The following is a 111,443-nucleotide window of genomic DNA, read 5'->3' on the forward strand; positions in this document are numbered from 1 at the left end:
GGCACCCGGCGCCGCCCCGGGGCCCGGTGGCGCCCCGGCACCCGGCGCCGCCCCGGGGCCCGGTGGCGCCCCGGCACCCGGCGCCGCCCCGGGGCCCGGTGGCGCCCCGGCACCCGGCCGACCGTCCGGCCCGGGGCCGGCCGTCAGCCCCCGGTCGACGCGGCGAGCAGCGCCGTGTCGTCGGCCACGTGCCCCGGCGCGCCGAGCAGCCCCAGGGAGCGGTCGATGATCCGCTGCGGGTCGCTCCGCGCCGCCGCCGACAGCCCCGCGCAGTCCGCCCGCAGGGACGCCAGCCCCTCGTCGAGGGAGACGCCGCTGTGCTCCACCAGGCCGTCGGTGAACAGCAGCAGCCCGCCGCCGCCCGGCAGCCGCGCCTCGTGGTCCTCGGCCGGGCCCAGCGCGAGCCCCAGCGGAACGCCCGGCCGGGTCTCCAGGAAGCGGGTGGCCTCACCCGCCACCAGCAGCGGCGGAAGATGGCCGGCCGAGGCGTACCGCAGCCGGTGGGTGCGCGGCTCGTACACCGCGTACAGGCAGGTCGCGAAGTGCTCGACGTCCAGCGACCGCAGATACGCGTCCAGCTTGGCCAGGAGACGGCCCGGGGAGGCACGGTCGAGCGCGAAACCGCGCAGGGCGGGCCGCAGCCGGCCCATCACGGCCGCCGCGTTGACGTCATGGCCCATGACGTCGCCGATCGCCAGCCCCATGGCGCCGTCGGGCAGCGCGATCACGTCGTACCAGTCGCCGCCGACCTCCGCCCCGAGGGTGCTGGCCCGGTAGTACGACGCGGTGCGCAGCCCGGCCACCTGCGGCAGGTGCTGGGGGAGCAGCGCCCGCTGCAGGGTCAGGGCCAGCCGGCGCTCGTTGCGGAAGCGCGCGGCGTTGTCATAGGCGAGGGCCAGCCTCCCCGCGATCGCGTCGAGGTACTGACGCTCGTCCTCGCGGTACCCCGGCCCGCGCCTGGCGACGGCCAGCGCCCCCAGCGTCCGCCCGTGGGAGACCAGCGGCACCGCCAGGACGGTGGGGGGCGGGGCCGTCCCGTCGCCGCCCGTGCCGAGGCTCCGGCTCAGCGCGCGCTCGAGGTCCTCCGGGGCGGCCGTCCGCTCGCCCGCCGCGAACACCGGCCGCTCCGCCCGCGGATCGGTGACCCGGACCCGGATCTCGTCGGCGAACTCCGGGATCAGCACCCCCTTCGTGGCCCCCAGCACCTGCGGCGGGTCCAGGCTGTCGGAGAGCACCATGCTCGCCTGGGCCAGCGAGGTCAGCATGGCGGCGTGGCGGCGGCTCTCGGTGAGCACCTCCTCGCGCAGCCGGGACAGCTCCAGGTTGGCGCGCACCCGGGCGAGCAGCTGGCGGGCGGAGAACGGCTTGGCGAGGTAGTCGTCCGCCCCCGCCCGCAGCCCCTGCACCGTCGCCTCCTCCCCGGCCCTGGCGGTCAGCATGATGATCGGCAGCCGGACGGTCCGCGGATCCGAGCGCAGGGCCCGTACGAGGGCGAATCCGTCCAGCCGGGGCATCATCACATCGGTCAGCACCAGGTCGACCGGGTGCGACACGGCGGTCTCCAGCGCCGTCCGGCCGTCCCCGACCAGCAGCACGTCGTGCTCCGGGACGAGCAGCTCCTTCAGATAGCCGCGCACATCGGGGTTGTCGTCCGCGACCAGCAGCAGCGGCCGGCGGGCCGTCTCGCCGTCCCGCGCGGCCGTCGAGGGCCGGCCTCCGGCCACGGAGGCGGGGGCCGGGGCGGCGCCGGTGTCCGTGGCCGGATCCCCCTCGGCCACCGGCCCGCTCCGCAGGCCGCGCAGCGCCTCCCCGGCATAGGAGGCGGTGCGCTCGCGATGGACGGCCTCGGGCAGGCGGCGCCCGGTGGCCACCTCGTCCGCCGCCAGGTGGGCGGCGCCGAACGGCACCTCCACGGTGAACGTGCTGCCCTCGCCCGGCCTGCTGCGCACCGACACCGTGCCCCCGTGCAGCTCGACCAGGTCCTTCACCAGCGCGAGGCCGATGCCGCTGCCCTCGTGGGACCGCGAGAGCGCCCCGCGCACCCGGTGGAAGCGGTCGAACAGATACGGCAGCTCCTCGGGGGGCACTCCGGTGCCGGTGTCCGCCACGGTCAGCCGGGCCCGGTCGCCGACGGGGCCCACACGCACCGTGACCCCGCCGGCGAAGGTGAACTTCAGGGCGTTGCCGAGCAGATTGAAGACGATCTTCTCCCACATCTCCCGGTCCACGTGCACCGGCTCCGGCAGCGGCGGGCAGTCCACCCGCAGGCTCAGCCCCGCCAGGTCGAAGGCGGAGCGGAAGACCCCCGCCAGCTCCGTCGTGAGCCGTGCCAGGTCCACCGGCTCGAAGCTGCCCTTCAGCCGCCCGGCCTCCGCCCTGGAGACATCGAGGAGCGTGTTGACCAGCTTCAACAGGCGCAGCGCGCTGCGCTCCGCGAGCTCGAGCTGCCGGCGCCGCCCGGGTCTGTCCTCCTCCGCGAGGGCCTGCTGCACCGGGCCGAGCAGCAGGGTCAGGGGGGTGCGGAACTCATGGCTGACGTTGGAGAAGAACGTCGTCTTGGCGCGGTCCAGCTCGGCCAGCGCCTCCGCCCGCAGGCGGTGCTCCTGCTGGGTGCATGCCGCGGCCAGGGCCGCGCTGACGCCGGAGGAGAGCACATCGAAGAAGTCCCGGTAGGGCCCGTTGACGGGCAGCCGGGGATTGACGCCCATGACGAGCACGCCCGCCACCTCGCCCGAGCGGATCAGCGGATGGGCCAGCGCGTCCTGTCCCGGCCGCCCGAGCGCCGAGCCCGGGAGCCGGGCCGGAGCCGCGTCCCCGACCACCGTGGCCAGGCGCGCGGCGAGCCCCTCCTCCTCGGCGGCCCGGTCGAGCCGCAGCTCCGCGGGCGGCCCGGCGGCGTCCCCCGGCAGGGACGTGGCGGCCGCCAGCCGGAGCGTCCCGGGCTCCGAGGTCAGGTAGACGGCGGTGAACGGCACGTCCTCGCGGTGGGCGTCCAGCATCTCCGCGACCGTCCGGGCGACGTCCTCGGGGCTGAGCAGCCCGGTCGTCCGGGAGCCGAGGGCGGCCAGCAGCCGCAGCCGCCGCTCGCCGAGCACCCGGGCCGTGGTCTCGGTGACGACGCCCAGCAGGCCGCCCACCGTGCCGTCGGGCAGCGGCACCGGCTGGAAGGACAGGTCGTAGTAGGACTGCTCGGGAAAGCCGCGCCGGGTGTACACGAAGCCGATGTCGTTGACCAGGATCGGTTTCCGGCTGTCCACCACGGAGCGCATGAGCGGGCCGGCGCTGTCCTCCCAGGTCTCCGGGAAGACCTGGCTGCACGGGGCGCCCAGGGCGCCCGGGTGCTTGCTGCCCAGGAGGGAGGCGTAGCCCTCGTTGTACAGCATCCTGAATTCGGGGCCCCAGAACAGCACCATGGGCTGCTCGGAGAAGAGGACGATACGGAGCGCCTCGGTCAGCCGCACAGGCCAGGTATCCGTCCGCCCCAGAGGGGTCGCCGCCCAGTCGATGTCACGCATCAGCCGACCGGGCGAGCCGCTCTCGGCGAACAGCTCCGCCACCTCTGAGTGCTGCCTCACGGGCCCGTTCATGGAGTCGGCTCTCCTCAGTCACAGTGTGGCACAGAAAGCGACTTAAGCGGCAAATGATATGATGTCCCGCGCGGAACCCGGCAGCGGCCGAGCGGAGGTTCGAGATGGGGAACAGGGACTGAGTGTCCGGGCCCACGCCGCAGGGCGGCGAATCGCCGCCGGAGCGCCACGCGTCACTCCCCGAGCGGTGCCGCGAGGCGTTCCACGGGTCCCCGATCGGGCGGGGGTGGCGGCGCGGCAGCGAGTTCGAACTGTCGCACCGGGCCATGGGATTCGCCGCGCTCGGGTTCCTCACCCTCGTACCGCTGCTGATCGTCGTCGCCGCGGCCGACCCGGTCAACCGGCACGGCTTCGCCCAGTGGCTGACCGAGGGCCTCGGGGTGTCCAGGGGCTCGCGCGACGAGGTGCTGCGGCTGTTCGCCCCGCCGCGGCAGGCGTTGGAGACCACGACCGCGTTCGGTCTGGCCACGCTGTGCGTCTTCGGCCTCCGGTTCGGCGCGGCGGTGCAGATCGGCTACGAGAAGGTGTGGGAACTCTCGCCGGGCCGCTGGCACACCGTCTGGCGGCATCTGGTGTGGCTCGCGGTGCTCATCGGCTACCTGATGCTGTCCTCGCACCTGTGGCCGGGGTGGCGGCTGTGGGTCGGGATCGTGGGCACGGTGCTGTTCTTCTGGTGGTCCCAGCGGGTGCTGCTCGGCGGGCGGATCGGCTGGGGCGCCCTGCTGCCCGGGGCGCTGGCCACCGGGGTGGGCCTGGTGGGCCTGCGGTGGTTCTCCCAGCTGGTGTTCTCCCCGCTGATCGCCTCCAGCGCCGTCTCGTACGGCCCGGTGGGGACGGTCCTGGTCGTCCAGTCCTGGCTGGTCGGCGTCGGGTTCGTGGTCTTCGGCGGGGCGCTCCTCGGCAGGCTGCTGCACGAGGAGTGGGTGGTGCTGGCGCAGCGGCGCCGGCGCGGGAAGAGCTGACGCCGACCCGCCCGGCGGCCCTCGCCGGACGGGTCGGATCGGTGGCACCGCCCGGGGGCGCCAGCCGGCGGCACCGGGCGGTGCCACCCGGCGGCGGGGGCTCAGAAGCGATACGGGGTCAGATAGTCCGGCATCAGGATCCGCGTCCCGGGCGCGGTCGCCCGCACCCGGTCCAGGAAGCCGTTCAGGTCGATCGTGGGGTCCTGCCGGGGGCCGTCCGCCAGCGGCTCCTCGAAGACGTCCCAGTGCACCGGGACGACCGTGCCGGGGTGGCCGAGGGCCGTCAGCAGCCGGGGCACATAGCGGTGGGTCGAGGTGCTGCTCGGCACCGCGACCATCGCCACATCGGGCCGCAGGCCCGCCGCGTCCCGCTCGCTGAAGTCGCTCGCCCCCATCAGGAACGCCGACGGGCCGTCGCCGACCGTCACCTGGAACGCCAGCGTGTCCCCCTCCGGCAGGTCGGCGACGGTCTCGGGCTTCGCGGCGGGCGGGGCGTTCAGCGTGCCCGGGGCGAAGTAGCCGTGGGCCTTGTTGCGGCTGTGGCGGCTGGCGACCACCTCCACCACGAAGCCGTGGAAGTCCAGCACCTCCCCGCCCTTGACCACGATGATCCGGCTCGCGTCCACCCCGAAGGCGCGCAGCAGGTGGTACGTGGTCTCGGTGCCCACGATCCGCGCGTCGGTGGAGCGGGCGATGAACGGCACGTCGTTGATGTGGTCCCAGTGGCTGTGGCTGACCAGGACCAGCTCCGGGCGGCCGATGTGCTCGGCGACCAGGCCCTCGTTGATCTCGAGTTCGGTGTCCTCGTTGAAGGAGCCGGTGAACAGGCCGGTCTCGAAACGGGTCAGAAAGGGGTCGGACAGCACGGTCCGCCCGTCGAAGTCGATCCGCCACCCGGCGGTCCCCAGCCAGCGGAACTCCGCCTCCGAGACCTTCCTGGTCCGGCGCGGTGCCCCGGCGGCCCGCGTGGCCGTGGACAGCACCGGGACGGCCGCCCCCGCGGCGGCCCCCCGGAACAGCAGACGGCGGTTGAAGCGTGGTGTCCTCTCGTCGCTCATGGCCACAGCACAGCAGGCGCCGATCGCCCACGTCCAAGATCGAATCTTCCGCCATCGATATGCGAGCGGATATCACCCCAGGTCAGCGCCGCTGAGATGATCCACCGCGAGCCGGGCCGCCCGGCCGATCGCCGCGTCCACGGCCGGGTTCGCGGTGCCCGGGTCGCGGGTCTCGGCGAAGACCGCGACCGCGTAGCACCCGCCGTCCGGGCGGTGCACCACGCCCGCCTCGATGTGCAGCCCCGGCAGCGTGCCCGTCTTCGCGGCCACCCCCACGTCGCCGGGGAACCCGGAGGCCAGCCGGTGGCGGAAGACCTGTCGGGCCATCAGCTCGCGCACCAGCGCGCACGCCCGGGGCGGCCCCGCCTCGTCCCGCCAGATCAGCGCCAGCAACCGGGTGATGTTACGGGCCGTGCTGCGGGTGGTCCGCCGCGGGTCGAGCACCCGCAGCCGCCGCAGCCGCTCCGCGTCCAGGGTGGGAAAGACGGCCGCGAACTCGGCCTCGTCGCGGGCGCCCACGTCCTCCAGCATCGACTCCAGCAGCTCGCGCGGGCCACCCACGACCACCGTGCGGTCCAGGCCGAGTTCGGCGGCCAGCAGCCGCACGGTGTCCAGGCCCACCCGGCGCATCAGCACGTCGGCCGCCGTGTTGTCGCTCACCGACAGGGCGAAGAACGCCAGGTCGCGCAGGGACATCTCGACGTCGTCGACGCATCCGGCGGTGCCCCACCCGCCGAGGCGGTCGGCCGCCGTCAGCAGCACCCGCTCCCGCGGGTCGAGTTGTCCGGCCGCCGACTGCCGCGCGAACTCCAGCACCAGCAGGATCTTGAACAGGGACGCGATCACCACCGGCTCGTCGGCGCCCACGCCGACCTCCCGCCCACCGCCCACGGGAATCGCGTGCAGCCATCCCCGGGCCCCCGCTCCCTCGAAGACCCCCGCCACCTTCTCCTCGATCGACGCCAATGCCACGGTCCCTCCCGCACGTCGCGTATGGTCGGCCGGTGGATCTCATACGCCACCTGCGGCTGTTCATTGTCGTCGCCGAGGAGCTGCACTTCAGCCGCGCCGCCGAGGCGCTCGGCATGGCGCAGCCCCCGCTGAGCCAGGCCGTCCGCAGGCTCGAGGGCGAGATGGGGGTGGAGCTGTTCGACCGGTCCCGCCGCCAGGTGGAGCTGACCGCCGCCGGAGCGCTGCTGCTCCAGGAGGCGCGTGAGCTGCTGGCCCGCGAGGAGCGGCTGCGTACGGTGATGCACCGGGCCCGCACCGGGGCGCTGGCCACCCTGCGGGCCGGAGTGCCGCCCCAGACCCCCGCCCGCACCCTGCACGCGCTGCTGTCGGCGTGCGCCGAGCGGTGCCCGGGCCTGCGGATCGATCTCCAGGAGGTGGACACCGCCGAGCAGTTGCGGCTGCTGTCCTGCGGCCGGCTCGACGTGGGCTGGGTGGACCACCCCGTGGACGCCACCGATCTGGCGCTCGGCCCCGTGGTCGGGGTCGAGCTGGGGGTGGTGCTGGCCCGCACGTCCCCGCTCGCCCGCCTGTCCGAGGTCTCGCTCGCCGATCTGGCCGGCCACGACCTGGTGCTCTTCCCCCGGGCCGGCGCACCCGGCTGGTACGACCGGACCCTCGAGCTCTGCCGGGCCGGCGGCTTCGCCCCGCCCGCCGTCCGCCACGCGCGCAACCCCGAGTTCCTGGTCGGCCTGGTGTCCGCGGGGTGCGGGGTGGCCTTCGACGACGGCCGGGTGGCCGGCCGGGAGCCACGGGTGGTCTGGCGGCCCCTCGCGGGGCGCCCCCTCGTCCAGCGGATGTCCGCCGTCTGGCCGGTCGAGCGCGCGCACCCTCAGGCCCGGCGGTTCGCGACGATCGCCGCGGAGGTCGTGGCCCGGGACGCGACGACGGCCCGGCGGTGGCCCGCGCCCTCCCCGGAGGGGGACGAGGAACGGCCGAGGCCGTGGTCGGTGGTCTACGCACCACCCGTCGGACCCGCGCCCGATCACACGGATGGCTGAGCCTGTCGCGGAGTCACGGCGTTGATCATCGCGGGTCAGATCTCCCGGGCGCGGGCCATCAGGGAGCGCCCGATGAGAACACAGGTGACGACCGCGACGCCGAGCAGCACCAGCATCCAGGGCCAGGCGGCGCCGAACCCGAAGAGGGCCCCGTCGCGGATGCAGCGGATCCCGTACGTCACGGGATTGCCCCAGGACAGCCATCGCAGCACGGGGGCCATCTGCGGCGCCGGATAGAACGACGGGCTGGCGAACAGCAGCGTCGGCGCGAGCACGTTGATGGTCACCGAGAAGCGCTGGAAGTCCTGGAAGAACGTGGCGAGCAGCAGATACAGGCCGTTGAAGGCCATGGAGGCGACCGCGATCCCGCACAGGACCGCCACCCAATGGCTCGGTGGCCAGCGGAAGGTGAACACCAGCAGCGAGACACCGAGCGCGGCCAGGCTCTGCAGGAGGACCAGCAGCGTGCTGACGAGGAGTTTGCCCGCCACATAGCTGCCGCGCCGCAGCGGGTAGGACCAGAGTTCGACATCCATCCGGCCCAGGCGCTCCTGGAAGAGGGACGTCCCCGCGGTGGTGGCCGCCGCGAGCATCGACGAGAGCAGCAGGGCGGGGACGGCGAACTCCGGGTAGCCGATGGGCCGGCCCTCGTACCGCACCTCCCCGACCAGGCGGGACAGAGAGGTGGCGAACAGCAGCAGATAGACGGCGCTCGGAGTGATGGCCAGCAGCAGATTGGTGCGGTTGCGGGTGAGGAGGAGGTACTCGCGGTACATCGTCGCCGCGACATCGCCGCGCAGCGGGGACGGCCGGGCCGGTGCGGGCGCCGTGGCCCCGGGCTGGGGCGGAGCGAGGTCAGCCGTCATGTCCGGCCCCCACGAGCGTCAGGAAGGCGTCCTCGAGCGACGGTGTGCGGTACTCGACCGCGCCGATGCCGATCCCCAGGGCCTCCGCGCGGGTGAGCAGCGCCGGCAGGCGGGCCCGGGTGCCCTGGCCCTTCACCTCGACATGGCCCTCGCCGACGCTCACCCGCAGCTGCGGCCCGCCCCGTCCGAGCACGGCCAGCAGTTCGCCGGTGTCCCGCGGGCGGTCCGGGCGGACCAGCGCCACCTGGCCGCCGAACCGCTCGGCGAGTTCGCGCGGGGCGGCGAACTCCACCAGCCTGCCGTGGTTGATCACCAGCACCCGCCGGCAGTTGCGCTCCAGCTCCTCCACGTAGTGACTGGTCCACAGGATGGTCGTGCCCTGTCGGCGGCGCAGGTCGTGCAGCAGGCTCCACACCTGGTGGCGGCCGCTCACATCCAGCCCGGCGGAGGGCTCGTCGAGCAGGAGCAGCGGCGGATCGCCGAGCAACGCGCGGATGACCTGGAGCCGCCTTCGCTCGCCACCGGAGAGGGTGAAGGCCAGCTGGCCGGTCTTGCCGGCCAGGCCGAAGGCGGCGAGCAGATCGTCCACCTGCCGCCGGATGTCCCGCCAGCGCAGCCCCTTGAACGCGGCGGTGATCCGCAGATTGTCCAGCGCGGGCAGCATCATGTCGAACGGCCCGTTCTGGTGGACCGCGCCGATGCGGCGCTTCGCGGCCCCTGTGGGCTCCGCGGGATCGACCCCGAACACCTCCAGGGTGCCCCGGGTGGGCACGGTGGCACCGCAGATCATCTTGGTGAGCGTCGTCTTCCCCGCCCCGTTCGGGCCCAGCAGCCCGATGACCGCACCCGGCTCGATGTCGAAGGACAGGTCGCTCACCGCGTCCTGTGTCATCCCGCTGTACCGCTTGACCAGGCCGTTCGCGTGGACCGCGGCCGTCATGCCGAGGGGCCCGGGGCCGGGGCGTCCGCGGCCAGCAGGAGCCCCTGCCCGGCCAGCGAGTCCAGGAAGTCGCGCACGTCCCGCGCGACCACGGCCGCCTGCACGGTGTCCTCGAGGGCGTAGCGCCGCACCGTCTCCGCCACGACGGCATCGACGGTCCGCCCCTCGGACACCAGGAGCCACAGCTCGGCCGCCGTGCTGTTGAGCGTCTGGAACTCACCCGACCCGGCGTCGTAGAGCCGCACTTCGCCGTCGTCGGCCATCCAGACGACATCGGTGGCGATCCGGTAGCGCATGGGCGTCTCCCTTCAGTCGACGAGGGGCAGCAGGCGGCGGCCGGCGGTCTTCCAGTCCTCGTACACCGGATGGACCGTGTCGTCCCGGACCAGATGGGGGCGGAGCATCTCCTCCTGGTGCTCGACCAGTTGCCGCCCGTCCACCCCGGTGGCCCGCCACCAGTTGGAGATCATGGAGTGGCGCAGCATCCGGCACAGATGCCGGCCGTTGCGGTGCACATCGCCGGTCTCCGCCATGTGATAAGCCCGGCAGCCACCGCCGCAGGCCGCCCGGATGTAGCAGCGCCGGCAGTCCTTGAGATTCTCGCCGCTGAATACGCTGTTGGTGCGCATATCGGCCAGCACCGGGGCCGCGAAGAGTTCGGCCAGCGGGCGCTGCCGTACGTTACCGGCCTTGTGCACGGGCTCGGTGACGAGCTTGCACGGATAGACATCGCCCAGTGAATTCACATATATTTCGTTTCCGCCCATGCCGCAATTACCCCTGATGGAACAGGGCTTGGCGGCCCGGGGGCCGTCGGGCAGCAGTTTGTCGGCCATCGGATTGACCCAGAAGAATTCCTGGATCTTCTGGAAGTCCAGCCATCCGAAGTCGTATCCGTCGGTCGCGGCGCGGCCGAGGTCCGAGTGGTACATGAGGCGCACCCGGCGCACCTTGAGATCGTCCACGAATGCGCAGACCTTCTCCAGCGCGTCCACGTTCTCCGGGGTCACCACATGATTGATGACGGGCACGACACCCGCCTCGTTGAGCAGGCCGAGGCCCTTGCCGGTCCGCGCGAAGGTGCCCTTGCCGCGGGTGCGCTCGTGGATCTCGGCCGTGCCGCCGTCGATGCTCACGGTCACCGTGCCGAAGATCTCCGCGATTCGCCGCGCGGTCTCGGGCGTGCGGATCATCGTGCCGTTGGTGATCATGTTGGTGGTCAGGCCCCGCGCGCGGGCGTGCGCGGCGACCTCGAAGAGGTCCTTGCGCAGCATCGGCTCCCCGCCGGTGAAGATGAACTGCCGCACGCCCATGTCGGCCGCCTGGTCGACGAGGTCGAGCGACTCCTCGGTGGTCAGCTCGCCGGGCAGGCACTTCTCCGAAGAGGCGTAACAGTACGGACAGCGCAGATTGCAACCGTCGGTGATCGCGTAGTAGACGGTCGTGAGGTCCGGCTCGGGGTGGCGCACCGCCGGGCGGTGCCCGGGCAGATAGACGATCCACTTGAGGACCAGGGTGGCCAGCACGCGCTCCACGTCGACGGACCCGTCGCCGGGGGACGGGGGCGCCTGGCCGCGGACCAGTGCCTCCAGGACGGCGGATTCCGGCTCGGTCAGCACACACCAGGCGGCCAGCTCGGGATTGGTGACCAGCCGCCTTCCCGAGTGCCGGAAATAGACGAGATCTTCCGGAACGATCAGGTCGTACCACTGCTCCAGCAGCTTCATCCTGTACCTCCAAAGAGCAGGCGGGGCGCCGGCCGTGCGCCGGGCCCCGCCTGCCGGCCGACGGGGAATGCCGAGGGCCGTGGGTCAGATCTCGAGTCTCTGCTCGGACTCGGCGTTACCGGAGCCGGCGCCGGCGCCGCCGCTGCAGTCACAGGAGCACGGGAGTTCCACGCCGAACTCGACGGGGAGCATTTCCGGCTTCACCCAGGCAGGCTTTTCCATGGTTCATCCTTTCTCGGGACGGGGTGCTTGGGACGGGTGCTCGAGATCACCGCTTTTCGCGCGGGCCGGCCCCTTGTACTCAGGCGCGATCGACGATGGGCGCATGACGTATTCCCATCGCAAGGGCGGGGTGTGGTTCCGCGGCGGATCTGCCGAGCCCTCACAGCATTGGGGCAGCCGGTTGTGGTGTCAACGGGAACAGGGAAATCCGGATGTCCGGTGATCCGGGACCGGCGGTCGGTGCCCCGGCCCGCACACTGTTCACGCCATTTTCTCGCGCCGATTCCATGGCACCCCGAAAGACCCTTGCGCTGTGCGTCCCGATCATTTCCGCATTCGGTGGCGAGTGGCGGGGAATCATCAGAGTGACGGGAGTGGCCGGATTTTCGTCGGGCCCGCGCTTTCCGGGATGCGCGGGCCCGTCCCGGGGAGGCCCCCGCACCCCTCGCCCCCGTGCCCCGCCCGTGGCCTGGCATGCTGGCCCTGTGAACGGACCGGAGATCGACGTCAGCCTGGCCCCCGAACTGCGGATGTTCGCCGTCCCCGAGCGGCGCCGGGAACGGACGGCCGTCGTCACCGACGGGGCGTCCACGCTCGGACACGTCATCGAGTCGCTCGGCGTCCCGCTCACCGAGGTCGGCGGGGTGCTCGTGGACGGCCGGGACACTCCGGTGTCCCATGTGCCGCGCGCGGGGGAGTGGGTGGAGGTGCGCGCGGTCGCACGGCCGCAGCGGGTGCCCGGGGCGCCGCTGCGCTTCCTGCTCGATGTGCACCTGGGGACGCTCGCGCGGCGGCTGCGGCTGCTGGGCGTGGACGCGGCCTACGAGAGCGAGGACATCGGCGACCCCGCCCTCGCCGCGCTCTCCGCCGCCCAGCGGCGGGTGCTGCTCTCCCGGGACCGGGGGCTGCTGCGGCGGCGCGAGCTGTGGGCCGGGGCGTACGTCTACAGCGACCGGCCCGACGACCAACTGCGCGACGTACTCGGCCGGTTCGCCCCGGTGCTCGCCCCCTGGACCCGGTGCACCGCGTGCAACGGGCCACTGGAGGACGCCGACAAGGACGCGGTCCGGGAGCGCCTCGAACACGGCACCCGCCGCACCTACGACGTCTTCGCGCAGTGCACGGCCTGCGAGCGCGTGTACTGGCGCGGCGCGCACCACGCGCGTCTCGAGGCGATCGTCCAGCGGGCGCTGGGCGAGTTCGGCGCCGCCGCGCGCTAGCTAGCGCCCGAGCCGCCCCCGAGCCGGTTCCGGGCCGGGCGCGGCCCAGGCCCGGCCGGCGGCCCCGCCCGTGCGGCCGGGCCCCGACCGCCGGATGAATCGTGTCAACCTCTTCCCTGACGCAACCCTTGACGCACGCCCTCGCGCGCCCATAACGTCCTCGCAACCTGATCGAAACGTTTCAATTTCGGCTCCCGGGAACCGCCCTCCCCCGAAGGAGACGCATCGCCATGACCGGATCCGGACCAGCCGCGGGACCCCGTATGAGCCGCAGACGGGCGCTGGCCGCGGGTGGCGCGACCGCCGCCGTGTGGGCCGCGGGGCTGACCGCGAGTGGCGCGGCCCCGGCCGCCGCCGCGACGCCCGCCGAGGCCGCCCCGGCGCGGCTGACCCCCTTCCCCCTGGCCGCCGTACGGCTGCTGGAGAGCCCGTTCCTCGCCAACATGCGACGCACCCTGGCCTATCTGCGCTTCCTCGACCCCGAACGGCTGCTGCACACCTTCCGCGCCAATGTCGGACTGCCCTCCGCCGCCGAGCCGTGCGGCGGCTGGGAGGCGCCGAACGTCCTGCTGCGCGGCCACAGCACCGGGCACCTGCTCTCCGCGCTGGCCTTCGCCCACGCCAACACCGGCGAGGACCCCTACGCGGACAAGGCGCGCCGGATCGTCGCGGCACTCGCCGAGTGCCAGGCCGCCTCGCCCGGCGCCGGCTACCGGGCCGGGTACCTGTCCGCGTTTCCCGAGCGGATCTTCGACGAGCTGGAGGCGGGCGGCAAGCCCTGGGCCCCGTACTACACCCTCCACAAGATCATGGCCGGGCTGCTGGACCAGTACCGGCTCAGCGGCAACGACCAGGCCCTCACGGTGCTGCGGGGGATGGCCGCCTGGGTGGACTCCCGCACCGCCCCGCTCGACGAGGCCACCATGCAGCGGCTCCTCGGCGTGGAGTTCGGCGGCATGAACGAGGTGCTGGCGCGCCTGTACCTGGTCACCGGCGACCCCGCCCACCTGCGGACCGCGCGCCGCTTCGACCACGAGTCGCTCTACGGCCCGCTGGCCGAGGGGCGCGACGAGCTCGACGGGCGCCACGCCAACACCGAGATCGCCAAGATCGTGGGCGCGGCCGAGGAGTACCGGGCCACCGGGGACCCGCGCTATCTGCGGATCGCGCGGAACTTCTGGGACTTCGTCGTGCGCGACCATTCCTACGTCATCGGCGGCAACTCCAACCAGGAGTTCTTCGGCCCGCCCGGACAGATCGTCAGCAGGCTGTCGGAGGACACCTGCGAGAACTGCAACAGCTACAACATGCTCAAGATCGGGCGCCGGCTGTTCCTCCACGATCCCGGCCGGGCCGCGTACATGGACCACTACGAGTGGACGCTGTACAACCAGATGCTCGGCGAGCAGGACCCCGACTCCGACCACGGCTTCGTCACCTACTACACCGGGCTGTGGGCCGGTTCCCGCCGGCAGCCCAAGGGCGGCCTCGGCTCCGCGCCCGGCAGCTACAGCGGAGACTACGACAACTTCTCCTGCGACCACGGCACCGGGATGGAGACCCACACCAAGTTCGCGGACAGCGTCTACTTCCGCGACGAGGCCGCCGGCGCCCTGTACGTCAACCTCTTCATCCCCTCCGAGGTGACCTGGGCCGAGCGCGGCTTCCGGCTGCGCCAGCACACCGGCTACCCCGACACCGACACCGTCCGCCTGACCGTCGCCGAGGGCGGCGGGCGGCTCGCCCTGAAGGTGCGCGTCCCCGGCTGGCTGGCGGGCTCCCGGTCCCGGCCCCGGGTGCGGGTGGGCGGCCGTCCCGTGGGCGCCGAGCCGGTGCCGGGGCGCTATCTGACCCTCGACCGGCACTGGCGCCCCGGCGACACCGTCGAGCTGACCTTTCCGCGCGACCTGGTGTGGCGCCCCGCGCCGGACAACCCGCACATCAAGGCGGTCTCCTACGGACCGCTGGTGCTGGCGGGCGCGTACGGCGACCTGGGCCCGCGCACCATCCCGGCCATCGACCCCTCCTCGGTGCGGCCGGTGGCGGGGCGCGGCGGGTCCGAGTTCACCGCCGTGGCCGAGGGGGAGAAGGTGCCGCTGCTGCCCTTCCACCGGGTGCACCACCAGAGCTACAACGTCTACTTCGCCGTCCCGCCGCGCGGCCCCCGGCGGCGCGAGATCGCCCGCTTTCCGCTGGCCGAGGGGAGCGGGGAGACCGGCGCCGACGCGCTGCGCCGCTTCCCGGACGCCCGGCTGGCCGGCGGCGCCACCTGGACCACCGCCGGGCCGCGGGGCGCGGCCGTCGCGCTGGACGGGAAGGACGGCCATGTCGCGCTGCCTTCCGGGCTGCTGACGGGCCTGACCGAACTCACCCTTTCGGTACGGGTGTTCCTGGCGAGCGTGGCCAACTCCGCCCGCGTCTTCGACCTCGGCTTCCACAAGAACACCTATCTGTTCCTGACCCCGCGCACGGGCGCCGGGAAGGCCCGCGCGGCGTGGAGGATCGCGGGTATGGAGGCCGAGGACTACATCGACGCCCCGGCCGCCCTGGAGCCGGGGCGATGGATCCATCTGGCGCTCACCCTCGGCGGTGGCACCGGCGTCCTGTATGTGGACGGCGCGGAGGCAGGGCGCAATGACGCGGTGGTCTCCGGGCCGCTGCTGCTCGGCGCCACCACCCGCAACTACCTCGGCCGCTCCCAGAACCCCACCCACCCGTGTCTGCACGGCGCCGTCGCCGACTTCCGCGTCCTGGGGCGTGCTCTGAGCGCCACCGAGGTCGCCGACCTGCACCGCCACTGAGCCCCCCCACCCCACTCCACACCCCGCCCTCACCCCCGCCCTCCGGGAGCACCTCCATGCCTGAAACCAGCAGTCCTGACTCCGGAAGGCCGATCCGACCGACCAGGCGCCACTTCGTGCTGGCCTCCGGGGCGGTCGCCGCCGCCCTCGGCGCCGGCCTGCCCGCCGCGGCCGCGGCGCTCGCCGCGCCCGCGGCCGGCTTTCCGCCCGCCCGGTTCACCGAGCCCCGCCGCGACAGCCGCCCCACCGTGTACTGGTACTGGAACGGGCCGGTCACCCACGAGCTGATCGACCGGCAACTGGCCGACCTGCGCGAGAAGGGGATGTACGAGGTCGTCCTCTTCCCCTTCGACAACGCCGAGATGAGCCCGGCCTTCTTCAGCGAGGACTGGTTCGACGTGGTCGGGCACGTCCTGGCCGTCGCCGAGCGCACCGGGATGCGGGTCTGGATATTCAACGACGACCACTTCCCGAGCGGGCGCGCCGCCGGGCTGATCGTGAACGGCGGCACGGTCGGGGGCCGCCACTACCCCGCCCGCCCCGAGCTGCGGCTCAAGGCGCTGTGGCGGTCCACCACCGTGGTGGAGGGGCCGGCCACCGTCGACCTGTACGAGACCACGGGCGTCGGTGTCGAGAGCGGCCGGCTGGTGGCCGACGCCGCGGTCCTGGCCGGCGCGGCCGTGCTCCGCCGCGGGGCCCGTTGGGGCGACTGCACGGTGACCGGCAGCGTCAAGGCCGAGACGGCCGGCGCCGGCCTCCTCCTGCGCGCCTCGGCATCCTCCTCTCCCAATGCCTCGGCCTCCACCTCCGCCTCTCCCGATGATGGCGACGGCGGCAGCGGTGGTGGCGGCCACGACGGCTGTCTGGTCGAGTTCGACCAGACCGGGGTGGTCACCATCTCCCGGCTCAGCGGCGGCCGGCGGACCGAACTCGCCCGCAGCGCCCGCACGGACGGCTTCAACCGGACCAAGTTCCACACCCTGCGGGTGACCGTCAGCGGCGCCACGATCGCCGTCACCCTCGACGACAGGGACAAGGGCACCGTCACCGACGACATCCACCCCGCCGGCAGCGTCGGCGTACACGCCACCGGCGTCCAGCGCGCCCTGTGGGAGGAGCTGACCGTCACCGCGGCCGACGGCACGGTCCTCTACCGCGGGGACTTCGCCGACCCGGCCGCCCCCGGTGAGTTCGCCACCCGCCGCGCGCCCGCCACCGCGGCCCCGGTGGCGGCCGCCGCCCGCCCGGCCGGCGCCGACGACGCCGCGCGGCTGGTCGAGCTCACCGAGCGGCTGCGGACCACCCGCCGCTGGGAAGTGCCCGCCGGACGGTGGCAGATCGACGTGTTCGGCGGGACCGCCCTGGCCGACGACAGCCAGGGCTACAGCCGCGCCTATGTCGATCTGCTCGACGAGGAGCCCGTCGAGCTGCTGCTCGACATGGTGCCCGGCGAGTACCACCGCAGATTCGGCCGCCACTTCGGCACCGTGGTGCCCGGCTTCTGGGACGACGAGCCGTTCTTCGCCTCGGCCGAGCCGCACTTCAAGCGCCTGCCCTGGTCGCCCACGCTGGAGGCGGCCCTGCGGGCGGTCGGCGCCGAGCCCGGCCGGGCGTACGCCGCGCTCTTCGACGACGGCCTCGGCCGCGCGGGCCGGGTGCTGCGCGGGCGCTTCTGGCAGGCGGTCTCCGACCGGTTCGCGCGCTCCTTCCGCAAGCAGGCCCGCTGGTACGAGGAGCGGGGCGTCGCCCTGATCACCAACCCGCTCTACGACGAGACCGCCCCCGCCAAGCGCATCGCCTCCACCGGCGATCTGCACAAGATCAACCAGTGGGCGCAGATCCCCGGCGGGGACATGATCACCGGCGAGTACCAGGCGGGCAGGCCCAGCATGATCCCGCGCAACCCGGCGAGCGCCGCCCACCAGTCCGGCCGCGAGCGGGTGCTGCTGGAGGCCTTCGGGAACATGGGCTGGCAGGTCGCCCCCGCCTTCGCCCACGCGCTGCTGGGCGCCGCCGCGGCCCGGGGCGTCAACCTGGCCGTGCTGCACGCGCTGTGGACCGACGAGACCCGGGTCTACTTCCCGCCGCCCTTCGGCCCGCGCGCCCCCTGGTGGTGGGCGATGCGCCCGCTGGCCGACTGGAGCGGGCGGGTGATGGAGTGCGCCCGCGGCACCTCCGGCGCCCGCACCGCCCTGATCCAGCCGCAGCGCGCCGCCGAGCAGTGGCGGGGCACCGACCGGGGCACCGCGCTGGACACCGCCTTCGGCGAGGCCGCCCGGGCGCTGGAGAGCGCCCAGACCGACTTCGACCTCGTCCACGAGGGCGCCCTGTCCGGCGACCGGGCCCTGCGGGACCACGCCCGGACCGACGGCGGCACCCTGGCCGTCGGCCACGCCCGCTACCGGCTGGCCGTCCTGCCGAACACCCCGGTCCTGGACGCCGCCACCGTACGGACCCTCACCGACTTCGCCCGCGCCGGCGGCACCGTCCTCGCCGTCGGCGACCTGCCCGACCAGGAGGCGGGCGGCGACGACGCTGCGCTGCGCCGCGCCCTGCGGGCCCTGTTCCCCGACCGGGCCCCCGGCAGCCGCCGGGTCGGCCGTGGGCGGGCCGAGCGGGTCGCCGATCCCGCCGGCCTCGGCGCGGCAGCCCGGGCCGCCGGCGTCGCCGCCGCCGTGCTCGACCCGCCCGCCCCGGCGGTGCTCGCCCTGCGCACCACCTCCGGCCGGGACACCGCCTTCCTGCTCAACAACGAGAGCGCCGAGACCGTGGTCACCGAGGCGGTCTTCCCGGTCGGCGGCGCGCCCGAGCTGCGCGACCCGGCCACCGGCACGGTCATCGCGGCCCCCGTCCACAGCCCGGCCGGCCGGCCCGGCGCCGAGGCCACCCGGCTGCCGCTGCGCCTGCGCCCGTACGAGACGCTGGCCGTGGTGTTCCGCGCGGGAGCCCGGGTGCGCCCCCATCTGACCCGCGCGGACCTCCCGGTCACCGCCGTGACCGCCGAGGGCGGCCGGCTGCGCGTCGAGGCACTGGCCGACGCCCCCGGCCGGTACGCCTTCACCGGCACCGACGGGCACCACACCTACCACGGCGAGGTCCGGGTGACCGACCCGCTGGAGGCCATCGCCCTGGACGGCGACTGGACCCTGACCCTGGACAAGGACGGCGCCGAGCCCGTCGTACGGCCCCTCGGCGGCTGGACCGACCTGGACCCCCGCTTCTCCGGCAGCGCCACCTACACCAAGGACCTCACCCTCACCCGCGAGGACCTCGACGGCCGCCGCCTCCACCTCGACCTCGGCGAGGTGCGCGAGGTGGCCCGGGTCACGGTGGGCGGCACGGCGCTTCCGCCGATGCTGTGGGCCCCGTACACCGTGGACATCACCGACCTGCTGCGCCCCGGCGTCACCACCGTCACCGTGCGCGTCGCCAACACCCTCGCCAACGAGCGCGGCAAGCCGCTGCCGTCCGGGCTGTTCGGACCCGTGACGCTGCGCCCGCTGCGCCCGGTGACGGTCCGTCTGGACCGCGCCTGACCCCGGCCGCCCACTCCCTCCCCGACCCGCGTGCCGACCCCGCCGCCCCACTCCTTCCGGACCCGCGCGACGCCCCCGCCCGCCCCGTGCCCGTTCGGCGCTGTTCCGTGCCCGTTTCCTGCCCGATTCCCGCCCGTACCCCTCCCCGGGCCCCCGACCACACACGGAGAACCCCCATGGACCGACCCCCGCGGCCACCACTGCGCCGCCGCCGACTCGCCCGGCTCGCCACCACCGCCCTCGCGGCCCTCGCCACCCTGGCCGGCACCGTGCCCGCGGCCGCCGCCGCCGAGGCGGGCGGTGCGCACCGCCCCACCGCGCTGCGCACCCAGGCCCTGCGGCAGGCGCTCGGCATCGACGACACCACGCCCGAGCTCGACTGGCGGCCCTCCGGGACCGGCCCGGACACCGTGCAACGCGCCTACCGCGTCCAGGCCGCCTCCAGCCGGGCCCGGCTCGAGGCGGGCCGCCCCGACCTGTGGGACTCGGGCGAGGTCCGCTCAGCCGAGCCCCGCGCCACCTACGCGGGCGACCGGCTCGGCTCCCGCGCCCGGGTGTACTGGCGGGTCCGGGTGTGGTCCGGCGGCGGCGCGGGCCGGGCGTCCGACTGGAGCGCGCCCGCCGTCTTCGAGACCGGCCTGACCTCGCCCGAGGACTGGTCCGCCCGGTGGATCAGCCACCCCGACTGGCGGCTGAGCGGCCGCGAGGTCACCCCCGCGACCGTCGAACTGCCGCCGACCACCGCCCGCTTCGTACGGCTCGACGTCACCCGGCTCGGACTGCCACTCGCCGAGGGCGACTTCCCCGCCCTCACCCGGCGGCTCCAGCTGGCCGAGATCGAGGTGCGCGACTCCACCGACCCGGACGGCCCCGACCTCGCCAAGGGCGCGGCGGTCACCGCCTCGGAGAGCAACACCGTCCGCAAGACCTGGGAGCCCGCCCTCGCCGTCGACGGGCTCACCAACAGCGGCGCCCAGACCGCCGCCGGGTACGCGAGCAAGCCCCACCCCGACGCCGACGTCTCGGACTCCCCGATCACCCTCACCCTCGACCTGAAGCGGACCGCGCGCTTCGACCGGGTGCTGCTCCACCCGCGCGCCGACGTCCTCACCGCCGACGGCCGGGTGCCGGGCTTCCCCGTCGACTACACCGTCTCCACCTCGGACGCGGCCACCGGCCCGTTCACCGAGGCCGCCCGCGTGGCCGGACAGACGCCGCCGAAGCCGTACCTCCCGGCCGGACTCCCGCTGCTCGCCAAGGACTTCACCGTTCCGAAGGGCATCCGCTCCGCCCGCCTCTACCTGACCGGCCTCGGGGTCTACGACGCCCGGCTCAACGGCCGCCCGGTGGGCGACGCCGTACTGGAGCCCGCCAACACCGACTTCGCCGACCGGGTGCAGTACGCCACCTACGACGTGACGAAGCGGCTGCGGCGCGGCGCCAACACCCTCGGCGTCGAACTGGGCAACGGCATCGCCAACGTGGTGAGCACCGCCGACCGCTACCGCAAGCTGTACGGCAACCTCAGCGACCCCAAGCTGCTCGCCCAACTGGAGATCACGCTCGCCGACGGCAGCGTCGAGCGCGTCGTCAGCGGCCCCGGCTGGCGCACCGCGCTCGGCCCCACCACCTCCTCGAACTGGTACGGGGGAGAGGACTACGACGCCCGCCGGGAGCTGCCCGGCTGGGACCGGCCCGGCGGGGACCGCACCGGCTGGCGGGCCGCCACCGTCGTCGCCGCGCCCGGCACCCCCGCCGCCCCCGCCCGGATCAGCGCCCGCGAGACCGAGCCCATCCGGGTGACCGAGACCCTCGACGCCACCGAGGTCGCCAACCCCCCGCAGGGCAGCAGGGTCTTCGACCTCGGGCGCAACATCGCCGGATGGCCCGAGATCACCGTGCGCGCGCCCGAGGGCACCGCCGTACGTGCCTATCCGGCCGAGAGCCTCAAGGACGGCCACGCCCACCAGTCGATCAGCAACGTCGGCGCCCCGCTGTGGGACGGCTACACCACGGCCGGCGGCGGGGCCGAGACCTGGCATCCGCGCTTCAGCTACCACGGCTTCCGCTATCTGGAGCTCAAGGGGCTGCCCACCGGCGCCGAGGTGTCCGTACGCGGCCTGGCGCTGCGCACCGACAACGCTCCGGCGGGCGGGTTCACCAGCTCCGACGAGCTGCTGAACGGCATCCACTCGCTCATCCGGGGCGCCATCGGGAGCAACATGATGAGCGTTCTCACCGACTGCCCCAGCCGGGAGAAGCTCGGCTGGCTGGAGCAGGACCAGCTGGTCTTCCCCGCCCTGGCCGCCAACTACGACATGCGGTCCCAGCTGCGCAAGATCGTGCGGGACATGGCCGACGCCCAGACCCCGGACGGCCTGATCCCCAGCACCGTCCCGGACTACACCGCGCTGCCCGGCGCCTACCGCAACGACGCCAACTGGGGCGGGGCGTTCGTCCTCGTCCCCTGGCAGCTGTACACCACCTACGGCGACCGGGAGACGCTGCGCGCCTACTACCCGAGGATGAAGGAGTACGCGGCCTTCCTCGCGGCGCAGGTCACCGACGGCATCCTCGACTACGGCCTGGGCGACTGGTTCACCCCGGACCGCACCTTCCCGCGCGCCGTCGCCGGCACCTACGGCTACTGGCGGGTCACCGACACGCTCAGCCGGATCGCCGGCGTCCTCGGTGAGCGCGAGGACGCCGCCGCCTACCGGGAGCGCGCCGACGCCTCCGTCGCCGCCCTGACCACCCGGTACTACGATGCCGCGACCGGCACCTTCGGCGGCGGCGGACACGGGGCGGAGGCGCTGGCCCTGGACATGGGAGCCGTCCCGGACGGCCGGCGGCAGCGGCTGCTCGACCACTTCACGCACAGCGTCGAACAGGCCGGCCACCACCTCCTCCTCGGCGAGATCTCGCTGCCCGCCGCGTTCCGGGTGCTGTCCGCCGCCGGGCGCGACGACGTGATCCACGAGATCGCCACCCGCACCGACAGCCCCAGCTACGGCTACCAGGTCGTGCACGGCAACACCACCCTGGGCGAGAGCTGGGACGGCGGCCCCGGACAGTCCCAGAACCACTTCATGCTCGGCGCCGTCGACTCGTGGTTCACCGGCTCCCTCGCCGGCATCCGGCAGACCGACGACTCGATCGGCTACCGCAGGCTGCTGTTCGCGCCCGCCGTCGTCGGCGAGCTGACCTCGGTGGCCGGCTCGTACACCACGCCGTACGGCCCCGCCCGCAGCGCCTGGCGGCGGGACGGCTCCGCGCTGCGGCTGACCGTGACCGTGCCCGCCGGGACCACCGCCGAGGTGCGGGTGCCCGGCACCTCGGGCCCGGTCGGGGCGCCGGACGGGGCGCGGCCGCTGGGCTCCGAGGACGGCGCGCGGAGGTACGCGGTGGGGTCCGGGACCTGGACCTTCACCTCCGTCTACCGGCCGGGCGGCGGGGGCGGCGCCTGAGCGACGAGAAGCGCCCGGGGCGCAGCGTCCCACGGGTCCTACGGGCGGGCGGTGGTGTCCGCCGGGCGTGGTGTCACCGCCCGTTCGATCAGGATCATCGCCGCGTCGTCGGCCAGGCGCCCCTCCGCGTGCCGGATCAGCTCCCGGCGCAGCCGGTCCAGGTACTCCGCCGGGGTGGCGCCGTCCAGGGTCTCCAGGGTCTCCGGCAGCGGGAAGAACTCGTGGGACCGGTTGCGGGCCTCCAGCACCCCGTCGGTGTGCAGCAGCAGCCGCTCGCCCGTGGCGAACGGGAAGACCTCGGTGACGACCGGCGGGCCGGTGAGGAACTCCTCCAGGCCGAGCGGCGGCAGCGGGCGGGCCGGGGCGAGGGTCCTGACCTTTCCGTCCTGGACGGCCAGCGGCGGCGGATGGCCGCGGTTGATCAGCTGGATCGTCTCGTGGTCCGGCACCTGGGCCAGCAGCACGGTGACGAACTGCTCGGCCTGCTCCTCCCAGTTCCGCGGGTCGGTGCGGTCCAGCAGGGCGTACTCCCGCTGCAGCGCGGCCGCGCAGCGGTGCATGACCTCGGCCAGGTCGCTCTCGTAGTGCACCGCCTCGCGGAAGGCGCCCAGCACCGCGGCGGCCGACCGCACCGCGGCCAGCCCCTTGCCCCGTACGTCCCCGACGATCAGGCGCACCCCGAACCGGGTGATCATCGCCTCGTACAGATCGCCGCCGATCTGCGCGCCCCGCTCGGCCGCCAGGTACACGCTGGCGGCCGTCACCGGGCCCATCCGGGTGGGCAGCGGCCGCAGCACCACATTCTGCGAGACCTCGGCGATCCGCCGCACCTGGGTGAGCTCACGCGTCCTGCGCACCCGTACGGCGCTGCCCACCACGCTCGCCACCGCCACCACCAGCAGCGCGGCCAGGTTGGCGTACACCTGCTGGGTGCCCCAGGCGCGGTTGGCGGTCGCGGTGCCCGCGCTGACCAGGAAGGCGAGTCCGGCCACCGCGCTCGTGCCGCGCGGCCCCATGGTCACCGCGGCCAGCGCCGGGGCCGGGGACAGCAGGGGGCCGGTGTACACCACGTGCGCCGGAGAGAACTCGATCGCGATCACGGCCGCCAGCGTCACGAAGGGCAGGCTGCCCGCGACCGCGAAGAGCCCACGGCCGGGGCCGTCGGCTCCCCGGTCCGCCGAAGAGCGGAGGACTCGCATAACCGGCTACTTTAATCGGATAGTGCACAATAAGGGTGTTAGCGGACTGTAAAGCCCGCGCCTCGCGGGGCGCGGGGCATGGAGCGACCGGACGAGGGTGGCGGTGTGCCTGAGCTGCCGGATGTGGAGGGATTTCGGCGGGCGCTGGCCTCCTGCGCGCAGGGCCGCCGGGTGGAGCGCGTCGAGGTGGGCGACGCCGGAGTGCTGCGCGGGGTGACCCCTCAGCGGCTGCGGCGGGAGGTGACCGGCCGCCGCTTCGGCCCGCCCGAGCGCCACGGCAAGTGGCTCATCGCCCGCACCGACGGTCCCACCGTACTCCTGCACTTCGGCATGACCGGAGACCTGCTGTGCGCCGCGCACGACGACCCGCCCCACCCGCACGACCGTGTCACCTTCGTCCTCGACGACGGCCACGCCCTCCGCTACCGGGACCAGCGCAAACTCCGCGGCCTGTGGCTGGCCGCCACCGACGCCGACCTCGACCGGATCATGGGCGACCAGGGCCCGGACGCCCTGTCCGTGAGCCGCGCCGAACTCGACGAGCGGCTCGCGGGCCGGCGCGGCCGGGTCAAGGCCACGCTGACCGACCAGTCCGTCGTGGCCGGGCTCGGCAATCTGCTCGGCGACGAGATCCTGTGGCGCGCGGGCATCCACCCGGCCCGGCGCACCGCCGACCTGACCCCCGAGGACCGCGCCCGGCTGGAGCGCGCGATGCGCGGCGTGCTGCGCACCTCGGTACGGGCCGGGCACGTGCCCACCAGCCCCTCCTGGCTCACCGGCCGGCGCGACGACCCCGATCCGCACTGCCCGCGGTGCGGCGGCCCGCTGCGCCGCCGCCGCATGGCCGGGCGCACCACCACCTGGTGCCCCGGCTGCCAGCCGGACTCCGGGACGTAGCGCCCAGGGGAGCGCGCGGGCGAGCCGGGGGTCAGGAGAGCCAGGCCGTGTACGAGAGCACATCGCCCGCCTTGATCCGGTACTCGGGGTCGTCCCGGACGCCGGTCTCCTCCATGTCGAGCACCCTCCCGTCGTCCGGATCCAGCACGACCATGACCCGCGCCCCGTCGCCGGTGCGCACGAACGCCTGTCCCTCGCGGCCCATCCGGTCCCTGACCCGGCCCGCCGGGCGCAGCCCGGCGTCGCGGGAGAGCAGGGTGGTGAGGTTCGCGATCCCGCGCGGGCCGGGAGTCCACACCCGCAGAAACTCCCGCACCGCCGCCAGCAACTCGTCCGGGTCGCGCTCGGCTCCCGGGTGCCAGACGGCGAGGTAGTCGCGCAGCTCGGCGGCGCGGGCCGGCGGAGGCTCGAAGAAGGACTCGTTCGCCCCGTCGATCCCCGGCGGGTAGCTCTCCCGGCGCACCACCTTGCCGTCGTGGACGGTACGGGGCGGCACCCCGTCGTCGATCACCGGGCGGCCCGGGTGGCGGGGGTCGGTGGCGACCACGAGCAGCGAGCCGCTGCCGTCCGCGTTCCAGCGGGTCAGCGTCTCCTGCGGGACCGTCACCGCGTCCTTCCCCGACTCCAGACCCAGCGACCAGTCCTGGACGTGGCTGCCGCGCACCGTCCGCCCCGGCTCGTCGGCCGCCGCGGCCCGGGCCCGGCGGGCGATCTCCGCGAGCGACACATCGGCGCTGGAGGCGTGCGGCCGCAGCGCCACCGGGGCGGCCACGGCCGGGGAGGAGGCCGGGCCCGAGACGGTCAGGGCCAGGGCGACGACCGCGCCCGCCGTCGCCATGGCCACGCCCACCGCGACCCGCCGGACGGTACGGCGCCGCCGGGCCCCGGCCACCAGCTGCCGCAGCCGGCGCTCGCCCTCGGCGTCCAGCGGCCGGTCCCGCCAGCGGCCGCTGTCGGCGGGGACGGGATTGGCGCCGCGGAGCAGGTCGAGTTCGTCGGTCATTTCCGTTCATCCTTCGTGCTCGTCCGCGCCGGTACCGGGACGGTCCCGCGCACCGTGTCGATCTGCGCCCGCAGCCGCTGCCGGGCCCGGTGCAGCCGCATGGCCGCGGCCGACCGGCCGCACCCCAGGACGGTGGCCAGCTCGTCGACCGTCAGCTCCTCCCACGCCGTCAGCCGCAGCACCTCCTGGTCGGCCTCGGTGAGCCGGTCCATCGCCTCCAGCACCCAGGAGCCTGGCCGCTCCGCGTCCGGTCCGGCCACGACCCGCTGACCGCGCGTCACCTCGTGATGGCCGAGCCTGGCGAGCAGCCTGCGGTAACGCCCGCGCCCGCGGACCGTGTTGGCCAGGCAGTTCCGCGCCACCCCGTACAGCCAGGGCAAGGGCGCCTCGGGCAGCTCGCGGCGGCGCCGCCAGGCGACGGCGAACACCTCCGCGACCACTTCCTCGACCTCACTCGGCCGGTCGTCCAGCCGTCGCGCCACGAAGCGGCTCACCGCCCAGTAATGCTCACGGTAGGCGGTGTCGAAGGCTTCGTCGGGGCTCATGCCCGGTAGGTGTCCGGCATGCCCCCGATCATCACACGCCCGGGAAACTTTTCTCTTTCGCCGTCTTTTCGCCCTTCCCTGTGAACGACCGGGGCGGTGCCGGACACCTACCGGGCATGAGTAACAACAGTGTTGTCGCGGCACCGGCGGCACCGGCGGCCCCGCTGGCGCGCCGCGCCCGTCCCGGTTCCGCGGCCGTGCGGTGGCTGACGACCACCGACCACAAGACGATCGGGACGCTCTACCTCGTCACGTCGTTCGCGTTCTTCTGCGTCGGCGGGCTCCTGGCGCTGTTCATGCGCGCCGAGCTGGCCCGCCCGGGCCTCCAGATGATGACGAACGAGCAGTTCAACCAGGCGTTCACGATGCATGGCACGATCATGCTGCTGATGTTCGCCACGCCGCTGTTCGCCGGCTTCGCGAACTGGATCATGCCGCTGCAGATCGGTGCGCCCGATGTGGCGTTCCCGCGGCTGAACATGTTCGCCTACTGGCTCTACCTGTTCGGTTCGCTCATCGCGGTGGCCGGGTTCCTCACCCCGCAGGGCGCGGCCGACTTCGGCTGGTTCGCGTACTCCCCGCTGTCGGACGCGGTCCGCTCGCCGGGCGTGGGCGCCGACATGTGGATCATGGGTCTGGCCTTCTCCGGCTTCGGCACGATCCTCGGCTCGGTCAACTTCATCACCACGATCATCTGCATGCGCGCTCCGGGCATGACGATGTTCCGCATGCCGATCTTCACCTGGAACGTGCTGCTCACCGGTGTGCTGGTGCTGCTGGCCTTCCCGGTGCTGGCCGCCGCGCTGTTCGCGCTGGAGGCGGACCGTCAGTTCGGGGCGCACGTCTTCGACGCGGCCAACGGCGGGGCTCTGCTGTGGCAGCACCTGTTCTGGTTCTTCGGCCATCCCGAGGTGTACATCATCGCGCTGCCGTTCTTCGGGATCATCTCGGAAGTGATTCCGGTGTTCTCGCGCAAGCCGATGTTCGGTTACGTCTCGCTGATCGGCGCGACGATCTCGATCGCGGGTCTGTCGGTGACGGTGTGGGCGCACCACATGTACGTCACGGGCGGGGTGCTGTTGCCGTTCTTCTCCTTCATGACGTTCCTGATCGCGGTGCCGACCGGTATCAAGTTCTTCAACTGGATCGGCACGATGTGGAAGGGGTCGCTGAGCTTCGAGACCCCGATGCTGTGGACGGTCGGCTTCCTGATCACCTTTGTCTTCGGCGGTCTGACCGGTGTCATCCTGGCCTCCCCGCCGATGGACTTCCACGTCTCCGACACCTACTTCGTGGTGGCCCACTTCCACTATGTGATCTTCGGTACGGTGGTGTTCGCGATGTTCGCCGGATTCCACTTCTGGTGGCCGAAGTTCACCGGCAAGATGCTGGACGAGCGTCTCGGCAAGATCACCTTCTGGACGCTGTTCATCGGCTTCCACGGCACCTTCCTCGTCCAGCACTGGCTGGGGACGGAAGGGATGGTCCGCAGGATCCCGGACTATCTCGCCGCGGACGGCTTCACCACGCTGAACACCGTCTCGACGATCTTCTCCTTCGTGCTCGGTCTGTCGATCCTGCCGTTCTTCTACAACGTCTGGAAGACCGCCAAGTACGGCAAGAGGGTCGAGGTCGACGACCCGTGGGGCTACGGCCGCTCGCTGGAGTGGGCGACCTCCTGCCCGCCGCCGCGGCACAACTTCACCTCGCTGCCGCGGATCCGCTCCGAGTCCCCGGCCTTCGACCTGCACCACCCGGAGGTTGTCGGGCGGGAGCACCAGATATGAGCCAGAGGGGCGTGAACCGGACCGACGCCCCGCGCCCCGGCGACATCGCCACGGGCATCAACCGGCTCGAGGGCTATCTGCTGCTCCAGGCGGAACGCGACCGCGCGACCGACCGCGCGCGCCGGTTCGCGGGCCGGCTGGACTGGCTGACCGTCGCCCAGCGCGAGGAGGTGGAACGCCTCTACGCCCAGGACCAGTTGGCCCTCACCGAGCAGGCCCTGCGCACGGTGGCGCGGCGCTGCGAGGAACTGCGCGCCGAGTACCGGCAGGTCTACCGCAGGCTGCGGTGGCGGCTGCTGGTGGCCGCGCTGCTCGGCGCGGTCGCCGTGGCCGTCATGGCGGCCGCCGTGCTCGTCGCCGGGTAGCGCGGAAACACCGCGGAGGGCGGGAGGGCCGCCGCCCTCCCGCCCTCCCTGCGCGTGAGCCCCGCTACTTGACGAAGTCCGGGAGCACCCGGGCGGGCCAGGTGCCCACGGTGAGCATGCCTGCCGCGTAGGCCCGGGACACCAGCGCGGCGCGGTTGGGCGCCTCCAGCTTCCGCAGCATCGAGCCCACGTGGTACTCGACGCCCTGCCTGCTCAGATAGAGCTTGGAGGCCAGCTGCACGGTCGAGGCGCCGGTGGCCACCCCTTCGAGGATCCGGGCCTCCAGAGGGGACAGCAAAATCCGCCGCAGCCTGGTCACTTCGTCGGTGGCCGGCTCGTCGTCCGGCCTGAGCAGCACGACGATCGCGGACAGCTGGTCGATGGGGCCCTCGATGGCCGTACCGGTCAACTCGCCGGAGAACACCCGGCCGTCGAAGCGGCAGCCCGCCACGCGCTCGGTGAACCGGGTGCGCCGCCCGTCGTGCAGGCGCGAGAAGTGTTCCCGCAGCACGGCCGGCGCGCTCGGCCGCAGCAGGTCGAACAGGTCGCGGCCGCACAGCTCCGCAGACGAACCGCCGATGTGGTGGAAGAAGTCGTCGTCACCCGCGAGGACCCGCAGATCGGAGGTGAGGGTGGCCATGCCGGTGGCGTACCGGGTCCGCCCGTCGGGCACATGGGGTGGCACATGGGCGACCTGAGCGGTGTGGGGGCGGGCAGCCAAGAGGAGTCACCACTTTCTGTCGTTTCGGGGGCGACTGGGGGAATCCAGTGACGGGTGTTAGGTCCGCTTCCAGGTGTATACCAATGCCACGCCCTCTTCGGGGTGCCCGTATGCGAAAGACTTGTGCCTGTTTCTGCCCGAATAGAATTCAGATATGTAGGGACTTTTCCGCGCCACCCACGGCGTCCTGAGCCCGTATGGCAAGCGACCTCCGGTCGTCCGCACCCGGCAGAGTCGGCAGCGGCTCGTGGATCACCACCCGCACCCCGAGCCCCCCGGCGCCCAGCACCCGCCGCAGGGAGCTGCCGAAGTCGTCGTCGCCGACGAACGCCGCCACCGTGGTCGGCACACCGTGCTGGACGTACTCCAGGGTCACCGGCCGCACCGGCGCCCCCGCGTCGATCGCCGCCTGGAAGACGGCCCGCCGGAACCGGCCTCCCGTACCGGCACACCAGGTGACGCCCTGCGGAAAGGCCATGACGGAGCGTCCGGCGCGCAACCGCCCCGACGCCGTCGAGACGGTGTCCGGCAACCCGCGCAGACTGCCGCGGTCGATGAACAGCGTCCCCGCCCGCCGCGCCAGCGCGCCGACCACCGGCCAGTCCCCCACCTCCCGCTTGGCCAGCATGGTCACCGGCTCCACCGCGAGCAGGGCGAGGATGTCCAGCCAGGAGACGTGGTTCGCGACCACCAGGGTGCCCGTGCGGCCGGGCACGCTCAGCGGCCCGCCGCGCACCTCGAGCCGGACCTCCAGGGCGTCCAGCACGGCCGCGGCCCGCGCCCGCAGCTCCCCGGGCTCGGACATCCGCCCGGCCCGCAGCAACGCGCCCAGCAGGGACCGGGTGAAGGCCGCGGTACGGCCGGCCACGCGCCCGGCGGACACCCGCGCGGCGGAGTGCGCCACACAGCGGGGGGAGCAGGGCGACCACGGCGCCCACGCGGACGGCGTGCCCCCCGCGGCCGGTTCCCCCCTCCCGGCCGGCGCGTCCCGCGCGGGGGCCCGCACCGGTACGGCCACCGGGACGGTCATCGCGACTCGCCCAGGAAATAGCGCCGGTAGCGGTCGTTCATCCGCTCCGTGTCCAGCAGCACGAAGAAGTCGGCGTCGTCGAAGTCCCGTTCGTGCTGCGGCGCCCCGCACAGCCAGGCACCGAGTCGCAGATAGCCGCGCAGCAGGGGCGGCAGCGCGGCGTAGCCCGGCTCGGCGGCCAGTGCCCGAGCGGGCATCCACGGGTCGTGCGGGCGCACCCGCAGTTCGGGCGGCGCGGCGTGCCGGGTGGTGGCCAGCAGCCAGGCGTTCGCCGCGGCCTGCCCGCCGTCGGCCAGCGGCACGGAGGCGCAGCCCGCCAGATAGCGGTGTCCGGACAACAGCACATACCGGGCGAGCCCGGCCCACATCAGATTGATCACCGCGCCCGAGCGGTGGTCGGGGTGCACACACGCCCGGCCCGCCTCGACCATCGACGCGCGGACGTGGCCCGGTATCCCGCGCAGATCGAACTCGGTCTCCGAGTACAGCCGCTCGCCGCGCCCGGGCGGCAGCAGCCGGTAGGTGCCGACCACGGTGTCCGTCGCCGTGTCCGTGACGATCAGATGGTCCATCACCTCGTCGAACTCGTCCATGTCCCGGCCGGGCACGGGCGTGTGCAGCCGGGCCCCGCGCTCCTGCCCGAAGACCTGGTAGCGCAGCCGCTGCGCGGCGTGAATCCGCTCCTCGGTGTCCGCGATCGAGGTGACGTAGGAACCGGCGGCCGCCGGAACCGGGGGTGTCGAGAGCACGGTCATTCCTGTTCTCCGTTCAGGGGGATCGAGCACCGGCGAAGTTCGTGGAATGGCTTCGCCAGTGTCGCCCCGGCACGAGAACGCGGCAGTGTCCGGACGGTGATTCGGCGGCTGCGGGTCGATGACGAACGTGTGCCGAGGCCGGTGGCTACCGCTCCCCGGTGTCCGGCAGCGGGAAGCCGAGGGCGCGGGCCGCGTCGGCGGGGGTGGGCTGGGACCACAGGTCCACGACGGACCGCGCCGAGGCGAGCGAGCGGGTCTCGGCCCGGTCCAGGTAGAGCGTGCCCTCGAGGTGGTCGGTCTCGTGCTGGACGATGCGCGCGGGCCACCCCGTGAACTCCTCGTCCAGCTCGCGCCCCCGCTCGTCCTGCCCCCGCAGCCGGACCCGCTCCGGGCGGGCCACCACGGCCTGCCAGCCGGGCACGCTCAGACAGCCCTCGAAGAACGCCACCTCGCGCCCGGGGTCGCCCACCGGCTCGTACGAGGGGTTGACCAGCACCCGGTACGGCTGCGGCACCCGCCCGCGCGCCTCGCGCACCTCCTCGGCCACCTCGGCCGGGTCCTCGATGACCGCGATCCGCAGCGGAACGCCGATCTGCGGGGCGGCCAGCCCCACCCCCGGGGCGGCGTGCATGGTCTCCCGCATCGCCCGCAGCAGCCGGTCCAGCAGCTCGGCGGGCAGCTGCCCGTCGTACGGGAGGGCGGGGCGGCGCAGGACCGGGACGCCCGCGGAGAGGATCGGCAGCGGGCGGGGCCCGGCGAGGAGTTCGTCGACGAGGTCGGGCAGCGGGGTGGTCGGCATGGGGACAGACTGACAAGGGCCGGGCCGCCACGGCAAACGCCGGGCCGCCACGGCGAACGGGACGGCGCCCCCGCGGCCCGGCGGGACCGACGGGTGAAGACGGTGAACAACGCGGGGCCGCGGTCCGTACTCCCCGTCGAGCCACCGGGAGCCCACGCCCCCGGGGGCTCTCCGGGTCACCCCGTGATCCGGATCGGCTGCCGCTCCGCGGTGACTCTCCCCGTTGTGCGCCGGGGAGCGGCAGTCTCCGGCCCCCGGCGGGGCTCATGGATCGAGGCCACCGACGGGGGCGGACTACGGTCGCGCGTCACAGAACTCGGCGTCGACGACCCGCTGCTCATGCACGTTCCAGTCCCCGTTGAAGTTGAGCGCCAGGGCGTGCCTGCCGTCCGCGGTGGTCAGGGCCTCCGATATCGAGCCCTGGATACCGCCGTTGTGACCCCACACCTCGACACCGCAGGACAGCTCCAGCCTCATGAGGCCGAGGCCGTAGGAGAAGCCCGGCGCCTCGGGGATCGGTACCGTGGTGGTCATTTCCGTCAACTGGCGCGGTTCGAGGAGCCTTCCGGAGAGCAGCGCCCGGTAGAACCGGTTGAGATCGGGCGCGGTGGTGACGATCTCACCGGCGGCGCCCGCCAGCGACGGGTTGAGTTCGGTGACGTCGTACGTCCTGCCGCCCGGCTCGCCGGGGCCTGCGAGTTCCCCGGTCAGTTTCGAATAGGCCCTGCCCGCGGGCCCGGGCAGAGACGACCGGGTTCCCGGCAGGACGGTGGAGTCGAGGTGCAGGGGACGCAGGATGCGCCGTTCGATCTCGTCAGCGTACGAGCGGCCCGTGACCTTCCGGATCACCATGCCCGCGAGGATGTAGTTGGTGTCCGAGTAACCCCACCCGTCGCCGGGGGCGAAGCTGCGCTGATGGGTCATGGCGAGCCGGACGAGCTGCTCCGGCGTCCAGGTGTCGTAGCGGTGGCGGAGGAAGGCGGTGCCGAACTCACGCCGCTTGAAATCCTCGTCCTCGGTGTAGCTGTAGACGCCGCTGGTGTGGTTGAGGAGTTGGCGCAGGGTGATCTGCCTGCCGTCGTGTCCGTGTCCCTCGACCAGCCCCGGGAGCCAGTGGTCCACGGTGTCGTCCAGGCTCAGTCTCCCTTCGGCCTCCAGCTGGAGCATCACCGTGGCCACGAAGGTCTTGGTGATGGAACCCGCCCGGAACCGGTCCTCGACCCGCGGTGACCTCCCCGTCCGCAGGTCGGCGGTGCCGGCGCGGCCCGTCCAGGTCCCGTGCCGGTCCTCGACGACCGCCACGCCACCGGGCGGCCCGTCCCGCACCACCCCGTCGAGTGCCTCCTGAGTGGCGCGGTGACCATCCGGCGCCTCCGCGGCGCGGGCCGCCGGGGCGGGCACCGCCAGACCGGTCGCCATGACTGCCGCCACCAGCATCCCGGCGGCCCCGAACCGCAGTCTCCGCGCCCTGCGCACCGCGCACCCCGGGCGCCCGCCCGGCGCCCCGGCGGCCCGGGCGGCAGGCATCGCTCCCCGCCCCCGGGGCTCCTCCCGTCCGGGAGGATGCGGCTCGTCCACTGCATGCGCACGCTGGGACACGGAAGTACTCCTCTGAGATCAGTGGGTGACGGCTGCTGCGTGCGACCGAGTATCGACGAGCCGGACCGTGCCGGGCAGCCCGCTGCCCCCCGGTTGCAGGGTGGGGAAAACCCCAGGGTGTCCAGGCAGTCGCCCGCATGGACAACCTCGCCCCCGCCGCCTGATCACATACGCCCGAACACCACGCCGACCTGCGTGATCACGGTCTTCTGCGCCACCCTTCAGGCACCGTCCTGGGACGAGCCGCCGGTGCGGGCCCGTACGTGCATCCGCTCGCCCTGGGCCCCGAAGATGCTCAGGACCTCGACGGGCTGATCGCCCGCGCTGGCGAAGCCATGGGGGACCCGGGTGTCGAACTCGGCGGCCTCACCGGCGGTCAGGATCAGGTCGTGCTCGCCCAGCGCGAGACGCAGCCGGCCGGAGAGCACGTACACCCAGTCGTATCCCTCGTGCACCTTCTGCTCCAGCCGGCCCCCCTCGGGCGCGGTCCGGCCGGGAAGGATCATCTTGTAGGCGTGCAGCCCGCCGAGGTGGCGGGTCAGCGGCACGAAGACCCTCCCGCTCCGGGTGAAGGGCCGCGGGTGGATCCGGGGGTCCCCGGTGGGGGGCGCGCCGACCAGCTCGTCCAGCGGCACCTGATGGGCCCGGGCCAGGGGCAGCAGCAGCTCCAGGGTCGGCTTGCGCAGCCCCGACTCCAGCCGCGAGAGGGTGCTCACCGAGATCCCGGTGTTCTCGCTCAGCTGGGACAGCGTGGCGCCGCGCGCCTGGCGCAGCGCGCGCAGCCGCGGCCCGACACCGGTCAGTACGTGGGTGAAGTCGTCGTCCGACATCCTGCTATTTGCCGGTGCGGCAAGCGGTTTTGTCAAGGGATCGTTCCGTACGGGCCCGGTGTGCCTGTTTCCTCCGCCCCGGCCTGGGCACCCCGGTACCCGGCAAGGTCATCCTGTCGCCCAGGAAGAGAGCAACCATGAAAGCTGTCGTATGGCACTCCGTAGGCGACATCCGTCTCGAGGACGTGCACGAACCCAAGATCCAGGACGCGAACGACGCGATCGTCCGGATCACCACCTCGGCGATCTGCGGCACCGATCTGCACTTCGTCCGGGGCACCATGACGGGCATGCGGGAGGGCCGGATCCTCGGCCACGAGGCGGTGGGCATCGTCGAAGAGGTGGGCGGCGGCGTGCGCAACTTCCGCCCCGGGGACCGGGTGGTGGTGCCCTCCACCGTCGCTTGCGGGGTCTGCAGCTACTGCCGGGCGGGCTACCACGCCCAGTGCGACCAGGCCAACCCGCAGGGGCGGCTCGCGGGCACCACCTTCTTCGGCGGCCCCGAGGCGGCCGGCGGACTCGACGGGCTCCAGGCGGAGTACGCCCGGGTCCCGTACGCGAACACCGGGCTCGTGCCGCTGCCCGACTCGGTGGACGACGCCCAGGCCATCCTGCTCTCGGACATCTATCCCACCTCGTGGTTCGGCGCCAAGCTGGCCGAGGTGGGTACGGGCGACACGGTCGTGGTGCTGGGCGCGGGCCCCGTCGGCCAGGCCGCCATCGCCTGCGCCCGGCTGTGCGGGGCGGGCCGGGTCATCGTCGTGGACGGGGTCGCGGACCGGCTGGAGCTGGCCCAGCGGCAGCACGCCGAGACCGTCGACTTCAACGCCGAGGAGCCGGTGTCCGCCATCCGCGAGCTGACCGCCGGCATCGGCGCCGACCGGGTCATCGACGCCGTCGGCATCGACGCCGCGTGTCCGGACCACGGCCCCGCGGCCGACAGCCTGGCCGGGCAGCGGGACGAGTTCGCCCACGAGGTCCGGGAGACCGCCCCCGAGCAGAACCCCGACGACCAGGGCACCTGGCGACCCGGCGACGCCCCGTCGCTGGCCACCCGCTGGGGCATCCAGATGGCCGCCAAGGCCGGCACGCTGGGCATCGTGGGCGTCTACCCGCCGCAGGCCCAGCACTTCCCGATCGGCGAGGCGTTCCAGAAGAACCTCACCGTGAAGATGGGCAACTGCCACCACCGCCACTACCTGCCCCAGCTGGTCTCGATGGTCGCCTCCGGCGAACTCGACCCCTCCCCGCTGATCACCCACTGGTCGGGCACCCAGGACGCCATCGAGGCGTATCGCGCGTTCGACCGCCGCGAGCAGGGCTGGACCAAGGTGGCCCTGGGCATCGGCGGACCCGGCAGCGTGGCCCCGGGCCGGGGCGCGGCGGCCGGGACCGGCGCGGCCACCACCGCGGGGGCCCACGGCTGACCGCCGCTGACCGTCGCACCGCCGGTTTCCCGCCCTGCCGTTTCCCCGCCCCGCCGGTTTCCTGCCCCGCCGGTTTCCCGGCCGCGGTTTTCCCCCGCCGCGGCCGGGTACCCGCGCGGTGTTCAGCAGTGGAGGTGATCGACCATGCCTGGACGTGAGGAGCTTCCCTCGACGCTGGAGCGCTCCGCCGAGGAGGCCCAGCGCACCTGGATCAAGGCCCATGACTCGGCCGTCGAGCAGTACGGCGAGGGCGAGCGGGCCCACCGGGTGGCGTACGGAGCCCTCAAGCACCGTTTCGAGAAGGTCGGGGACCACTGGGAGCGCAAGGAGAAGGGGCGCAAGGGGCCGTCCGATCCGCGGTCCGCGCGGCCGCGCGGAGCCGGCGGCCGCAGCGGCGAAGGCGTCGACGAGCAGTCCCCCAAGCAGCATCTGTACGACGTGGCCAAGCGGTTGGACATCGGCGGCCGGTCGCAGATGAGCAAGTCGGACCTGCTCGAGGCCATCCGTAAGGAGAACCGCACGCGCACCCGCCAGGCGCGCGAGGACGGCTGACCGGCCGTCGCCGCGCCACGCGGCGCCTCGCCGCGCGCGAGCCCGGGTGGCACGGCCGCAGGGCGGCGCCGGCGACTCCTCAGCGCGCGGCTCCCGGCGCGCGCCCGTCCCCGCCATCGCCCGCCGCCCCTGACCCTTGCCACCGGGTCAGGGGCGGTTCCGGGTCAGGGGCGGTTCCGGTCAGCGTGCGCTCCGGTCAGGGCGGGCTCCGGTCAGGGCGGATCCCGGCCCGGCTCAGACGCCGCGCCAGGCGTCGCTCTCCAGATGGGAGCCGGCCATCGGGCCCATCCGCAGCATCCCGCCGTCCACGGCCCAGGAGGCGCCGGTGACATAGCCCGCGTCCTCGCTCGCCAGGAAGGCGATCACCGCCGCCACCTCCCGCGCGTCACCGGGCCGCCCCAGGGGCACCCCCGGCCGGGGCTCGGTCCGTACGTCCGTGTCCTCCTGGCCGGTCATCGGGGTGGCGATCTCCCCGGGGGCGACGGCGTTGACCCGGATCCCGTGTTCGGCCAGCTCCAGGGCCATCACCTGGGTGAGCAGACCCAGTCCGCCCTTGGCGGCGCAGTACGGGGCCGCGCCGACCCGGGGCTGGTGCTCATGGACGCTGGTGACATTGACGATCCGACCGCCGCCGCCCTGCGCGACCATCCGCCGGGCGGCGCGCTGTCCGCACAGGAACGGACCGACCAGGTCCACGTCCAGGACTTGCCGCACGGTGTCGTGGTCCAGCTCCAGGAACGGGGTGGCGGTGCCCGTTCCCGCGTTGTTGACCAGGACGTCCAGCCGCCCGAGCCGCTCGGCGAGCCGGTCCACCGCCTCCGCCGCCTCCGGAAGGGCGGTCAGGTCCATCCGTTCGACCTCCGCGCGCCGCCCGAGGCCCCGGACCTCGGCCGCGGTCTCCTCGGCGCCCTCGCGGTCGGTGTGCCAGGTGATGCCGATGTCCAGGCCCTGGCGGGCGAGGCGTACGGCGGTGGCGCGGCCGATGCCGGAGTCCGCTCCGGTGATCACCGCCACGCCGGTGGCGGACTGGTGCTCGGTCGATGTCATTCCTCACTCCCTCGATCCCCCCGCGGGCCGGGTGGCCCGGTCAGGTCACCCCGTCACGTCACCCGGCCGGGTCTCACCGGGTCGTGTCACCTGATCGGGCCGCCTGAATCAGGCATGTGCGGCGGCGGGTCATTCGGGCCGGGCCAGGCCGGCCGTCTCGCGGTCGCGCCCGGGGCCGGGCTCCGGCAGGCGGGCGACGGCGTCCAGCACCTCGGCCACCGTGATGCGCAGCAGCCGCTCGTCCGGGCGGTCGCCGTGCGCGTCGCCCGGACGCGCCCCGCCGTCGGCGGGGTGGTGCCACAGCGCGCGGTGCAGCGGGGACCTCGGTGGCCCCCACAGGCGCGGGGCCACCGGGCCGAACAGCACGACGGACGGCGTGCCGTGGGCGGTGGCCAGGTGCGCCAGGCCGGTGTCCCCGACGACCACCGCCCGGGCCCCGGCCACCAGCGCGGACAACTCGGCGAACGGCACGTCCGCCGCGCCGCCCAGCACCCGGGAGGGCGGCAGCCCGGCCCGCCGCGCCACCGCGCGGGCCAGCGGCCCCTCCCCGGCGCCCGCGGTGACCACCACCCGGTGCCCGGCGTCGCCCAGCGCCCGGGCCACGGCCGCGAACCGCGCGGCGGGCCAGCGCCGGGCCGCCGCGTCCGCGCCCGGGTGCACCACCACCGCGCCCGGGGCGGGGGAGGGGCGGCCGGGGCGGGGGAGCCGCAGGTCGGCCGGGACGGCCGGGACGCCGTACCAGCCCAGCAGCCGGCACCAGCGGTCCCGCTCGTGCTCGTCCTCCCGCCACACCGGGCCGGGCAGGTCCGGCGTGCCGGGGTGGCGGTAGGCGAACAGCCGGGCGGGCCGCAGCGCCCGCAGCGGCAGCCGGCTGGCCGGGCCGTTGCCGTGCAGGTCCACCGCGAGGTCGGGCGGCGGCCCGTCCCACTCGATCCGGCGGGGCACGGCCCGGCCCGGGGCCTCGGCCGGCAGCAGGCGGTCGACCGCCCCGGTCGCCGCGGCCGCCTCCGCCAGCCGGGCGGGCGCGGCCAGCAGCAGCTCGTGGTCCGGGTACGCCCGGCACAGCGCGCGCAGCGCCGGGACGGCCGTGAGCAGGTCGCCCAGGCCCAGCGCGCGCAGCACCACCAGCCGGGGCGGGGCCGGGCCCGTGCCGCCCCCGCGATACGCGTCCCGGCGGTACGGCTCGCTCATGGGCGGGTCCGGGCGGGGGCGCCCGCCGCGCGGCGGGCGAGTTCGGTCGTCGAGCGGCCGTCCAGGTACGGCAGGACGAGCGCCTGCCCGCCCCACTCGCGCAGCGCGGCGGTCTCCGGCAGCGCGTCCACGCTGTAGTCGCCGCCCTTGACCCACACCTCGGGGCGCAGGAAGCGCAGCAGCGCCTCCGGGGTGTCCTCGTCGAAGACGGCCACCGCGTCCACGCAGCCGAGCCCGGCCAGCACCCGCACCCGGTCGGCCAGCGGGGTGATCGGCCGGCCGGGGCCCTTGAGACGGCGGACCGAGGCGTCGGAGTTGACGCAGACGATGAGGCAGTCGCCGGTGCGCCGGGCGTTCTCCAGCAGACCGACGTGGCCGGCGTGCAGCAGGTCGAAACAGCCTCCGGTGGCCACGACTGTGCCGCCGCGGGCGCGTACGGACTCGGCGAGGGCCAGGGCGCCCCCCAGGTGGGGGAGGGCGTCGGCGGGCGGCGGCGGGGACGCGCCGGCCGGGTCGGCGAGGTGCGCGGCCCCCGCCCACAGCGCGGGGTTGCCCACTCCGCCCGCGGCCACGAAGTCCGCGGCCTCCGCGACGGCCTGCTGCACCGCCTCCTCCGGCAGCGCCCCGTCCGCGAGCGCGATCGCCGCCGTGGCCGCGAAGCAGTCGCCCGCCCCGCACGGGTCGCCGTCGGCCGCGTAGGGCGCGGGCAGGTACATCGGGTCGCCGCTGCCCGCCCGGGTGAGGATCGCGCCGCGCCCGCCCAGGGTGACCGTCACGGCCGCGGCTCGCCACCGCTGCGCGAGCCGGGCGCCGCGCGCGCCGTGGGCGCGCAGCGAGTCGTCCTCTCCCGCCGCTGTTCCCGCCGAACGGTCCGGGGCCGACCAGGCGCGCGCCTCCGCGGCGTTGGGCGTGGCCAGCCGCACCCCCGGCACGGGGTGCGCGCCGCGCGGATGCGGGTCCCAGACGCAGGGGCGGCCGCGGGCGGCCTCGGCCAGCTGCGGCCGCAGCGCGGCCGCCAGGCCCCGGCCGTAGTCGGAGACCAGAACGGCCCCGGCCGCGCGGAGCACCGCCCGGACGGCCTCGCCCGGCGGCCCGGGGGTGCCGCCGCCGCGGTCGATGCGCACCAGCGGGCGGCCCCGGGCGCGGACCCGGGTCTTGACCGGCAGGCTGCCCTCCAGCGGCAGCTCGACCAGCCGGACCCGCGGCTCCAGCGCCTCGCGCACCGCCGCGCTCGCCGAGTCGCCGCCCAGCGCGGTGACGAGCACCACCTCCCGGCCCTGGCGGGCGGCGAGGGCCGCGGCGAGACCCGCGCCGCCGGGCCGGGTGCGGTCCGCCACCACGTCGAGGACCGGTGCGGGGGCGTCGGGCGCCAGCCGGGTGGCCTCACCGTCGATGTCCTGGTCCAGGAGAGCGTCGCCGACGACGACGAGGGGGCGCTTGGCGGTCATGCGTACCTCCGGGACGGGGTGGGGGTGCGGGGCTCCGGCGGGGGGCGGGAGGTCATGCCAGGCCCCGGCCCCACGACACCGGGGGCGCCTCGGCCGCGGCCGGAGCGGGGCGGTGGTGGCCCGCCGCCGCGTCGAACGCCTCGCACATCAGGTGGAGCGCCACCAGGTGGGCCTCCTGGACGGTGGCGGGGGAGTCCGAGCCGATGCACAGCGCCTCGTCCGCGCTCGCGGCCAGCGGGTTGGGGCGGGGGCCGGTCAGCGCCCACACCCGCAGCCCGGCCGCCCGGCCGGTGTCCGCGGCGCCGAGCAGGTTGGCGCTGTGCCCGGAGGTGGAGATGAGGACCAGCACGTCCCCGGGGCGCCCGTGGGCGGCGACCTGCCGGGCGTACAGCTCCTCGAAGCCGTAGTCGTTGCCGATGGCGGTCACGCTGGAGGTGTCGGCGTGCAGCGCGATGGCCGAGTACGCGGGGCGGTCGTCCCGGTAGCGGCCGACGAGTTCGGCGGTCAGGTGCTGGGCCTGGGCGGCGCTGCCGCCGTTGCCCGCGGCCAGCAGCCGCCCCCCGACCGGCAGTACGGCGGCCAGCTGGCGGCCCCACGCGGCCACCTGGCCGAGGCCGTGGTCTCTCAGCCGGCCCAGCGCGTCCTGCAGCGACTGGCAGTGCTCGTGCGCGGCGCGTAGCGAATCGGTCATGGCGTACGGGGCCCGCAGTCACGCGGACGGCGGCGTGTCCCCTGCCTCCCTTCCCGGGTGTCGGGGTCGGTGCCCGCGAGACGTTCACGCCGCTCCACTGATCCGGGCCGGGCGCCGGGCCAGGACCTCGCGGTAGACGTCCTCGGTGGCGGCCGCGACGCGGTCCCAGCCGTAGCGGGTCAGCACCCGGCGGCGGCCCGCGCTTCCGCAGGCGGCCCGCCGGGCGGGGTGGTCCAGCAGTTCGCCGACGGCCTCGGCCAGCGCGATCGGGTCGCGCGGCGGGACCAGCCGGCCGGTGCCCGGGTCGGCGACGGTGTCCCGCTGCCCGCCGACGGCGCTGGCGACCACGGGCGTGCCGCACCCCATGGCCTCCAGCGGCACGATGCCGAAGGGCTCGTAGTCCGCGGGACACAGGGCCACGTCGGCGGCGCGCAGCAGGGCCGGCACCTGGCCGCGCGGCAGCCCGCCGGTGAACCGCACCCGGCCGGCGACCCGCAGCCGGCGGGCCAGGTCGCGCAGCCGGGCCACCTCCGGGTCCTCGTCGAGCCCGGCGGGCGGCGGGCCGCCCGCGATGACCAGCTCGGTGTCCGGCAGCAGGGCGAGGGCGGCCAGGGAGACCTCGGCGCCCTTGCGCGGCACCAGCCGGCCCACCTGAACCAGCAGATGGCGCCGGGAGCGGCGGGGGGCGGCCGGCCCGTCGGGGGTGAAGCGCTCGGTGTCCACGCCACAGGGCACGACGGCCGCGCGCCCGGCCGGCAGGCCCATCGCGGCGAGCTCGGCCACCTCGTCCCGGCAGGTGGCGATGATGCGGTCGCAGGCCTCGCCGACCTCGGTCTCCCAGCCGATACGGCTCGGCGGGCTGGTGTCGGCGGCCCCCTGGTGGCGCCGCTTGACCGTGCCGAGGGCGTGATACGTGTGGGTGAACGGCAGGTCCAGCTCGCGCGCGGCCCGGAGGGTGGCGAGGCCGGACATCCAGAAGTGGGAGTGGGCCACGTCGGGCGGCTCGTCGCGCCACCAGCGGGCCAGGTACCGGCCGAACTCGGCGATGTAGGGGAGCAGTTCGTCCTTGGGCACGGCGCCGGGCGGCCCGGCGGGCACGTGCCGCACCTCGACACCCGGCCGCAGCGACACGGCCGGCGCCAGGTCGGGCCGGTCCCGGCGGGTGTAGACGGTGACGCGGTGGCCCCGCTCGGCGAGCGCCGAGGCGAGCTGGGCGACGTGGACGTTCTGGCCCCCGGAGTCCACCCCGCCCAGCGCCGCGAGCGGGCTGGCGTGTTCCGAGACGAGTGCGATGGCCAGGCCGTCGCGGGGGATCGGCTCCGACATCAGCGGGTCACCTCCTCCAACAGCCGCTCCCAGTCGCCCAGGAAGCGCTTGAGTCCGTATCGGTCGAGCGCCGCGCGGCGGGCCCGCGCCCCGTCCTCGGCCGCCGCCCGCGGCTCGTGGAGATAGGTCCGGGCGGCGCGGGCCAGGGCCTCGGGGCGGGTGGAGAGCACACCGGCGCCCTCGGGCACCGCCTCGACCGCCTCGGTGGTGGCCAGCCCGACGACGGGCATGCCCAGGTGCATGGCCTCCAGCAGGGACAGCCCCAGCGAGGTCCAGCGCACCGGGTGGAGATACAGGCGGCGGCGGGCCATCTCGGTGTGCAGCCGGGCCTGCGGCAGGTCCGCGCAGCGCAGGCGGTCCCCGGTCAGCCCCAGGTGCGCGGCGAGCCCCTCGGTGCGCATGCCGAACACGTCCAGGGGCGCCGCCCGGCTCAGCTCGGGCAGCAGGTCGGTGCCGGTGGTGCGGCCGCGCCGGATCGGGTCGTTGACGACGACGGCGGCGCGCTCCAGCTCCCCGGTGTACAGGTGGCCCGGGTCGACGACGCCGTGCTCGACGACGGTGGTGGGGGCGGTGCCGGCGTCCCACAGGAGCCGGTTGAAGTGGGTGACGTGCACCAGGGGCACGCCGCGCAGGTCGTCCCGGTCGGCGCAGGGGTGGCGGGTGCGCGGCACGTCGCCGTCCGGGGCGTTGTGCTCCACGTAGACGGCGGGCACATCGCGCCCGGGACGGCGTCCGCCCAGCCAGCACTCGGCGAGCGCGGCCTCGTGCGGCCGCTGGAGGACCACCAGGTCGACCGGGGCGTCGCGCAGCCGGGCGGGGCTCAGCTCGGCGACCGAGGCGGGCCAGGAATACGTCCGCGCGCGGCCGAGGCCGTCCGGCCCGCGGTCGGGGAGCACCGGCACCAGGTAGCGGTGCGGACCCTGGACGAACGCGGTGGTCCAGGAGCCGTGCACATGCCAGATCAGAATGTTCATGGGCTCACCTCGTCCATGGGGTCAACGGGTCCTCAGCAGCGAGCCGACGCCGGCCAGCACCTCCGCGTCGGTCACCGAGTCCAGGCACGGGTGCCCGGGCACCGGGCACTCGCGGGCCCGGCTCCCGGCGCACGGCGCGTCCGGCCGGCCCAGCAGCACGTGCGGCACCCGGTAGGGCGCCCACCGCTCGGCGGGCACCACGGGGGCGAACAGGCAGACGACGGGCGTACCGACGGCGGCGGCCAGGTGCGAGGGTCCGGTGTTGCCGGTCACCACGGCCGCGGCCCCCGCCAGCACCCCGGCCAGCTCCAGGAAGCTGGTGCGGCCCCCGAGGTCGAGCGCGCAGTCCCCGGCCACGGCGGCGGTCAGCTCCTTCTCGGCCGGGCCGCCGGTCACCACCACCCGGTGCCCCGCGCCCTCCAGCGCGGCGACCGCCCGGACGACCCTCTCCGGGGTCCAGGCGCGGGCGCCGACGGCCGCGCCCGGGTGGACCACGACGTAGGGGTCGGCCCCCGTCAGGGGGGTGGTGTCGGGGGGCGCGGTGATGCCCAGGGCCCCGTCGTCGCCGGGCGGGAGCGCGAAGCCGGACGCCTCGGCGAGGTCCAGGGCGGCGCGCGCCTCGTGGCGGTGCGGGGCCCGGCGGTGCCGCAGGTCCAGCAGCGCGCCCGGGTAGTGCTCGCTGTCGGCGGCGACCCAGGGGACCCCGGCGAGTTTCAGCAGCAGCGCGGCGGGCAGCGGGCTCTGGTGGTACGAGGCCAGCACCAGCGCCCGGTCGAAGCGCCGGGCGGACACCGCGTCCAGCAGCGCGTCGGTGGTCTCCCGGCGGGCCGTGGGTGGGTCGAGGCCCACCCACGGGGCGTCGTGGACCAGCACCTCGTCCACGCCCGGCAGCAGCCGCGCCGCGGGCTCGCCGGGCGGCCCGCACAGCACGGCCGTGTACGCGGACCCGGCCGCGGCGGCGCGCACCGCGGGCCCGGCGAGCAGCACGTCGCCCGCGCTGTCGAGGCGCACGACGAGCGTGCGCGGCCTCATGGCGGCCCTCCCGCCGGACCCTGTGCGGGCGGTTCCTGTGCGGGCGGTCCTTCCGTGCCCTCGGGGCCCAGCGGCGCGTCCTCGGGGTCCAGCAGCCGCCGGACGGCGGTCAGCAGGTCGGGCGCGCTGTCCTCGGCCGCGGCGACCTCCTCGGGGCGGGTCACGGGCGTGGGCACCAGCACCCCTCGCGCGCCCGCCGCGCGGGCGGCCGCCAGATCCGCGCCGATGTCCCCGACCACGGCGGTGCGGGCCGGGTCGACGCCCAGCTCCGCGCACGCGGCGTACACCAGCCCGGGGGCGGGCTTGCGGCAGCCGCACCCCTCGTCGGGGCCGTGCGGGCACACCGCCCACACGCCGAACGGCCCGAGCAGCTCCTCGACGCGCCGTCGCACCGCCGCCACCCGCTCCCGCGTCAGCAGCCCGCGGGCCACCCCCGACTGGTTGCTCACCACCCCGAGGGACAGCCCGCGCCCTCTCACGACCTCCACGGCCGCCCGGGCCCCGGGCATGGGCCGCACCCGGCCGGGGTCCCCGTTGTACGGGACGTCCTTGATCAGCGTCCCGTCCCGGTCGAACAGCACGGCCGCGAGCGGCGGCGCCGCTCCGGGGGGAGCGGGGCGCGGGGGGCGGACACGCCGCCGCGCCTGGCGGGCCGGGGCGAAGAGCCAGGGCCCGTCGGCGCGCGACGTGTGTGCAGCCGGCGTGATCAACACGCCCAGCGAGTAACCCCGTAAACCGCGACGAAACGTGACGTTTGGCGACATTCTGGAGGTGAGTGCCGAGGGGACCCGCACACCGGGGGCCGGGCCTCAGCCGCACAGCCCCCGGTGGCGGGCCAGCCCCGCCAGCCAGTGGGCCGTGGCCACCGGGGGGATCGCGGCGCTGCTCGCCATCATCGTGGTGACCTCCTCGCGGGTGCGCGGGCCGGGCCGGATCCGGGCCGCCGCGAACTCCCCGGTGCCCGCCAGCCACAGACCGGCGCAGACCGCGGCGGCCCGCGGCCGGCCCGCCGCCGCGCACACCAGCGCGGCCGTGGCCGCCGCCGTGACGGCCACGTGCCGGGGCAGCCGCCCCCGGGGCGCCCCGGCCCGCCCCCACCAGTCGCGGCCGTGGACGCGGCGCATCAGCACGTCGTCGGCGTTGCCCGCCTGGACGCGCACCGAGACCCAGCGGTCCGCCGGCCGCACCGGGTGCGTCGTACGGCGCTCGCCGACCGCCAGCGCCCAGCCGGCCGCCTGCACGCGCAGCGCCAGATCGGCGTCCTCCCGGTAGGCCCGGGGAAAGCGCTCGTCGAAGCCTCCGACGGCCTCCAGCGCGGCCCGCCGGTACGCCATGTCGGCGGTGATCCAGCGGGACGTGGCGAGCCCCGCCGTGTTGCGCTCCCAGTCGGTGGGCCTGCGGTCGGTGGGCAGCGGCACGGTGATCCGCCCCTGCACCCCGGCCGTGCCGGGGCCGGCCGCGGCGAGGTCCCCGGCGAGCCAGGCCGTCCAGGCCGGGCCGGGGACGACGTCGTCGTCGAGGAAGACGATCCACGGCTCGGGCGCGGCGGCCCACCCGGCGTTCCGGGCGGCCGCGGGGCCGGCGGCGCGCCCGGGGACGATCTCCACGAGGTGGCGCAGCCCCTCGGGGATCTCCACGGGCAGGGGGGTGTGGTCCTCGGGCCGCCGGTCGTCGGCGAGCACGATCCGGCGGGGCCGGGGCTCCCCGGCCTGGTCCAGGGCGCTCAGGACCGCGCTCAGGCTGGGCCGGCCGAGCGTGGGGATGACGATCGCGTACTCGGGCGCCGCGGCAGGGGCGGGCCCGGTGGCGGGGGCGGGGGCGGGCCCGGTGGCGGGAGCGGGCGCGGCCAGTGGGTCGTGGCCGTTCGCCTTCAGCGCGCGCTCCGGCCTCATCGCCCGTCCGCTTCCCGCTCGTCGTCCTCCGGCCCGCCGTCCGCGTCCGCGTCCGCCTCCGGCCCGGGGCGGGGCGCCGCGGCTGCCGCGTCCGGCTGGCCGGCCGCGAAGAAGGCGCCGCGCCGGATCACGAAGGACCCGATCGCCAGCAGGTCCACGGGAGCCGAACCGAAGCACTCCAGCGCGTCGCGCGGATCGTCGACCATGGGCCGTCCGGCCGTGTTCAGGCTGGTGTTCACCACCACCGGCAGCCCGGTGAGCCGTTCGAAGCAGCCGAGCACGCGGGCCATCAGGGGCTCGGCCGCCGGGTCCACGGTCTGGATCCGGGCGGTGCCGTCGACGTGGACGACAGCGGGGATACGGTCCCGCCAGCGCGGCGCCACCTCGTGCACGAACAGCATGTACGGGCTGGGCAGCGGGCCGTCGAAGATCTCCGCGGCCCGGTCGGCGAGCACCATCGGCGCCACCGGCCGGAACTGCTCGCGCCCCTTGACGTCGTTCAGCCGCTCCACGTTGCCCGAGCGGCCGGGGTGGGCCAGCAGCGAGCGGTGTCCCAGCGCCCGCGGCCCGTACTCGGAGCGGCCCTGGAACCAGGCCACGATCGCGTCGTCCGCCAGCGCGCGGGCGACGGTCTCCGCGACGTCGGCGGGCCGCTCGTACGGCACCGCGGCGGTCTTGAGCCAGGCCTCCAGCTCCGCGTCCGACCAGCGGCGCCCGAGGTCCGCGCCGGGGATCGACTCGGTCCGCTCCCCGCCGTGGGCGGCGAGGTGCAGCGCCCCGCCCAGGGCGGTGCCCGCGTCCCCCGCGGCGGGCTGCACCCACACCCGGTCGAAGGGGCCCTCCCGGGCCACGCGGGAGTTGGCGACGCAGTTGAGCGCCACCCCGCCGGCCATGGTGAGCACGCTGTCGTGGGTGCGGCCGTGCAGCCAGCGCACCAGGTCGAGCAGCGTCTCCTCCAGACACGCCTGGGCGCTCGCGGCCAGGTCGGCGTGGGCCTGCGACCAGGCCTCCCCGGGACGGCGCGGCGGGCACAGCTCGGCCCACGGCACACCGGTGGCCCGGAAGCCCCCGTCGCCGGTCGGGTGGACATACCGGCGCAGCTCGTTCAGCAGCCGTGGGGCCCCGTACGCGGCCAGGGCCATCACCTTGTACTCGTCCGAGGAGCGCAGGAAGCCCAGGTGCTCGGTGAGTTCCTCGTAGACCAGGCCGAGGGAGTGCGGCAGCTCCTGGCCGCGCAGCGGCTCCAGGCGGTCGCCGAGGCGGCGGGCGGCGAGGTGGGAGGTGGCCTCGCCGCGGCCGTCCAGGACGAGCACCGAGGAGGTCTCCGCGCCGGGCGCGGCGTAGGCGCTGGAGGCGGCGTGGGCCAGGTGGTGCGGCACGAACCGCACGATGTCCGGGTCGAGCCCGGGCAGGGCGGTGGCGAGGAAGCCCGGCGCCTGGCGGGCGTAGGTGAGCCGCAGGTGGTCCCACGGGTCGTCGAGCCCCATCACGTCGGCCGGGCGGGCCAGGGCGGGGTCGAAGGAGTACGCGACCGCGTCCAGGTCCTGCGGGCGCAGCCCGGCCTCGGCCAGGCACCAGGCGGCGGCCTTCTCCGGGAGCTCCCAGGCCGAGAAGGGCACCGGCCGCTTTCCGTGCTTGCGCCGGGAGAAGCGTTCCTCCTCCGCGGCGGCGACCGTGTGTCCCTCGATGACCAGGGCGGCGGTGGGGTCGTGGAAGAGTGCGTTGATGCCGAGGATGCGCATGGAGGTTCGCCTTTCGGCGGCCCTGCGGCCGCGGGTGGTGCGGTTGCGGGGAGGCCTTCCGCCGAGGCTTGCGGCCGGCCGCCGGGGAACCGGCCGCCGGGGACCGGGCGGGTCAGGCCGTGGCGTGCTCGCGGAACCAGCGGACCGTGCGGGCCAGCCCCTCGTCGGCCGGGACGCGCGGCTCCCACTGGAGCTTGCCGCGGGCCAGCGTGATGTCGGGGCAGCGCACCGCGGGGTCGTCCGTCGGCCGCTCGATGAAGTGGACGCCGGCGTCGGAGCCGGCGATGTCGATGATCTTCCGGGCGAGGTCCAGCATGGTGATCTCGTCCGGGTTGCCGATGTTGACCGGGCCGAGCAGATCGGAGGCGGCCATGGCGAGGATGCCGCGCACCGTGTCGTCGATGTAGGCGAGGGAGCGGGTCTGCCGCCCGTCGCCGGTGACGGTCAGCGGCTCGCCCGCCAGCGCCTGCCGGATGAAGGTGGGCACGGCGCGCCCGTCGTAGCCGCGCATGCGCGGGCCGTACGTGTTGAACAGCCGCACGATCCCGGTGTCCGTGCCCCGCGCCCCCGCCTCGGCCGTGGTCAGGGCCTCGGCGAAGCGCTTGGCCTCGTCGTAGACGCTGCGGGGCCCGACCGGGTTGACATTGCCCCAGTAGCGCTCGCTCTGCGGATGCTGCTGGGGGTCCCCGTACGCCTCGGAGGTGGAGGCGAGGACGAACCGAGCCCCGTGGCGGCGGGCGAGGGCCAGCGCGTTGCGGGTGCCCAGGCTGCCGGTGTCCAGGGTGTGCAGCGGCAGCCGGAGGTAGTCGGCCGGGGAGGCCGGCGACGCGAAGTGCAGGACGAGGTCGCAGGGGCGGCCCACCTCGAACGGCTCGCTGACGTCGGCGCGCAGCAACGAGAAGCCCGGGTGCTCGGCGAGGTGTGCCACATTCCCGGCGGTGCCCGTACAGAAGTCGTCGACGCAGATGACCTCGGTGCCCCGGTCGAGCAGCGCGGTGCACAGGTGTGAGCCGACGAAACCGGCGCCGCCGGTGACGACGGCGCGCTGGAAGTGGTGGGCGGGTGCTGCCTCTCGCATGGGATCTCCCTCCGCGCGCCGTCGGTGCCTAGGACCCGTAGAGCTCCTTCTGCACCTCGTTGGGGCCCTCGTACCGGTCGCGTTTCAGATGGGAGATCTCCTCCACGACTTTCTTGTCGGCCTTGTTCTTCTTCGCCAGGTCGGTCAGGGACTCCCGGTCGGCGGGGTAGCTGGCGCCCTTGAGGGCCTTCTGCACGTCGGTGGGCCTGATCTCGGCCATGATGATCCTCCCAGGGTGGGGGTGTGCTTCCGATCCGCCCCCCACGGGATCGGTCCCTCCCCAGTACCCCTCTCCTGATCGGTCAATCAGGACAAAACGGTCGGGGCGTGCGGGTCAGGCGGCGGGGGTCAGCTCCTCGACCGGAGCCTGCCCGGCGGCCGGCAGCGGCCCGGTCGCCACCACCCGCGACACGCGCCGCCCCTGGTGCAGCGCCCCCGCTCCGATCGAGCCCGCGATGACCAGTCCGCCGATCACCAGGGCGCCCCGCGCCCCCGCCCACTCCATCAGCAGGCCGAGCAGCGGCGGGCCCGCCAGGCCCCAGGCCGTGCTCACGCTGCGCCAGACCCCGAGCACCCGGCCGCGCATGTGCGGCGGCGGGTCGGTCTGCAGCACCGTGGTGCCCGCCGTGTCCGACATCGACTCCACCACGGCCATGGGGGCCACGAGCACGACCAGCAGCAGCAGGTCGGGGGAGAACCCCGCCGCGATCTGCAGCACCGCCCCGGCGGCCGCGAGCGCGGCGACCAGCCGGACCGAGGGCCGGCGCATCCGGCCGGCCAGCACGGCGCCCGCGATGCCGCCCGCGGCGAGCATGGTGGACACGGTCCCGAACTCCTCGGCGCCCCCGGCCAGCGGGCCGGTCACCAGCACCGCCAGGGTCAGGCTGTAGTTGCGCCCGAAGACCGCGCTGACCGCGGTGATCGCCGTCAGGGCCACCAGCCGGGGCCGGCTCATGAAGAACGACAGACCGTCGCGGGCTCTGCCCGGGTCCACCGCGACCGGCTCGGGACCGGCGGCCTCCGCCCGTGGCTGCAGGCGCAGAAACGGGATGACGGCCGTCACGAAGAGGAACGAGAGGCCGTTGGCGGCGTACGCGGCCGCGTCGCCCAAGCCGGCCACGGCCACCCCCGCGAGCGCGACCCCCGCGAGCCGACCGGTGCTGTGCACGACCGAGCCCAGCGCGATCGACGACGGGACGTCCTCCGCCGGCACCAGGTCGTTGCCGAGCAGCGCGCAGGCCGGCCCGTCGACGGTGGCGACCAGGCCCGTCACCGCGGCCAGGACCATCAGCAGCGGCATGGTGAGCAGATCGAAGGCCACCAGCGCCGCCGTGACGAAGGCCACCGCCCCCAGGGCGGCCTGGCTCACCGCGGCGGTGAGCTTGCGCGGCCAGGCGTCGACCGCCGCGCCGCCCGCGAGGCCCAGCAGCAGTCCGGGCGCGGCCTGCACGGTCAGCGACAGGCCGGTGGCGGCGGCCGAGCCGGTGAGCTGCAGGACCAGCAGGTTCTGCACGGTCAGCTGCATCCACGTCCCGGCGTTGGAGACGAGATTCGCGGCGGACCACCACCGCATGCTCCGGTGGCGCAGGCATCGCCACACCGCCCGGTCGGCGCGCCGTCCGGCGCCTCGGCCGACGGGCGGGCGGCGTCCGGGCGTGGCGGGTGCCTCGGGGGCCGTACGGGGGCGGGGGACGCGGGGCGCGGGGGCAGGCTTCATCGCAGGGGCTTCATCGGAGGGGCTTCATCACAGGGGGCCCGGGGGCTCGGGCGGCGGACAGACACGGATTCGGGGCGACGGGCGGGCGCAAAAAAGAACCCCCGGTCCCCGGGGTGGCCGTCGCGCCGGCGCGACGACGATCCATGGTCACAGACGCTTCGGCGCTCCCGCGCCTCCGGACCGTGGCCGCCGTGCCATGAATCCCCCAAATGTGCTGGTCGTGGCGGTAGGAGGCGCTTCGCGTGGCTTTTCTCACACCCCTCCGCGGCCCGCTCGCTCTTCCCCGGCGGTTCCGGCAGGCGCCGCCGTGCGCGGACCTACGCTGGAACCAGGAGCGTGGAGGAGGTGCCATGCGTCACGAGCGCCACCGCCCCGACGGGCGCACCGGGAGCGAGCCGACCACCGCCCGCAGCGCGCTCGGCCTCCGGGTGGCCCTGTCGGCGGTGTACGTGCCGCTCTTCGTGGTCGGAGCCGTGATCTTCGGCTTCTGGGCCTCCCGCGCCCGGCCCGGCGACTCGCCCAGCCCCACGGTGCTCAGCGTGCTGGCGATCGTCTGCGCGGTCCTCGCCCTGCTGGCCCTCGCGGACTACGCGGTCGTCCAGCGGCGCCGCAAGGCCGGACGAGGGCGCACGCGACCACGGTGAGGGCCGCCACTGTGCGGCGGGCCGGCCACCGCTCGTCGCGCGCCGCGCTCCGCCTACCGCTCTTCCCGGGTCCGCCGCTCCTCGAAGGCCCGCGCCTCCGGCAGCAGCTCCCGGATGTCGCCCGGCAGCGCGTGGTAGAGCTTCTCCATCAGCTCCGGGCTCACCGCCGAGTCCAGCACCTCGAAGATCGCGCTCGCTTCCCGGATCGCCTCCTCCTCCGAGGTCCGGGCGCGCCAGGCGATCCGCCCCGCGAAACCGGTGAGGTCGAACCGCTCGCCGTGGTCGCGCCGGTGGGCCCGCTGCTCGGGCGAGGCCTCGTGGGACGCGACCACCCGCCGCATGGGGTCGGCCGCCTCGCTCGGCAACTGCGCCGCCATGTGGTCGGACAGCCCGTCCGGGATCCGCTCGGCGAGGGTTTCGAGCGTGGCGCGCACCGCCCGCTCCGCCGACTGCCGGTCGGGGAGCCGCGCCAAGGTCTGCACCCGCCCCGTCAGCTCTTCGTAGCGCATGATCAGCACCCCCAGCGTCGCGTTGTCCGCATCGTCCGCCGAGTGCCCACGGCCGCCTCGCCGAACCGCCGGTGTCGGCGGGCCGGGCGGACCCCGCGCACACTGGGCTCCATGACGGAGAAGCGAAGCGCCGGAATCCTGCTGTTCCGTGGCGCGGGCCCGGCGGGGACGGACCCGGCGTCCGGCGCCCAGGTCCTGCTCGGCCACATGGGCGGGCCCTTCTGGGCGCGCAAGGACGACCGCGCCTGGTCGGTGCCCAAGGGCGAGTACGAGCCGGACGAGGACCCGGTGGCCGCGGCGCGCCGGGAGTTCGAGGAGGAGCTGGGCCTCCCGCCGCCGCCCGGCGATCTCCTTCCGCTGGACTCGGTCCGCCAGACCGGCGGCAAGGTGGTGACCGTCTGGGCGCTGGCGGGCGACCTGGATCCGTCGCGGGTCACCCCGGGCACGTTCGAGATGGAGTGGCCGAAGGGGTCCGGGCGCCTTCGGCTCTTCCCCGAGATCGACCGGGTGGCGTGGCTGGACCTCCCCGAGGCCAGGCGGAAGATCGTGGCCAAGCAGGCGGTCTTCCTCGACCGGCTCGAGGAGCGGCTGCGCGGCTGAGCCCCGTACGGGATTCGCGACCCGCCGCCCCCGGCTACCGTGAGGAGAGGAGGCACCGGTGGGCATGGGTAGCGCGAGGAGTTCCGGAAACCTGCCTCGGCTGCGGCTCGACGAGCTGCTGGACGAGTTGCAGGGGCGGATCGACACGGTGCGGGGGACCCAGGGCAGGGTGCACAGCCTGCTGGAGGCCGTGCTCTCGGTCGGCCGGGAGCTGGACCTGTCGCATGTGCTGCGGCGGATCGTCGAGGCCGCCGTGGTCCTGGTGGACGCCGAGTACGGGGCCCTGGGCGTGATCGGGGAGGACCAGCGGCTGGCGGAGTTCCTGACCGTGGGCGTGGACGCCGGAGAGGCCGAGGACATCGGGGCGCTGCCGTCCGGCCACGGCATTCTGGGCCAACTCATCCGCTACCCCGAGCCGTTGCGGCTGGCCGAGCTGTCCGAGCACCCGGCCTCGTACGGCTTCCCGGAGGGGCATCCCCCGATGCACTCGTTCCTGGGGGTGCCCATCCGGGTGCGGGACGAGGTGTTCGGCAATCTCTATCTGACGGAGAAGCGGAGCGGCAAGGAGTTCGACGACGAGGACGAGACGGTGCTGGCCACCCTCGCCGTGGCGGCCGGGGTGGCCATCGAGAACGCCCGGCTCTACGAGGAGGCCCGGCACCGCCAGCGCTGGCTCGAGGCGAACGCGGAGGTGACCCAGGGCCTGCTGTCCGGGGCCGACGAGACCCGGGTGCTGGGCCTGATCGTCGGGCACGCCCGGCGGCTGCTCGCCGCGGACCTGGGCGTGCTCACGCTGCCGGTCGAGGGGACCGCCGATCTGCGGGTCGCGCTCGCGGACGGCATCGACGCCGAGGCGCACCGCGGGCTGGTGCTGTCCCGTCAGGGCTCCTTCGCCGGCGCCGCCTTCCTCGGGTCGCGGGCCGTCACCAGCGGTGACGTCGAGCACGATCCGCGGATCACCCGGGGCCCCAAGCGGTGGACCGGCCTGGGCCCGGCGGTGGCGGTGCCGATGCGGACGGGCGAGGGGGTCCAGGGGGTGCTGTCGCTGGCCCGCGCGGCGGGCAGTCCGCCGTTCACCCCGACGGAGACGGACCTGCTGCTGGGCTTCGCCGGTCAGGCGGCGCTCGCCATGAAGCTGGCCGAGCGGCGGCGCGCCGCCGAGCAGGTCGCGCTGCTCGAGGACCGCGACCGGATCGCCCGCGACCTGCACGACCTGGCCATCCAGCGGCTGTTCGCGGCCGGGATGACGCTGCAGAGCACGATGCGCTTCGTCCAGCACCCGGAGGGCGCCGAGCGTCTGTCGCGGGTGGTGGACGACCTGGACGACACCATCAAGATCATTCGTTCGACGATCTTCGGGCTCCGGTCGCACGAGGCGGGCCCGACCGCGCGGGGGCTGCGGGTGCGGGCCGCCAAGACCGTGGAGGAGGCCGTGACGGCGCTGGGGTTCACGCCGTCCCTGCGTACGGAGGGGCTGGTGGACACCGAAGTACCGGGTGCCGTCGCGGACGACGTGGTCGCGGTCCTGGCCGAGGCGCTGTCCAACGTCGCCCGGCACGCCCGGGCCGGAGGTGCGGAGATCTCCCTGGTCGTCGGGTCGGGCCGGCTGACCGTCACGGTCACCGACGACGGGGTGGGCGTCCCGGAGGGCGGTCGGCGCAGCGGGCTGCGGAACCTCGCCGAGCGCGCCGTACAGCGCGGGGGCGAGCTGGCGGTCGAGGCGCCCGAGGGCGGCGGGACGCGCCTGGTGTGGAGCGTTCCGCTGCGCCGGGACTGACGGGGGCGGGACTGACGGGGGCGGGACTGACCGACGGCGGGACGACCGACGGGGGACCGGCGGCGGGACTGACGGGGGCCGTTCGGCCGGGACGGGGCGGGAGGTGGCCAGGTCAGCGGGCGGAGTCCGGTCGCGCGGAGGGCGGATCGGGGGGTCGCGGGTCCGCGTGGGTGGCGATCACGGCCGCCTGGACGCGGCGTTCGACGCCGAGCTTGGCCAGGAGGCGGGAGATGTGGTTCTTCACCGTCTTCTCGGACAGATAGAGCCGCTTGCCGATCTGCCGGTTCGTCATTCCCTCGCCGATCAGGGCCAGGATCTCCCGCTCCCGGGTGGACAGCCCGGCCAGCGTCTCGTCCCGGGGCCCTGGCCCGCCGCCGTCCCCGCGCAGGGTGCTCATCAGCCGGGCGGTGGTGGCCGGGTCCAGCATCGACTGTCCGGACGCCACCGTGCGAACGGCGGAGACCAGGTCGGACCCCTTGATCTGCTTGAGGACGTACCCCGCCGCCCCCGCCATGATCGCGTCCAGCAGCGCGTCGTCGTCGTCGAACGAGGTGAGCATCAGACAGGCCAGCCCGGGCATGGCGGAGCGCAGTTCGCGGCAGACGGTGACGCCGTCCCCGTCCGGCAGCCGCACGTCCAGGATCGCCACGTCGGGCCGCAGCGCGGGGCCCCGGGCCATCGCCTGGGCGGCGGTCCCCGCGTCGCCGACCACCTCGATGTCCGGCTCGGCGTCCAACAGGTCGTGCAGTCCGCGCCGTACGACCTCGTGGTCGTCCAGCAGGAACACCCGGATCGGCGACGGGGGAGCGGTGTGTGCCGAGTCGGTCATGGCGCCCTCCCGCACGGTGGTCGTGGTCGTGGCCCGGCCCCCGCATCGATCCTGGCTCGCCCCGGGCGGCCGTGCCAGGGCCGAACGGCCCACGACAGGCCCTCAAGGGCGCGGCGGGGCCGATGGTCCCGCCCCCGGGCCTGCCCGGCCCTCGCCCTTGGCGGTCCGTCTGTGCGACGGTCGATACAGGGAGCCCGCGCTGCCGCGCGGGGTCCCGCTCGGGCAGCACGCGACAGGGGGTGCGGCGATGAGCGCGAAGGTGCGCACGCGGCTCTTGTGGCGGTGGCGGCGCAATCCGCTGAGGCGCCGCTCGGACGTCGTCGAGGCATGGGTCGCGCTGGTGGCCGGCCTGGTGATGGCGGTCGGCGGCACGGCCGCGGGCGTGGCCACGGCGGACGCCGTGGAGCAGCCCCTGCTGGTGGAGCGCGCGGAGCGGCACCAGGTCCCGGCGCGGCTGCTCGAGGACGCCCCCGCGACGCAGCCCTCCGCCGACGGCTCCCGGGCCGGCCGTGTGCCCGCCGAGGTGCGGTGGAAGGCGCCCGACGGCTCGGTCCGCACCGGCACCGCGCAGGTGCCCGAGGGGCACGCGGCCGGCACGGCGACCGTGGTGTGGACCGACGGGCACGGTCGGCTGGTCCCCGAGCCGCTCACCCCCCGGGAGGCCGAGACCAGGGCAGCCCTGACCGGAGCCACGGCGGCGGCCGGGGTGGGCCTGGTGACCCTGGCCGGCCGGCGGGTCGTACGGTGGCGGCTGGACCGCCACCGCGCCGAGGAGTGGGAGCGGGCCTGGGCCGAGGTCGAGCCGCGCTGGAGCAGCCGCGGCGGCTGAGCCGGCCGCGGGCCGGGGCGTTCGGGAAAACCCCGGGGAGCAGGCCGGGTCTCCACCAGGACAAGCCCCGGCCTCCAGGACGGTCCCGGGCCTTCAGGACGGTCCCGGGCCTTCAGGACGGTCCCGGGCGTCCAGGACGGTCCCGGGCGTCCAGGACGGTCCCGGGCGTCCAGGACGGTCCCGGGCCGTCAGGACGGGCCCGGGACGTGGTGGACGGCGGTCAGCCGGTTGTCGAAGTCCACGACGCCCTCGACCGAGCGGATCAGCCGCGCCGCCGCCGGGATCAGGGCGGTGTCCCTGACCTCGCCGGTGAGAGTGACCACGCCCTCCCGCACGGTCACGTGCACCGGCTGCCCGGCCGAGGACGGGAAGAGGTACGACACGACGTCGCGCCGCACCTCCTCCTCGATGTCCTGGTCCGGGCGCAGAAACACCTTCAGCAGATCGGCGCGGCTGACGAGGCCCTCGAGACGGCCCTCGTCGTCGACCACGGGCAGCCGCTTGACGCGCTTGTGGGTCATGATCCGGGCGGTCTCGGCCAGCGTGGCGTTCGCGTGCACGGTGATGGCCGGGGAGGTCATCAGCTCCTCCGCGGTCACCGCGCCCGCCTTCACGATGTCGGGGAGGTCGCCCAGCTGTCCGAGCCGGGTCGGGTCGCTGTCCCGGAACTCCTCCTTGGGCAGCAGATCGGCCTCGGAGACCACCCCGATCACCCGGCCCTCGCCCTCCAGCACCGGCAGGGCGCTCACCTTCCACTGCTGGAGCGTCTTCACGATCTCCTTGAAGGGCGCCTCGCGGCCGACGGCGACGACGGTATGGGTCATCACATCACTGACGATGTGCGAGGTCCGGTGCACGGGGACCTCCCTCCTTGCCCGGTCTCTCCGTTCGTCTCCTCCCTGGCCACCAGCGGCCTGGTGGGCACCCCGAGCACGATCTTGAGCGCGCCGGTGTCCGCCGCGCGGGAGAAGACGTCGTACGCCTCCTCCATCTGGTCGAGCTCGAAGGTGTGGGTGATGAGCGACGCGGCCGGCAGCCGCCCCGCCGCCAGCATCGACAGCAGCGTGGGCGTGGTGCGGGTGTCCACGAGACCGGTGGTGATCGTCAGATTCCGCATCCACAGGTCCTCCAGATGCAGCGTCACGGGCCGGCCGTGCACCCCGATGTTGGCGATCCGCCCGCCGGGCCGCGCCATGCGGGTGCACGCCTCGAAGCTCTCCGGGGTGCCCACCGCCTCGATCACCACATCCGCGCCCAGACCTCCGGTCAGATCGTCGACCAGGGGCTCGGGCCCCTCCGTGGTCTGCGCCACCGCGTCGGCGCCGAGCCGCTTGGCCGCCTCCAGCCGGGTGGGCAGGAGGTCGACGGCGATGATCCGGCCGGGGGAGAACAGCTCCGCGGTGGCGATCGCGGCGAGCCCGACGGGCCCGGTGCCGACGACCGCGACCGTGTCCCCGGGGCGCACCGCCGCGTTCAGTACCCCCACCTCGTAGGCGGTGGGGAAGACATCGGCCAGCAGCACGGCTTCGAGGGTGTCGGCCGCGCCGGCCAGCGGGTGGAGGGACAGATCGGCGAAGGGCACCCGGACGTACTCGGCCTGGGCGCCGTCGATCAGCCGCCCCAGCACCCAGCCCCCGCCGCCGTGGCACTGCCCGTACGCCCGCTCCCGGCAGAACCGGCAGCGGCCGCACGGCGAGACGCAGGAGACCAGCACCCGGTCCCCGGGGCGCACGGTGCGCACGTCGTCGCCGGTCTCGACGACCTCGCCGACGGCCTCGTGCCCGAGGACCGTACCGGGCCTCACGTCCGGCACGTCGCCCTTCAGGATGTGCAGATCGGTGCCGCAGATGCTGGCGGTGTCGACGCGGACGATCGCGTCGGCGGAATCCCGCAGGCCGGGGTCGGGGACCTCGTCCCAGGAGGACCTTCCCGGTCCGTGGAAGACAAGTGCTTTCATGACCGTCTCATCCCCTTTTGCCTTGATATACCCAATTGTCCTCGCTGGGTACGGACCGTGCAGGGGCTCACCGGACGGGACCCTTCAGGCCGGTCGGTCGCGGCGCTCGGTCAGGGTGTGCTCAGGGTGGTCGGCCGATCGGGACGAGCACCACCGGGCAGTGCGAGTGATGCAGCACCGCGTGGGTGACCGGGCCGAGCTGCATCCCGAGCCGGGCCGTACGGCGGTGGATCGGAAGGATCACGACATCCGCCGCGCGCGACGCCTCCACCAGGGCGTGCGCCGGGGCGCTGTGAGGCGTGTCCTCGCGCACCCGCACCTGCGCGAACTCCTCGTCCAGCGCCGCGATCACCCGGCGCGCGGCCGCCCGCTCCCGCTCGGCCCGCGCCGTCACGTCCTCCCGCGCCGGCGGCGCGTGGTCGCTCCGGAACGGCTGCGGGGGCACCCCCTCGTACAGCACGCGCAGCCGGGCCGTGCGCCGCACCGCCTCCTCGAACGCGTACCGCGCCGCGGCCTCGTCGGCGTCGGTCTCCATTCCGACCAGGACCTTGCCGTGGCCCTCCGGGCCGTACGCGACCGGGATGTCGCCGCGCACCACCAGCAGCGGGCGCGCGGTGTGCGCGGCCAGCCGCAGACCGACCGAGCCCAGCAGCAGCCCGGTGAAGCCCCCGAGGCCCCGGGTGCCGATGACGGTCAGCGCCGCGTCCGCGCCGATGCGCAGCAGCTCGGGCACCGCGTCCTGCGCCGTGAGGGTGGGCACCACCCGCAGCTCGGGGGCCTGTTCGGCCACCCGCGCCACCGCGAGCCGCAGCACCGTCCGGGCGATCTCCACGGGTGTCCGGTCCGGCTCGGTGACCACGCCGAAGGCGAGCGGGTCGGTCCGCGCCCACGGCCAGGCGTGCACGATCTCCAGCGTCGTGCCGCGCCGCTGGGCCTCGGCGACCGCCCGGTCCAGCGCGAGCCGCGAGCTGTCGGAGCCGTCCAGCCCCACCACGACCCGGCCGTCCGGCGGCGGGGTGTCGGAACGCGTCATGGCCGGTGACCTCCCGTCCTCACCCGGGCCCGGCGCGCGGACCGGACCCCGTCCGCGGCGGGGGTGGCGGTGGTGGTGGCGGTGGCGGCGGACCGTCGGGCCCCGGGGGCGCGTCCTCGACGCGGTAGGTGAGGCGGTCGACCACGGCCACCACCCCGTCCACCTGGCCTGCCATCCGCACCGCGATGGGCACCTCGCTGTGCCGCTCCACCTGCCCCTCGAGCAGCACCACCCCCTCGGTCACGGTCACGTCGACCGCCTGGGGCGGCAGCCACAGGGAGCGGACCAGCACCTCGTCGATCACCTCGGCCCGGATCTCGTGGTCCGGGCGGAGGAAGACCCCCAGCAGGTCGCGCCGGGTGACGATGCCGACCAGCCGGTCCTCCTCGTCGATCACCGGCAGCCGCTCCACCCCGTTCCGCGCCATGGTCCGCGCGGCGTCGACCACGCTGTCCTGCGGGCGCACCGTGACCGCGGGCCGCGACATCAGCTCGCCGACGACGCGGGCGCCGGGCCCGGCGCGCAGATCGGTCCCCGAGACCACCCCGAGGACCTTGTCGTCCTCGTCCACCACGGGCACCCCGCCGATGCGGTGCCTCGCGAGCAACTCCGTCACCTCATGGGGCGGGGCGCCCGAGCCGACCCGGACGACCTCGTCGGTCATCACATTGCCGATCTTGCGATGCTTCATGGCGGGCTCCCTCCGCCCCGGATACGGTCAGCCTCTCTCGGCGGACCCCCGGGCGGGATGGGCTGCCCGGGGCCCGATGAGGGACATTCGGCCCACCCCGGAGAAGCGAGCCCTCACCCCGGAGAAGCGAGCCCTCGACCAAGCGGGAACAGACGGTCGAGGTAGGGGTTGCGGAACTTCCCCGCCGGGTCGTGTTCGCGCAGCAACCGCCCGAAGTCCGCGGCCCGTTCGTAGCCCGCGACCACGTCCCCGGGCGCGGCCGCCGTCAGCTTGCCCCAGTGCGGCCGCGCCCCCAGCGGCAGCAGCTCCTCCTCGATCGCGGCGATGACGTCCATCACCGGGGCGCGGTCCGGCTTCCAGGTGAAGTGGAGGGCGACGCAGTCACGGCCGTACGCCGGGCTCAGCCACAGCTCGTCGGCGGCGATCGTACGGACCTCGGACACCAGCAGCACCGGCGCGATCCGGCCGCCCAGCCGGCGCAGCGCGGCGAAGGCCCCGGGCGCGGCGCCGCGCGGCAGGATCAGCTCCGACTGCAGCTCCTCGCCGCTGCTGGGGGTGAAGTCCGGCCGGAAGTGGGGCAGCCGCTCGTGCCACGGCCCCGCCACGCCCGCCTGCGGGGTGCAGTGCGAGGTCGGCATGCCGGGCACCGGGTGGCGGGGGCCGTCGGCCGGGCGGGCGCCCAGCCAGGGCTGCCCGGGCCGGGGCGGTCCCGGCCGGTCGGCGCGGCACTTGAGCCACACCACCCCGCTGCCGGAGTACCAGTCGGTGAACACGCTGACGCTGTACGCGGCGCCGGACACCTCGTCGAACGAGTCGGCCAGCCGGTCCAGGGGGAGCCCGTCGTAGACCCACTGGGCCACCTCGTAGGACGGCTCGATGTCCAGGGTGACGCCGGTGACGACGCCGAGCCCGCCCAGCGAGACCACCGCTCCGGCCAGCCGGTCCGCGTCCGTCTCCCGGCTCAGCCGGGTCAGGTCCCCCTCCGGGCCGACGATCTCAAGACCGGCCACCGACGCCGCCAGGGCGCGCTGGGTGTCGCCCGAGCCGTGGGTGCCGGTCGCACAGGCGCCCGCGACCGTGATGTGCGGCAGCGAGGCGAGGTTGGCCAGGGCGTGCCCCGCCGCCTGAAGTGCCTCGGCGACCTGCGCGTACCGCATGCCCGCCGCGACGGTCACCCGGGAGCCGCCGGGGTCGATCTCGACCCGGTGCGGCATCCGGTCGAGGCGGATCAGATCGCCGCTGGTGTCGGCTATGCGATTGAAGGAGTGGCCGGTGCCGAGCGTGCGGACGCGCTCGGCGGAGCCGACGATCCGTCGCAGCTCGTCGAGCGAGGCCGGGTGGTGCACCCGCGCCGCGCCGAAGGTGATGTTGCCGGCCCAGTTCGTCGGGGCTCCGGTTGTCGGCATCCGCGTTCCTGATCCTGTCCGTGAAGGTGATCGACCCGACCGTAGTACAGGGCCGCCCGCCGCCCCGTACAGCCCCGGGCGCCCGGCGATTGCCCCGATCGGCCCACCTGCGCGGGCCACCCGGCCGCCGACCGGCCCACGATGGTTGTCAACAGCACCCAGGACAGGTGGCCCCATGAGCGAACAGCAACGAGACGTCCACAGGACGGGGCTGATCGGCGAGCTGTCGGCGGAGTTCGCCGGGACCATGGTCCTCATCCTCTTCGGCTGCGGCGTGGTGGCCCAGGTCGTCGCCGGCGGGCTCGGAAACCACGACAGCATTGCCTGGGCCTGGGGGCTCGGCGTCACCTTCGGGGTGTACGTCGGGGGCCGGCTCAGCGGCGCCCACATCAACCCGGCCGTCACCCTCTCCCTGGCGGCCTTCAAGGGCTTCCCGTGGGCCAAGGTGGTGCCGTACACGCTGGCGCAGACCGCCGGGGCGTTCGTGGGGGCCCTGCTGGTGCGCTGGAACTACACCGAGGTGCTGGCCCATGCCGACCCGGGCCACACCCTCAAGACCCAGTTCGTCTTCTCCACCCTCCCCGGCAACGGCTCACTGCCGGTGAGCGAGTGGGGCGCGCTGCGGGACCAGGTCATCGGCACCGCGATCCTGATGCTGCTGCTCTTCGCGGTCACCGACCTGCTGAACACGCCCCCGGGCGCCAACCTGGCCGCCGTCGTCATCGGGCTCATCGTGGTCGCCATCGGCATGGCGTGGGGCACCGACGCGGGGTACGCCATCAACCCGGCCCGTGACTTCGGGCCGCGCCTCGCCAGCTTCCTCACCGGCTACCGCGGTGCCTGGCGGGACCAGTACGGAAACCTCTACTTCTGGGTGCCCATCGTCGGCCCCCTCGTCGGCGGCCTGCTCGGCGCGGCCCTCTACCGGATCCTGATCGGCCGCTTCCTCCCGGTGCCCGGGCCGCAGGAGGTGGGGCGGACCCCGTCCGCCGAGCCCTGAGACCCCGAGCCGAACCCCCAGCGACGAGAGGTGGCGGGAATGCCGGAATTCGTCGGTGCGGTGGACCAGGGGACCACCAGCACCCGCTTCATGATCTTCGACCACGACGGCGGCGAAGTGGCGAAGTACCAGCTGGAACACCGCCAGATCCTGCCGCGCTCCGGATGGGTCGAGCACGACCCGGTGGAGATCTGGGAGCGCACCAACTCGGTGATGCAGAACGCCTTCCGGGCCAGCGGCCTCGCCCCCGCCGACCTGGCCGCGATCGGCATCACCAACCAGCGGGAGACCACCGTCGTCTGGGATCCGCGCACCGGGACGCCGTACTACAACGCCGTCGTGTGGCAGGACACCCGTACCGACGCCATCGCCGCGGCCCTCGACCGCGACGGCCGCGGCGACGTCATCCGCCGCAAGGCCGGTTTGCCGCCGGCCACCTACTTCTCCGGCGCGAAGATCCAGTGGATCCTGGAGAACGTCGACGGCGTCCGCGAGGCGGCCGAGCGCGGCCACGCCCTCTTCGGCAACACCGACAGCTGGGTGCTGTGGAACCTCACCGGCGGCCCCGGCGGGGGTGTCCACGCCACCGATGTGACCAACGCCAGCCGCACCATGCTGATGGACCTGGAGACCCTGGACTGGGACGACGAGCTGCTGGAGATCTTCGGGGTGCCGCGGGCGATGCTGCCGACGATCAACGCGTCCGCCCACCCCGAGGCGTTCGGCCGCACCCGCACCACCCGCCCGCTGCGCGCCGCGATTCCCGTCACGGGTGTGCTCGGCGACCAGCAGGCGGCCACCGTCGGCCAGGTCTGCTTCGCGCCCGGCGAGGCGAAGAACACCTACGGCACCGGCAACTTCCTGCTGCTCAACACCGGCACCGAACTCGTCCGCTCCCGCAGCGGGTTGCTCACCACCGTGGCGTACCGCTTCGGCGACGGCCCCGCCGTCTACGCCCTGGAGGGCTCCATCGCGGTGACCGGCTCGGCCGTGCAGTGGCTGCGCGACCAGCTGAGGATCATCGGTGACGCGGCGGAGAGCGAGCGGCTGGCCCGCTCGGTCGAGGACAGCGGCGGGATCTACTTCGTCCCGGCCTTCTCCGGGCTGTTCGCCCCGTACTGGCGCTCCGACGCGCGCGGTGCGATCGTCGGCCTCTCGCGCTACCACACCGGCGGCCACCTGGCGCGGGCCACGCTGGAGGCCATCTGCTACCAGAGCCGGGACGTCGTGGAGGCCATGGACCGGGACTCCGGTGTCCACCTCGATGTGCTCAAGGTGGACGGCGGGGTCACCGAGAACGACCTGTGCATGCAGATCCAGGCCGATGTCCTCGGCGTCCCGGTCAGCCGCCCCCGGATCGCCGAGACCACCGCGCTCGGCGCCGCCTACGCCGCGGGCCTGGCCGTCGGGTTCTGGCGCGACACCGACGAACTGCGCTCCCACTGGCAGGAGTCCAAGCGGTGGGAGCCGGGGTGGAGCCGGGAGCGGCGCGAGGAGGGCTACGCGGGCTGGAAGCGGGCCGTCGAGCGCACGCTTGACTGGGTGAAGGTTCACTAGCGGGTCCCGCGTTTGCCTCCCCCGCCGGACGGGGGTTACCTGGGAGTATCGGGCTATAGGCGAGATGCACCATACTTGGTGATATGTCCATATAGCGCCCTCACTCGATTAGGGGAGGTAGGAGCGGATGACGAACAACGGCCAGGTGGCGCTCGCCTTCACCAGCGGCTATCTCTGCGGGCGCGGTCACAGGATGCGGTCGGCGCTCGCCCTCGCGGGCCTGGCCGCCGGCAAGCGGCTCGTTACGGGCCGGGGGGCGGGGGGTCCGGAAGGGCTCATGTCCTCCGAGCTCGGCAAGCTGAGCCACGAGGTGCGCGGCCAGCTCATGGCGGCCGGGCGATCGGCGGCCATGTCGGCGGCCAGCCACCGCATCGACGCGCTGAGCGACCGGCTGGAGCAGCGGGCCACGGCGCTGCGCTCGGGCTCGGGCGGCCAGAAGGGGGACGAGGGCCGCAAAGAGAGCAAGGGCGGCAAGGACAGTAAGGAAGCCGACGAGGGCAGCGAGGCCGGGGGGTCGAAGACGCGCGACGAGGAGCGCGGGAGCGAGCGGGGGTCCGGCCGCGAGGAGCGCGCTCGCGGTGAGCGGGAGACCAGGCACAAGAGGACGGCCGACCGTCCCGACCGGCCCGGGAAGAAGGCCGGTGCCGGAGAGTCCGAGCGGCGCGGCCGAGGGTGAGGGACCATGGCGGAGCAATCAGACGGCGACCGGCGTGAGGGCGGGCTCGGCACGCTGACCAAGGAACTGCCCACCGATCGGCTGATACAGGAGACGCAGAACCTGATCACGGCGTTGGGCGAGCGCGCCCTGAGCACGGTCAGCCACCTCGGCGACGGTGGTGGCGGCGGGCTCAAGCTGCCGATCAAGCCGATGCTCAAGGCGGGGGCGAAGCGGATCGCGACGAAGATGAAGGACAAGGTCAAGGACGCCATCCCCGGGCTCGGCGGGGGAGGTGGCGGAGGCAAGGGCAAGAAGCTCAAGGTCACCAATATCGTCGAGGAAATCGACGTAGGTGTCCCCGTCTCGGTCGCCTACAACCAGTGGACGCAGTTCGAGGACTTCCCCAGCTTCATGAAGAAGGTGGAGAACGTCGACCAGACGAGCGACACGGAGAACGACTGGAAGGCCCAGATCTTCCTGTCGCACCGCGAGTGGCACGCCGAGATCATCGACCAGGTGCCCGACCAGCACATCGTATGGCGGTCCAGCGCCGCGAAGGGCCACGTGGACGGCGCGATCTCCTTCCACGAGGTGGCTCCCCGCCTCACCCGGATCGTAGTCGTCCTGCAGTACCACCCCCAGGGGTTCTTCGAGCACACCGGCAACCTCTGGCGCGCCCCGGGCCGGCGCGCGCGCCTGGAGCTGAAGCACTTCCGCCGCCATGTGATGTCCGAAGTGCTGCTGCACCCCGACGAGGTGCAGGGCTGGCGCGGCGAGATCCACGACGGCGAGGTCGTCCAGAAGGAGGACGAGGGCGAAGGCAAGGGCGAGGAGCCCGAGGAGGAGGCCGAGGAGGAGGCCGAGGAGGAGGCCGAGGAGGAGCCCGAGGAGGGGAAGAAGTCCGAGGACGAGGAGCCCGAGGACAAGTACGACGAAGAGGACGAGGACGAGTACGAGCCCGACGAGGAGGAGGGCGGCTCCCGGCGTGAGGGGGGCGAAGACGAGTACGACGAAGACGAAGACCAGTACGAGGAGGAGGACGAGGACGAGGAGCCCAGGCGGCGCCCGCGCCGCTGACGGACCCCCGCCCCGGAACGGGTGAGCGTGGTGACCGTAGCAAGCCAGCAGGGCCATTATCTGGACCGGCCCTCGTCCAGCGGTCTCGCCGACGTGGTCGGCACGATCCTGGACAAGGGACTGGTCATCGACGTCTACGTCCGGGTGTCGCTGGTCGGCATCGAGCTGCTGACGGTGGACGCCCGAGTCGTCGTCGCCAGCGTCGACACCTATCTGAAGTTCGCCGAGGCGACCAGCCGGCTCGACATCGCCCGCAGCGGGACCGAGACCCGCGGCCTGCCGGGTCTGATGGAGGAGATGCGCGAGGGCGGCGCACGCCAGAAGACCAAGGGCGCCCTGGAGGGCGTCAAGGACAAGGTCAGCGAGCTCCTCCAGCCCGCGGAGGAAGAGGACAGGGAAGAGGTTCGCCGGGGCGACGACGACCGGCCGCGCCGCAGGAGCCGGACGAGTGACAGGGAGCGCGAGCGGTGATGGCCGAGGACGGACATGCCTGCTACGTGTACGGGGTGGTCCCCGACGAGAACGGCGTCCAGGGCGGCCAGGCCGATCAGACGGTCAAGGACGTGCCCGTCGTCGGCGGCCAGGAGTCCCCGATCACCTTCATCAGGCGCGAGGGGCTGGCCGCGGTGGTGAGCGAGGTGCCCACGGGCAAGCCGCTCGGCACCCCCGACGACCTCAGCGCCCACGCCCGGGTGCTGGACACGCTGGCCGCCTCGGGACTGCCGGTGCTGCCCTTCCGGTTCGGCACGGTGGTGCGGGACACCCGGGCGGTGACCGACGAGCTGCTGACCGAGGGCCAGGACGACTTCCAGTGGGCCCTCGACCGGCTCCGCGGCAGCGCGCAGTTCACGCTCAGGGCCCGCTATGTCCAGGACGAGGTGCTGCGCGAGGTGCTGGAGGAACACGAGGAGGCCAGACGGCTGCGCGAAGAGCTGGAGGGGCTGCCCGAGGCGGCCGGATACGACCAGCGCATCCAGCTCGGGCAGTTGGTCGTGGAGGCCGTCGCCGCCAAGCGGGAGACCGACGCCCGGGAGATCGAGCACCGGCTCGCCCCGTTCGCCCTCGGCGTGGCGACCTCCGAGCCGGCATCCGCCGAAGGCGTGGTGAACGCGGCCTTCCTGATCGAGGACGGGAAGCGCGAGGCGTTCGAGCGGGCCGCGGAGGAACTGGCCCGCGAGTGGCACGGCCGGGTCCGGCTGCGTCTGCTCGGGCCGCAGGCCCCGTACGACTTCGTGGCGGACGCGCTGCGCCGGGGCGAGGAAGGCGGTTAGCCATGGGCCTGTTCACCGGGCTGCTCACCCTGCCGCTGGCGCCGGTGCGCGGCGTGGGGTGGATAGCCGAGCAACTGCGTCAGGAGGCGCTGCGGGAGCTGTACGACCCCACGGTGATCCACCAGCGCCTGGAGGAGGTCGCGGAGGCCCGGGAGTCCGGCGAGCTGTCCGACGACGAGGCGGCGGAGCTGGAGAGCGAACTGGTCGGGCGGCTGATGCAGGGCTCGCCCTCGGCCGGGGGCCTGGAGGTATGAGTCGTGCCCCGTACGGAACGGGACGACCGCGACGACCGCCAGGACGGCGGGCGCGACCGCCGTGACGACGTTCGGGAGCGCCGTGACGATGAGCGCGACCGCCGTGACGGCGAGCGCCACCGCCGCGACGGCGAGCGGGATCGCCGCGAGGACCGCGGGCGGGAACGCCCGCGGCGGCGTCCCATGGACGCCCGCGGGGCCGCGGTGAGCGCCGTCCGCCAGGTGTGGGAGCTGACCGGGGAGGAGCCCGAGGGCGTGGTCTCGCTGGAGCGCGGCGAGGAGGGCTGGACCGTCGGGGTCGAGGTGGTGGAGACCCACCGGGTGCCGGACACCGCGGACGTCCTCGCCCTCTACCGCGTCACGGTGGACGACGAGGGCGGCCTGGTCTCCTACCGCCGCGGCAAGCGGTACTCCCGCGGCGCGGGCGGGGAGGGCGGATGAGCGAGAACTTCGGCCAGGCCGGCGGGTATGTGCCGAGCCGGCGCGGGAGCACCGCCCACGAGCCGGCCCGCCGCGAGTCCGCCAACCTGGCCGACATCCTCGAGCGGGTGCTGGACAAGGGGATCGTCATCGCGGGGGACATCCGGATCAACCTGCTGGACATCGAGCTGCTCACGATCAAGATCCGGCTGCTGGTGGCCTCCGTCGACCGGGCCCGCGAGATGGGCATCGACTGGTGGGAGCACGACCCCACGCTCTCCTCCGGCGCCCGCGACGTCCTTCAGGAGAACGAGCGGCTGCGACGGCGGATCGGCGAGCTGGAGAGCGCCGACACGCGGGACGACGAGTCGGCGGAGCCCCGCCGCGAGGCGCCCCGGAGCCAGGAGGGCCGCGAGGAGGGCCGGGGGGAGGAGGAGCGGTGACCGGGGCCGAGGCCACCTGGCTGTACGCGGTGACGACCGCCGACGCGGCCGGCGCCGGCGCACCGGCCGGGCTCACCGGCGTGGCGGGCGAGCCGGTGCGCGTGGTCGAGGGTGCGGGCCTGGCGGCCGTGGTCGGCTCCGTACCGCGGAGCGACTTCGACGAACGGGCGCTGCGCGCCCACCTGGAGGACCTGCGCTGGCTCGAACGGGCGGCCCGCACCCACCACCAGGTCATCGACGCGGCCGCCGGCACGGGCCAGGTCATCCCGCTGCGCTTCGCGACGCTCTACCACGACGACGACCGGGTCCGCGTCATGCTCGAACAGCGGCGGGCGGACTTCGCGGCCGCGCTGGAGCGGGTGGCCGGGCGGACCGAGTGGGGCGTGAAGGCCTACGTCGACCCGAAGGCATTCCTCCCGGACCCCGGCGAGGAGGAGGTGGCCGGCGGCCGGCGGCCCGGCGCCGCCTACCTCGCGCGCCGCCGCGCCGAGCGGCAGGAACAGGAGACGGCCCATCTGCGCGCCTCCGAGCGGGCGGAGGAGATCCACGCGACCCTGGCCGGACAGGCGGTGGCGATCGCCGAACACCCGCCGCAGGACGCGTCGCTCGCCGCGTACGAGGGGTGGATGGTCCTCAACAACTCCTATCTGGTGCCGGACGACCGCGCCGACGACTTCTCGGCCGCGGTCACCGCGCTCGGGGAGCGCTTCCCCGACATCACCCTGGAGCTCAGCGGCCCCTGGCCGCCGTACTCCTTCACCGCCCTGCCGCGACCGGAGGCGGAGGAGCCGTGACCCACGCGATAGAACGGCGCGAGGTGGCGCTGGTGGACCTGCTCGACCGGGTGCTGGCCGGAGGGGTCGTGATCACCGGGGAGATCACCTTGTGCATCGCCGACATCGACCTCGTGCGCATCTCCCTCAGAGCGCTGATCGCTTCCGTACGAGTGGAAGCCGAAGAAGCCGAAGATGACCACCAACCGCGTCCCTGACGGTCCCGACCCCGACCGCCACCCCGAGGACCGCCGCCCCGACCACCGCTTCCACGACGACCGGCGCCCCGGCGACCCGCGGCGGATCGCCGTGGACCCCGAGTCGGTGCGGCGCAGCCTGGCCGGGCTGGTGCTGACCATCGTGGAGCTGCTGCGCCAGCTGATGGAGCGCCAGGCGCTGCGCCGGGTCGACCAGGGCGGCATCACCGACGAGCAGATCGAGGAGCTGGGGCTGACCCTGATGGCGCTCGAGGAGCAGATGGCCGAGCTGCGCGAGCACTTCGGCCTCACCCAGGAGGACCTGAACCTCGACCTCGGCCCGCTGGGCCCGCTGCTTCCCCGCGACTAGCTACTTGCCCCTGAAAAAGGATTTGGGCTGGTGATGGGGCCGGAGCTGGGGAAGGGTGCTGTGCCGTCAGCCTGTCGATGGGCTGCGCCTCACCGGCTGAGGAGGGTCATCCGGTGGAGGTTGTAGGCGAAGATCCCCAGTCCGGCCCAGGTCTGGGCACCGGTCAGTCGGCGCAGGCGGGTTCGGCGGAAGCCGAAGCCGCGCTTGAGGTATTCACGCCGTGCCTTTCCAGGTTTCCCGGCGCGTTGCAGGCTGAGATGGCCCCGGTTTCGTGGAGTCCCTGAAGCCAGGCTTATGATCCTGGCCCGAAGGAGAACCACGAGCAGTGCCAGCACCACGCAAGTACCCGGACGTCCCGCACTCCCGCGACACGCAACATCGCCACCACCCCCAGCCGCAAAGACCCGCCTCCACTGTCGCGGCCCCGGACGGCCTTTCACCACCTCTCACCAGAGGTCAACCCAGCGTCACCCCCCGGACTTCTTCAGGGGCAAGTAGCTAGGCCGGGCGGGGCCAGGCGGGCCGTCGCCGCTCGTATGGCTTCGTGGCGCTCGCACGGGAGAGGAGCGGCGGGAAGCTGTGGACGCCGCTCGTGGGCGGGTCCGATAGACCTTGACAGCGCGCTCCGGGTCGCACTGCGGCTCCTGCGACCGCTCGGCACGCCAAGCCTCGGGCTAGTGCCGCGTCAGCCAGGGGTCGTTCCGCTCGCCGCCCAGGTACGCACGCTCGCCGCGTTGGCCGAAAGCCCGAGGAGGGCTTCCGGCCGCCGTGCGATCGCACGCACCAGGGCGCCTCGCCACCGGGCAAACCCTGACGAACGCGGCATTAGTCGCGGACTCCGTAGCGATCGAGGAACATGGCGATTCCCTCTTCGACGACCACGTCGAACGGCGGCATGTTCATGACGTCCGGCCCGATCGCCATGACCTGCGGCCAGATGATGAATTCCTGGACGAGTCCCAGGAATTGGTGTGCCGCCAGGCCCGGGGACGGGCAGTTGATCTTCCCTGTCTCGTGCAGACGCCGCAGACAGTCGGTGAGTGCCTTGGTCAACGGCTCCTTGCCGACCCGGTAGAACTCCTCGGCGATCCACGGGCTCCGCCGGGACTCGGCGATCACCAGCCGCGTGAAGGCGACCTGATCCGTGTCCTCGATGAAGGTCAGAAGGATCTCGGAGAACTGGCGCAGGAATCCGGCCGGGTCACCGCCACTCCCCAGGCTCTGTTCGAGGCGCGTCGACAGATCTCCGAGCGGCAGGCTGGACCAGTGGTGCTCCATCACGGCACGGAAAACCGCTTCCTTGCTCCCGAACTGGTTGTAGACCGTCTGCCGGGCGACCTCGGCCTGTGTGGCGACCCGTTCGAGGTTCACGCCGTCGTAGCCGTCCCGGAGGAAAAGTGCCTTCGCCGCCGCGAGGATCTTCAGTCGGTTGCGGGAGCGGCCTTTGCCTTGCCGGGCGGGCTGGGAGGGCGCGGGGATCACCGTCAAGCACCTCTTTCTGTACTGGACGCACCAGTCTAGTGCGGCGACGTGTTGCTCCGGGGCCTGTCGGAGCTCTTGCCAACAGCTCAATCTGGACTCTACTGTCCAGTCTAACTTCTGGGGGGACGATATGCGGTTCGGACTAGAAGGAGAAGAATGCGATCTTTCTCAGGGGTGCCCGACTCCTCCGTCGCGGCACGGCTCGATCGGCTGCCGATCACCAGGCTCCACAAGCGCTTCGCCGGCGTCATGGCGCTGGGCAATTTCTTCGAGATTTACGAGCTGTTCCTCGCCGGAGTGCTGGCGACCACACTGAAGGCGACCTTCGCCCTGGGCGGCTTCGAGCTGTCGCTCGTTCTGGCCTCGGCGTTCGTCGGAGCCTTCGTCGGAGCCGTGGTGATCGGGCGGCTCGCGGACCGTGTCGGACGGCGGGCCGCCTACATGGTCACGCTGACCCTGTACTCCGCGGCCACGCTCGCCTGCGCCTTGGCCCCGGACCTGTGGACGCTCGTGATCTTCCGCTTCGTGGCCGGCATCGGCCTGGGTGGGGAGTTGCCGGTGACGGACTCGTTCCTGGGGGACATCCTCCCGCCGGCCCGGCGCGGCTACTACGTGGCATGGGCCTTCACGGGTGGCTACCTCGCCGTCCCCGCCGTGGGCTTCCTGGGCCTGGTGCTGGTGGACGGCGCTCCGCTCGGTGTCGCGGGATGGCGCTGGATGTTCGCCATCGGGTCGCTCGGCGCCCTGCTGACGTTCCTGGTGCGCAGAGGTCTGCCCGAGTCACCCCGCTGGCTGGAGTCGGTCGGACGCACGGCGGAGGCCGACGCCGTCACCAGCCGCTTCGAGAAGGCCGCCGAGGCCGAAGGATGGACACCTCCCGCGGTCTCATCCGACGAGTCCGAGCGGCGGGACGTCGCGGCAGAACCGGTGCCCGTCCGCGCCATCTTCCGCCGCCCCCTCGCCCGGCGCACGGTGATCATGGCGATCCTCTGGATCCTCGCGCCCGTCGGCTTCTACGGTTTCGGCAACCTCGCCACGCTCGTCCTCGCCGACAAGGGATTCGACCTCGGGACGTCGCTGACCTATCTGACGTTCTCGTTCATCGGCTATCCGCTCGGCTCCTATCTGTCCATGCTCATCATGGAGAGGGCAGAGCGGAAGTGGATCCTGTCCGCGTCGCTGGTGGGTATGGCGGTATGCGGGCTCGTATACGGGAACGCCCGCTCGGCGGCCGCGGTCATCGCCTCGGGTTTCTGCTTCACCGTGGTGGCCAACGTCATGTCGAATTCCGGCCACATCTACCAGCTGGAACAGTTCCCCACGAGTGTGCGCACCACGGCCACCGGCTGGCTGTACTCACTGAGCCGGCTCTCGACAGCGGCGGCCCCCTTCTACCTGGTCCCCCTCCTGGACGCCTACGGAGCGGCGGTCGCCTTCACCGTCGTCGCCGCGGCGATGCTGCTGGCGGCCGTCTCGATCGTCTTCGGCGTGCGGACCACGGGGCTGGGGCTGGAATCCATCTCGGCTCCGGTCCGCGCCGCCGTCGCCGAGCCGGACGCCCCCGCAGGGGCCACATCCCCCGCCAGGCCCGCCGCGTTCCCCGTCCCCGTCATTCCCGAAAACACGCACTGACCTCCGTCGGCCCGCCAGCCCACCACCAGGAAAGGAACACCCCAGATGCCAGAGATCCTCTGGAACCGCATGACAGCTCGCGCCCTCAAGGAGCTGGCAGCCCAGGACGCACCGGTGCTGCTCCCCGTGGGCTCCACCGAGCAGCACGGTCCGCACCTGCCCACCGGTGTCGATGATTTCCTCAGCGCGGAGGCATGCCGACGGGCAGCCGGGGTCATGGTCGCCCAGGGCAGGCCGGTGGTCGTCGCCCCGTCCCTCTGGTGCGGGCTGGCGGACCATCACGTCGCGTTCGGCGGCACCTTCACCCTCACCCTGGCGACATACCACGCGCTGTTGCGCGATGTGTGCCGCTCCATCCTCATGGCCGGTTTCAGCAAGATCCTGATCGTCAACGGCCACGGGGGCAATATCACGGCCCTGAACGCCATCAGCAGTGAAATCTCCCGGGAACTGTCCGCTCCCATCGCCGTCACCAGCTACTTCATGGCCGGGCAGGAGCGGATCGCGGAGATCCTCGAGGACCAGGACACACTGATGCACGCCTGCGAGGGCGAGACATCCATGGCGATGGCGATCGCGCCGGACCTGGTCGACGAGGGACGGCTCGCCGAGGCGGTCGGCCCGGAGATCGCGCTGCAGTCGGACCCGAGCGAAGCGATCCACGTACCACGGCCGTTCCACACGGTCACGTCGTCGGGGGTGGCGGGTGACGCGCGGAGGGCGTCCGCGGAGAAGGGCGAAGCCATTTTGGACGCCTGCGCCGAAGCCATCGCCGAATGGCTGATGAAATGACCCTGGGCCCGGCGGACACATCCGCTGAGCTGACCGTGGTGTACGCAGGTACGCAGGTACGCGGGTACGCCCGCCCGCTCGGACGCGGGACGAGGGACGGGCACGAGCGGGAGGCACCTCCCGGCACGGCGGGGACGGAGCGAGGGAAGGGGCATCGACATGACGCAGGCGCCGAAGCAGGACGGCTATGCGGCTGACTACCGGCGCAGCCTGGAGGATCCCGAAGGCTTCTGGCTGGACGCCGCCCGCGCCATCGACTGGGACGTCGCGCCGACCCGGGCCCTCGACGACTCGCGGGCCCCGCTGTACCGGTGGTTCCCGGACGGGCGGTTGAACACCTGCCACAACGCTCTGGACCGCCACGTCGACGCCGGGCGCGGCGAGCAACTCGCGCTGGTGTACGACAGTCCGGTCACCGGCCACAAGTCGGCTTTCACCTACCGGGAGTTGCGGGACGAGGTCGCGCTGTTCGCCGGAGTGCTGGCCGGACTCGGCGTGACCGAGGGCGACCGCGTCGTGATCTACATGCCGATGATTCCCGAGGCGGTCGTCGCCATGCTGGCCTGCGCCCGCATCGGCGCCGTCCACTCGGTCGTCTTCGGGGGATTCGCCGCGCATGAGCTGGCCGTGCGCGTCGACGACGCCCGCCCCAAGGTCGTCATCGCCGCCTCATGCGGTATCGAGCCGACCCGCGTCGTGCCGTACAAGCCGCTCCTGGACGAGGCCCTCGCCCTGGCCGAACACCAGCCGGAGCACTGTGTCATCCGCCAGCGGCCGCAGTGCCCGGCGGACATGAGCGGCCGTGACCTCGACTGGGACCGGGCCATGGCGACCGCCGAGCCGGTCGACTGCCGCCCAGTGGCCGCCACCGACCCGCTGTACATCCTCTACACCTCCGGCACCACCGGCCGTCCCAAGGGCGTGGTGCGCGACAACGGCGGCCACGCGGTCGCGCTGCGCTGGTCCCTGGAGAACGTGTACGACGCCCATCCCGGTGAAGTCTTCTGGGCGGCCTCGGACGTCGGCTGGGTCGTCGGCCACTCCTACATCGTCTACGCTCCGCTGCTCACCGGCTGCACCACCGTGCTCTACGAGGGGAAGCCCGTCGGCACTCCGGACGCCGGTGCGCTGTGGCGGGTGATCGCCGAGCACCGTGTGACGGCGCTGTTCACCGCACCGACGGCGATCCGCGCGGTGAAGAAGGAGGACCCGCGCGGAGCGCTTCTGCACGCCCACGACATCGGATCGCTGCGCCACCTGTTCCTGGCCGGCGAGCGCCTGGATCCGGAGACCTACCGCTGGGCCACCGACCTGCTCGGCGTTCCGGTGGTCGACAACTGGTGGCAGACCGAGACCGGCTGGCCGATCGTCGCCAACCCCATGGGGCTGGAGCCGCACCCGCTCAAGGCCGGTTCGCCCACCGTGCCCATGCCCGGCTACGACGTGCGCATCCTCGACACGACGGGCCGCGACGCGCCGCCGGGCGCCGACGGCGCGGTGGCGATCCGGCTGCCGCTGCCGCCCGGCACGCTGCTCACCGTGTGGCAGGACGACGCACGATATGTGCGCTCCTACTTGTCCACCTACAGCGGCTACTACCTCACCGGCGACGGCGGCCGCAAGGACGAGGACGGATACGTCTACGTCATGGGCCGCATCGACGACGTGATCAACGTGGCCGGGCACCGGCTGTCCACCGGCGCGATGGAGGAGGTGCTCGCCGCCCACCCGGATGTCGCCGAGTGCGCCGTCGTCGGCGTCACCGACCCGCTCAAGGGACAGGTGCCGCGCGGTCTCGTCGTGCTCAAGGGGGGCCTCGACCGCGATCCGCGGGCGATCGCCACGGAACTCGTCGCCGCCGTCCGGGAGAGGATCGGCCCCGTGGCGGCGCTGCGCCGGGTCGACGTGGTCGCGGCGCTGCCCAAGACGCGTTCGGGCAAGATCCTGCGTCGCACCATGCGCGACATCGCCGACGGCCGAAACCCCGAACTGCCCTCCACCATCGACGACCCGGCGGTGATCGAGGCGCTGCGACCGGTACTCCGCGACGACTCCCAGCACCGATGAGGGACTGGCGGAGGAGCGACGCGAGGAGTGGGAGCGGACGCCGTACGCCATCGTGTTCGGGTCTTGGCCGTGGTCGTCGGCGTGCCGGCGTTGTGGATCACCATGCGGTTCTTGAGGGGGCCTGGCCCTTGAGGTGCCGGTCGCGGACAAGATCCGCCGGACGGGCCACAGGCGGAACGGCTGAGCGGTACGCGCGCTCTGGCCGGTCGCGTGGATCGACCGCGAAGGCGGCATGGAGCTGTCGCTGTTCGAGCGGCGACTGTCCGCGCCGGCCCGCAGCCGGACAGAGGCTCTGGCGGTCCCGCGGAGCAGGACCCCATCGACGCTGCCGTCAGGGCGGGTGATCCCCTCCTTCTTGTTCTTCTTGTAGGCGCTGGTGTCGCCGGCCCTGCACAGCTTGGCGAAGTCGCCCCACCCGGGGGCCTGGCGCTTGGTCTCGATGCCCTCGGTCTGTCGTTCGATGGCGGTCTTCCTCCTGGACGCCTCCTTCCGGGCCCGTCGGTCTTCGTTAATGTCATGCATGGAGAGACGCAGGTATCCGCCCGGTCCCTGGGGTACGTACTGCGCGTAACCCGCAGAGAGTTCGAGGGTGGTCGTGCGGCCTCGCTCGCGTAGCCGCGTGATCACTGGGTCGTCGATACCGGATACGGCGGCGGACCAGTGCGCGTAGCGGTGTGTCGGTGGGCAGGGTCGACAGCCAGTAGTCGGTGGGCTCGGCGGCGCCGGGTGGCCATTCGGCCAGCAGCCGGCAGTCGGGCAGCGAGCTGTCGATATCACGGGGGATGTCGCGGTTGGCCGGGCGTACGCGCAGGGCCACGAAGCGCGAGCGCATGTGCACCAGCGCCCGACGCCATCGGCCTCTTGACGCCCCCGGTACGTCTATTGAACATGGACGCGTCATCAATTGGACGACCCTTGTTCAGGGACCGGCCCAGGCGAGCCTGAAAACGTCTCGTCCGGTCGCAGTGACCATCGCTCGACGGACGAGAGGGACTCAGCCATGCCTGGACAGGCCACCGGGGCACACCCATCCGACAGACGCCGCTTCCTCGCCGCCGGTGCCGCGGCGGTCGGCGCCGCGGCCGTGGGCCAGTTGGCCGGCGCGGGCACCGCGCGCGCCGCCGGGCCCGCGCTGCCCAGTGGACTGTTCACCCTCGGCGTGTCCTCGGGTGACCCGCTGCCCGACGGGGTGGTGCTGTGGACCCGGCTCGCCCCCGACCCGCTGAACGGCGGCGGCATGCCGGACCGGGCCGTCGAGGTCGCCTGGCAGGTGGCCGAGGACGCGGCCTTCCGACGCGTCGTCAGGCAGGGGACCGCCCAGGCCCTGCCGGCCCTCGCCCACAGCGTCCACGTGGACGTGCGCGGCCTGCGGCCGCACCGCCACTACTGGTACCGCTTCCGCGCCGCCGACCAGGTCTCCCCGGTCGGCCGCACCCGCACCGCGCCCGCGCCCCTCGCCGCCACCCCGCTGCGCCTGGCCCTGGCCTCCTGCCAGAACTGGCAGCACGGCTACTTCACGCCGTACGCCGACATGGCCGACCAGGACCCGGACGCCGTGCTGTTCGTCGGCGACTACATCTACGAGAGCGCTCCCTCCGCCACCGCCGTGCGCCGCCACGAGGGCGGTGGCGAGCCGTACTCGCTCGCCCAGTACCGCAACCGCTACGCCCAGTACCGCACCGACCCCGACCTGGCCCGGATGCAGGCTCAGGCGCCCTGGATCGTCACCTTCGACGACCACGAGGTGGACAACGACTGGGCGGGCGAGATCCCCCAGGACCCGGACAAGCAGCCGCACGACGCGTTCGTCGCCCGGCTGACCGCCGCCTATCAGGCGTACTACGAGCACATGCCGGTGCGGGCCACCGCGGTGCCGAACGGCCCGCACATCAAGATGCACCGCCGCCTCGACTTCGGCCGCCTGGCCCGGCTGCAGGTGCTGGACACCCGGCAGTACCGCAGCGACCAGGCCACCACGCAGGAGGGCGCGCAGAGCCCCCTGCAGACGATGCTGGGCGCCGAGCAGAAGCGCTGGCTGCTGGACGGACTGCGCCGCTCACCCGCGCGCTGGAACCTGATCGGCTCACAGATCATGATGGCCGAGACCGACCGGCTCGCGGGCCCCGGCAAGCTCTGGTTCTACGACGCCTGGGACGGCTACCAGAAGGAACGCGACGAGCTCATGGCCGAGTTCGCCCACGTCCGCAACCCGGTGGTGCTCTCCGGGGACCGGCACCTGACGATGATCAGCGACCTCAAGCGGGACTTCGCCGACCCCGCCTCGCCGGTGGTGGGGGCCGAGTTCGTGGGCACCTCGATCACCTCCAACGGGGACCAGGACCAGGACGCCTTCCACGCCGAGTTCGACCCCCTGGTGCCCGACAACCCGCACTGGAAGCTCCTCGACGCCCACCGCGGCTACCACCTCTTCGACATCGACCGCGGCGGCATCGACGCCCAGGTGCGGATCGTGGACACCGTCACACGGCCGCAGGCGACGGCGCGCACCCTGGGCCGGCTGCGGGTGGAGAACGGGCGGCCCGGAGTCGAACTGGTCTGACCCGCCCGGCCCGGCCGCCCGGCCCGGGTGGGGCCACCGCTCGGGGCGGGGTCAGCGCTCGGGCGGGGTCCAGTCGGCGATCAGGTCGAGCAGCCCCGGGAACCGCGCGTCGAGGTCGTCGATCCGCACATGGCTGCGGCGCTCCAGGCCGTACTGGCGCTGCCGGATCAGGCCCGCGTCGCGCAGGGCGCGGAAGTGGTGGGTGAGTGAGGACTTCGGGCGGTCGATGCCGAACCAGCCGCACGGGTGGTCGAAGGCCTCCGACTCCAGGAGCAGGGTGCGGACCACGCCCATGCGCAGCGGCTCGCTCAGCGCCGCCATCACCACGTCGAGGCGCAGCTCGTCGCGGGCGGGCTCGGGCAGGGGCTCCGGCAGGTCGGCCGGGGCGGGGAAGGGGCCGGCGAACCTGTCGGCCGTGGCGGTCTGCGGCATCCGCGTCACCTCGGGTCACCTCGGGAAAGACAACTCAACCATCAGTACGAGTTGAATCGTACCGGAGTTTATGTTCGACTCTGGTCGTACTAGTGGTTCGAGTTTTCTCGTACAGCGGGTCTCGTGCGGCACGTCTCTCGTGCCGCACGTTCCCGTGCGGCGCGGAGGAGAGGGTCCATGCGGAGCACCCAGCACACCGAGAGCCCCGTGGCGACGGCGGCGCCCGGGCGGCACGCGCCGCCGGCCACCGCGGCCGAACCCCCGCCGCGCCGGGAGGTCTGGCTCGCGGCATGGCCGGTGACCGCCGTGTTCATCCTGTCCAACACGGCGACGCCGCTGTACGTGCTGTGGCAGCGGAGGCTCGGGTTCTCCTCCGGGATGCTGACCGTCGTCTTCGCCTGCTACATCGTGGGGCTGCTGGCCGCCCTGCTGGTGGCCGGGGTGGTCTCGGACCGGGTCGGCCGCAAGCCGGTCCTGCTGCCGGCGCTGGCGATGGGCATCGTGGCCAGCGTGCTCTTCGCGACCGCCGGCTCGATCGCCGCCCTGGCGATCGCCCGGCTGCTCAGCGGCGTGGCGGTGGGCGCCATCGTGTCGGCGGGCATGGCGGCCGTGGCCGACGTCGCGGGGCCCGAGCGCAGGCGTCTCGCCGCGCTGCTCGCCTCCACGGCCATGGTCCTGGGCGCGGGGCTCGGCCCGCTGCTGGCCGGTGTGCTCTCCGAGGCCCTGCCCGGCCCCACGGTCACCGTGTTCGTGGTGGAGATCGCGCTCCTGGCGCTCGCGGTACTGGTGGTGGTGCGCATGCCGCTGCCGCGCCCGGCCGGTCCCCGGTCCGGGGCCTGGGTGCGGGTGCCGTCCGTGCCGCGCGCCAACCGGGTCCATCTGCTGCTGGGGATCGCGGTGTTCGCCCCGGGCATCACCTCCACCTCGTTCGTGCTGTCGCTCGGCCCCTCGCTGCTGGCCGACCTGCTCGGCACCTCGAACCGGGTGGTCGCCGGAGCCACCGCCTTCGTGATGTTCACCGCCGCCACGGCGGTCCAGTTCGCCGTGCGACGGCTGAAGGTGGCCGCCATCCTGTCCGCCGGAGCCGTGTCGACCGTGGGGGCCATGGCCTCCCTGGCGCTGGCCGTCCACCTGTCCGCCACCCCGCTGCTGGCGCTCGCCGCGGTCCTGGCCGGCGCCGGCCAGGGGATGGGGCAGCTGGGCGGGCTGACGCTGATCAGCGCCCGGGTGCCGGCGGCCCGGCTGGCCGAGGCCAACGCCGCGCTCAACGTCGGCGGTTACCTCCCCGCCGGACTGCTGCCCGTCGCGGTCGGATACCTCAGCGACGCGGTCGGGCTGTCCACCGGGACCACCGTCTTCAGCGCCGTCGTCGCGGCCGCCGCGCTCGCCGGCGGCGCCGTGGTGGCGGCCCGCCGCCGTACCACCCTCTGAGCGTCGCCGCCGGCCCCCACCGCCCCCGCCGTCCCGGCCGCGGGCCGACGAGGCCGCCGGGTCAGCCGAGCAGCATCTGGGCGATGGACACCGTGCCGACCGCCACGATCAGGGCGCGCAGGACCGCCGGGCGCAGCCGGCGGCCCGCGCGGGCGCCGATCTGGCCGCCGAGCGCGGAGCCGACGGCGATCAGCGCGACGGCCGTCCAGTCGAACTCCGCGACGAAGAGGAAGAACAGCGCGGCGACCGCGTTGACCACGGCGACGAGGACGTTCTTGGCGGCGTTGAGGCGCTGCAGGGGCTCGTCGAGGAGCATGCCCATCAGCGCCACGTAGATGATCCCCTGCGCGGCGGCGAAGTAGCCGCCGTACACGCTGGCGAGCATCAGGCCGACGAACAGCGCCGGGCCACCGTCGCGGCGGGCCGGGCGGCCGGTCCGCTCCCGGCGGCGGCGCACCTTCGCGCCGATCACGGGCTGAAGCACCACCAGCACCAGGGCCAGGCCCACCAGGACGGGGACGACCGTCTCGAACGCCGCCGCGGGCAGGGCCAGCAGCAGCGCGGCGCCGGTGACGCTGCCCAGCAGGGCGCCGACCCCGAGCTTCAGGATGCGCCGCCGCTGGCCGCCGAGTTCGCGCCGGTAGCCGATGGCCCCGCTGACGGACCCGGGGATCAGCCCGAGCGCGTTGGAGACCGTCGCGGTGACGGGGGGCAGGCCGGTCGCGAGCAGCACCGGAAAGGTGATCAAGGTGCCCGAGCCGACGACCGAGTTGACCGCGCCGGCGCTGACGCCCGCCCCACAGACGGCGACCATCTCCAGGGGCGTCATACGGTGCCCTCGCACGAATTCCTCATGGCAGAACGCTAGACCGCCGACGTTTCGCTGCTCGCCGATATATGCCGCGGCGACTGCTCCGGGTCCTCGGGCGGGCCGTCCAGCAGGGTGCGGAGGGCCGGCAGGACCAGCCCGCACACCTCCTCCGGGGCGGCGTCGGCCAGCGGCTCCTTGCCCACGACCACCCGCATCATGCCGATGCCCAGCATCCACGACAGCGCCAGATCCGCCCGCAGCGCCCGGTTGTCGGCGTCGCTCAGCGACGCCAGCACCCGCGCGTAGTCGTCGCTGACCGCGCGCACCGCCGTACCGATCTCGTCACCGCTGCCCACCGAGCGCAACAGCGTCGCCAGCGCGCGGTTCCCCCGCTCCTTCCCCCGGTGCCCCAGCAGCCCGCGCAGGGCGGCCTCCAGCAGCTCGTCCGGAGCCGTGTGGCGCAGCTGCTCCTCCCCGTCGTGCGCCACCACCTCGCCGAACAGCGCTCTTTTCGAGCCGAAATAGCGGAAGAGCAGCGCCTGGTTCACCCCCGCCCGGTCCGCGATGTCACGCACCGTCGCCCGCTCGTAACCCCGCTCGGCGAACAGCGCGGACGCGGCCTCCAACAGCCGCAGCCGCGTGCCCTGCGCGTCCCGCCGCCGCCCCTCGGACGTGCTCGCACCCATCCCGACACCCCTCTCCTCCGCTTCCCGCGATCCCCCCGCCGGACCGTCCGATCAACGGCGCAAACGGGCCGTTGACCGTACCAAGGAGCCACTCCTAGCTTTGTAAGCACGTGCTTACGCAAGGGAGGTCACGGTGACCACAGCGGAGACGGACGCGCAGCCGGAGGCGATCGCGTACCCCTTCAACTCCTCCGAGGGCCTGGGGCTCAGCGAGGCGTACCAGGAGGCCAGGAACCGGCCCGGATTACTGCGCGTGCGCATGGCGTACGGCGAGCCCGCCTGGCTCGTCACGCGCTACGCGGACGCCCGGCTGGTGCTCGGGGACCGGCGCTTCAGCCGCGCCGAGGCGGCCCACCACGACGAGCCCCGGCAGTCCGAGGGCCGGCGGAACAGCGGCATCCTGACCATGGACCCGCCCGACCACACCCGGCTGCGCACCCTCGTGGCCAAGGCGTTCACCGTCCACCAGGTGGAGAAGCTCCGGCCGTCGGTGCGCCGGCTGGCCCAAGGGCTGCTCGACGATCTCGAGGCCGCCGGGCCGCCCGCCGACCTGGTCGACCGCTACGCCCTGCCCATCCCGGTCGGGGTCATCTGCCGGCTGCTCGGGGTGCCGGAGGAGGACCGGCCCAAGTTCCGGACCTGGAGCGACGCCGCGCTGTCCACCAGCTCCCTGAGCGCCGAGGAGTTCGACCGCAACCGCGACGAACTGCGCGCCTACATGGCCGGGCTGATCGAGGACCACCGCGCCACGCCCCGCGACGACCTGATGACCTCGCTCATCGAGGCCCGCGACGCCGGCGACCGGCTGTCCGAGCTGGAACTCATCGACCTGTGCGTCGCCATCCTGGTGGCCGGGCACGAGACCACCGCCACCCAGATCCCCAACTTCGTGCTGACGCTCCTGGAACACCCCGCCGAGCTGAAGCGCCTGCGCGAGGAGCCCGCCCTGCTGAACGGCGCGGTCGAGGAGCTGCTGCGCTTCGTCCCGCTGGGCTCGGGCGCCTCCCAGCCCCGCTACGCGACCGAGGACATCGAGGTGGGCGGCACCCTGGTGCGCGCGGGGGAGCCCGTCCTCGTCGCCGTCGGCTCGGCCAACCGCGACGCGCTGCGGTTCGACCGGCCGGGCACCCTGAACGTGGCCCGCCCCGCCACCCAGCACCTCGGCTTCGGCCACGGCGTGCACCACTGCCTCGGGGCGCCCCTGGCCCGGCTGGAGCTCCAGGAGGCGCTCGGCGCGCTGATCACCCGCTTCCCCGGGCTGCACGTGGCCGGGGACGTGGAGTGGAAGGACCGCATGCTGGTGCGCGGGCCGCGCGTCATGCCGATCGGATGGTGAGCGGAGATGACCTGGAAGGCGGAGATCGACGGGAGCCGGTGCATGGCCTCCGGCATGTGTGCCGGAATCGCTCCCGACCTGTTCGCGCTCGACGCGGAGCACGCCCGTCCGCTGGCCGAGGAGGTCCCGGAGGAGGAGCGGGTGCTGGACGCGGCGGACTCCTGCCCCGCGCTGGCGATCACCATCCGCGACGGCGCCACCACCGTCGGACCGCGCCCCTGACCCCCGGGCCACCCCCGGCCGGGGCGTTACGGAACAGGACCGCCGGGCCGCCGGGCGGCCCTCAGACCAGCGCCTCGTGCACGAAGCACCAGCGCCAGTCCTCACCCGGCTCCATCGACGCCATCACCGGGTGCTCCTCGTCGTGGGCATGGGCGCGGGCGTGCCGGTTCGGAGAGGAGTCACAGCAGCCGACGTGGCCGCAGGTCAGGCAGAGCCGCAGATGCACCCAGGGGGACCCCAGGCGCAGACACTCCTCACAGCCCTCGGGCGTGCGCGGGCTGACGTCGCGGACCATTGACAGATGCGGGTCCGGCCCAGTGGCCATGTCCTTCACCCTTCCTGCGTGCGCACGTGCTCTTCGTCCCCTGTCCAGTATGGGCAGGGCCGACGCGGACCGTACCGCAGCCGCCGGTGGGAGCCGGCGGCCGCGGTCGGCGGCGGCTCAGCTCGTCTTCTTCCGGTCGAACCAGATCGTGGCCAGGGTGGGCACCAGACCGGCCCAGAAGAGGATCTGCGGCACGGTGCGCCCGGTCCACGGCACCTGCGAGATCACCAGGGCGCAGAGCATCGCCCACGCCGCCTGGCCGAGCACGACGCGGGCCCAGCGGCCGCGTCGCACCAGGGACCGGACGTTCAGCCGGACGCCGGCGCGCAGCCCCCGGTAGCGGCGCCAGGCGCCGAAGGCCCAGACCGCCGCCATCGGGACCAGCACCCACAGCCGATTGCCGAGCGGCACCGGCAGGTCCCGCGCCTCCTCGCCCTCCTGCGGGAACAGGTCGACCATGACGCCCGCGGCCGCCAGGCAGATCAGCGCCAGCCAGCGGGTGCCGCGCAGCAGCCGGTAGGTGGCGCGGTCCAGGTCCCGGCGCAGCCCGGGGCTGTCGGGGACCGCGGCGAGCGCGTCGGCGTACACCTCGGCGGCCCGCGCGGCCGTGGTGCCCGGCTTGTCGGCCTCCTGCGAGCTCACCAGATACAGGGCCTGGCCGTTGGTCGGGTCCAGGCGGAGCACCTCGCGCAGCGCCCACCGGTACGTCTCGACATCCTGGGCGGCGCCGGCCGACCGCCACAGCGCCTCGTACGCCTCCACGCTCTCCGGGGCCAGTCGCACCGCCTCCCTGGCCAGTTCCACGGCCTCCGCGCGACGGGTGGGGTAGTACATCAGGAACTCGGCGAGCAGGGCGTGCGCGAAGCCGTTCCGCGGGTCGACGCGCAGCACCTGGCGCAGCGCGTCCTCCGCCTTCCGCCAGCGCTCGGCCTGCTCCAGGTGGCTCGCGCGGCGCAGCGCCTGGGCGTACATGTACAGCGCGCCGATGTCCTCGGGGGCGCGCCGGAGCGCCTCACCGAGCGTGGCCAGCGCCTGCTCCGCCTGGCCGGCCGCCACCTGGCAGCGGCCGAGCTTCACCCAGGCGCGGATGTCCTCGGGGTCCTGGGCCAGGCGGCGGCCCAGCAGGGCGGCGGCCTGGTCGTACCGCTTCAGGTCGATGAGCGCGTCGGCCTGCTCGACGGCCGGGTGCGAGGTCACAGCTTCCGCCTCTTCTTCAGATAGGCGAGCAGGTCGTCGTACATGCCGCCCTCGTTCGCGAACATGGCCACGTTGCGAGCGGCGGCGAACCACGGTTCGGTGGACGGGGCGACGGACTTCGCCGCGTCCATCAGGTCCTTCATGCCGATCATGCGCACGGTGCCGGTGCGCGCCGAGTCGAGCAGCGCCGTCTCGGCCGCGGACTCGCACACATGGGCCAGGTCGGCGCCCGACAGCCCGTCGGTGGCCTTGGCGAGCCTGCCCAGGTCGACGTTCTCGATGGGGCGGTCGCGCAGGTGGTAGCGGAGGATCGCCTCGCGCGCGGGGGCGTCGGGCGGCAGCACGAGGATGGTGCGGTCCAGCCGTCCGGGGCGGCGCAGGGCGAGGTCGACGTCCCACGGGAGATTGGTGGCCGCGAGCACGAACACGCCGTCGTTGGCCGGGGCGTCGACGCCGTCCAGCTCGGTCAGCAGCTGGTTGACCGTGTTGCGCATGCCGCTGTTCTGGGTGCGGCCGCGCTTGCCGCCGAGGGCGTCCAGCTCGTCGAGGAACAGCACGCAGGGGGCCTGGCGGCGCGCGGTGGCGAACACCTCGTGCATGTTGCGTTCGGAGTTGCCGATCCACATGTCGAGCACGTCGTTGATGGACACCGACAGAAAGGCGGCGCCCAGTTCCCCGGCCACCGCGCGGGCGATGAAGGTCTTGCCGCAGCCGGGCGGGCCGTACAGCAGCAGCCCGCCGCGCAGGCTCTTCCCGTACAGCCTGCGCAGCTCGGGGTTGCGCATCGGCGCGAGGAAGGCGGCCTCCAGCCGCTCCTTGACCTCCCGCATGCCGCCGACGTCCGCCAGCCGTACGGCGCCGGGCGCGTCCACCTCCCAGGCGGACGCCCCACCGGGGTCCCCGCCGCCGTCCACGGTGAGCGGGGCCTCGACGAACCGGGGCGGCACCGCGTCGCCGACCTGCTCCTCGGCGGCCCGCCAGTCGAAACCCCCGCGGGGCGCGGAGGGCCCCGTCGGCGCGGCCGGGGCCGGGGGCGGCGTGGCGCCGGGCGGTGTGCCGGTGGGCGCGTGGGCGGCAGGCGTCCGGGTGGGAGGGGCCTGGGCGGGAGGGGGCGGCGCGCTCTGCTCGCTCTGCCGGGGCAGCGCGGGCGCCCCCATCGCGCGGGCCATCAGCTCCCGCGCCTGCGGGTCGCCCGGCGCGTGCTGCAGCGCGACGGCCACCTCCGCGACCGCCGCGTCGTTCCGTCCCGCGGTCAGCAGGAGTTCCGCGAGGTGCAGCCGCAGCGGTACGTCACCGGGCGCCGCCGCGACGGCCGCCCGCAGGCTCTGGATCAGGGGCGAGTCCTCCGACATGGCCCACACTCTACGGAGGCGATCAGCACGGGTGATCACCCTCCCCCGCGGCGCACCGCCCCGCCGCGCACCGCCCCCGCCGGGCACCGCCCCGGCCCGCGCCCGGCCGGTCAGGGGGCGCGTGGCTCGGGGCAGCGGGCGAGCACGACGATGGCCGCGTCGTCGTTGACATGCCCCCCGGTGTGCCGGAGCAGGTCGTCGTGGAGGTAGCGCGCCAGCGACTCCGGATTGTCGCCCGTCCAGGCCGCGACGCGGTCGCAGAGGGGGTAGAAGGCGCCGGTGGCGTCCCGCGCCTCGATGAGGCCGTCGGTGTAGAGCAACAGCAGGTCCTCGTCCAGGAAGTCGCGGGTCTCGGCGTGGTAGTCGCTCTCGGACGCCGAAGCCAGCCCCAGCGGCAGCGCGGGCTCACCGAGGTCGACCTGGTGGACCTTCCCGTCCCGCAGCAGCAGGGGACAGGGGTGCCCGCAGTTGACCATCGCGGCGAGCGGGCGGTCCTCGTAGACGTCCAGCACCAGGGCGGTCACGAACGACTCCTGGGTGTGATGGTCGTCCCTGCCGCCGTGCTCCCAGTTCCAGCGCATGGCGTTGCCCAGGTGCACCGCCACGGCGGGCAGCGAGAGATTGCGGTACGCGGAGCCGCGGAAGGCGCCGATCAGCACCGCCGCGTCCCCGACGGCGGACAGCCCCTTGCCGCGGACATCGCCGATGACCAGCCGGGTCCCCTCCTCGGTGGCCACGGCCGCGTACAGGTCCCCGCCGATCTGGGCCTCCTCCTCGGCCGCGAGGTAGACCGAGGCGATCCGCAGCGGCCCGATGCGGTCGGGCAGCGGCCGCAGCAGCACCTCCTGTGCCGCCACGGCCACCGAGCGCACCTGGATCAGCCGCCGCTGGTGCCGGTCGGCCACGAGGCGGAAGACCGTCACCAGCACCGAGATCACCAGGAGGGTGCCGAGCTGCGCCTGGTGGTTCGCGGTCATCAGACCGCCGTGCAGCACGCTGATCACCACCTGGGCCACCAGGGCGAGGGCCCCGATCGCGCCGGTGGTGGCGGCACCGGCGAACGAGGCGGTGATCGCGGGCGCCGCGATCAGGAACGGGCCCAGGTGGATGCTCTCGGGTGTCTGCGCGTCGATCACCGTGATCACGACGATGAGGGCGAGGGGGATGGCGAGCAGCGCCCTGTTCCACCGCCGGCTGACGACCGGACGGACGGGAGGGGGCTGCCGAGCGCGCATATCTCCTGCTTACACCCGTCGCCGCGGCGGCGCCCGGCAGGTGTCCCGGGCGGCCGGCGGCGGTACCGGGCCGGCCGGTCTCCCGGACGGTCAGCGCCGCCGCGGCGGGACGAGTTCGCCGGCGAGCAGGTCCATCAGCAGCCCGTCGCGCACGGTGCCGTCCCGGCGCCGCTCGTACTGGCGCATGACGCCCACCGGGCGGAAACCGAGGCGCCGGTAGAGGCGGATCGCGCGCTCGTTGTCCGCGGCCGGGTCGATGGTGAGCCGGTGGTGTCCGTCGACGTCCAGCAGATGGCACGCCAGGGCGTGGATGGCGTCCGCGCCGATGCCCCGGCCGTGCCAGTCAGCGTGGACGGCGATGTCGATGCCGGCGTGCCGGTAGTCGGGGGTGGGTTCCTCGCAGGACTGGATGATGCCGACGACCGAGCCCTCGTACTCGATGGCGTAGCTGCGGATGTCCTCCGGCGGCGCGCAGGCCTCTGCGGCCTGCTCGTCCGGGTCTCCCCACCAGCGGGCGACGTCCGGGTGCGCGAGGATCTCGCGGAAGCGCCGCATGTCCGCCCGCACGGCGGGGCGCAGCCGGACCCGGTGTCCCGAAATCACGTCCACGCGTCACGCTCCCGGGGAGGCCGGCTCGCGCACGGCCGTCCGCGCCGGGGACGCCGGCCCGGCCGGGGCCGCGCGGCCGAACTCGACGTGTACCCGCGAGGGCTCCACGGGCGTCTCCTCGGCGCAGCAGACCACGGCCGCGCGGACCGGGGCGCCGCAGTCCCTGTGCCGCAGCCGCAGGGGCGGGCCGTCGGGGCCGGCCGCGTAGGCGTCACCCCACTGCATCAGGGCCACCAGGACCGGCCACAGGTCCCAGCCCTTGCGGGTCATCCGGTACTCGTGCCGGGTCCGGCTGCCTGGCTCGCGATACGGGGTGGTCCGCAGGATCCCGGACGCCACCAGCTTGCGCAGCCGGTCGGCCAGCACCGCCTGGGACAGTCCGACATGGCGGTGGAAGTCGTCGAAGCGGCGCACCCCGTTGGCGGCGTCGCGCAGGATCAGCAGTGTCCACTTCTCCCCGACGGCCTCCAGAGCGCGCCGGATCGAGCAGTCCTCGGAGTCGACCTCGAGCCAGTCCATGGCGCCATCGTAGGCAGCCGGCCGGACGTTGACAGCCGGTATCGCGGCTGGCTAGCTTCGCTCTGCGAAGTCAGAGGGGAAGGGGGCGGGCGATGAGCAGGTCACGCACGTACACATGGGAGGACCCGGCGCTCCCGGCCGCGGCCGCCGCGGGCGGCAGCGGGTTGGAGTTCCTGCGGGACATGGCCGCCGGCCGGGTGCCGGGGCCACCGATCGCCGCCACCCTCGGCCTCGCCCTCGAAGAGGCGGAACACGGTCGGGTGGTCTTCTCCCTGGAGCCGGGCGAGGAACACTACAACCCCATCGGAAGTGTCCACGGCGGGGTGTACGCCACCCTGCTGGACTCCGCCGCGGGGTGCGCGGTGCACTCCACCCTCCCGCGTGGCGTCGCGTACACCTCGCTCGACCTGACCGTGAAGTTCCTGCGCCCGATCACCGTCCACACCGGGAAGGTGCGCGCGGTGGGCACCGTGCTCAGCGCGGGCCGCCGCACCGCGCTGGCCCAGGCCGAGCTGTACGACACGGACGACCGCCGGCTGGCCCACGCCACCAGCAGCTGCCTGCTGTTCCCCGTACCGGACGGGGCGTAGGGGCGTAGCGCGGCGGGGCGTAGGGGGGCGTAGCGCGGCGGTGATGCGTCAGTCGCACGTCTCGCGCACGTAGCCGTCGCCGTCCGGCGCGGACACGTCCAGGTCACGGCGGACGATGGCCACGTTCGCCGCCGAGTCGGGCCGCTCCCGGCCGGCGCAGGCGGTCCGGAGCCCGGAGTCCTTGTACTCGATCATGATGACGGCCGGGAAGGCCTCGGCGTAGTCGTCGCACTCGGGGGGACTCTGCTCGCCGCACTCCTCGGCGACGGCGAAGTCCAGGCCCAGCTCCTCGCGGTGCGAGGCCAGCTCCAGGGTGTTCTTCTGGCCGATCGCCAGGTGCGCCGCGTGCGCGCGGTCGGCCAGCAGCGCGATGAAGGCCATGGCGTCGTCCTCGGTGAGCAGGTCCCGGGACCGGGTGTAGCTGTCGTAGTTGTCCGGCTCGACGCCCTGGTAGCCGGCCTCGGCGCAGCCGTCGATCCAGTCCCCGACCGTGTCCGCGATCCGCCGCCGCTTGTCCGCGGTGCCGATGTCCAGGAGCGCCTCGCCCCAGTCCTCGTCCATCACCACCTCGCCGTCCGCGTCCCTGAGGAGCAGGTCGGGGTCCCAGTCGTCCTGGGCGTCCGGCTGCGCCTGGAAGGCGTTGACGTAGCAGATGTTGTAGAGGCCGGGCGCGGGAGGGGCCTCGCGGTCCCTGCTGACGATCTCCACTCCGGAGGGCGGGTCGTAGGGCTCGTTGATCTGGTAGTCGAAGTTGGAGCCGTCGGCCGGGGGAAGCTTGACGCCGTCGGGCGGGGCGGCCCGGTCGGCCCGCGGTGACGCGGTGGCGTCCGGGGCCTTGGTGGCCTTCTTCGTCTCCCGCGTGGTCCGCTCCGGCCCCGCGTGCGCGATGACGATGACGATGAAGAGGGCGACGATGCCGATCAGCGACACCAGCACCGCGCCTGTCAGCGGCCGACGGGGGGAGAAGGAGCTGCGGAGAGACATGTGCTTTCCCGTGTGGTGGACGCTGACCCCGCCTCGGACCTCGATCCTGGCGACCGACGCCGGATTGGTGATGGGGGACATCCGTTACCGGCTGGGTGCGTCGCTCGCGGTGCCGGGCTCCACGGAGCCTTCGACCGTACCGAATGTAATGATCCGTCTGAAGTAGCGTCAAGTGATGCCCCGGGCGGGCACCGGCCGCCCTCCCCTTGAAGGGGCGGAAGCCCGGCTCCGATAGGGTGCGGGCCATGTCCTGGCACCACAGTTCCCCGTACGTCCTCCCGCGTCGGCGGCCCGTCACGGCGCCGTCCCGCCGGAGCCGGAAGACCCTGATCGCGGCCGTCGGCATCGGCGTGGCTCTGGTGCTGAGCGGGTGCGACGACTCCGGCGGGAGCCAGGACGACGGCGCCCGCGCCACGAAGCCGGCCCCGTCGTCGAAGGCGCCGTCCACCGGGGAGTCCGGCTCCTCCTCCGCCCCGGCGAGCCCGGCGGCCGACAAGCCGCTGGTCGCGGGGTGGCAGACGCAGACCCGGGACGAACACCACTTCCGCTACGACGTGCCGGCCAAGGCCGAGCGGTGGAAGGTGCTCGACCCGGACGTCTCCCTCTCCTACACCGACAAGAACGGCAAGCCGATCGTCGTGATGACCGGCGCCGCCAACTACCGCGAGGGCGGCTGCGCGTCGGCTCCCAACCCCAAGGCGTTCGGTGAGGCGGGCAAGGGTCAGCTCGCCACGGTCGGCACCACCGGCGGGGGCACGGACGGCACCCTCCAGGAGAACGCCCGCAACTGGGCGGGCAACTGGGGCTTCGTCGCCTACGGCGGCGCGGACCACAAGCCCGGGATCGAGGTGAGCCGGGCCAAGCCGTGGAAGCGCAACGGCATCGACGGCTACACCGCGACCGCCGAGGTCACGGTCACCCACCGGCCGAGCCCCTGTGTCCCGCCGAAGGCCGTCGTGCACAGCATCGCGCAGAAGCTGCCCGACGGGACCATGCACGGCTGGGTCATCTACGCGGACCAGGGCGTGCCCCACGCGCTGACGGCGGCCGAGATCGACAAGATCATGAACACCGTCCGGCCCACGGACGGCTGACGCGCGACTCGCCCTCGGCGCGGCCCGTGACCGGCCGCACCGAGGGTGAAGTTGAAAGCGTGTCATTTTTTCGCACCCGGCTCTTGTGGGTTGCATCCCGCTTCATTACTTTCCAGTAGGCAGCGCGTTGCCATGTTCACGACTGCGCTCGTAAGGGGTGTTCCCCCGCCATCTGGAAGGAACCACCATGCCTGTCTGCGCGGCCGGGCGGCGTGCCCGGCGAGTGTTCTCCCTGAGCGGCCCCCGGCGCCGGGGACCGGCACGAACCATCGTCTCCCTCGCCGCCACCGTGGCGCTGGCCACCGCCGGTTCCGCCGGGGCCCTCGCCGCCCAGCCGGCGAAGGCGTCGGGCGACACCCGCGCCGGTGTCACCGGGCTGCGGGAGGTGATGTTCGTGGGCAACAACTGGGACGGCACGGCCGACGTCATCAAGTCCAGCGGCGACCTCGCCGGGATCGGCCGGATCAACGTCATACCGGACAAGGACCAGCGGCTCACGGAGATCTACCTCAACCCCATCAAGCTCGCGTTCTTCCTCGGGATCAGGTCGGGGCCGGGGGAGGGGCACGACCAGTTCGTCGACGACATGTACTCGACCCCGGACGGATCGGCCATCGTGGTCTCCCGTCCGAGCTTCGCCGACGTGGTGTCCATCGACCTCGCCACGGGCAAGATCAGGTGGCGCTTCCCGGTCTCGGGATTCCGCTCCGACCACATGGCGGTCTCCCCGGACGGCAAGCGCGTCGCGGTGTCCGCCTCCACCTCCAACACCGTGCATGTGCTGGACATCGAGACGGGGAAACAGCTCGGGTCGTTCGCCACCGGTGACAAGCCCCACGAGAACGTCTTCACCGACGGCGGTAAGTACCTGTGGAACATGTCGATCGGCGAGGTCAACACCGCCCTGGACGACCCCTCGATGGACTGGACGAAGGGCGACCGGCGGATCACGGTGGTCGACGCGGACACCTACAAGCAGGTCAAGGTCATCGACATGCGCGACCGGCTGGACGCCTTCGGCCGCAAGGACCTGTCCGACGCCGTCCGGCCGGTGGCCTTCACGCCCGATGAGTCCAAGCTCTACTTCCAGGTGTCCTTCTTCAACGGGTTCCTGGAGTACGACGTGGCCACGGACCGGATCACCCGGGCCAAGACCCTCCCGAAGAACCCCGCCACCAGCGAGGACCGCACCACCTGGGTCAACGACTCCCGCCACCACGGACTGTCGATGAGCCCGGACGGGACCAAGCTGTGCGTCGCCGGGACGATGGACGACTACGCGACCGTCGTCGACCGGACGTCCTTCCAGGAGGGCCCGCTGGTCCCGACCTCCAAGCCGTACTGGGCGACGGTCAGCGGCGACGGAAAGTCCTGCATCGTCTCCGAGAGCGGCGCCGACCAGGTCACCGCGATCGACTTCGCGACGGGCAGGAAGGTCGTGTCCGTCGCGGTCGGGGACCACCCGCAGCGGGTCCGCATCGGCCATGTGGCGGCCGACTGGACCGGCCCCAGGACTTCGTAGCCGATCAGTCCCGGCGCACCGGCCCGGTCGACCGCTGAGGACCAGGTCCACCGGCGGATCCCCCGAGGCGCCGCTCGGCGTCCCGGGGGTGCGGTTCGGCAGATGGCGCCGCTCAGGCGGTAACGGGGCGCAGGATGACGGGCAGTTCCCGGTAGCTGTTCATGCCCAGCGACGGGGCGCGCGGCGCGGGCCTCGGGGCGAGGGCGATGTCGGGGTAGGCCTCGAACAGCCGCCGCAGCGCGATCTCCGCCTCCGCCTTGGCCAGGGACGCGCCGGGGCAGCGGTGGGCGCCCACACCGAAGGAGAGGTGGCGGGCGGCGTCCGGGCGGTCGGGGTCGAACCGGTCGGGCTCGGCGAAGGCGTGGGGGCAGCGGTTGAGGTTCGCCAGCGGGAGGAGCACGGCCTCGCCCTCGCGGACCACGCCGCCGCCCTCCAGGGCGACGTCCTCGGTGGCGTAGCGGAACATCAGGCCGCGCACCGGGGACTCCCAGCGCAGGACCTCCTCCACCACCTCGGGCCACGGGTTCTCGCCCGCCTCCTGCCGGGCCCGGGCGGCGGCCAGGATCTCGGGGTGCTCCAGCAGCCCCCGTACCGCGTGGCAGATCAGGTTGACGGTGGTCTCGTGGCCGCCGATGACGGTGACCACCAGATTGCCGATCACCTCCGCCACCGTCAGCTCCCCCTGGTCCATGGCCTCGACCAGGTCCATCGTCAGGTCTTCCCGGTCGCCGCGGGCGCGCTTGCGCTCGATCATCGACATCAGGGTGGCCGGGAAGCGCTCCGCGATCGTGCGCTGGATCTCCTCGGCCGCGGCGTCGCTGCTCATCGCGGCCGCCGACAGCTCGTGCAACTCGTCGCGCAGCCCTCCGTCCTCGGGCACGCCGAGCAGATGGCAGATGACGTCCAGGGGAAGGGGAAGCGCGAAACGGGCCTGCAGGTCGATCTCCTGACCGGGCGCCACATCGTCCAAGGCGGTCAGCAGCCGGTGGGTGACCGCCTCGATGCGCGGGCGCAGGTCCCGCACCCGGCGCGGGGAGAAGGCCCGTTGGATGGGCAGCCGCAGCCGGCGGTGGGGCTCGCCGTCGATGTTGAGCAGCCCCTCGCCCTCGAGGATGAACAGCAGCGGCCACTCCGCGGGGATCTCCCCGCGCCGGTGGGCGCCCCAGTGCCGGATGCTCTTGGAGAACCGCTGGTCGGTCAGCACCTGGGCACCCCCTTCCCGGGTGGTGACGGCCTTGACCACCACTCCGCCGGGGAGCGCCACCGTGGCGACCGGGCCCGCGGCCCGTAGGGCAGCGCCCTCGACACCGTGGAGGTCGGTCGGCTCGGGGGCGAGATGAACGGGGGATGTCGCGTCCATTGCTGTCCGTTCTGCGGTTGTCGGCGCCTGGGGGACCGGAGATCGAAAGCCTATCCCACCCGGCGGCCCCGTGGGGGTGCCTCGCAACTCTTGGCGGCGGACCCAACGCGACCCGCCGCCAAGGGGATTGGAGCGCCGAGGGCTCAGCCGCCGACCCTGCGGAAGCTGTCCACGGGGCCGCCGTAACCGCCTTCGGGCCCCGCCCAGCCGATCGCCAGCTTGTCGTCGCCCTTCATCTTGAGCGTGCCCACGCCCCGGCCCCCGTCGCCGCCGCCCTTGCAGGTCAGCGTCAGGGTGGGCGCTTCCTCGCCCGCCTTCCGGCCTTCCTTCAGCGGGCCGGTGCAGTCGAGTTTCGGCCCCTTGGCGGTGACCTTGCCGTCGGCGATCGTCAGCGTCTCCAGGCCGTTGTCGTCCGCCTTGACGATGGACTTCCAGGACCCGGCCGCCCGTTCGATCAGGGTGCGCTCGGCCGGCGGCTTCGAACTCGGGGACTTCTGCCCGGCCGCGGTGGTCGCACCGCTCGGCTTCGGGTCCGCCTTCGTGTCGTCCCCACCGCCGCAGCCGCTGAGCACGAGGCCCGCGACGGCCGTGGTGACCACCATGTATACCGCCTTGCGCACGTCTTTCTCCTCCGTATGCCTAACAAGCCGTGCCAACCTAACAGCCTGGGGAAACGCGAGCCGCGGGGCCAGATGCCGAACCGGTGTCACTGTCGATGCGACGTATTGTGCGATACGGCGTATCGATAAAACGGGCGTATCGTTGTCCCCGCGGCCCGCGGGCGACCCCGCGGCGGCGTGGAAGAACCGCGGAGACACCAGGGAAGAACGAGGAGCCAAGGCGTTGCGCGAAGATGCCGGTGACGGCGAGCCCACCCTCGTCTGGGAACGGCCCGAGCCGCCCAGCCGCCCGGCGCCCTCCCCGCTGAGCAGGGCCCGGATCGTCAAGGCCGCGATTGAACTCGCCGACGCGGAAGGGCTGGAGGCGGTCTCGCTGCGCAAGGTCGCCGCCGCGCTCGACGCCGGCCCGATGCGGCTGTACCGCTATCTGGCCACCAAGGAGGAACTCCTGGACCTCATGGTGGACGCGGTGTACGGAGAGATTCCGCGGCCCGAGCCGGCGGGCGGGGACTGGCGCGCCGCCCTGCGGTCCCTCGCGCACCACACCAGGCGCGCCGCGCTGCGGCACGAGTGGTTCGCCGAGCTGCTCGGCGGGCGGCCGCACCTCGGCCCCGAGGAACTGGCCAACCTCGAGGCATCACTGGCCGCGCTGCGCGGCGCCCCCGGCTTCGACGACATCGACACGGTGCTGCGCGCCCTCGAGACGGTGAGCTCCTACGTGATCGGGGCGATCCGGAAGGAGAGCGCCGAGGCGCGCGCCGAGCGGGCCACCGGCCTGAACGAGCGGCAGTGGCAGAGGGCCTTCGGCCCGTACATCGAGCGGATGCTGGCCACCGGCCGGTACCCCACCGTGGCCGAGGCCGTCCGGGAGGGTGGGGACACCGACCCGGACGCCGCCTTCGACACCGGCCTCGACTGGGTGCTCGACGGCATCGCCGCCCGCCTCGCCCGCTGACCCGGACGGGCGCGGGCGGGCGCGGGCGGTCAGTGGGACTCGCGCGCGACGAAGGAGCCGCGGGTACCGGCGAGGAAGTCCAGACCGGCGCCCCGGTCGGCCTGTTCGACATGGGCCCGGTAGATGTGCTCCCACCCGCTCTCCGCGGGCGGGGCGGCGGCGGTCACCGGCTGCCGCTCGGCGAGTTCCTCCTCCGGCACGTCCAGCCTCAGCACCCGCCGCTCCACGTCCAGCTCGATCCAGTCGCCCGACCGGACCAGCCCCAGCGGCCCGCCCGCCGCGGACTCCGGGGCGATGTGCAGGACCACGGTGCCGAAGGCGGTGCCGCTCATCCGCGCGTCGCTGATCCGGACCATGTCGCGCACCCCGGCGCGCAACACCTTCGGAGGCAGCGGCATGTTCCCCACCTCCGGCATGCCCGGGTAGCCGCGCGGCCCGCAGCCGCGCAGGACCAGCACATCCGACGGCTCCACGTCGAGCCCGGGGTCGTCGATCCGGGCGTGGAAGTCCTCGATGCCGTCGAACACCACGGCCCGGCCCCGGTGGCGCAGCAACTCGGGGGTGGCCGCGGCGGGCTTGATGACCGCGCCGTCGGGACAGAGGTTGCCGCGGAGCACGGCGAGCCCGGCATGCCGCGCGATCGGCTCGTCGGCGGTGCGGATGACGGTGAGGTCGGCGCTCGGGTGGCCGGAGATCTGGTCGGTGAGGGGACGGCCGGAGACGGTGACGGCCGGTTCCAGCCGGTCCTTGATCTGACCGAGCACCGCGTCCAGCCCGCCGGCCCGGTGGAAGTCCTCCATCAGATGGGCCCCGGCGGGCTGCACATTGGCGAGGAGGGGGATGTCCCGGCCCGCGCGGTCGATGTCCTCCAGGGCGAAGTCCACGCCGACCCGGCGGGCGAGGGCCAGCAGATGGACGACCGCGTTGGTGGAACCGCCGATGGCGGCCACCACGCGCACCGCGTTCAGCAGGGCCTCGCGGGTCAGCACGGCGCTCGGGCGGAGGTCCTCGCCGACCATCTCCACGATGCGGTTGCCCGCCGCGTGCGACAGCTCCAGCAAGCGGCTGTCGGGCGCCGGGAGGCCCGCGTTCCCGGGCAGCGTCATGCCCAGCGCCTCGGCGACGCACGCCATCGTGGACGCGGTGCCCATCGTGTTGCAGTGGCCGCGGCTGCGGATCATCGCGGACTCCGCGCGCCGCAGGTCCGAGCGCGGCATCCGGCCGGCGCGTACCTCCTCGCTCAGCTCCCACACCCCCGTGCCGCACCCCAGCGGGCGCCCCTGCCACGAGCCGTTCAGCATGGGCCCGCCGGTGACCATCAGGGTGGGCAGATCCACCGACGCGGCCCCCAGGAGCAGCGAGGGCACCGTCTTGTCGCAGCCGCCCAGCAGGACCACGCCGTCCACGGGGTTGGCCCGGATGAGCTCCTCGACCACCATGGCGGCCAGGTCACGGAAGAACATCGCGGTCGGGCGCAGCAGGGTCTCGCCCAGCGACGGCACCGGAAGCTCCAGCGGCACCCCGCCCGACTCCCACACGCCGCGCTTCACATGCTCGGCGATCTCCCGGAAGTGGCTGTTGCACGGCGTGAGGTCCGACCAGGTGTTGCAGATGACGATCTGCGGCCGCCCGTCGAAGGCGTGGTCGGGGAGCCCGCGCCGCATCCAGGCGCGGTGGATGAAGGCGTCGCGGGAGTCTCCGGCGTACCACTGCTGCGACCGAGTCGTGCCACTCATGCGAACCGTTCCGATCTGCCGACGAGGATCCGTACCGAGGACCTTGCCCGCCGGATGAGCCCGTCATGGCCCGCCGGCCGGTCCATGCGTACCGAAACCTTCGACATCCCGTATTCGCAAGCGGGAAATGCCGACCTGCCGAAGAAGCTGGTCGCCCAGCTCGCGGCGAACCGCGGCGCCGCCGACGTGATGGGCCTGCGCACCGACATCGGCGGGCTCGGCATCTGCTGTGCAGCGACCTCTTCAAGAAGGCCGGGCCGGGCTGCCTTCACCCCGGAAATGGCCGACGCGCTGAAGACCGGCAGGACGGCAACCGCGGTGCTGTGCATCGTCCTCACGGACGACGGCGCGTACGGCGAGCTGGCGAGCGCCTGCGGTTCGCCGGCGCGTTCGTCGGGGTGCGCGTCCAGGACCTGGGTGGCACCCGCGCCGTGGCCGATTTCGACTGTTCGAACTGCGCGATCTGGCTCCCTGACCGGCCGCGGCCGGGGCCCGGGCGCGTTCAGGACAGGCCGAGCGCGGGGAAGACGGCCGCGTCGAGGAAGCGGAGGAGGTAGTCGCAGTCGGCGGGCTTGCCGTCCAGCAGCGGCCTGACCCGCATCACGCCGATCAGCTGGGCGGGGACGAACTCGGCCGCCGCGCTGTCGGCCGGGATCTCGCCGCGCTCGATCCCGCGCCGCACCATGGCGGCCAGCACCGAGACCTCCTTGGAGAACAGGGCGTCGTGGAGCGCCTCCAGCAGCCTCGGGTCGCTGAGCGCGGCGTGGCCCAGCGCGTACAGCAAGGTGGTGTCCGAGTCGCACACCCGCCCCACGACGCGCGCCGCCTCCCTCAGGTCGCCGGCGAGGCTGCCGGTGTCGATGCCGTCCAGCGCCATGCGCCGGTCGCAGCGGCGCAGCGCGGCGGCGACGAGCTGGGGCTTGGTCTTCCACTGGCGGTACAGGGTGGACCTGCTCGCCCGGGCCCTGGCGGCGACCCCCTCGAAGGTGCAGGCCTCGTAGCCGCCCTCGGTCAGCAGGGCGAGGACGGCGTCGAAGATCTCCTGCTCGCGCTCGGGGCTGATCTTCGAGCGGCGGGGGGTGTCCGCCGCGGTCGGCGCTGCCATCGGCTCGGCACTCTCCTCCCGCAGATGACTGTGCGGCACAACACACGGTACACCAGCGTATCGATACGACCTTGTGCCGATACACTGGCGTATCGATACGTGGATGTATCGCACACACGTCGGGACACAAGGGGCCGGGTAATGCCGTGAACGCCACCCTCATAGCCGTCACGCTCGCACTCCTGTCGGCCGTCGCCTACGCGACCGCGGCCGTCGCACAGGAGCGCCTCGCCGCCCGCACCGGCCCCGGTGGCCTGCGGCGACTGCCGGCCCAGGGCGCCTGGTGGTCCACCGTCGGCCTGAACTCGGGCGGAGCGCTGCTCCATGTGGCCGCCCTCAGGTTCGGGCCGCTCACCCTGGTCCAGCCGCTCGGCGCCCTCACGCTGGTCGCCGCCGTACCGCTCGGCGCCAGGGCCGCCGGGCGACGCGCCACCCCCGAGGAGTGGCTGGGCACCGCGCTCACCCTCGTCGGCCTCGGCGCGCTGCTGCCGCTCACCGCCGGCGGCGCGCCCGACGCCACGCTCGGCACCGTCGCCGCGCTCGCCGTCGCCGCCGGCGTGCTGGCCCTGGTCGCGCTGCTCACCCACGGCCGTCGCGGCCGGGGGCTCGGCCACGCGGCCGCCTCCGGCATCACCTCCGGGGCCGCCTCGGCGCTCACCCAGACGCTGACGGTCGCGGGCCTGGCCCTCACCTGGCGGTTCGCGGTCGTGGGCGGGCTCGTCGCGGGCCTCGCCGTGGGCGGACTCCTGCTGTCCCAGACCGCCTACACCGAGGGCCTCGGCGCGCCCCTGGCCGTCCTGACCCTCGCCAACCCCCTTGCCGCGGCGGCCATCGGGCTCTCCCTGCTCGGGGAGCGCGTCCACGGCGGCCCCGCCGGGGTCGCCCTGGCCGGCCTGGGCGCGGCGGTGGCCGGGCGCGGCGTGGTGCTCCTCACCCGCGCCCCGCACGGAACCCCGACCGTCCTGCCCGACCCGGAACCGCCCCTGGCCGCGCGGCCGCGCGCGGCGGCGCAACCGCGTCCGATACCGTTTGCGGGCCCGGCACCGCTCGCGGATGCGGCACCGCTTGCCGGTCCGGCACCGCTCGCGGATGCGGCACCGCTTGCCGGTCCGGCACCGCTCGTGGGTACGGCACCGCTTGCCGGTCCGGTACCGCTCGCGGGTCCGGCGCCGTTGGTGGCGGTGGCGCCCGTGCCGCCCGCCGAGCCCGTCCTGGTCACCGCGCCGGGACGGTGACGTCCTGGAACTCCGCGCGGGCCCGGACCGGCGCGCGTCACCCGGGCCCCCGCCCGAGGAAGGCCCTGCCCGATGAAAGCGCTGAGGCGGGTGACCGCGGCGGTGACCGCCGCCGTCGCCGTTCTGACCGGATGCTCGACGGGCGGGGACGACCCGCCCTCCGCACACCCGAGCGGCCACACCGGCACCCCCGCTCCCGGTGCCGGCCCGGACGGGCGGGTGCGGGGCATCACCCTGCCCGCCTGGAACGCCGACGACTACGACCGGCGCGAGGCCCCGCGCACTCTGCGCCAGGTCGCCGACACCGGCGCCCGATGGGTGGTGTTCACCCCCACCTGGTACCAGGACGGGACACGGCGGAACACCCTCCACACCACCGAGGAGACGGCGAGCGACCACAGTCTGCGCCGGATCGTCGGCCTGGCCCGCGCCACCGGGCTGAAGGTGATGCTCAAGCCGCATGTGGACCTGGTGGACGGCGGCGACCGGGCCGGGATCAGGCCCGCCGACCCGGACGCCTGGTTCACCGCGTACGGACGCTTCATCACCCACTACGCCGAGCTGGCCGAGGAACTGGACGTCGAACAGTTCGCCGTCGGCACCGAACTGGCCGGCACCTCCACCGACCGCCGCCGCTGGCGGAAGGTCATCGCCGCGGTGCGCGAGACCTACCACGGCCCGCTGACCTACGCCGCCAACTACGACGAGTACGCCCGCGTCCGCTTCTGGGACTCGCTCGACCTGATCGGCATCGACGCCTACTGGCCGCTCGCGGCCACCCCCACCACCGACCCCGCGCGGCTGGCCGGGGGCTGGCGGCCGATCGTCACCGAACTCGCCGCGTTCGCCGCCCGCCAGGACAAGAAGATCCTCTTCACCGAGGCCGGCTACGTCAGCCAGCGGGGCACCGCCACCGCGCCGTACTCCTGGACCCTCAGCGACCGCGCCGCCCCGGACGAGCAGTCCGCCGCCTACCAGGCGCTGCTCACCGCCTTCGACGGCCGGCCGTGGTGGGCCGGGGTGTGCTGGTGGACGTGGGACGACTGGCCGGACAGCGGCGAGACCGAGCGGCGCCTGGCCTACACCCCGCACGGCAAGCCCGCCGAGCGGGTGCTGCGCCGCTGGTGGCGGAACTGACCGCACCCGCCCGTCCGTTCACCTGACATCCACCCCCGGGCAACCCGGCCACAACCCTCCGCGCCGCTCGGGTGTCAAAGCCCCGGAAGACCGATCCCACACTTCCGGGAGAGCTCGTGCGCAGACGCACCCTGGCCGTGACCGCCACCGCGGCGGCACTCGCCGCCGTCCTCACCCCCTCGGGCCCGACCGAGGGCGCCGCCACCGCGGCACCCTCGCACCCCACCGGTGCCCTCACCGGAGCCACCAACGGCGCCGCCCCCGAGAGCGACTTCAACGGCGACGGATACGCGGACCTGGCGGTCGGCATGCCGAAGGCCACCGTCGACGGCCGGGCCCAGGCGGGCTACGTCAACGTGGTGTGGGGCGGCCCCGACGGCCTCGGCACCGCGGGCTCCGCCCGCGTCAGCCAGTCCACCTCAGGGGTGCCGGGCACCGCCGAGGCCGGCGACCTGTTCGGCACCTCGGTCAGCGCCGCCGACCTCAACGGCGACGGCTACAGCGACCTGGCCGTCACCGCGCCCGGCGAGCGGCTGACGGACACCGGCACCGGCCGCGAGGGCACCGCCGTCGTCGTCTGGGGCTCGCCGTCCGGCTTCCGGGGCGGCCTCACCGCCGCCAAGGGCCGGGCGGACGAGCGGCTCGGCAGGCTGCTCACCGCCGGCGACTTCGACCGGGACGGCCACCAGGACCTCGCCCTGAGCGCCGAAGGCGAGGAGGGCGGCGCGACAGTGCTGCGCCGTGGCCCGTTCACCACGGGTTCCGCCACCGACACCTCCCGCGTCGAGGGGTACGCCTTCGGCAGCGCCCGGGCTCTGGTCACGGGGGACTTCGACGGTGACGGCGGCGACGACCTCGCGGTGACCTACAAGGGCATGGAGATCGCGGGGACCCATGTGCTCAGCAAGGCGTCCGGCGAGTGGAAGCGAACCTGGACCACCGGGGACTTCGGTGGGGCGATAGCCACCGGCGACTTCGACGGCGACGGCACGGCGGACCTCGCCATCGGCCAGGTCCAGCCCAACCCGGAGACCGACGGCACCTTCTGCGAGGACCGCCTCGGCGGTGCCGTCGCCGTGGTCTACGGCAAGCGGGACACCACGCTCGGCGGCACGGTCGCGTGCACCACGCAGTCCTCGCCGTACGTGCCCGGCACCGCCGAGCCCGAGGACAACTTCGGCGGCGCCCTCGCCACCGGCGATCTCGACCTGGACGGCCGCGACGAGTTGGTCGTCGGCGTCAGCCACGAGGCCATCGGCACCGAGGCGGACGCGGGCGCCTACCTGTGGCTCGCCGCGGGCCCCGACGGCTCGATGACCGGCGTCGGCTTCAACCAGAACTCCACGGACGTGGCCGGTACGGCGGAGGCGGGCGACCTGTTCGGCGCGGCCGTCGCCACCGGCGACTACAACGGCGACCGCTACCCCGACATGGCGATCGGCGCGCCCGGCGAGAACGCCGGCTCGGGCGGCGTGTGGTTCGACGCCTCCAGCGACGAGGGCACCCAGCCCCCGGTCACCGCGGTGACCCCGGCGCGGCTGGGCCTGTCCGGAGCGGTGGAACACGGAGGGGTGCTCGCCCGGTAACCGCACCCGGGCCGCCCGTGGCCCACTCCTGTGCCGGTTTTACCCCTGTGCCCGTGTCCCGCCCCTTGCCTGTATCTGACACACCGTCATATCTTTTCGGGGAGCACAGATCACGCAGTCGCGTCCGTACCGGGCCCGGCCGATCGGATCAGGAGGCACGGGGTGGAGCCGCTCACCACACCCACCCGCCCGCCGAAGGTGCGCGCCCGCGCGGTGACCCGCGCTTTCGGGCACAGAGGCGGGCGGGTGGACGCGCTCGGGCCACTCGACCTCGACGTGGCCCACGGGGAGTTCTGCTGCGTCGTCGGCCCGTCCGGCTGCGGCAAGTCCACCTTCCTGCGCATCGTCGCCGGGCTCGTCCGCCCCAGCGACGGCGAGGTCGAGCTGCGCGCGGGCCGCCGCCACCCGGCCGCGATGATCCCGCAGGACTACGGGATCTACGACTGGAAGACCGTGCTCGCCAACGTCCGCTTCGGCCTCGACGTGCAGCGCGTGCCGCGCAAGGCCGCCGACGCGCGGGCCCGGGACTGGCTGCGCCGGCTGGGCCTCGCCGATTTCGCCGACGCCTACCCGGCCGCGCTGTCCGGCGGCATGCGGCAGCGGGTCGCCATCGCCCGCGCACTCGCGGTGGAGCCGGAGGTGCTGCTGATGGACGAGCCGTTCGCCGCGCTCGACGCCCAGCTGCGCACCATCCTCCAGGACGAGCTGCTCGCCGTGTGCCAGGCGACCCGTACCACCGCGCTGTTCGTCACCCACAGCCTGGAGGAGGCGATCGTGCTCGGGGACCGGGTGGTGGTGATGTCGGCCAGACCCGGCCGGGTGATCGCCGAACGGCGGCCGCCGTTCGAGCGCCCGCGCACCGGACGGCTGCGCCGCTCCCCGGAGTTCGCCGAGCTGCATGCCGAGCTGTGGGAGCTGCTGCGCGGGGAGGTCCAGCGGCCCGGGCCAGGCGACGCCGTGACGGCCCGGGCGCCGGGGAGGCGCTCATGAGCGGCGAGACGGACGTCGGCGCGGACGACACCGCCCGGGTCGGCGAGGACCGGGCCGGGCCCGTCGAGATCCTGCTGGTGCGGCGCCCCGGGCCCCGGGAGCGCGACCCGGTCCGCGCTCACCGGCGCCGCCTCGCCCTCGAGATCTCCCTGGCCGTCGCCGTCCCCACCGCGCTGGTCCTGCTGTGGCAGCTCGCCGCGTACCGCCACTGGGTCGACCCCCGTGTCTACCCCGCGCCGTCCACCATCGCGGCCGACGGCTGGCAGCGCGCCGCCGACGGCAAGCTGTGGCCGGACGTGCGGGCCACCCTCCAGCGGGTCGTCGCCGGCTACGCGGTCGGCACGGCCGCCGGCTACGCCATCGGACTGCTGATGGGCGCGCTGCGAATAGTGCGCGCGGCGCTCGAACCCCTCCTCGACGCGCTGTACGTGGTGCCCAAGCTCGCCCTGCTGCCGGTGTTCCTCAACATGTTCGGGCTCGGGGAGGGCCCGCAGATCGCCCTCGTGGCCACCACCGTGTTCTTCTTCGTCTGGATCTCCACGATGGCGGCCGTGATGGGCGTCGCCGAGGGATACCGGGAGGCCGGCCAGGTCTTCGGCGCCGGACCCTGGCAGATGTTCCGCCACGTCCTGCTGCCCGCCTCGCTGCCGCAGGTCCTGGTGGGCATGCGGGTCGCCGCCGGGGTGGCGGTCCTGGTGATCGTCGCCTCCGAGCAGATCGCCGCGGACAGCGGCCTCGGCCACCTCGTCTTCGACTCGCGGGCGCTGTTCCGCAACGACGTGATGTTCGTCGGCATCGTCTGCGTGGCCGTGCTCGGCGTGGTCTTCTCCGAACTCGTGCGTCTCCTCGGCCGCCGGCTCACCCCCTGGGCCCCCCATGACCGCGGCCGCCACTAGGGGGGTGTCTTGCGGATCATGCTGGGCTCCCGACGCCTGGCACGCCCGCCCCCGGCTACCGCTGGGAGGTGCCCCCGGCTGCGTTGTCGTCGTCGCACGCAGCGCCGCTGCGCTCTCCTCCTCCGCCTTGCGGCTGGACGCCCCAGACGCCGCTCGCTGATCCAGCTCATCCGCAAGACACCCCCCAGCCCTGACCCCGGAAGGCGACCCCATGGCACCCGGACCCGCCCGCGCCCCCGCCCGCGCCCTGGCCACGGCCGTGACCCTGCTGGGCCTGCTCGCGCCCCTCGCCGCCTGCGACGCCCAGCCCTCCGGGCCGGCGCGATCGGGCCCCGCGCGCCAGGGCCGCTCGGTCAGCCCGGTCGCCGGGTGCGCCAAGGGCTGGACCGACCCCTCCGATCAGTCCCGCGACCGCCGGCCCGCCCGCTGCGCGCCCGGCGCGCCCGCGCCGAAGCCGCTCGAGAAGAAGACCAGGATCGTCGTCTCCGCGTCCACCCTGAACGCCGAGTACCTGGCGCCGCTGCAGATCGCCCGGGCCAAGGGCGAGTTCGCCAGGGAGGGCCTCGACGTCGAGGTGAAGCTGCTGCCCACCCCCGACGCGCTGCCGCTGCTGGCCAAGGGCGACATCGACGTCCAGTACGCGGCGCCGGAGGCCGCGGTGCTGGGCGGCATCCGGCAGGGCTTCGACATCCGCTGGGTCGCCGGGAACTTCTCGCCCGGGCCCGGGTCCAAGAGCGGACTGTGGGTCAAGCGGGGCCCGGGGCAGGAGCCGGGCGCGCCCGGCCTCGAGCACCGCACCGTCGGCACGATCATCGGCAAGGGCTCGGTGATCATGTATCCGATGCGGCAGGTGCTCTCCCGGAACAAGGCGGACATGAAACTCGTCCGCTTCCAGCAGCTCGGCCCCGCCGAGGTCCTCACCGCGCTGAAGAGGGGCGCCGTGGACGCGGCCTGGCTGCTCGACCCGGTGTGGCGCGAGGTGGAGGGCGAGCCCGGGTACTCCTTCCTCGGCGGCCAGCCACCGGGCGAGCCGCTCGGCGGCCTGCTCTTCGGCCCCGGCCTGCTGACCGGGAACCCGGACGCCGGCGTCGCGTTCCTGCGCGCCTACATCCGCACCGTCAACACCTACTTCGCCGGGGACTACAAGAAGGACAAGGCGTTTGTGAAGGAGCTCGGCGAGGTCCTCAGGACCGACCCCGAGACATTGGCGGCCGTGCCGTCGCTGCGCATGGACTGGGAGATCCGCGACCGCACGGTGGCCCGCCTCCAGGAGGCCTACGCCGAGGCCGGGGTCACCGACGGCGACCCGCTGCCCGAGGACCGGGTCGTGGACCGCTCCTTCTACGCCGAGGCGGTCGGCCACACACCATAAGTGCGCCGGGACCGGGACCGCGACGGTCAGCTCCGGCCGCAGCGTGATAATGCCCGTGGTGCCGTTCTGGGCGGCGTGGAGGGTGATCCTCGCGCCGCCCAGGACACCGCAGTCGTACGGGGCCGTGGCGGTGGCCGGGGCGGCCGGACGGGTCAGGAGGCCGGCTTGCGGGCGACTCCCACCCAGAAGGAGACCTCTTCGTCGGTCACATCGCCGGTGCCCGACCCGGGATCCGCGGCCGCAGGGTCGGGGCGCCAGCGGTGCGGCACCTCGATCCCCGGCTCGACCAGCTCCAGCCCCGTGAAGAACCGCTCCACCTCGGCCTTGGTGCGGATCTTCCCCGGAATGCCGCCGCTGTGGTAGATCTGCACGGTCCGCTGGGTCGCCTCGGGGTCGAAGTCCGGCGTGATGTGGCTGAGCACCAGGTACGACCCGGGGGCGAGCGGCTCCAGCAGCCGCTGCACGATCCCGTACGGGTCCCACTCGTCGGGGACGAAGTGCAGCAGCGCGCACAGGCTCAGGGCGACGGGCTGGGACAGGTCCAGCACCTCGGTGAGCTCCGGGGCGCTCAGGATGGTGTCCGGCTCGGCGACGTTCGCGTCGACGTAGGCGGTCCGCCCCCGCGGGTGGCTGCTGAGCAGGGTCTGGGCGTGGGCGAGGACGATCGGGTCGTTGTCGGCGTAGACGACCCGCGCGTCCGGGGCGACCGACTGCGCGACCTCGTGAAGGTTGGGGCTGGTCGGAATGCCGGTGCCGATGTCGAGGAACTGGCGGATGCCGCGCTCGGCGGCGAGGTACCGGATCGCCCGGTGCATGAAGGCGCGGTTGGTACGGGCGGCGATCATGACGCCCGGCCACATGGTGAGCACCTTGGCGGCGGCCTGGCGGTCGGCGACGTAGTTGTCCTTGCCGCCCAGGAAGTAGTCGTACATCCGGGCGCTGTGCGGCCGGCCCTGGTTGAGGGGGCTGCTGGGGGGCTCCGGTCCGCTTCCCGTCTGGGCTGCTACCCCTTGAGCGGTCACGTGTGTTCTCCTCGTTTCAGGGCTTTTCCGGCCTTCGGGGCGCGATCCGCGATCGCGCCCTCGAACGCGGCGTCTTCGCACAGGATCGTAAGCGGCCCGCCCGCACCGCGCCCCCACGGGGTGGGCGTAACTGTCCCGGTGGGCGCGGAAGTTGCCGCTCCCGGCAGGGCGGTGCGGGAGTTGTGGACCAGCATGGCGAAGCGGACGCTGCCCCGCGTGGTGGTGACGGTGCCGGATCCGGCGAGCCATGTCGTGTTGACGTCCGCTCGCGGGGAAAGGTCCGATCAGAGGGGGCGTGGGTTCACCGGGCCACCGCCACGACGTTGTGCAGCGGCTCCCCGGCGGCCAGCCGCCGGATGTTGGCGGCGATGTCATCGGCCCGGCGCGCGAAGGTCTGCCGGGTGACGCCCGAGGAGTGGGGGGTCATCAGGACGTTGTCCAGCGTCCCGAAGGGGTGCTCGGCGGGGGCCGCGGAATGCCCGTCGACCGGGTAGCGGTACCAGACGTCCAGCGCGGCGCCGCCGATGGCGCGGTCGCTCAGGGCGCGGTAGAGCGCGTCCTCGTCCACCACCGGGCCCCGGCCGACGTTGACCAGCACCGCCGTCGAGCGCATCCGGGACAGCTCGGCCGCGCCGATCAGCCCCCTGGTCCCGGAGGTGAGCGGGGCCGAGATCACCACCACGTCCGAGCCCTCCAGCAGGGGCCCGAGGTCGTCGATGGTGCCGGACCAGGCCAGCCCCTCGGCCGCCGCGTCCACCCCACCGCGCCGGGTGACCGCCACGCCCCGCGCGCCGAACGCCCGGAACCGCTGCCAGCAGCGCGCGCCGATGTGCCCGAAGCCCACGAACCCGACCGTCGCCGCGCCCAGCGTGTCGACCCAGGGGGAGCCCGGGTCGTACGCCGGGGAGTCCCACCGCCCGTGGCGCAGCGCCTCGTGCTGCCGCAGGAAGCCGCGCCGCAGCAGGATGGCCGCCGACACGGCGTACTCGGCGATCGAGTCCTCGTGGTGGAAGGTGTTGGCGACCTGGGTCCCCGGGGCCAGCGAGGCCGTGTCGATCCTGTCCGTGCCGGCGCCGGCCGTGTGGACCAGCCGCAGCCCGGGGGCGAGCGCGGCCATCCGGCCGGTGCACTGCCCCGAGACCAGCACGTCCGCCGTCTTCAGGGCGGCCTCCACCGCCTCGGTGTCCTGGGGGTCGGGCCAGCTCACGGACGCCCCGTCCGGCAGCGCGGCCTCGAACTCGGCACGCAGTGGGGCGAGTTTCGGGTCGAGGACCACCACGCGGAGTATGCCGGCTGTCATGACGCGTCCTTTCCCACCGCCCTGGACCGCGGCGTGTGCCGCCGGCCCCCGATGACCTTACCCAGGGCTGGCAGGATGAGGGCATGACCACGCCACCTCTCGTCGGCCCCCCGCCCGCCGTGCCGGGCGGGGACCAGGCCCCGGCCCGCCGCTCCCGGAACCGCCTCGTCGCCGTCGTGCTGTCGGTCCTCGTGCTGATCGCAGGGGCCGCCACCGCCTGGTGGCTGACGCGCGACGAGGACGGCTCCCCGCTGGCCGGGCGACCGCGGGTGACGGACCGGGCGGCCGGCGTCTCCTACGCCGTGCCGGAGGGCTGGCGGCGCGACGAGAAGGGCGACCTGGTGGACGCCTTCACCTCGTCGATCACCAGGGAGAACACCGGGGGCGAGGAAGGGGGCGGCGTCGTGCTCGCCGGCCGGGGCGGGCCGGTGCCGCGGTCCGCGCTGAAGGAGCGCACGGAGAGCGCGGCCCGGTCGAACGCGGAGTTCTTCTACCCGGACGGCCACTCGACGCTCAGGGAGTCGCGGGCCACCACGGTCGGCGACCGCCCCGCGTACACGGTGGCGCTCGAGGTGCGCGACGGCGAAGGTGGCACCGGCCACCTCCGCCTGACCCTCATCGCCGCGCGGGACAGCCGGTCGGCCTTCCTCCTCGGCATCGCCCAGCCCACCGGGCCGGCCGAGCGGCAGGAGGTCGACGAGGTGCTGGAGAGCGCCTCGGCCGGCTGACCGGGCCCGCCGAGCCGGGGCGCCTTCCGCGTCAGAAGCGGGCGCCGAGGGCGGAGCCGTCCCGGGGGCCGGGACGCCGCGCCACGGCTACAGGCCCTGGGAGAGCAGCAGCTCGTGGGCCAGCCGGGCGCCGCGGGCCGCCGCCTGCGCCGCCAGGGCGGGGTCCTGCGTCGGGATGTTCTCCAGGCCCTGGGCGAGCGCCCGGACCGCGTCCGCCAGGGTCTGCACCTGCGTCTCCAGCAGCCGCAGCCGGTCCTCCTCACTCTGCGTGCCCACGGAGCCCGCGCGGGTGGCGGGGTCCTGTTCCGGGGTGTGGTTCGTCATCGTATGGCCCTCCTCCCGGGTGCGGTGGTCTCCACTGAGCGGCGTCTGGGAGTGACGCCGGCGAGTGGCGTCTGAGAGTCGTGTCTGGGAGTGATGTCTGAGAGTGATGTCTGAGAGTGATGGCTGGGAGTGGTGTCTGAGAGGGGTGTCTGAGAGTGATGGCTGGGAGTGGTGTCTGGGAGTGGTGTCTGAGAGTGGTGTCTGAGAGTGGTGTCTCCTCTCAGCCTCGCACCTGGGGCGGCGTCGCGGTATGCCGGCCCGCGCCCGCCGCGTGCCTCACGTGGGCGGGGTGATCCGCTCCGGCTTCGTGGCGTAGTCGAACCGGGCGGAGACGAGGATGCTCATGGACTTGGGCGCGGGGAGGGCGCTCGCGCCGGTGGCCGCCTTCGCGGCGGACGGCGGCCCGGGGACGGGCAGCCGTGCCGCGAGGGTGGCGAGGCGCCCGTGGGCGAGGGTGACGACCACGGGGACGGTGGCCCCGCCCGGCCGGCGCGACATCTCGGTCAGCCAGGCCCGGTCGCCCGCCGGCGCGTGCGCGGCGAGCTTCGCGGTGTCCACACCCAGTTGGTACTCGGTGTGCCGGCCGTCGGCGTCGGAGGTGACCACCGGCTGGGCGCTGACGAGGGAGTCCGGCCACGACGTGGCGTCCAGGAGGGTGGTCAGCTGGAACGGGTCGAGCCCGGGGGCCTGGATCTGCGGCAGGGCCCTGGCGTCCCGGCGGCCGTCCCGGACGAGGTCCCGTCCCGTGCCGGCCAGGGAGGCGCGCGTCCTGGCCTCGTAGAAGGTGTCCTTGACCCGGACGGCGACCACCGGCGTCCGACCGTCCACGGTCAGCCGCGTCTCCCCGGTCTTCCGGGCGAACTCCCAGGTGACCGTGCCCGTGCCCTGCGCCACCGGACTGGTGCCGGACTGGACGGTCTCGGTGACGGCGGCGGACACGGCGGGCAGCGCGGTGGTCCGCTGGTAGGCGCCGCGGACCCGCTCGACGAGCTGTTCCCCCGCGCTCGGCGGGGCGGCGGTGTACGCACAGCCGGTGGCCAGGGTGACGGCCAGGGCGGCGGCCAGGCCACCGGCTGCGAGGCGGCGTGGGCTCACGGACCCTCGTTCGGGGCGAAGTCGCCCGCCAGGGAGCTGACGAGCCATCGGCCCGAGTCGTCCTTGGCGAGGGTGGCCGTGTAGTTCATGACGTTGACCGGGTTGGCCGTGACCCACTTGCCGTCCAACTGCTGCTGGAACTTCGCCCAGATGGTGACCTGCGCCTGGACCGTCGCGGTCGAGCCGGACACGCCCACCCGCGTGAAGGTGATCCTGGACGCGCCGCTGCCGAGGTTGCGGAACGCCGGGTTCGCCTCCTCGGCGACCGCGTTGCGCAGGCCGACCGCCTCGTGTTCGGCCTGGGCGGGGGTGAAGTGCTTGGCGAGGCTGTCGAGGCCGGCCGCCAGCTGCTGCCGGCGTACCGAGGCGCTGATCTCCGGCGCGGCCTGGCCCGCCGCCAGGCTCGACACGTCGCCGACGGCGGACGCCGGGGGAGCCTGGGCGGCGCGGCTGGCCTTGATGGCGGCGGTGAAGGCGCTCTTGACCTCGGGCAGTTGGGCGGTGTCGGCCCGGACCAGACCGGCCTCGGTCTGCTGGTTCCCGGACGCCTGGCCGGCGCCGCTCAGGGCGAGGACGCCGCCTGTGGCCACGACGGCCAGGGCGCCGAGCGATGTGGCGAGGCGCCAGGTGTGCTTGACAGGGGGCATGGCTCTCTCCGGTTCGCGGGGGTGGCGACGGGTCACTTGTTGGCCGGGTCGATGTTCATGAAGTAGATCGTGGTCGTCGCCCACGCGGCGTTGTACGGCTTCAGGGACCAGAAGGCGTGGTACCGGTTCGTGGTGTGGTAGTCCACGTAGTTGCCCTTCCACTCCGGCTTGTTGGCGTCGGCGCCGTAGCCGACCTGCATCGCCGCGTGGCTGACGCCCTCGCCCTGGCCCCAGTCGTAGAAGAGCACGTCGCCGGTGACCACGCTGTCGGGCGTCCAGTAGTCGGTCGAGGACCCGGGCGCGGTGCCCTTGGGGTGGCCGCCCGGCTGGTCGGCCAGCAGGAAGCGGTAGAGCTCGTAGGCCCCCACCCAGGAGGCGCTCCAGCTGAAGGTGTCCTTGGTCGGGCCGCTGCCGCGGCTCCACCACACCTTCTCGCTCGACTCGTTGGTGTAGGCCCCGCGGAACGGGTATCCGCCACCCACGTGGAGGGCCTGGGACACGAAGTTGGTGCAGTCCGCGCCGAACACCGGATACGCGGGGGTGTTGGGGTTGAGCGCGTACTTGTCCGCGTACGCGGCGGCGCCGCTGCCCGAGTAGGCCAGGGCGGGGCTCATGGAGGACAACGCCACCGCGGTGAGGGCGGCGGTGAGCGCGGCTGAGGCGCGGCGCTTGGATCTGGAACGGGGCACAGGAAGTTCTCCCATCACACGGCGCATCACCATGCACCTGACATGACCCGGGAGCCTACCGTGAAGACCGTGTGAAGCAAATGCCGATCCTGTGAAGAGATGAAGGGCGCCGAGCCCCGGGCCCGGGCGGCCCGGACAGGGGCGGACGGCGCCCTGCCGGGCCGCGCCGCGGTCAGCGGGCCGGCTGCCGCGACGCCCAGGAGTCGAGCACCGTCAGCACGTCCTTGAGGGTGTGCGCGGTGGCGTCGGGCACCGCCGAGTCGGATCCCAGCTCTTCCTCGGGGATCTCGCTGTGGGGCACCCAGATGGTCCGCATCCGGGCCTGTCGCGCGCCCCAGATGTCCTCGAAGAGCCGGTCGCCGACGAAGGCGCAGGCGCCGGGGTCCTCCGCGCCCAGCCGCTCCGCGATCAGCTCGAAGATCAGCGGATTGGGCTTCGTCCAGGGCACCTCGCTGGAGTAGACCGCGGCGTCGATGAGGTCGTGGACGCCGTCCCGCTCGAAGATCTCGTGGTGCCAGTCGGCCGACCACAGTGTGTTGGACAGCACGCCGACACCCAGCTCCCGCTCGCGCAGGGTACGCAACAGCTCCGCGCCCTCAGGGTCGAGATAGGTGTGCTCCTCCCACGCCCGCCGGTAGGTGTCGATCGCCGTGGCGTCCGGTGCGACGCCCACGGCGCGGAACACCTCGTCGAGGGTGCCGGAGCACTGCGTGTCCCGGCAGCGGGTCATCAGGTCACGCTCGGCCCGCAGCAGCCGCTGGGCGAGGTCCGGAGCGCCGTCCGGGTCGATCTCGCGAGCGGTCTCCAGCCAGATGCCGGCCAGGTCCACCGTGTGCCAGGGAGTGAGGGTCCCCGCCCAGTCGAAGACGACGTACTTGATGGTCATGCCGTTCACCCTTCCCGCCCGTCCACCCGTACCGGTCACGCCTGTCGTGCCCTGCCCACCGCGGTGCGCAGCAGGACGACCCCGGCCGCGCAGCCCACCAGCAGCGCCGGCCCCACCGCCCACCACCCGTCGGCCGCCGTGACGACCAGACCCACCAGCGGCGGTCCCGCGAGCGATCCGACGCTGCCGAGCTGGGCCACCACACCGTTGGCGACGCCGACGTCCGCGCTGGTCCGCACCACCAGGGGCAGGGCCGCGAAGACGGTGGCGACGACCAGCTCGTTGGTCACCGCGATCAGCACCGCGCTGGTCATGGAGATACCGAGACCGCCCGCCGACCCGAAGGCCGCGAAGGCGCCCACCGGCATCAACAGGGCAGCCGTGAAAAGGTACTTCATCGGCGCGCCCCGGCGCAGCAGCACGCTCGCCGCGAAGCCGCCCGCCACCCCGGCGAAGGACACGCTGCCGGTGAGGGTCCCGGCCGCCGCGGTGGGGACGTCGAACTCGTCGTGCAGATAGGTGGGGTACAGCGCGACGAAGGAGAC

Annotated in this window: 106 protein-coding genes and 1 pseudogene (1 of these 107 running past the window's edge); 45 read left to right on the plus strand and 62 right to left on the minus strand. The window is 73.9% G+C overall.

Going from position 1 to position 111,443, the window contains the following annotated elements; translation table 11 throughout:
- Nucleotides 1–143: 143 nt before the first annotated feature.
- On the minus strand, nt 144–3,575 hold the full coding sequence (locus tag ABFY07_RS09560) for a SpoIIE family protein phosphatase (protein WP_346174051.1): 3,432 nt from the start codon (nt 3,573–3,575) through the stop codon (nt 144–146).
- A gap of 227 nt (nt 3,576–3,802) precedes the next feature.
- Here ABFY07_RS09560 and ABFY07_RS09565 point away from each other — a divergent pair, with 227 nt between their 5' ends.
- Entirely contained in the window at nt 3,803–4,549 is a 747-nt protein-coding gene (locus tag ABFY07_RS09565) for a ribonuclease BN (protein WP_346174324.1), read from the plus strand.
- A gap of 101 nt (nt 4,550–4,650) precedes the next feature.
- Here the strand turns inward: ABFY07_RS09565 and ABFY07_RS09570 are convergent, their stop codons facing one another.
- Together ABFY07_RS09570 and ABFY07_RS09575 are read right to left on the minus strand one after the other, a co-directional pair.
- Entirely contained in the window at nt 4,651–5,607 is a 957-nt protein-coding gene (locus tag ABFY07_RS09570) for an MBL fold metallo-hydrolase (protein ID WP_346174052.1), read from the minus strand.
- A gap of 72 nt (nt 5,608–5,679) precedes the next feature.
- A complete protein-coding gene (locus tag ABFY07_RS09575) occupies nt 5,680–6,573 on the minus strand; it encodes a serine hydrolase (protein WP_346174325.1) in 894 nt (297 codons plus the stop codon).
- A 38-nt stretch (nt 6,574–6,611) separates the two neighbouring features.
- Between ABFY07_RS09575 and ABFY07_RS09580 the strand changes: the two genes are divergently transcribed.
- Nucleotides 6,612–7,616, plus strand: coding sequence for a LysR family transcriptional regulator (locus ABFY07_RS09580; protein WP_346174053.1), 1,005 nt, complete (start codon nt 6,612–6,614; stop codon nt 7,614–7,616).
- Between the two features lie 35 nt (nt 7,617–7,651).
- Here the strand turns inward: ABFY07_RS09580 and ABFY07_RS09585 are convergent, their stop codons facing one another.
- The 5 genes from ABFY07_RS09585 to stsA form a co-directional block, all read right to left on the minus strand.
- Entirely contained in the window at nt 7,652–8,482 is an 831-nt protein-coding gene (locus tag ABFY07_RS09585) for an ABC transporter permease (protein WP_346174054.1), read from the minus strand.
- Nucleotides 8,472–9,422, minus strand: coding sequence for an ABC transporter ATP-binding protein (locus ABFY07_RS09590; RefSeq protein ID WP_346174055.1), 951 nt, complete (start codon nt 9,420–9,422; stop codon nt 8,472–8,474). The genes ABFY07_RS09585 and ABFY07_RS09590 overlap by 11 nt, the downstream gene beginning before the upstream one ends.
- Complete coding sequence (locus tag ABFY07_RS09595) at nt 9,419–9,718, minus strand: PqqD family protein (protein WP_346174056.1); 300 nt, start codon at nt 9,716–9,718, stop codon at nt 9,419–9,421. The genes ABFY07_RS09590 and ABFY07_RS09595 overlap by 4 nt, the downstream gene beginning before the upstream one ends.
- Before the next feature lie 12 nt (nt 9,719–9,730).
- On the minus strand, nt 9,731–11,149 hold the full coding sequence (stsB, locus tag ABFY07_RS09600; protein WP_346174057.1) for a StsB family radical SAM/SPASM domain sactipeptide maturase: 1,419 nt from the start codon (nt 11,147–11,149) through the stop codon (nt 9,731–9,733).
- A gap of 84 nt (nt 11,150–11,233) precedes the next feature.
- Nucleotides 11,234–11,371, minus strand: a complete 138-nt coding sequence (stsA, locus tag ABFY07_RS09605) for a StsA family sactipeptide RiPP (protein ID WP_158080382.1) — start codon at nt 11,369–11,371, stop codon at nt 11,234–11,236.
- Between the two features lie 485 nt (nt 11,372–11,856).
- On the opposite strand from stsA, the gene ABFY07_RS09610 reads away from it, so the two are divergent.
- The 4 genes from ABFY07_RS09610 to ABFY07_RS09625 all read left to right on the plus strand — a co-directional run bounded on the left by ABFY07_RS09610 (nt 11,857) and on the right by ABFY07_RS09625 (nt 22,395).
- Nucleotides 11,857–12,591 (plus strand): Mut7-C RNAse domain-containing protein, encoded by a 735-nt coding sequence (locus tag ABFY07_RS09610; protein ID WP_346174058.1) that lies wholly within the window; start codon nt 11,857–11,859, stop codon nt 12,589–12,591.
- Nucleotides 12,592–12,821: 230 nt separating this feature from the next.
- Complete coding sequence (locus tag ABFY07_RS09615; RefSeq protein WP_428836895.1) at nt 12,822–15,392, plus strand: glycoside hydrolase family 127 protein; 2,571 nt, start codon at nt 12,822–12,824, stop codon at nt 15,390–15,392.
- 56 nt (nt 15,393–15,448) lie between these two features.
- A complete protein-coding gene (locus ABFY07_RS09620; protein ID WP_346174060.1) occupies nt 15,449–18,928 on the plus strand; it encodes a glycosyl hydrolase in 3,480 nt (1,159 codons plus the stop codon).
- 176 nt (nt 18,929–19,104) lie between these two features.
- The gene (locus tag ABFY07_RS09625) at nt 19,105–22,395 is read left to right on the plus strand and encodes a family 78 glycoside hydrolase catalytic domain (RefSeq protein WP_346174061.1); all 3,291 of its coding nucleotides are present in this window, start codon (nt 19,105–19,107) and stop codon (nt 22,393–22,395) included.
- Nucleotides 22,396–22,433: 38 nt separating this feature from the next.
- On the opposite strand, the gene ABFY07_RS09630 is transcribed toward ABFY07_RS09625, so the two are convergent.
- The gene (locus tag ABFY07_RS09630; protein WP_346174062.1) at nt 22,434–23,594 is read right to left on the minus strand and encodes a PP2C family protein-serine/threonine phosphatase; all 1,161 of its coding nucleotides are present in this window, start codon (nt 23,592–23,594) and stop codon (nt 22,434–22,436) included.
- A gap of 105 nt (nt 23,595–23,699) precedes the next feature.
- Between ABFY07_RS09630 and ABFY07_RS09635 the strand changes: the two genes are divergently transcribed.
- A complete protein-coding gene (locus ABFY07_RS09635) occupies nt 23,700–24,491 on the plus strand; it encodes an Fpg/Nei family DNA glycosylase (RefSeq protein ID WP_346174063.1) in 792 nt (263 codons plus the stop codon).
- Nucleotides 24,492–24,522: 31 nt separating this feature from the next.
- On the opposite strand, the gene ABFY07_RS09640 is transcribed toward ABFY07_RS09635, so the two are convergent.
- Both ABFY07_RS09640 and ABFY07_RS09645 read right to left on the minus strand, forming a co-directional pair.
- Nucleotides 24,523–25,494, minus strand: a complete 972-nt coding sequence (locus ABFY07_RS09640; protein WP_346174064.1) for a CU044_5270 family protein — start codon at nt 25,492–25,494, stop codon at nt 24,523–24,525.
- Nucleotides 25,491–26,039, minus strand: coding sequence for an RNA polymerase sigma factor (locus ABFY07_RS09645; RefSeq protein WP_346174065.1), 549 nt, complete (start codon nt 26,037–26,039; stop codon nt 25,491–25,493). The genes ABFY07_RS09640 and ABFY07_RS09645 overlap by 4 nt, the downstream gene beginning before the upstream one ends.
- A 116-nt stretch (nt 26,040–26,155) precedes the next feature.
- Between ABFY07_RS09645 and ctaD the strand changes: the two genes are divergently transcribed.
- Entirely contained in the window at nt 26,156–27,826 is a 1,671-nt protein-coding gene (ctaD, locus tag ABFY07_RS09650; protein ID WP_346174066.1) for an aa3-type cytochrome oxidase subunit I, read from the plus strand.
- Nucleotides 27,823–28,191: a hypothetical protein gene (locus ABFY07_RS09655; protein ID WP_346174067.1), complete on the plus strand. Its 369-nt coding sequence runs from the start codon at nt 27,823–27,825 to the stop codon at nt 28,189–28,191. Before ctaD ends, ABFY07_RS09655 begins: the two co-directional genes overlap by 4 nt.
- A gap of 64 nt (nt 28,192–28,255) precedes the next feature.
- On the opposite strand, the gene ABFY07_RS09660 is transcribed toward ABFY07_RS09655, so the two are convergent.
- The 6 genes from ABFY07_RS09660 to ABFY07_RS09685 all read right to left on the minus strand — a co-directional run bounded on the left by ABFY07_RS09660 (nt 28,256) and on the right by ABFY07_RS09685 (nt 33,925).
- Complete coding sequence (locus ABFY07_RS09660) at nt 28,256–28,912, minus strand: helix-turn-helix transcriptional regulator (RefSeq protein WP_346174068.1); 657 nt, start codon at nt 28,910–28,912, stop codon at nt 28,256–28,258.
- 148 nt (nt 28,913–29,060) lie between these two features.
- Nucleotides 29,061–29,816, minus strand: a complete 756-nt coding sequence (locus tag ABFY07_RS09665; protein WP_346174069.1) for a lysophospholipid acyltransferase family protein — start codon at nt 29,814–29,816, stop codon at nt 29,061–29,063.
- Nucleotides 29,817–29,938: 122 nt separating this feature from the next.
- Nucleotides 29,939–30,697 (minus strand): GNAT family N-acetyltransferase, encoded by a 759-nt coding sequence (locus ABFY07_RS09670; protein WP_346174070.1) that lies wholly within the window; start codon nt 30,695–30,697, stop codon nt 29,939–29,941.
- 145 nt (nt 30,698–30,842) lie between these two features.
- On the minus strand, nt 30,843–31,496 hold the full coding sequence (locus ABFY07_RS09675; protein ID WP_346174071.1) for a peptide deformylase: 654 nt from the start codon (nt 31,494–31,496) through the stop codon (nt 30,843–30,845).
- 294 nt (nt 31,497–31,790) lie between these two features.
- Nucleotides 31,791–33,023: a serine hydrolase domain-containing protein gene (locus tag ABFY07_RS09680; protein ID WP_428836896.1), complete on the minus strand. Its 1,233-nt coding sequence runs from the start codon at nt 33,021–33,023 to the stop codon at nt 31,791–31,793.
- 293 nt (nt 33,024–33,316) lie between these two features.
- A complete protein-coding gene (locus ABFY07_RS09685) occupies nt 33,317–33,925 on the minus strand; it encodes a helix-turn-helix domain-containing protein (protein WP_346174072.1) in 609 nt (202 codons plus the stop codon).
- 137 nt (nt 33,926–34,062) lie between these two features.
- Here ABFY07_RS09685 and ABFY07_RS09690 point away from each other — a divergent pair, with 137 nt between their 5' ends.
- Together ABFY07_RS09690 and ABFY07_RS09695 are read left to right on the plus strand one after the other, a co-directional pair.
- Nucleotides 34,063–35,352 carry a zinc-dependent alcohol dehydrogenase gene (locus ABFY07_RS09690; protein WP_346174073.1) on the plus strand — a complete coding sequence of 430 codons (1,290 nt, stop codon included), beginning with the start codon at nt 34,063–34,065 and terminating at the stop codon, nt 35,350–35,352.
- 144 nt (nt 35,353–35,496) lie between these two features.
- A complete protein-coding gene (locus tag ABFY07_RS09695; protein WP_346174074.1) occupies nt 35,497–35,904 on the plus strand; it encodes a ChaB family protein in 408 nt (135 codons plus the stop codon).
- A 234-nt stretch (nt 35,905–36,138) separates the two neighbouring features.
- Here ABFY07_RS09695 and ABFY07_RS09700 read toward each other — a convergent pair whose 3' ends face one another.
- The 13 genes from ABFY07_RS09700 to ABFY07_RS09760 all read right to left on the minus strand — a co-directional run bounded on the left by ABFY07_RS09700 (nt 36,139) and on the right by ABFY07_RS09760 (nt 50,042).
- Nucleotides 36,139–36,951 carry an SDR family oxidoreductase gene (locus tag ABFY07_RS09700; RefSeq protein WP_346174075.1) on the minus strand — a complete coding sequence of 271 codons (813 nt, stop codon included), beginning with the start codon at nt 36,949–36,951 and terminating at the stop codon, nt 36,139–36,141.
- A gap of 129 nt (nt 36,952–37,080) precedes the next feature.
- Nucleotides 37,081–38,142, minus strand: coding sequence for a glycosyltransferase family 9 protein (locus ABFY07_RS09705; protein WP_346174076.1), 1,062 nt, complete (start codon nt 38,140–38,142; stop codon nt 37,081–37,083).
- The gene (gene rfaE2 / locus ABFY07_RS09710) at nt 38,139–39,590 is read right to left on the minus strand and encodes a D-glycero-beta-D-manno-heptose 1-phosphate adenylyltransferase (RefSeq protein ID WP_346174077.1); all 1,452 of its coding nucleotides are present in this window, start codon (nt 39,588–39,590) and stop codon (nt 38,139–38,141) included. The genes ABFY07_RS09705 and rfaE2 overlap by 4 nt, the downstream gene beginning before the upstream one ends.
- A gap of 52 nt (nt 39,591–39,642) precedes the next feature.
- Complete coding sequence (locus ABFY07_RS09715) at nt 39,643–40,281, minus strand: D-sedoheptulose-7-phosphate isomerase (protein WP_346174078.1); 639 nt, start codon at nt 40,279–40,281, stop codon at nt 39,643–39,645.
- Nucleotides 40,282–40,365: 84 nt separating this feature from the next.
- Nucleotides 40,366–41,607 carry a glycosyltransferase gene (locus tag ABFY07_RS09720; protein ID WP_346174079.1) on the minus strand — a complete coding sequence of 414 codons (1,242 nt, stop codon included), beginning with the start codon at nt 41,605–41,607 and terminating at the stop codon, nt 40,366–40,368.
- Nucleotides 41,607–42,581 carry a glycosyltransferase gene (locus tag ABFY07_RS09725; protein ID WP_346174080.1) on the minus strand — a complete coding sequence of 325 codons (975 nt, stop codon included), beginning with the start codon at nt 42,579–42,581 and terminating at the stop codon, nt 41,607–41,609. The genes ABFY07_RS09720 and ABFY07_RS09725 overlap by 1 nt, the downstream gene beginning before the upstream one ends.
- 21 nt (nt 42,582–42,602) lie before the next feature.
- Nucleotides 42,603–43,613, minus strand: coding sequence for a glycosyltransferase family 9 protein (locus ABFY07_RS09730; protein ID WP_346174081.1), 1,011 nt, complete (start codon nt 43,611–43,613; stop codon nt 42,603–42,605).
- A complete protein-coding gene (locus tag ABFY07_RS09735) occupies nt 43,610–44,326 on the minus strand; it encodes a D-glycero-alpha-D-manno-heptose-1,7-bisphosphate 7-phosphatase (protein ID WP_428836897.1) in 717 nt (238 codons plus the stop codon). Before ABFY07_RS09735 ends, ABFY07_RS09730 begins: the two co-directional genes overlap by 4 nt.
- 96 nt (nt 44,327–44,422) lie before the next feature.
- Nucleotides 44,423–45,505: a glycosyltransferase gene (locus ABFY07_RS09740; RefSeq protein ID WP_346174082.1), complete on the minus strand. Its 1,083-nt coding sequence runs from the start codon at nt 45,503–45,505 to the stop codon at nt 44,423–44,425.
- Nucleotides 45,502–47,247 carry a carbamoyltransferase family protein gene (locus ABFY07_RS09745; RefSeq protein ID WP_346174083.1) on the minus strand — a complete coding sequence of 582 codons (1,746 nt, stop codon included), beginning with the start codon at nt 47,245–47,247 and terminating at the stop codon, nt 45,502–45,504. The genes ABFY07_RS09740 and ABFY07_RS09745 overlap by 4 nt, the downstream gene beginning before the upstream one ends.
- Nucleotides 47,248–47,359: 112 nt before the next feature.
- A complete protein-coding gene (locus ABFY07_RS09750; RefSeq protein ID WP_346174084.1) occupies nt 47,360–48,325 on the minus strand; it encodes an NAD-dependent epimerase/dehydratase family protein in 966 nt (321 codons plus the stop codon).
- Nucleotides 48,326–48,353: 28 nt separating this feature from the next.
- Nucleotides 48,354–48,545, minus strand: coding sequence for a DUF2795 domain-containing protein (locus tag ABFY07_RS09755; RefSeq protein ID WP_346174085.1), 192 nt, complete (start codon nt 48,543–48,545; stop codon nt 48,354–48,356).
- A gap of 114 nt (nt 48,546–48,659) precedes the next feature.
- Complete coding sequence (locus ABFY07_RS09760) at nt 48,660–50,042, minus strand: MFS transporter (RefSeq protein WP_346174086.1); 1,383 nt, start codon at nt 50,040–50,042, stop codon at nt 48,660–48,662.
- Between the two features lie 350 nt (nt 50,043–50,392).
- Here ABFY07_RS09760 and ABFY07_RS09765 point away from each other — a divergent pair, with 350 nt between their 5' ends.
- The gene (locus tag ABFY07_RS09765) at nt 50,393–50,686 is read left to right on the plus strand and encodes a DUF6343 family protein (RefSeq protein ID WP_346174087.1); all 294 of its coding nucleotides are present in this window, start codon (nt 50,393–50,395) and stop codon (nt 50,684–50,686) included.
- 53 nt (nt 50,687–50,739) lie between these two features.
- Here the strand turns inward: ABFY07_RS09765 and ABFY07_RS09770 are convergent, their stop codons facing one another.
- Nucleotides 50,740–51,195 (minus strand): DUF2267 domain-containing protein, encoded by a 456-nt coding sequence (locus ABFY07_RS09770; RefSeq protein ID WP_065967023.1) that lies wholly within the window; start codon nt 51,193–51,195, stop codon nt 50,740–50,742.
- Between the two features lie 111 nt (nt 51,196–51,306).
- Here ABFY07_RS09770 and ABFY07_RS09775 point away from each other — a divergent pair, with 111 nt between their 5' ends.
- On the plus strand, nt 51,307–51,795 hold the full coding sequence (locus ABFY07_RS09775) for an NUDIX hydrolase (protein WP_346174088.1): 489 nt from the start codon (nt 51,307–51,309) through the stop codon (nt 51,793–51,795).
- A gap of 64 nt (nt 51,796–51,859) precedes the next feature.
- Entirely contained in the window at nt 51,860–53,572 is a 1,713-nt protein-coding gene (locus ABFY07_RS09780; RefSeq protein ID WP_346174089.1) for a sensor histidine kinase, read from the plus strand.
- A 112-nt stretch (nt 53,573–53,684) separates the two neighbouring features.
- On the opposite strand, the gene ABFY07_RS09785 is transcribed toward ABFY07_RS09780, so the two are convergent.
- Nucleotides 53,685–54,401: a response regulator gene (locus tag ABFY07_RS09785; RefSeq protein WP_346174090.1), complete on the minus strand. Its 717-nt coding sequence runs from the start codon at nt 54,399–54,401 to the stop codon at nt 53,685–53,687.
- Nucleotides 54,402–54,648: 247 nt separating this feature from the next.
- Between ABFY07_RS09785 and ABFY07_RS09790 the strand changes: the two genes are divergently transcribed.
- The gene (locus tag ABFY07_RS09790) at nt 54,649–55,230 is read left to right on the plus strand and encodes an Rv1733c family protein (RefSeq protein ID WP_346174091.1); all 582 of its coding nucleotides are present in this window, start codon (nt 54,649–54,651) and stop codon (nt 55,228–55,230) included.
- 188 nt (nt 55,231–55,418) lie between these two features.
- Here ABFY07_RS09790 and ABFY07_RS09795 read toward each other — a convergent pair whose 3' ends face one another.
- The 5 genes from ABFY07_RS09795 to ABFY07_RS09815 form a co-directional block, all read right to left on the minus strand.
- Complete coding sequence (locus ABFY07_RS09795) at nt 55,419–56,087, minus strand: CBS domain-containing protein (RefSeq protein WP_346174092.1); 669 nt, start codon at nt 56,085–56,087, stop codon at nt 55,419–55,421.
- Nucleotides 56,054–57,187 (minus strand): alcohol dehydrogenase catalytic domain-containing protein, encoded by a 1,134-nt coding sequence (locus tag ABFY07_RS09800; protein WP_076972054.1) that lies wholly within the window; start codon nt 57,185–57,187, stop codon nt 56,054–56,056. The genes ABFY07_RS09795 and ABFY07_RS09800 overlap by 34 nt, the downstream gene beginning before the upstream one ends.
- A gap of 121 nt (nt 57,188–57,308) precedes the next feature.
- Entirely contained in the window at nt 57,309–58,220 is a 912-nt protein-coding gene (locus ABFY07_RS09805; RefSeq protein ID WP_346174093.1) for a universal stress protein, read from the minus strand.
- A gap of 19 nt (nt 58,221–58,239) precedes the next feature.
- On the minus strand, nt 58,240–58,911 hold the full coding sequence (locus tag ABFY07_RS09810; RefSeq protein WP_346174094.1) for a CBS domain-containing protein: 672 nt from the start codon (nt 58,909–58,911) through the stop codon (nt 58,240–58,242).
- 113 nt (nt 58,912–59,024) lie between these two features.
- On the minus strand, nt 59,025–60,317 hold the full coding sequence (locus ABFY07_RS09815; protein ID WP_346174095.1) for an FAD-binding protein: 1,293 nt from the start codon (nt 60,315–60,317) through the stop codon (nt 59,025–59,027).
- A 175-nt stretch (nt 60,318–60,492) separates the two neighbouring features.
- Here ABFY07_RS09815 and ABFY07_RS09820 point away from each other — a divergent pair, with 175 nt between their 5' ends.
- From ABFY07_RS09820 to ABFY07_RS09875, 12 genes are all read left to right on the plus strand, one after another.
- Nucleotides 60,493–61,317, plus strand: a complete 825-nt coding sequence (locus ABFY07_RS09820) for an MIP/aquaporin family protein (protein ID WP_346174096.1) — start codon at nt 60,493–60,495, stop codon at nt 61,315–61,317.
- 39 nt (nt 61,318–61,356) lie between these two features.
- Nucleotides 61,357–62,874, plus strand: a complete 1,518-nt coding sequence (gene glpK / locus ABFY07_RS09825) for a glycerol kinase GlpK (protein ID WP_346174097.1) — start codon at nt 61,357–61,359, stop codon at nt 62,872–62,874.
- A 127-nt stretch (nt 62,875–63,001) separates the two neighbouring features.
- Entirely contained in the window at nt 63,002–63,550 is a 549-nt protein-coding gene (locus ABFY07_RS09830; protein WP_346174098.1) for a hypothetical protein, read from the plus strand.
- Nucleotides 63,551–63,556: 6 nt separating this feature from the next.
- Nucleotides 63,557–64,609 (plus strand): SRPBCC family protein, encoded by a 1,053-nt coding sequence (locus ABFY07_RS09835; RefSeq protein WP_346174099.1) that lies wholly within the window; start codon nt 63,557–63,559, stop codon nt 64,607–64,609.
- Nucleotides 64,610–64,639: 30 nt separating this feature from the next.
- Nucleotides 64,640–65,080: a gas vesicle protein GvpJ gene (gene gvpJ / locus ABFY07_RS09840; RefSeq protein WP_076972058.1), complete on the plus strand. Its 441-nt coding sequence runs from the start codon at nt 64,640–64,642 to the stop codon at nt 65,078–65,080.
- Nucleotides 65,080–65,880 carry a GvpL/GvpF family gas vesicle protein gene (locus tag ABFY07_RS09845; RefSeq protein ID WP_346174100.1) on the plus strand — a complete coding sequence of 267 codons (801 nt, stop codon included), beginning with the start codon at nt 65,080–65,082 and terminating at the stop codon, nt 65,878–65,880. The genes gvpJ and ABFY07_RS09845 overlap by 1 nt, the downstream gene beginning before the upstream one ends.
- Nucleotides 65,881–65,882: 2 nt before the next feature.
- Nucleotides 65,883–66,134 (plus strand): gas vesicle protein GvpG, encoded by a 252-nt coding sequence (locus ABFY07_RS09850; protein WP_346174101.1) that lies wholly within the window; start codon nt 65,883–65,885, stop codon nt 66,132–66,134.
- A 3-nt stretch (nt 66,135–66,137) separates the two neighbouring features.
- Nucleotides 66,138–66,575, plus strand: coding sequence for a gas vesicle protein GvpO (locus ABFY07_RS09855; protein WP_346174102.1), 438 nt, complete (start codon nt 66,138–66,140; stop codon nt 66,573–66,575).
- Nucleotides 66,572–66,997, plus strand: coding sequence for a gas vesicle protein (locus tag ABFY07_RS09860; protein ID WP_346174103.1), 426 nt, complete (start codon nt 66,572–66,574; stop codon nt 66,995–66,997). The genes ABFY07_RS09855 and ABFY07_RS09860 overlap by 4 nt, the downstream gene beginning before the upstream one ends.
- Nucleotides 66,994–67,791, plus strand: a complete 798-nt coding sequence (locus ABFY07_RS09865; RefSeq protein ID WP_346174104.1) for a GvpL/GvpF family gas vesicle protein — start codon at nt 66,994–66,996, stop codon at nt 67,789–67,791. The genes ABFY07_RS09860 and ABFY07_RS09865 overlap by 4 nt, the downstream gene beginning before the upstream one ends.
- A complete protein-coding gene (locus tag ABFY07_RS09870; protein WP_346174105.1) occupies nt 67,788–67,988 on the plus strand; it encodes a gas vesicle protein in 201 nt (66 codons plus the stop codon). The genes ABFY07_RS09865 and ABFY07_RS09870 overlap by 4 nt, the downstream gene beginning before the upstream one ends.
- Nucleotides 67,966–68,337 (plus strand): gas vesicle protein K, encoded by a 372-nt coding sequence (locus ABFY07_RS09875; RefSeq protein ID WP_346174106.1) that lies wholly within the window; start codon nt 67,966–67,968, stop codon nt 68,335–68,337. The genes ABFY07_RS09870 and ABFY07_RS09875 overlap by 23 nt, the downstream gene beginning before the upstream one ends.
- A gap of 89 nt (nt 68,338–68,426) precedes the next feature.
- Here ABFY07_RS09875 and ABFY07_RS09880 read toward each other — a convergent pair.
- A pseudogene (locus ABFY07_RS09880) lies at nt 68,427–68,594 on the minus strand (ISNCY family transposase); the annotation flags it as partial.
- A 568-nt stretch (nt 68,595–69,162) separates the two neighbouring features.
- Nucleotides 69,163–69,819 (minus strand): TetR/AcrR family transcriptional regulator, encoded by a 657-nt coding sequence (locus ABFY07_RS09885; protein WP_346174107.1) that lies wholly within the window; start codon nt 69,817–69,819, stop codon nt 69,163–69,165.
- A 156-nt stretch (nt 69,820–69,975) separates the two neighbouring features.
- On the opposite strand from ABFY07_RS09885, the gene ABFY07_RS09890 reads away from it, so the two are divergent.
- The 4 genes from ABFY07_RS09890 to ABFY07_RS09905 all read left to right on the plus strand — a co-directional run bounded on the left by ABFY07_RS09890 (nt 69,976) and on the right by ABFY07_RS09905 (nt 76,870).
- Nucleotides 69,976–71,451 carry an MFS transporter gene (locus ABFY07_RS09890; RefSeq protein WP_346174108.1) on the plus strand — a complete coding sequence of 492 codons (1,476 nt, stop codon included), beginning with the start codon at nt 69,976–69,978 and terminating at the stop codon, nt 71,449–71,451.
- Between the two features lie 45 nt (nt 71,452–71,496).
- Nucleotides 71,497–72,243, plus strand: coding sequence for a creatininase family protein (locus tag ABFY07_RS09895; RefSeq protein WP_346174109.1), 747 nt, complete (start codon nt 71,497–71,499; stop codon nt 72,241–72,243).
- Between the two features lie 159 nt (nt 72,244–72,402).
- The gene (locus ABFY07_RS09900) at nt 72,403–74,310 is read left to right on the plus strand and encodes a propionyl-CoA synthetase (RefSeq protein ID WP_346174110.1); all 1,908 of its coding nucleotides are present in this window, start codon (nt 72,403–72,405) and stop codon (nt 74,308–74,310) included.
- A 1,000-nt stretch (nt 74,311–75,310) separates the two neighbouring features.
- Nucleotides 75,311–76,870 carry an alkaline phosphatase D family protein gene (locus ABFY07_RS09905; RefSeq protein WP_346174111.1) on the plus strand — a complete coding sequence of 520 codons (1,560 nt, stop codon included), beginning with the start codon at nt 75,311–75,313 and terminating at the stop codon, nt 76,868–76,870.
- Nucleotides 76,871–76,921: 51 nt separating this feature from the next.
- On the opposite strand, the gene ABFY07_RS09910 is transcribed toward ABFY07_RS09905, so the two are convergent.
- The gene (locus ABFY07_RS09910) at nt 76,922–77,302 is read right to left on the minus strand and encodes an ArsR/SmtB family transcription factor (RefSeq protein WP_346174112.1); all 381 of its coding nucleotides are present in this window, start codon (nt 77,300–77,302) and stop codon (nt 76,922–76,924) included.
- A gap of 177 nt (nt 77,303–77,479) precedes the next feature.
- Between ABFY07_RS09910 and ABFY07_RS09915 the strand changes: the two genes are divergently transcribed.
- Complete coding sequence (locus tag ABFY07_RS09915; protein WP_346174113.1) at nt 77,480–78,733, plus strand: MFS transporter; 1,254 nt, start codon at nt 77,480–77,482, stop codon at nt 78,731–78,733.
- Nucleotides 78,734–78,794: 61 nt separating this feature from the next.
- On the opposite strand, the gene ABFY07_RS09920 is transcribed toward ABFY07_RS09915, so the two are convergent.
- Nucleotides 78,795–79,562 carry a sulfite exporter TauE/SafE family protein gene (locus ABFY07_RS09920; RefSeq protein ID WP_346174114.1) on the minus strand — a complete coding sequence of 256 codons (768 nt, stop codon included), beginning with the start codon at nt 79,560–79,562 and terminating at the stop codon, nt 78,795–78,797.
- Nucleotides 79,563–79,597: 35 nt separating this feature from the next.
- On the minus strand, nt 79,598–80,230 hold the full coding sequence (locus ABFY07_RS09925) for a TetR/AcrR family transcriptional regulator (RefSeq protein WP_346174115.1): 633 nt from the start codon (nt 80,228–80,230) through the stop codon (nt 79,598–79,600).
- Between the two features lie 133 nt (nt 80,231–80,363).
- On the opposite strand from ABFY07_RS09925, the gene ABFY07_RS09930 reads away from it, so the two are divergent.
- Complete coding sequence (locus ABFY07_RS09930; protein ID WP_346174116.1) at nt 80,364–81,566, plus strand: cytochrome P450; 1,203 nt, start codon at nt 80,364–80,366, stop codon at nt 81,564–81,566.
- A gap of 6 nt (nt 81,567–81,572) precedes the next feature.
- Nucleotides 81,573–81,788 carry a ferredoxin gene (locus ABFY07_RS09935; RefSeq protein ID WP_346174117.1) on the plus strand — a complete coding sequence of 72 codons (216 nt, stop codon included), beginning with the start codon at nt 81,573–81,575 and terminating at the stop codon, nt 81,786–81,788.
- Nucleotides 81,789–81,849: 61 nt separating this feature from the next.
- Here the strand turns inward: ABFY07_RS09935 and ABFY07_RS09940 are convergent, their stop codons facing one another.
- From ABFY07_RS09940 to ABFY07_RS09965, 6 genes are all read right to left on the minus strand, one after another.
- The gene (locus ABFY07_RS09940) at nt 81,850–82,113 is read right to left on the minus strand and encodes a UBP-type zinc finger domain-containing protein (protein ID WP_346174118.1); all 264 of its coding nucleotides are present in this window, start codon (nt 82,111–82,113) and stop codon (nt 81,850–81,852) included.
- 117 nt (nt 82,114–82,230) lie between these two features.
- Nucleotides 82,231–83,310 carry a tetratricopeptide repeat protein gene (locus ABFY07_RS09945; protein WP_346174119.1) on the minus strand — a complete coding sequence of 360 codons (1,080 nt, stop codon included), beginning with the start codon at nt 83,308–83,310 and terminating at the stop codon, nt 82,231–82,233.
- Complete coding sequence (locus ABFY07_RS09950) at nt 83,307–84,662, minus strand: ATP-binding protein (protein WP_346174120.1); 1,356 nt, start codon at nt 84,660–84,662, stop codon at nt 83,307–83,309. Before ABFY07_RS09950 ends, ABFY07_RS09945 begins: the two co-directional genes overlap by 4 nt.
- A 110-nt stretch (nt 84,663–84,772) precedes the next feature.
- Complete coding sequence (locus ABFY07_RS09955) at nt 84,773–85,897, minus strand: PP2C family protein-serine/threonine phosphatase (RefSeq protein ID WP_346174121.1); 1,125 nt, start codon at nt 85,895–85,897, stop codon at nt 84,773–84,775.
- A gap of 90 nt (nt 85,898–85,987) precedes the next feature.
- Nucleotides 85,988–86,500, minus strand: a complete 513-nt coding sequence (locus tag ABFY07_RS09960; RefSeq protein ID WP_428836902.1) for a GNAT family N-acetyltransferase — start codon at nt 86,498–86,500, stop codon at nt 85,988–85,990.
- Between the two features lie 9 nt (nt 86,501–86,509).
- Nucleotides 86,510–87,025 carry a winged helix-turn-helix transcriptional regulator gene (locus ABFY07_RS09965; RefSeq protein ID WP_346174123.1) on the minus strand — a complete coding sequence of 172 codons (516 nt, stop codon included), beginning with the start codon at nt 87,023–87,025 and terminating at the stop codon, nt 86,510–86,512.
- 92 nt (nt 87,026–87,117) lie between these two features.
- On the opposite strand from ABFY07_RS09965, the gene ABFY07_RS09970 reads away from it, so the two are divergent.
- On the plus strand, nt 87,118–87,615 hold the full coding sequence (locus ABFY07_RS09970; protein ID WP_076972021.1) for a PaaI family thioesterase: 498 nt from the start codon (nt 87,118–87,120) through the stop codon (nt 87,613–87,615).
- Between the two features lie 48 nt (nt 87,616–87,663).
- Here the strand turns inward: ABFY07_RS09970 and ABFY07_RS09975 are convergent, their stop codons facing one another.
- Nucleotides 87,664–88,599 carry an endo alpha-1,4 polygalactosaminidase gene (locus tag ABFY07_RS09975; RefSeq protein ID WP_346174124.1) on the minus strand — a complete coding sequence of 312 codons (936 nt, stop codon included), beginning with the start codon at nt 88,597–88,599 and terminating at the stop codon, nt 87,664–87,666.
- Nucleotides 88,600–88,844: 245 nt separating this feature from the next.
- Between ABFY07_RS09975 and ABFY07_RS09980 the strand changes: the two genes are divergently transcribed.
- Nucleotides 88,845–89,693: a DUF8017 domain-containing protein gene (locus ABFY07_RS09980; protein WP_346174125.1), complete on the plus strand. Its 849-nt coding sequence runs from the start codon at nt 88,845–88,847 to the stop codon at nt 89,691–89,693.
- 187 nt (nt 89,694–89,880) lie between these two features.
- Nucleotides 89,881–91,215, plus strand: a complete 1,335-nt coding sequence (locus ABFY07_RS09985) for an outer membrane protein assembly factor BamB family protein (protein ID WP_346174126.1) — start codon at nt 89,881–89,883, stop codon at nt 91,213–91,215.
- A 112-nt stretch (nt 91,216–91,327) separates the two neighbouring features.
- Here ABFY07_RS09985 and ABFY07_RS09990 read toward each other — a convergent pair whose 3' ends face one another.
- The gene (locus tag ABFY07_RS09990) at nt 91,328–92,575 is read right to left on the minus strand and encodes a cytochrome P450 (RefSeq protein WP_346174127.1); all 1,248 of its coding nucleotides are present in this window, start codon (nt 92,573–92,575) and stop codon (nt 91,328–91,330) included.
- Nucleotides 92,576–92,718: 143 nt separating this feature from the next.
- Complete coding sequence (locus ABFY07_RS09995) at nt 92,719–93,195, minus strand: hypothetical protein (RefSeq protein WP_346174128.1); 477 nt, start codon at nt 93,193–93,195, stop codon at nt 92,719–92,721.
- 223 nt (nt 93,196–93,418) lie between these two features.
- On the opposite strand from ABFY07_RS09995, the gene ABFY07_RS10000 reads away from it, so the two are divergent.
- Nucleotides 93,419–94,150 (plus strand): TetR/AcrR family transcriptional regulator, encoded by a 732-nt coding sequence (locus ABFY07_RS10000; RefSeq protein WP_346174129.1) that lies wholly within the window; start codon nt 93,419–93,421, stop codon nt 94,148–94,150.
- A gap of 29 nt (nt 94,151–94,179) precedes the next feature.
- Here the strand turns inward: ABFY07_RS10000 and ABFY07_RS10005 are convergent, their stop codons facing one another.
- The 3 genes from ABFY07_RS10005 to ABFY07_RS10015 all read right to left on the minus strand — a co-directional run bounded on the left by ABFY07_RS10005 (nt 94,180) and on the right by ABFY07_RS10015 (nt 96,991).
- Complete coding sequence (locus ABFY07_RS10005; protein WP_346174130.1) at nt 94,180–95,886, minus strand: IlvD/Edd family dehydratase; 1,707 nt, start codon at nt 95,884–95,886, stop codon at nt 94,180–94,182.
- Nucleotides 95,883–96,215 (minus strand): hypothetical protein, encoded by a 333-nt coding sequence (locus ABFY07_RS10010; protein WP_346174131.1) that lies wholly within the window; start codon nt 96,213–96,215, stop codon nt 95,883–95,885. The genes ABFY07_RS10005 and ABFY07_RS10010 overlap by 4 nt, the downstream gene beginning before the upstream one ends.
- 173 nt (nt 96,216–96,388) lie before the next feature.
- Entirely contained in the window at nt 96,389–96,991 is a 603-nt protein-coding gene (locus ABFY07_RS10015) for a TetR/AcrR family transcriptional regulator (RefSeq protein ID WP_346174132.1), read from the minus strand.
- 146 nt (nt 96,992–97,137) lie between these two features.
- Between ABFY07_RS10015 and ABFY07_RS10020 the strand changes: the two genes are divergently transcribed.
- From ABFY07_RS10020 to ABFY07_RS10045, 6 genes are all read left to right on the plus strand, one after another.
- Nucleotides 97,138–98,226, plus strand: coding sequence for a DMT family protein (locus tag ABFY07_RS10020; RefSeq protein ID WP_346174133.1), 1,089 nt, complete (start codon nt 97,138–97,140; stop codon nt 98,224–98,226).
- 72 nt (nt 98,227–98,298) lie between these two features.
- Nucleotides 98,299–99,363: a glycoside hydrolase family 113 gene (locus ABFY07_RS10025; protein WP_346174134.1), complete on the plus strand. Its 1,065-nt coding sequence runs from the start codon at nt 98,299–98,301 to the stop codon at nt 99,361–99,363.
- A 116-nt stretch (nt 99,364–99,479) separates the two neighbouring features.
- Nucleotides 99,480–100,949, plus strand: coding sequence for an FG-GAP and VCBS repeat-containing protein (locus ABFY07_RS10030; protein WP_346174135.1), 1,470 nt, complete (start codon nt 99,480–99,482; stop codon nt 100,947–100,949).
- Between the two features lie 162 nt (nt 100,950–101,111).
- Nucleotides 101,112–101,939, plus strand: coding sequence for an ABC transporter ATP-binding protein (locus ABFY07_RS10035; RefSeq protein WP_346174136.1), 828 nt, complete (start codon nt 101,112–101,114; stop codon nt 101,937–101,939).
- Nucleotides 101,936–102,835 carry an ABC transporter permease gene (locus ABFY07_RS10040; RefSeq protein WP_346174137.1) on the plus strand — a complete coding sequence of 300 codons (900 nt, stop codon included), beginning with the start codon at nt 101,936–101,938 and terminating at the stop codon, nt 102,833–102,835. Before ABFY07_RS10035 ends, ABFY07_RS10040 begins: the two co-directional genes overlap by 4 nt.
- Nucleotides 102,836–103,046: 211 nt before the next feature.
- Nucleotides 103,047–104,207 (plus strand): ABC transporter substrate-binding protein, encoded by a 1,161-nt coding sequence (locus ABFY07_RS10045; RefSeq protein ID WP_346174138.1) that lies wholly within the window; start codon nt 103,047–103,049, stop codon nt 104,205–104,207.
- A 152-nt stretch (nt 104,208–104,359) separates the two neighbouring features.
- Here the strand turns inward: ABFY07_RS10045 and ABFY07_RS10050 are convergent, their stop codons facing one another.
- A complete protein-coding gene (locus ABFY07_RS10050) occupies nt 104,360–105,229 on the minus strand; it encodes an SAM-dependent methyltransferase (protein WP_346174139.1) in 870 nt (289 codons plus the stop codon).
- Nucleotides 105,230–105,530: 301 nt separating this feature from the next.
- The gene (locus ABFY07_RS10055) at nt 105,531–106,529 is read right to left on the minus strand and encodes a 2-hydroxyacid dehydrogenase (protein WP_346174140.1); all 999 of its coding nucleotides are present in this window, start codon (nt 106,527–106,529) and stop codon (nt 105,531–105,533) included.
- Nucleotides 106,530–106,612: 83 nt separating this feature from the next.
- Between ABFY07_RS10055 and ABFY07_RS10060 the strand changes: the two genes are divergently transcribed.
- The gene (locus ABFY07_RS10060; protein WP_346174141.1) at nt 106,613–107,257 is read left to right on the plus strand and encodes a hypothetical protein; all 645 of its coding nucleotides are present in this window, start codon (nt 106,613–106,615) and stop codon (nt 107,255–107,257) included.
- 87 nt (nt 107,258–107,344) lie between these two features.
- Here ABFY07_RS10060 and ABFY07_RS10065 read toward each other — a convergent pair whose 3' ends face one another.
- From ABFY07_RS10065 to ABFY07_RS10090, 6 genes are all read right to left on the minus strand, one after another.
- Nucleotides 107,345–107,581: a hypothetical protein gene (locus tag ABFY07_RS10065; protein WP_346174142.1), complete on the minus strand. Its 237-nt coding sequence runs from the start codon at nt 107,579–107,581 to the stop codon at nt 107,345–107,347.
- Nucleotides 107,582–107,857: 276 nt separating this feature from the next.
- Nucleotides 107,858–108,676, minus strand: coding sequence for a hypothetical protein (locus ABFY07_RS10070; RefSeq protein WP_346174143.1), 819 nt, complete (start codon nt 108,674–108,676; stop codon nt 107,858–107,860).
- Nucleotides 108,673–109,323, minus strand: coding sequence for a hypothetical protein (locus ABFY07_RS10075; protein WP_346174144.1), 651 nt, complete (start codon nt 109,321–109,323; stop codon nt 108,673–108,675). The genes ABFY07_RS10070 and ABFY07_RS10075 overlap by 4 nt, the downstream gene beginning before the upstream one ends.
- Before the next feature lie 32 nt (nt 109,324–109,355).
- Nucleotides 109,356–110,012 (minus strand): amidase domain-containing protein, encoded by a 657-nt coding sequence (locus ABFY07_RS10080; protein WP_346174145.1) that lies wholly within the window; start codon nt 110,010–110,012, stop codon nt 109,356–109,358.
- A gap of 172 nt (nt 110,013–110,184) precedes the next feature.
- Nucleotides 110,185–110,898, minus strand: a complete 714-nt coding sequence (locus ABFY07_RS10085; protein WP_346174146.1) for an HAD family hydrolase — start codon at nt 110,896–110,898, stop codon at nt 110,185–110,187.
- Nucleotides 110,899–110,933: 35 nt separating this feature from the next.
- A protein-coding gene (locus ABFY07_RS10090; RefSeq protein WP_346174147.1) for an MFS transporter crosses the window boundary here: on the minus strand, nt 110,934–111,443 show its end. The gene runs 801 nt beyond the window's last position; only the last 510 of its 1,311 coding nucleotides appear in the window; its start codon lies off the right edge, out of view; it ends in the stop codon at nt 110,934–110,936.

The sequence above is a fragment of the Streptomyces sparsogenes subsp. cuspidosporus genome, from assembly GCF_039532705.1.
Lineage (GTDB): Bacteria > Actinomycetota > Actinomycetes > Streptomycetales > Streptomycetaceae > Streptomyces > Streptomyces sparsogenes.

Bases quoted from the DNA above. Each gene is read 5' to 3' on its own strand.
- ABFY07_RS09570 (WP_346174052.1), bottom strand. From the start codon at position 5,607: ATGAGCGACGAGAGGACACCACGCTTCAACCGCCGTCTGCTGTTCCGG.
- ABFY07_RS09585 (WP_346174054.1), bottom strand. From the start codon at position 8,482: ATGACGGCTGACCTCGCTCCGCCCCAGCCCGGGGCCACGGCGCCCGCA.
- ABFY07_RS09590 (WP_346174055.1), bottom strand. From the start codon at position 9,422: ATGACGGCCGCGGTCCACGCGAACGGCCTGGTCAAGCGGTACAGCGGG.
- ABFY07_RS09595 (WP_346174056.1), bottom strand. From the start codon at position 9,718: ATGCGCTACCGGATCGCCACCGATGTCGTCTGGATGGCCGACGACGGC.
- stsB (WP_346174057.1), bottom strand. From the start codon at position 11,149: ATGAAGCTGCTGGAGCAGTGGTACGACCTGATCGTTCCGGAAGATCTC.
- stsA (WP_158080382.1), bottom strand. From the start codon at position 11,371: ATGGAAAAGCCTGCCTGGGTGAAGCCGGAAATGCTCCCCGTCGAGTTC.
- ABFY07_RS09615 (WP_428836895.1), top strand. From the start codon at position 12,822: ATGACCGGATCCGGACCAGCCGCGGGACCCCGTATGAGCCGCAGACGG.
- ABFY07_RS09620 (WP_346174060.1), top strand. From the start codon at position 15,449: ATGCCTGAAACCAGCAGTCCTGACTCCGGAAGGCCGATCCGACCGACC.
- ABFY07_RS09625 (WP_346174061.1), top strand. From the start codon at position 19,105: ATGGACCGACCCCCGCGGCCACCACTGCGCCGCCGCCGACTCGCCCGG.
- ABFY07_RS09630 (WP_346174062.1), bottom strand. From the start codon at position 23,594: ATGCGAGTCCTCCGCTCTTCGGCGGACCGGGGAGCCGACGGCCCCGGC.
- ABFY07_RS09640 (WP_346174064.1), bottom strand. From the start codon at position 25,494: ATGACCGACGAACTCGACCTGCTCCGCGGCGCCAATCCCGTCCCCGCC.
- ABFY07_RS09645 (WP_346174065.1), bottom strand. From the start codon at position 26,039: ATGAGCCCCGACGAAGCCTTCGACACCGCCTACCGTGAGCATTACTGG.
- ctaD (WP_346174066.1), top strand. From the start codon at position 26,156: ATGAGTAACAACAGTGTTGTCGCGGCACCGGCGGCACCGGCGGCCCCG.
- ABFY07_RS09655 (WP_346174067.1), top strand. From the start codon at position 27,823: ATGAGCCAGAGGGGCGTGAACCGGACCGACGCCCCGCGCCCCGGCGAC.
- ABFY07_RS09670 (WP_346174070.1), bottom strand. From the start codon at position 30,697: ATGACCGTGCTCTCGACACCCCCGGTTCCGGCGGCCGCCGGTTCCTAC.
- ABFY07_RS09675 (WP_346174071.1), bottom strand. From the start codon at position 31,496: ATGCCGACCACCCCGCTGCCCGACCTCGTCGACGAACTCCTCGCCGGG.
- ABFY07_RS09680 (WP_428836896.1), bottom strand. From the start codon at position 33,023: ATGCCTGCCGCCCGGGCCGCCGGGGCGCCGGGCGGGCGCCCGGGGTGC.
- ABFY07_RS09685 (WP_346174072.1), bottom strand. From the start codon at position 33,925: ATGTCGGACGACGACTTCACCCACGTACTGACCGGTGTCGGGCCGCGG.
- ABFY07_RS09690 (WP_346174073.1), top strand. From the start codon at position 34,063: ATGAAAGCTGTCGTATGGCACTCCGTAGGCGACATCCGTCTCGAGGAC.
- ABFY07_RS09695 (WP_346174074.1), top strand. From the start codon at position 35,497: ATGCCTGGACGTGAGGAGCTTCCCTCGACGCTGGAGCGCTCCGCCGAG.
- ABFY07_RS09700 (WP_346174075.1), bottom strand. From the start codon at position 36,951: ATGACATCGACCGAGCACCAGTCCGCCACCGGCGTGGCGGTGATCACC.
- ABFY07_RS09705 (WP_346174076.1), bottom strand. From the start codon at position 38,142: ATGAGCGAGCCGTACCGCCGGGACGCGTATCGCGGGGGCGGCACGGGC.
- rfaE2 (WP_346174077.1), bottom strand. From the start codon at position 39,590: ATGACCGCCAAGCGCCCCCTCGTCGTCGTCGGCGACGCTCTCCTGGAC.
- ABFY07_RS09715 (WP_346174078.1), bottom strand. From the start codon at position 40,281: ATGACCGATTCGCTACGCGCCGCGCACGAGCACTGCCAGTCGCTGCAG.
- ABFY07_RS09720 (WP_346174079.1), bottom strand. From the start codon at position 41,607: ATGTCGGAGCCGATCCCCCGCGACGGCCTGGCCATCGCACTCGTCTCG.
- ABFY07_RS09725 (WP_346174080.1), bottom strand. From the start codon at position 42,581: ATGAACATTCTGATCTGGCATGTGCACGGCTCCTGGACCACCGCGTTC.
- ABFY07_RS09730 (WP_346174081.1), bottom strand. From the start codon at position 43,613: ATGAGGCCGCGCACGCTCGTCGTGCGCCTCGACAGCGCGGGCGACGTG.
- ABFY07_RS09740 (WP_346174082.1), bottom strand. From the start codon at position 45,505: ATGAGGCCGGAGCGCGCGCTGAAGGCGAACGGCCACGACCCACTGGCC.
- ABFY07_RS09745 (WP_346174083.1), bottom strand. From the start codon at position 47,247: ATGCGCATCCTCGGCATCAACGCACTCTTCCACGACCCCACCGCCGCC.
- ABFY07_RS09750 (WP_346174084.1), bottom strand. From the start codon at position 48,325: ATGCGAGAGGCAGCACCCGCCCACCACTTCCAGCGCGCCGTCGTCACC.
- ABFY07_RS09755 (WP_346174085.1), bottom strand. From the start codon at position 48,545: ATGGCCGAGATCAGGCCCACCGACGTGCAGAAGGCCCTCAAGGGCGCC.
- ABFY07_RS09760 (WP_346174086.1), bottom strand. From the start codon at position 50,042: ATGAAGCCTGCCCCCGCGCCCCGCGTCCCCCGCCCCCGTACGGCCCCC.
- ABFY07_RS09765 (WP_346174087.1), top strand. From the start codon at position 50,393: ATGCGTCACGAGCGCCACCGCCCCGACGGGCGCACCGGGAGCGAGCCG.
- ABFY07_RS09770 (WP_065967023.1), bottom strand. From the start codon at position 51,195: ATGCGCTACGAAGAGCTGACGGGGCGGGTGCAGACCTTGGCGCGGCTC.
- ABFY07_RS09775 (WP_346174088.1), top strand. From the start codon at position 51,307: ATGACGGAGAAGCGAAGCGCCGGAATCCTGCTGTTCCGTGGCGCGGGC.
- ABFY07_RS09780 (WP_346174089.1), top strand. From the start codon at position 51,860: ATGGGTAGCGCGAGGAGTTCCGGAAACCTGCCTCGGCTGCGGCTCGAC.
- ABFY07_RS09785 (WP_346174090.1), bottom strand. From the start codon at position 54,401: ATGACCGACTCGGCACACACCGCTCCCCCGTCGCCGATCCGGGTGTTC.
- ABFY07_RS09790 (WP_346174091.1), top strand. From the start codon at position 54,649: ATGAGCGCGAAGGTGCGCACGCGGCTCTTGTGGCGGTGGCGGCGCAAT.
- ABFY07_RS09800 (WP_076972054.1), bottom strand. From the start codon at position 57,187: ATGAAAGCACTTGTCTTCCACGGACCGGGAAGGTCCTCCTGGGACGAG.
- ABFY07_RS09805 (WP_346174093.1), bottom strand. From the start codon at position 58,220: ATGACGCGTTCCGACACCCCGCCGCCGGACGGCCGGGTCGTGGTGGGG.
- ABFY07_RS09810 (WP_346174094.1), bottom strand. From the start codon at position 58,911: ATGAAGCATCGCAAGATCGGCAATGTGATGACCGACGAGGTCGTCCGG.
- ABFY07_RS09815 (WP_346174095.1), bottom strand. From the start codon at position 60,317: ATGCCGACAACCGGAGCCCCGACGAACTGGGCCGGCAACATCACCTTC.
- ABFY07_RS09820 (WP_346174096.1), top strand. From the start codon at position 60,493: ATGAGCGAACAGCAACGAGACGTCCACAGGACGGGGCTGATCGGCGAG.
- glpK (WP_346174097.1), top strand. From the start codon at position 61,357: ATGCCGGAATTCGTCGGTGCGGTGGACCAGGGGACCACCAGCACCCGC.
- ABFY07_RS09830 (WP_346174098.1), top strand. From the start codon at position 63,002: ATGACGAACAACGGCCAGGTGGCGCTCGCCTTCACCAGCGGCTATCTC.
- ABFY07_RS09835 (WP_346174099.1), top strand. From the start codon at position 63,557: ATGGCGGAGCAATCAGACGGCGACCGGCGTGAGGGCGGGCTCGGCACG.
- ABFY07_RS09845 (WP_346174100.1), top strand. From the start codon at position 65,080: ATGGCCGAGGACGGACATGCCTGCTACGTGTACGGGGTGGTCCCCGAC.
- ABFY07_RS09850 (WP_346174101.1), top strand. From the start codon at position 65,883: ATGGGCCTGTTCACCGGGCTGCTCACCCTGCCGCTGGCGCCGGTGCGC.
- ABFY07_RS09860 (WP_346174103.1), top strand. From the start codon at position 66,572: ATGAGCGAGAACTTCGGCCAGGCCGGCGGGTATGTGCCGAGCCGGCGC.
- ABFY07_RS09875 (WP_346174106.1), top strand. From the start codon at position 67,966: ATGACCACCAACCGCGTCCCTGACGGTCCCGACCCCGACCGCCACCCC.
- ABFY07_RS09890 (WP_346174108.1), top strand. From the start codon at position 69,976: ATGCGATCTTTCTCAGGGGTGCCCGACTCCTCCGTCGCGGCACGGCTC.
- ABFY07_RS09895 (WP_346174109.1), top strand. From the start codon at position 71,497: ATGCCAGAGATCCTCTGGAACCGCATGACAGCTCGCGCCCTCAAGGAG.
- ABFY07_RS09900 (WP_346174110.1), top strand. From the start codon at position 72,403: ATGACGCAGGCGCCGAAGCAGGACGGCTATGCGGCTGACTACCGGCGC.
- ABFY07_RS09905 (WP_346174111.1), top strand. From the start codon at position 75,311: ATGCCTGGACAGGCCACCGGGGCACACCCATCCGACAGACGCCGCTTC.
- ABFY07_RS09910 (WP_346174112.1), bottom strand. From the start codon at position 77,302: ATGCCGCAGACCGCCACGGCCGACAGGTTCGCCGGCCCCTTCCCCGCC.
- ABFY07_RS09915 (WP_346174113.1), top strand. From the start codon at position 77,480: ATGCGGAGCACCCAGCACACCGAGAGCCCCGTGGCGACGGCGGCGCCC.
- ABFY07_RS09920 (WP_346174114.1), bottom strand. From the start codon at position 79,562: ATGACGCCCCTGGAGATGGTCGCCGTCTGTGGGGCGGGCGTCAGCGCC.
- ABFY07_RS09925 (WP_346174115.1), bottom strand. From the start codon at position 80,230: ATGGGTGCGAGCACGTCCGAGGGGCGGCGGCGGGACGCGCAGGGCACG.
- ABFY07_RS09935 (WP_346174117.1), top strand. From the start codon at position 81,573: ATGACCTGGAAGGCGGAGATCGACGGGAGCCGGTGCATGGCCTCCGGC.
- ABFY07_RS09940 (WP_346174118.1), bottom strand. From the start codon at position 82,113: ATGGCCACTGGGCCGGACCCGCATCTGTCAATGGTCCGCGACGTCAGC.
- ABFY07_RS09950 (WP_346174120.1), bottom strand. From the start codon at position 84,662: ATGTCGGAGGACTCGCCCCTGATCCAGAGCCTGCGGGCGGCCGTCGCG.
- ABFY07_RS09955 (WP_346174121.1), bottom strand. From the start codon at position 85,897: ATGCGCGCTCGGCAGCCCCCTCCCGTCCGTCCGGTCGTCAGCCGGCGG.
- ABFY07_RS09965 (WP_346174123.1), bottom strand. From the start codon at position 87,025: ATGGACTGGCTCGAGGTCGACTCCGAGGACTGCTCGATCCGGCGCGCT.
- ABFY07_RS09970 (WP_076972021.1), top strand. From the start codon at position 87,118: ATGAGCAGGTCACGCACGTACACATGGGAGGACCCGGCGCTCCCGGCC.
- ABFY07_RS09975 (WP_346174124.1), bottom strand. From the start codon at position 88,599: ATGTCTCTCCGCAGCTCCTTCTCCCCCCGTCGGCCGCTGACAGGCGCG.
- ABFY07_RS09980 (WP_346174125.1), top strand. From the start codon at position 88,845: ATGTCCTGGCACCACAGTTCCCCGTACGTCCTCCCGCGTCGGCGGCCC.
- ABFY07_RS09985 (WP_346174126.1), top strand. From the start codon at position 89,881: ATGCCTGTCTGCGCGGCCGGGCGGCGTGCCCGGCGAGTGTTCTCCCTG.
- ABFY07_RS09990 (WP_346174127.1), bottom strand. From the start codon at position 92,575: ATGGACGCGACATCCCCCGTTCATCTCGCCCCCGAGCCGACCGACCTC.
- ABFY07_RS10005 (WP_346174130.1), bottom strand. From the start codon at position 95,886: ATGAGTGGCACGACTCGGTCGCAGCAGTGGTACGCCGGAGACTCCCGC.
- ABFY07_RS10010 (WP_346174131.1), bottom strand. From the start codon at position 96,215: ATGCACAGCACCGCGGTTGCCGTCCTGCCGGTCTTCAGCGCGTCGGCC.
- ABFY07_RS10015 (WP_346174132.1), bottom strand. From the start codon at position 96,991: ATGGCAGCGCCGACCGCGGCGGACACCCCCCGCCGCTCGAAGATCAGC.
- ABFY07_RS10025 (WP_346174134.1), top strand. From the start codon at position 98,299: ATGAAAGCGCTGAGGCGGGTGACCGCGGCGGTGACCGCCGCCGTCGCC.
- ABFY07_RS10040 (WP_346174137.1), top strand. From the start codon at position 101,936: ATGAGCGGCGAGACGGACGTCGGCGCGGACGACACCGCCCGGGTCGGC.
- ABFY07_RS10045 (WP_346174138.1), top strand. From the start codon at position 103,047: ATGGCACCCGGACCCGCCCGCGCCCCCGCCCGCGCCCTGGCCACGGCC.
- ABFY07_RS10055 (WP_346174140.1), bottom strand. From the start codon at position 106,529: ATGACAGCCGGCATACTCCGCGTGGTGGTCCTCGACCCGAAACTCGCC.
- ABFY07_RS10060 (WP_346174141.1), top strand. From the start codon at position 106,613: ATGACCACGCCACCTCTCGTCGGCCCCCCGCCCGCCGTGCCGGGCGGG.
- ABFY07_RS10065 (WP_346174142.1), bottom strand. From the start codon at position 107,581: ATGACGAACCACACCCCGGAACAGGACCCCGCCACCCGCGCGGGCTCC.
- ABFY07_RS10075 (WP_346174144.1), bottom strand. From the start codon at position 109,323: ATGCCCCCTGTCAAGCACACCTGGCGCCTCGCCACATCGCTCGGCGCC.
- ABFY07_RS10085 (WP_346174146.1), bottom strand. From the start codon at position 110,898: ATGACCATCAAGTACGTCGTCTTCGACTGGGCGGGGACCCTCACTCCC.